Origin of the sequence: Pseudonocardia tropica (assembly GCF_040105315.1) — a bacterium.
GTDB lineage: Bacteria > Actinomycetota > Actinomycetes > Mycobacteriales > Pseudonocardiaceae > Pseudonocardia > Pseudonocardia alni.
The window spans coordinates 56,521-159,169 of record NZ_JBEDNP010000012.1; the positions used below are offsets into that span (position 1 = coordinate 56,521).

The 102,649-nt window shown below is 75.8% G+C and carries 87 protein-coding genes (1 of these 87 cut by a window edge); 28 read left to right on the forward strand and 59 right to left on the reverse strand.

Annotation, left to right across the window (positions count from 1 at the left end):
• Positions 1-627: the beginning of a phytoene desaturase family protein gene (locus WHI96_RS19925; protein WP_345644798.1), read on the reverse strand. It extends 966 nt beyond the left edge of the window; the window shows 627 of its 1,593 coding nt (coding positions 1-627); it begins with the start codon at positions 625-627; the stop codon falls past the left edge of the window.
• 13 nt (positions 628-640) lie between these two features.
• Entirely contained in the window at positions 641-955 is a 315-nt protein-coding gene (locus WHI96_RS19930) for a hypothetical protein (protein WP_345644801.1), read from the reverse strand.
• A 146-nt stretch (positions 956-1,101) separates the two neighbouring features.
• Here WHI96_RS19930 and WHI96_RS19935 point away from each other — a divergent pair, with 146 nt between their 5' ends.
• On the forward strand, positions 1,102-2,286 hold the full coding sequence (locus tag WHI96_RS19935; RefSeq protein WP_345644804.1) for an alcohol dehydrogenase catalytic domain-containing protein: 1,185 nt from the start codon (positions 1,102-1,104) through the stop codon (positions 2,284-2,286).
• A gap of 30 nt (positions 2,287-2,316) precedes the next feature.
• On the opposite strand, the gene WHI96_RS19940 is transcribed toward WHI96_RS19935, so the two are convergent.
• From WHI96_RS19940 to WHI96_RS19955, 4 genes are all read right to left on the reverse strand, one after another.
• Complete coding sequence (locus WHI96_RS19940; RefSeq protein WP_345644806.1) at positions 2,317-2,577, reverse strand: hypothetical protein; 261 nt, start codon at positions 2,575-2,577, stop codon at positions 2,317-2,319.
• A 182-nt stretch (positions 2,578-2,759) separates the two neighbouring features.
• Positions 2,760-3,245: an MFS transporter gene (locus WHI96_RS19945; RefSeq protein ID WP_345645280.1), complete on the reverse strand. Its 486-nt coding sequence runs from the start codon at positions 3,243-3,245 to the stop codon at positions 2,760-2,762.
• Positions 3,246-3,372: 127 nt separating this feature from the next.
• The gene (locus WHI96_RS19950) at positions 3,373-4,866 is read right to left on the reverse strand and encodes a CoA-acylating methylmalonate-semialdehyde dehydrogenase (RefSeq protein WP_345645283.1); all 1,494 of its coding nucleotides are present in this window, start codon (positions 4,864-4,866) and stop codon (positions 3,373-3,375) included.
• A 24-nt stretch (positions 4,867-4,890) separates the two neighbouring features.
• The gene (locus tag WHI96_RS19955) at positions 4,891-5,115 is read right to left on the reverse strand and encodes a hypothetical protein (protein ID WP_345644808.1); all 225 of its coding nucleotides are present in this window, start codon (positions 5,113-5,115) and stop codon (positions 4,891-4,893) included.
• On the opposite strand from WHI96_RS19955, the gene WHI96_RS19960 reads away from it, so the two are divergent.
• The 3 genes from WHI96_RS19960 to WHI96_RS19970 all read left to right on the forward strand — a co-directional run bounded on the left by WHI96_RS19960 (position 5,116) and on the right by WHI96_RS19970 (position 6,136).
• Positions 5,116-5,274 carry a hypothetical protein gene (locus WHI96_RS19960; protein WP_345644810.1) on the forward strand — a complete coding sequence of 53 codons (159 nt, stop codon included), beginning with the start codon at positions 5,116-5,118 and terminating at the stop codon, positions 5,272-5,274. It abuts the gene before it with no gap.
• A gap of 30 nt (positions 5,275-5,304) precedes the next feature.
• Positions 5,305-5,868 (forward strand): ATP-binding transcription factor AbmR, encoded by a 564-nt coding sequence (gene abmR, locus WHI96_RS19965; protein ID WP_345644813.1) that lies wholly within the window; start codon positions 5,305-5,307, stop codon positions 5,866-5,868.
• A gap of 139 nt (positions 5,869-6,007) precedes the next feature.
• Positions 6,008-6,136, forward strand: coding sequence for a hypothetical protein (locus WHI96_RS19970; protein WP_255655334.1), 129 nt, complete (start codon positions 6,008-6,010; stop codon positions 6,134-6,136).
• 13 nt (positions 6,137-6,149) lie between these two features.
• On the opposite strand, the gene WHI96_RS19975 is transcribed toward WHI96_RS19970, so the two are convergent.
• From WHI96_RS19975 to WHI96_RS19990, 4 genes are all read right to left on the reverse strand, one after another.
• Positions 6,150-6,950: a glycosyltransferase family 2 protein gene (locus WHI96_RS19975; protein WP_345644850.1), complete on the reverse strand. Its 801-nt coding sequence runs from the start codon at positions 6,948-6,950 to the stop codon at positions 6,150-6,152.
• On the reverse strand, positions 6,947-8,014 hold the full coding sequence (locus WHI96_RS19980) for a glycosyltransferase (RefSeq protein WP_345644853.1): 1,068 nt from the start codon (positions 8,012-8,014) through the stop codon (positions 6,947-6,949). Before WHI96_RS19980 ends, WHI96_RS19975 begins: the two co-directional genes overlap by 4 nt.
• Positions 8,011-9,072: a glycosyltransferase gene (locus WHI96_RS19985; RefSeq protein ID WP_345644858.1), complete on the reverse strand. Its 1,062-nt coding sequence runs from the start codon at positions 9,070-9,072 to the stop codon at positions 8,011-8,013. Before WHI96_RS19985 ends, WHI96_RS19980 begins: the two co-directional genes overlap by 4 nt.
• 146 nt (positions 9,073-9,218) lie before the next feature.
• The gene (locus tag WHI96_RS19990) at positions 9,219-10,121 is read right to left on the reverse strand and encodes a WcbI family polysaccharide biosynthesis putative acetyltransferase (protein WP_345644861.1); all 903 of its coding nucleotides are present in this window, start codon (positions 10,119-10,121) and stop codon (positions 9,219-9,221) included.
• 75 nt (positions 10,122-10,196) lie between these two features.
• Between WHI96_RS19990 and WHI96_RS19995 the strand changes: the two genes are divergently transcribed.
• Genes WHI96_RS19995 through WHI96_RS20010 form a run of 4 tightly spaced genes read left to right on the forward strand, consistent with a single transcriptional unit; the run spans position 10,197 to position 14,364 of the window.
• Complete coding sequence (locus WHI96_RS19995; RefSeq protein WP_345644864.1) at positions 10,197-11,210, forward strand: glycosyltransferase family protein; 1,014 nt, start codon at positions 10,197-10,199, stop codon at positions 11,208-11,210.
• Positions 11,207-12,166 carry a hypothetical protein gene (locus WHI96_RS20000; RefSeq protein WP_345644867.1) on the forward strand — a complete coding sequence of 320 codons (960 nt, stop codon included), beginning with the start codon at positions 11,207-11,209 and terminating at the stop codon, positions 12,164-12,166. The genes WHI96_RS19995 and WHI96_RS20000 overlap by 4 nt, the downstream gene beginning before the upstream one ends.
• Positions 12,163-13,416 carry a glycosyltransferase gene (locus WHI96_RS20005; protein ID WP_345644870.1) on the forward strand — a complete coding sequence of 418 codons (1,254 nt, stop codon included), beginning with the start codon at positions 12,163-12,165 and terminating at the stop codon, positions 13,414-13,416. The genes WHI96_RS20000 and WHI96_RS20005 overlap by 4 nt, the downstream gene beginning before the upstream one ends.
• Positions 13,417-13,461: 45 nt before the next feature.
• Positions 13,462-14,364 carry a hypothetical protein gene (locus WHI96_RS20010; protein WP_345644873.1) on the forward strand — a complete coding sequence of 301 codons (903 nt, stop codon included), beginning with the start codon at positions 13,462-13,464 and terminating at the stop codon, positions 14,362-14,364.
• A 31-nt stretch (positions 14,365-14,395) separates the two neighbouring features.
• Here the strand turns inward: WHI96_RS20010 and WHI96_RS20015 are convergent, their stop codons facing one another.
• The 3 genes from WHI96_RS20015 to WHI96_RS20025 form a co-directional block, all read right to left on the reverse strand.
• Positions 14,396-15,637, reverse strand: coding sequence for a hypothetical protein (locus WHI96_RS20015; protein WP_345644876.1), 1,242 nt, complete (start codon positions 15,635-15,637; stop codon positions 14,396-14,398).
• Positions 15,638-15,791: 154 nt separating this feature from the next.
• Positions 15,792-16,079: a hypothetical protein gene (locus WHI96_RS20020; protein ID WP_345644879.1), complete on the reverse strand. Its 288-nt coding sequence runs from the start codon at positions 16,077-16,079 to the stop codon at positions 15,792-15,794.
• Positions 16,080-16,222: 143 nt separating this feature from the next.
• Complete coding sequence (locus WHI96_RS20025; RefSeq protein WP_345644881.1) at positions 16,223-16,429, reverse strand: hypothetical protein; 207 nt, start codon at positions 16,427-16,429, stop codon at positions 16,223-16,225.
• A gap of 143 nt (positions 16,430-16,572) precedes the next feature.
• Here WHI96_RS20025 and WHI96_RS20030 point away from each other — a divergent pair, with 143 nt between their 5' ends.
• Positions 16,573-16,887: a hypothetical protein gene (locus tag WHI96_RS20030; RefSeq protein ID WP_345644884.1), complete on the forward strand. Its 315-nt coding sequence runs from the start codon at positions 16,573-16,575 to the stop codon at positions 16,885-16,887.
• Here WHI96_RS20030 and WHI96_RS20035 read toward each other — a convergent pair.
• On the reverse strand, positions 16,884-17,126 hold the full coding sequence (locus WHI96_RS20035) for a GntR family transcriptional regulator (RefSeq protein ID WP_345644887.1): 243 nt from the start codon (positions 17,124-17,126) through the stop codon (positions 16,884-16,886). The genes WHI96_RS20030 and WHI96_RS20035 overlap by 4 nt on opposite strands.
• An 83-nt stretch (positions 17,127-17,209) precedes the next feature.
• Here WHI96_RS20035 and WHI96_RS20040 point away from each other — a divergent pair, with 83 nt between their 5' ends.
• Together WHI96_RS20040 and WHI96_RS20045 are read left to right on the forward strand one after the other, a co-directional pair.
• Positions 17,210-17,677 (forward strand): P27 family phage terminase small subunit, encoded by a 468-nt coding sequence (locus WHI96_RS20040; protein WP_345644890.1) that lies wholly within the window; start codon positions 17,210-17,212, stop codon positions 17,675-17,677.
• Positions 17,678-17,783: 106 nt separating this feature from the next.
• On the forward strand, positions 17,784-18,113 hold the full coding sequence (locus WHI96_RS20045; RefSeq protein ID WP_345644892.1) for a hypothetical protein: 330 nt from the start codon (positions 17,784-17,786) through the stop codon (positions 18,111-18,113).
• Positions 18,114-18,199: 86 nt separating this feature from the next.
• Here the strand turns inward: WHI96_RS20045 and WHI96_RS20050 are convergent, their stop codons facing one another.
• The 14 genes from WHI96_RS20050 to WHI96_RS20115 all read right to left on the reverse strand — a co-directional run bounded on the left by WHI96_RS20050 (position 18,200) and on the right by WHI96_RS20115 (position 29,518).
• A complete protein-coding gene (locus tag WHI96_RS20050; protein ID WP_345644895.1) occupies positions 18,200-19,036 on the reverse strand; it encodes a phage major capsid protein in 837 nt (278 codons plus the stop codon).
• A gap of 155 nt (positions 19,037-19,191) precedes the next feature.
• Positions 19,192-19,689, reverse strand: coding sequence for a hypothetical protein (locus tag WHI96_RS20055; RefSeq protein ID WP_345644898.1), 498 nt, complete (start codon positions 19,687-19,689; stop codon positions 19,192-19,194).
• A complete protein-coding gene (locus tag WHI96_RS20060) occupies positions 19,686-19,967 on the reverse strand; it encodes a hypothetical protein (protein ID WP_345644901.1) in 282 nt (93 codons plus the stop codon). The genes WHI96_RS20055 and WHI96_RS20060 overlap by 4 nt, the downstream gene beginning before the upstream one ends.
• A complete protein-coding gene (locus WHI96_RS20065) occupies positions 19,960-20,133 on the reverse strand; it encodes a hypothetical protein (RefSeq protein WP_345644904.1) in 174 nt (57 codons plus the stop codon). The genes WHI96_RS20060 and WHI96_RS20065 overlap by 8 nt, the downstream gene beginning before the upstream one ends.
• On the reverse strand, positions 20,130-20,411 hold the full coding sequence (locus WHI96_RS20070) for a hypothetical protein (protein ID WP_345644907.1): 282 nt from the start codon (positions 20,409-20,411) through the stop codon (positions 20,130-20,132). The genes WHI96_RS20065 and WHI96_RS20070 overlap by 4 nt, the downstream gene beginning before the upstream one ends.
• Complete coding sequence (locus tag WHI96_RS20075; RefSeq protein ID WP_345644909.1) at positions 20,411-20,746, reverse strand: hypothetical protein; 336 nt, start codon at positions 20,744-20,746, stop codon at positions 20,411-20,413. The genes WHI96_RS20070 and WHI96_RS20075 overlap by 1 nt, the downstream gene beginning before the upstream one ends.
• Before the next feature lie 5 nt (positions 20,747-20,751).
• Positions 20,752-22,836 (reverse strand): AAA family ATPase, encoded by a 2,085-nt coding sequence (locus tag WHI96_RS20080; RefSeq protein WP_345644912.1) that lies wholly within the window; start codon positions 22,834-22,836, stop codon positions 20,752-20,754.
• Between the two features lie 122 nt (positions 22,837-22,958).
• The gene (locus tag WHI96_RS20085) at positions 22,959-23,315 is read right to left on the reverse strand and encodes a helix-turn-helix domain-containing protein (RefSeq protein WP_345644915.1); all 357 of its coding nucleotides are present in this window, start codon (positions 23,313-23,315) and stop codon (positions 22,959-22,961) included.
• A complete protein-coding gene (locus WHI96_RS20090) occupies positions 23,312-23,509 on the reverse strand; it encodes a helix-turn-helix domain-containing protein (protein WP_345644918.1) in 198 nt (65 codons plus the stop codon). Before WHI96_RS20090 ends, WHI96_RS20085 begins: the two co-directional genes overlap by 4 nt.
• Positions 23,510-23,672: 163 nt before the next feature.
• Positions 23,673-25,169 (reverse strand): recombinase family protein, encoded by a 1,497-nt coding sequence (locus WHI96_RS20095; protein ID WP_345644920.1) that lies wholly within the window; start codon positions 25,167-25,169, stop codon positions 23,673-23,675.
• A 43-nt stretch (positions 25,170-25,212) separates the two neighbouring features.
• Positions 25,213-26,706 (reverse strand): DUF222 domain-containing protein, encoded by a 1,494-nt coding sequence (locus WHI96_RS20100; protein ID WP_345644923.1) that lies wholly within the window; start codon positions 26,704-26,706, stop codon positions 25,213-25,215.
• Positions 26,707-27,093: 387 nt separating this feature from the next.
• Entirely contained in the window at positions 27,094-28,050 is a 957-nt protein-coding gene (locus WHI96_RS20105; protein ID WP_345644926.1) for a heme-dependent oxidative N-demethylase family protein, read from the reverse strand.
• Complete coding sequence (locus WHI96_RS20110; protein WP_345644929.1) at positions 28,047-28,985, reverse strand: PDR/VanB family oxidoreductase; 939 nt, start codon at positions 28,983-28,985, stop codon at positions 28,047-28,049. Before WHI96_RS20110 ends, WHI96_RS20105 begins: the two co-directional genes overlap by 4 nt.
• Positions 28,982-29,518 (reverse strand): dimethylamine monooxygenase subunit DmmA family protein, encoded by a 537-nt coding sequence (locus WHI96_RS20115; protein WP_345644932.1) that lies wholly within the window; start codon positions 29,516-29,518, stop codon positions 28,982-28,984. Before WHI96_RS20115 ends, WHI96_RS20110 begins: the two co-directional genes overlap by 4 nt.
• 157 nt (positions 29,519-29,675) lie before the next feature.
• Between WHI96_RS20115 and WHI96_RS20120 the strand changes: the two genes are divergently transcribed.
• Positions 29,676-30,536: a hypothetical protein gene (locus WHI96_RS20120; protein WP_345644935.1), complete on the forward strand. Its 861-nt coding sequence runs from the start codon at positions 29,676-29,678 to the stop codon at positions 30,534-30,536.
• Positions 30,537-30,545: 9 nt separating this feature from the next.
• Here the strand turns inward: WHI96_RS20120 and WHI96_RS20125 are convergent, their stop codons facing one another.
• From WHI96_RS20125 to WHI96_RS20160, 8 genes are all read right to left on the reverse strand, one after another.
• Entirely contained in the window at positions 30,546-30,764 is a 219-nt protein-coding gene (locus WHI96_RS20125; RefSeq protein WP_345644938.1) for an MbtH family protein, read from the reverse strand.
• The gene (locus WHI96_RS20130) at positions 30,761-43,171 is read right to left on the reverse strand and encodes a non-ribosomal peptide synthetase (protein WP_345644941.1); all 12,411 of its coding nucleotides are present in this window, start codon (positions 43,169-43,171) and stop codon (positions 30,761-30,763) included. Before WHI96_RS20130 ends, WHI96_RS20125 begins: the two co-directional genes overlap by 4 nt.
• A complete protein-coding gene (locus WHI96_RS20135; protein ID WP_345644944.1) occupies positions 43,168-55,608 on the reverse strand; it encodes a non-ribosomal peptide synthetase in 12,441 nt (4,146 codons plus the stop codon). Before WHI96_RS20135 ends, WHI96_RS20130 begins: the two co-directional genes overlap by 4 nt.
• Positions 55,609-55,743: 135 nt before the next feature.
• A complete protein-coding gene (locus WHI96_RS20140; protein WP_345644947.1) occupies positions 55,744-56,700 on the reverse strand; it encodes an iron-siderophore ABC transporter substrate-binding protein in 957 nt (318 codons plus the stop codon).
• Positions 56,700-58,013: an enterobactin transporter EntS gene (entS, locus tag WHI96_RS20145; RefSeq protein ID WP_345644950.1), complete on the reverse strand. Its 1,314-nt coding sequence runs from the start codon at positions 58,011-58,013 to the stop codon at positions 56,700-56,702. Before entS ends, WHI96_RS20140 begins: the two co-directional genes overlap by 1 nt.
• Before the next feature lie 141 nt (positions 58,014-58,154).
• Positions 58,155-58,991: an ABC transporter ATP-binding protein gene (locus WHI96_RS20150; protein WP_345644953.1), complete on the reverse strand. Its 837-nt coding sequence runs from the start codon at positions 58,989-58,991 to the stop codon at positions 58,155-58,157.
• Positions 58,988-60,022, reverse strand: coding sequence for a FecCD family ABC transporter permease (locus WHI96_RS20155; protein ID WP_345644956.1), 1,035 nt, complete (start codon positions 60,020-60,022; stop codon positions 58,988-58,990). The genes WHI96_RS20150 and WHI96_RS20155 overlap by 4 nt, the downstream gene beginning before the upstream one ends.
• On the reverse strand, positions 60,019-61,059 hold the full coding sequence (locus WHI96_RS20160) for a FecCD family ABC transporter permease (protein WP_345644959.1): 1,041 nt from the start codon (positions 61,057-61,059) through the stop codon (positions 60,019-60,021). Before WHI96_RS20160 ends, WHI96_RS20155 begins: the two co-directional genes overlap by 4 nt.
• Before the next feature lie 203 nt (positions 61,060-61,262).
• On the opposite strand from WHI96_RS20160, the gene WHI96_RS20165 reads away from it, so the two are divergent.
• Both WHI96_RS20165 and WHI96_RS20170 read left to right on the forward strand, forming a co-directional pair.
• Complete coding sequence (locus tag WHI96_RS20165) at positions 61,263-62,231, forward strand: siderophore-interacting protein (RefSeq protein ID WP_345644962.1); 969 nt, start codon at positions 61,263-61,265, stop codon at positions 62,229-62,231.
• Positions 62,232-62,338: 107 nt separating this feature from the next.
• Positions 62,339-63,721 (forward strand): AI-2E family transporter, encoded by a 1,383-nt coding sequence (locus WHI96_RS20170; RefSeq protein WP_345644964.1) that lies wholly within the window; start codon positions 62,339-62,341, stop codon positions 63,719-63,721.
• Here the strand turns inward: WHI96_RS20170 and WHI96_RS20175 are convergent.
• The gene (locus WHI96_RS20175; RefSeq protein WP_345644967.1) at positions 63,706-66,249 is read right to left on the reverse strand and encodes an HAD-IC family P-type ATPase; all 2,544 of its coding nucleotides are present in this window, start codon (positions 66,247-66,249) and stop codon (positions 63,706-63,708) included. The two genes, WHI96_RS20170 and WHI96_RS20175, sit on opposite strands and share 16 nt — an antisense overlap.
• An 82-nt stretch (positions 66,250-66,331) precedes the next feature.
• Positions 66,332-67,504, reverse strand: a complete 1,173-nt coding sequence (locus WHI96_RS20180) for an acyl-CoA dehydrogenase family protein (RefSeq protein ID WP_345644971.1) — start codon at positions 67,502-67,504, stop codon at positions 66,332-66,334.
• 128 nt (positions 67,505-67,632) lie between these two features.
• Here WHI96_RS20180 and msrA point away from each other — a divergent pair, with 128 nt between their 5' ends.
• Positions 67,633-68,145 carry a peptide-methionine (S)-S-oxide reductase MsrA gene (gene msrA, locus WHI96_RS20185; RefSeq protein ID WP_073575069.1) on the forward strand — a complete coding sequence of 171 codons (513 nt, stop codon included), beginning with the start codon at positions 67,633-67,635 and terminating at the stop codon, positions 68,143-68,145.
• Between the two features lie 170 nt (positions 68,146-68,315).
• Entirely contained in the window at positions 68,316-68,930 is a 615-nt protein-coding gene (locus WHI96_RS20190) for a DUF4234 domain-containing protein (RefSeq protein WP_345644974.1), read from the forward strand.
• A gap of 23 nt (positions 68,931-68,953) precedes the next feature.
• Here the strand turns inward: WHI96_RS20190 and WHI96_RS20195 are convergent, their stop codons facing one another.
• Positions 68,954-69,526, reverse strand: coding sequence for a L,D-transpeptidase (locus WHI96_RS20195; protein ID WP_345644977.1), 573 nt, complete (start codon positions 69,524-69,526; stop codon positions 68,954-68,956).
• Between the two features lie 318 nt (positions 69,527-69,844).
• Here WHI96_RS20195 and WHI96_RS20200 point away from each other — a divergent pair, with 318 nt between their 5' ends.
• Complete coding sequence (locus tag WHI96_RS20200; protein ID WP_345644980.1) at positions 69,845-70,423, forward strand: Rv1733c family protein; 579 nt, start codon at positions 69,845-69,847, stop codon at positions 70,421-70,423.
• Between the two features lie 61 nt (positions 70,424-70,484).
• On the opposite strand, the gene WHI96_RS20205 is transcribed toward WHI96_RS20200, so the two are convergent.
• Entirely contained in the window at positions 70,485-70,952 is a 468-nt protein-coding gene (locus tag WHI96_RS20205; RefSeq protein ID WP_345644983.1) for a pyridoxamine 5'-phosphate oxidase family protein, read from the reverse strand.
• 81 nt (positions 70,953-71,033) lie between these two features.
• On the opposite strand from WHI96_RS20205, the gene WHI96_RS20210 reads away from it, so the two are divergent.
• Positions 71,034-72,008, forward strand: coding sequence for an AraC family transcriptional regulator (locus tag WHI96_RS20210; RefSeq protein ID WP_345644986.1), 975 nt, complete (start codon positions 71,034-71,036; stop codon positions 72,006-72,008).
• Positions 72,009-72,430: 422 nt separating this feature from the next.
• Here WHI96_RS20210 and WHI96_RS20215 read toward each other — a convergent pair whose 3' ends face one another.
• The 3 genes from WHI96_RS20215 to WHI96_RS20225 all read right to left on the reverse strand — a co-directional run bounded on the left by WHI96_RS20215 (position 72,431) and on the right by WHI96_RS20225 (position 76,133).
• A complete protein-coding gene (locus WHI96_RS20215; RefSeq protein WP_345644989.1) occupies positions 72,431-73,057 on the reverse strand; it encodes a TetR family transcriptional regulator in 627 nt (208 codons plus the stop codon).
• Entirely contained in the window at positions 73,050-75,020 is a 1,971-nt protein-coding gene (locus WHI96_RS20220; RefSeq protein ID WP_345644992.1) for an MFS transporter, read from the reverse strand. Before WHI96_RS20220 ends, WHI96_RS20215 begins: the two co-directional genes overlap by 8 nt.
• 165 nt (positions 75,021-75,185) lie before the next feature.
• Entirely contained in the window at positions 75,186-76,133 is a 948-nt protein-coding gene (locus WHI96_RS20225; protein ID WP_425571592.1) for an acyl-CoA desaturase, read from the reverse strand.
• A gap of 524 nt (positions 76,134-76,657) precedes the next feature.
• Between WHI96_RS20225 and WHI96_RS20230 the strand changes: the two genes are divergently transcribed.
• Positions 76,658-77,098 carry a hypothetical protein gene (locus WHI96_RS20230; RefSeq protein WP_345644995.1) on the forward strand — a complete coding sequence of 147 codons (441 nt, stop codon included), beginning with the start codon at positions 76,658-76,660 and terminating at the stop codon, positions 77,096-77,098.
• Between the two features lie 347 nt (positions 77,099-77,445).
• The gene (locus WHI96_RS20235; protein WP_345644998.1) at positions 77,446-77,910 is read left to right on the forward strand and encodes an STAS domain-containing protein; all 465 of its coding nucleotides are present in this window, start codon (positions 77,446-77,448) and stop codon (positions 77,908-77,910) included.
• A gap of 21 nt (positions 77,911-77,931) precedes the next feature.
• Here WHI96_RS20235 and alc read toward each other — a convergent pair whose 3' ends face one another.
• Genes alc through WHI96_RS20265 form a run of 6 tightly spaced genes read right to left on the reverse strand, consistent with a single transcriptional unit; the run spans position 77,932 to position 83,950 of the window.
• A complete protein-coding gene (alc, locus tag WHI96_RS20240) occupies positions 77,932-78,924 on the reverse strand; it encodes an allantoicase (protein WP_345645001.1) in 993 nt (330 codons plus the stop codon).
• Complete coding sequence (locus tag WHI96_RS20245; RefSeq protein ID WP_345645003.1) at positions 78,921-80,087, reverse strand: glycerate kinase; 1,167 nt, start codon at positions 80,085-80,087, stop codon at positions 78,921-78,923. The genes alc and WHI96_RS20245 overlap by 4 nt, the downstream gene beginning before the upstream one ends.
• Positions 80,084-81,874 carry a glyoxylate carboligase gene (gene gcl, locus WHI96_RS20250; protein ID WP_345645006.1) on the reverse strand — a complete coding sequence of 597 codons (1,791 nt, stop codon included), beginning with the start codon at positions 81,872-81,874 and terminating at the stop codon, positions 80,084-80,086. The genes WHI96_RS20245 and gcl overlap by 4 nt, the downstream gene beginning before the upstream one ends.
• Positions 81,871-82,752: an NAD(P)-dependent oxidoreductase gene (locus tag WHI96_RS20255; RefSeq protein ID WP_345645008.1), complete on the reverse strand. Its 882-nt coding sequence runs from the start codon at positions 82,750-82,752 to the stop codon at positions 81,871-81,873. Before WHI96_RS20255 ends, gcl begins: the two co-directional genes overlap by 4 nt.
• Complete coding sequence (locus WHI96_RS20260) at positions 82,749-83,537, reverse strand: hydroxypyruvate isomerase family protein (RefSeq protein ID WP_345645010.1); 789 nt, start codon at positions 83,535-83,537, stop codon at positions 82,749-82,751. The genes WHI96_RS20255 and WHI96_RS20260 overlap by 4 nt, the downstream gene beginning before the upstream one ends.
• Before the next feature lie 20 nt (positions 83,538-83,557).
• On the reverse strand, positions 83,558-83,950 hold the full coding sequence (locus tag WHI96_RS20265) for an allophanate hydrolase-related protein (protein ID WP_345645012.1): 393 nt from the start codon (positions 83,948-83,950) through the stop codon (positions 83,558-83,560).
• Between the two features lie 288 nt (positions 83,951-84,238).
• On the opposite strand from WHI96_RS20265, the gene WHI96_RS20270 reads away from it, so the two are divergent.
• The 5 genes from WHI96_RS20270 (at position 84,239) to WHI96_RS20290 (ending at position 89,707) form a co-directional block, all read left to right on the forward strand.
• A complete protein-coding gene (locus WHI96_RS20270) occupies positions 84,239-85,714 on the forward strand; it encodes an NCS1 family nucleobase:cation symporter-1 (protein ID WP_345645015.1) in 1,476 nt (491 codons plus the stop codon).
• Positions 85,714-86,448, forward strand: a complete 735-nt coding sequence (locus tag WHI96_RS20275) for an aspartate/glutamate racemase family protein (RefSeq protein ID WP_345645018.1) — start codon at positions 85,714-85,716, stop codon at positions 86,446-86,448. Before WHI96_RS20270 ends, WHI96_RS20275 begins: the two co-directional genes overlap by 1 nt.
• Positions 86,445-87,854, forward strand: a complete 1,410-nt coding sequence (allB, locus tag WHI96_RS20280; protein ID WP_345645021.1) for an allantoinase AllB — start codon at positions 86,445-86,447, stop codon at positions 87,852-87,854. Before WHI96_RS20275 ends, allB begins: the two co-directional genes overlap by 4 nt.
• Before the next feature lie 9 nt (positions 87,855-87,863).
• Positions 87,864-88,685, forward strand: coding sequence for an IclR family transcriptional regulator (locus WHI96_RS20285; RefSeq protein WP_345645024.1), 822 nt, complete (start codon positions 87,864-87,866; stop codon positions 88,683-88,685).
• A gap of 143 nt (positions 88,686-88,828) precedes the next feature.
• Positions 88,829-89,707, forward strand: coding sequence for a PDDEXK-like endonuclease domain-containing protein (locus WHI96_RS20290; RefSeq protein ID WP_345645027.1), 879 nt, complete (start codon positions 88,829-88,831; stop codon positions 89,705-89,707).
• 59 nt (positions 89,708-89,766) lie between these two features.
• On the opposite strand, the gene WHI96_RS20295 is transcribed toward WHI96_RS20290, so the two are convergent.
• The 4 genes from WHI96_RS20295 to uraD are packed head-to-tail and all read right to left on the reverse strand — an operon-like array spanning position 89,767 to position 93,013.
• Positions 89,767-91,245 carry a nucleobase:cation symporter-2 family protein gene (locus tag WHI96_RS20295; RefSeq protein ID WP_345645030.1) on the reverse strand — a complete coding sequence of 493 codons (1,479 nt, stop codon included), beginning with the start codon at positions 91,243-91,245 and terminating at the stop codon, positions 89,767-89,769.
• 42 nt (positions 91,246-91,287) lie between these two features.
• Positions 91,288-92,202, reverse strand: coding sequence for a factor-independent urate hydroxylase (gene pucL, locus WHI96_RS20300; RefSeq protein ID WP_345645033.1), 915 nt, complete (start codon positions 92,200-92,202; stop codon positions 91,288-91,290).
• Between the two features lie 2 nt (positions 92,203-92,204).
• On the reverse strand, positions 92,205-92,510 hold the full coding sequence (locus WHI96_RS20305; protein WP_345645036.1) for a hydroxyisourate hydrolase: 306 nt from the start codon (positions 92,508-92,510) through the stop codon (positions 92,205-92,207).
• Positions 92,507-93,013, reverse strand: a complete 507-nt coding sequence (uraD, locus tag WHI96_RS20310; RefSeq protein WP_345645039.1) for a 2-oxo-4-hydroxy-4-carboxy-5-ureidoimidazoline decarboxylase — start codon at positions 93,011-93,013, stop codon at positions 92,507-92,509. Before uraD ends, WHI96_RS20305 begins: the two co-directional genes overlap by 4 nt.
• A 155-nt stretch (positions 93,014-93,168) precedes the next feature.
• On the opposite strand from uraD, the gene WHI96_RS20315 reads away from it, so the two are divergent.
• Together WHI96_RS20315 and WHI96_RS20320 are read left to right on the forward strand one after the other, a co-directional pair.
• Entirely contained in the window at positions 93,169-93,948 is a 780-nt protein-coding gene (locus WHI96_RS20315; RefSeq protein WP_345645041.1) for a GNAT family N-acetyltransferase, read from the forward strand.
• A 291-nt stretch (positions 93,949-94,239) separates the two neighbouring features.
• A complete protein-coding gene (locus WHI96_RS20320) occupies positions 94,240-95,871 on the forward strand; it encodes a purine-cytosine permease family protein (RefSeq protein ID WP_349302429.1) in 1,632 nt (543 codons plus the stop codon).
• Positions 95,872-95,929: 58 nt separating this feature from the next.
• Here the strand turns inward: WHI96_RS20320 and WHI96_RS20325 are convergent, their stop codons facing one another.
• From WHI96_RS20325 to WHI96_RS20350, 6 genes are read right to left on the reverse strand one after another with little or no spacing between them, the layout of a single operon-like run.
• Positions 95,930-96,679, reverse strand: a complete 750-nt coding sequence (locus WHI96_RS20325; RefSeq protein ID WP_345645047.1) for an urease accessory protein UreD — start codon at positions 96,677-96,679, stop codon at positions 95,930-95,932.
• A gap of 1 nt (position 96,680) precedes the next feature.
• Positions 96,681-97,409, reverse strand: a complete 729-nt coding sequence (gene ureG, locus WHI96_RS20330) for an urease accessory protein UreG (RefSeq protein WP_345645050.1) — start codon at positions 97,407-97,409, stop codon at positions 96,681-96,683.
• Positions 97,399-98,175, reverse strand: coding sequence for an urease accessory protein UreF (locus WHI96_RS20335; protein WP_349302431.1), 777 nt, complete (start codon positions 98,173-98,175; stop codon positions 97,399-97,401). The genes ureG and WHI96_RS20335 overlap by 11 nt, the downstream gene beginning before the upstream one ends.
• A complete protein-coding gene (locus WHI96_RS20340; protein WP_345645053.1) occupies positions 98,172-99,887 on the reverse strand; it encodes an urease subunit alpha in 1,716 nt (571 codons plus the stop codon). The genes WHI96_RS20335 and WHI96_RS20340 overlap by 4 nt, the downstream gene beginning before the upstream one ends.
• A complete protein-coding gene (locus tag WHI96_RS20345; RefSeq protein ID WP_345645057.1) occupies positions 99,884-100,210 on the reverse strand; it encodes an urease subunit beta in 327 nt (108 codons plus the stop codon). The genes WHI96_RS20340 and WHI96_RS20345 overlap by 4 nt, the downstream gene beginning before the upstream one ends.
• A complete protein-coding gene (locus WHI96_RS20350; RefSeq protein WP_345645060.1) occupies positions 100,207-100,509 on the reverse strand; it encodes an urease subunit gamma in 303 nt (100 codons plus the stop codon). Before WHI96_RS20350 ends, WHI96_RS20345 begins: the two co-directional genes overlap by 4 nt.
• A gap of 249 nt (positions 100,510-100,758) precedes the next feature.
• Here WHI96_RS20350 and WHI96_RS20355 point away from each other — a divergent pair.
• Positions 100,759-102,649: solute carrier family 23 protein (locus tag WHI96_RS20355; protein ID WP_349302430.1), on the forward strand; the 1,891-nt coding region annotated here is incomplete at its 3' end.

The following is a 102,649-nucleotide window of genomic DNA, read 5'->3' on the forward strand; positions in this document are numbered from 1 at the left end:
GGCGCCCGCCGCGGAGTCCGGCCCGAGGTCGGTGTGCAGGGCGTTGCCCGCGAGCAGCAGCGGGGCGGCCCGGCCCCCGAAGTGCTCCTGGGCCATCCGCGACACCGGCTGCACCAGCATCCGGGCCAGTCGCAGGGCGTCGCCGGTGCCGAGCGTGCGCAGGAGCCGGGACGCCGGCCGGACCGGCGGGAACGGGCGCAGCGCGGCGGCGACGACGTCGTCGCCGATCCGGTCCCACTGCGCGACCAGCGCGCGCCAGGCGTCGCCGTCGCCGGGGTGGTCGTCGTCGAGCGCGGCGGCGGTGTCGTCGAGGCGGCGGTGCAGCACCGCGCACCGGCCGTCGGGGGTGGGGTGGGCGAGCACGGCGGGGGCGTGGCGCCACCGGAGCCCGTGCGCGCCGAGGTCGAGCTCGCGCAGCACCGGTGAGGCGGCGCCGAGCGGGTGGAACGCGCTGGCCAGGTCGCTGACGAAGCCCGGTGCGGTGATCTCCGCCGAGCGCACGGCGCCGCCCGGCGCCTCGGCGGCCTCGCAGACCAGGACGTCCCAGCCGGCGTCGGCGAGCAGGTTCGCCGCGACGAGGCCGTTGTGCCCGGCCCCGACCACGACGGCGTCGACCCGTTCGTCCACCCGTTCTCCCCCGTCAGCCGTCGAGGGGCAGTGTGCACCGCACGACGGCGTCGTACTCGGTCAGGCGGCTCAGCGCCGCGCGGCTGGACTCCGGGGCCGCCCGGTCGCGGTGGGCGACCACGAACCGCTGCCGGCGGGTGCCGGGTGCGCCCCCGTCGTGGTCGGCGAAGTGCAGGTAGGCCTCGACGATCTCGCGGTGCCGGCGCCGGGTCGGCTCGTCGTCGTCGCCGGTCGCGAGCCACGCGACGAAGGGGGCGAGCCGCGCGACGACGGCCGCCCGTCCGTCGTCGAACAGGAGCCCGGGAGGGGTGACGTGCTGGGGATCCACGGTGTTCCTCCGGCGGTGGGGGGTGTGACCGGAGGCGGCTACCCGCAGCCCCCCGGTCCATGCCGTTTCCGTCCGGTCCGCCCGGGTAGCCGGGCGCCCACCACCGATCCCGATCCCGACCCCGATCCCGACCCCGAGGAGAACACATGCGTGCCCTGACCTGGCACGGTCACCGCGACGTCCGGGTGGACACCGTGCCCGACCCGGTGATCGAGCAGCCCGACGACGTGGTCGTCCGGATCACCAGCTCCGGCCTGTGCGGCTCGGACCTGCACCTCTACGAGGTGCTGACCCCGTTCCTGTCACCCGGCGACATCCTCGGCCACGAGCCCATGGGCGTCGTCGCCGAGGTCGGCCCCGGGGTGACCGAGCTGTCGGTCGGCGACCGCGTCGTGGTCCCCTTCAACATCAGCTGCGGGCACTGCTGGATGTGCGACCGCGGCCTCCAGTCCCAGTGCGAGACCACCCAGAACCGCGAGCAGGGGACCGGCGCGTCGCTGTTCGGCTTCAGCTCCCTCTACGGGCAGGTCCCCGGTGGGCAGGCCGAGTACCTGCGGGTGCCCTTCGGCAACGCGCTGCCGATCCGGGTGCCCCACGGCCCGCCCGACGACCGGTTCGTCTTCCTCTCCGACGTCCTGCCGACCGCCTACCAGGCCGTGCAGTACGCCGCGACGCCCACCGACGGCACGCTGGTGGTGCTGGGACTCGGCCCGATCGGCGACATGTGCACCCGCATCGCCGCGCACCTCGGCGTGCGCCAGGTCATCGGCGTCGACCTCGTGCCGGAACGCCTGACCCGGGTCGCGGCGCGCGGGACCACCACGCTGGACCTCTCCCACGGCGACACCGACGTGCTCGACGCGATCGCGTCCCTGACCGCCGGCCGCGGCGCCGACGCGGTGATCGACGCGGTCGGGATGGAGGCCCACGGGTCCCCGGTCGCGGCCGCGGCCCAGCGGGTCGTCGCCGCCCTGCCGTCCGGGCTGGGACGCAGGGCGATGGAGACGACGGGCAGCGACCGCACCGCCGCCCTGGGGCTGGCGATCGGCGCCGTCCGGCGCGGCGGCACCGTCTCGCTGTCCGGCGTGTACGGCGGCAGCGCCACCCCGATGCCGCTGCTCACCCTGTTCGACAAGCAGGTGCAGATGCGGATGGGCCAGGCCAACGTGCGGCACTGGGTGCCCGAGCTGTTGCCGCTGCTCGGCGACGACGACCCGCTGGGCGTCGACGGGTTCGCCACCCACCGGGTGCCGCTGGAGCAGGCCCCGAAGGCCTACCGGATGTTCCAGAACAAGGAGGACGGGGCGGTGAAGATGCTCTTCACCCCCTGAGGTCCGGCGGCCACGGTGCCCTCGCCGGGGTCAGGCGCCCTCCTCGCGGCGTCGCTCGGCCTCCGCGCGGGCCTCGGCCCCGGTCTCCCCGGCGTAGCCCTCGTCGCGGCCGGCGACCCGGCCGACGAACTCGCCGGACTCGCCGGTCCCGGTGGTCGATCCGGCGTCGCCGCCCTTGCCCGGGACCCCGCCGGTCTCGCGGGAGTAGGCCAGGTGCGGGTCGGGCGCCACGTCCTCGGCCGCGCCGCGTCCGCGCAGCCGGTCCATCAGTCGTCCCAGGAAGGAGGTCATGCCGGTGGGGTACCTCCGGCGGCCGCGCTCACACGTCCGGGACGGCCACCGGGCGCGGGTCCCGGCGCCGGACGGTGCGGGTGGCCTCCTCGACCGCGGCCGGGACCGGTCGGCGCTCGACGATGCCGAGCGGGCCGTCCGGTAGCGGCGGCCGCGTGGTCGGGCGCTGCGGACCCAGCAGGTCAGGCGTAGTGGCTGCGGAGCCCGGCCTCGAGCTGCTCCAGCGACCGTCCGCGGGTCTCCGGGACCACCCGGTACACGAAGACGAGCGGGGAGCCCGATGGCGACGAGGACGAGGATGAACCAGGCCGTGGCGGTGCCGTCCGGCGGCAGCAGCGCCGACAGCCCGACGAGCAGGTGGAAGGTCGTGGCATCCCGACGGCCGGCACGATCGCGGGCAGCAGCGCCACCAGCAGCATGACCCGCCAGATCGCGTCGACCTCGTCCCGGACGCCGTAGACGGCCGCGTTCACCACGAACGCGGCGAACGAGCCGGAGACGATCGTGACCTCGTTGCGGGTGACGAGCCCGCCGCGGCGCTCCACCGGGGCGATCTCGGCGAGGTGGACCGGGACGGTGGCCGACGCGCCGCCGACGGCGAGGCCGAGGATGATGCCGGTGTCGTAGCCGAGGAGCAGTCCGCCGAAGGTGGCGACGACCGTGATCAGGCCGAGCCGCGACGAGTGCGGTCCCGGGTCTCGGGCGGCGGTCCGGTGGGGCGCCGGTCGCTCCGTGCATGGTCATGGGGTCCTCCGCGTCGAGGTGCGCGGCCGGATCCGGGTGGGTCGGGTGACCTCAGGCGTTGGTCGGGAAGCCGAGGTTCACCCCGGCGTGGCTGGGGTCGAGCCAGCGGGTGGTGACGACCTTGCCCCGGGTGAAGAAGTGCACGCCCTCGGTGCCGTGGGCGTGGGTGTCGCCGAACAGGGAGTTCTTCCAGCCGCCGAAGCTGTAGTAGGCCATCGGCACGGGCACCGGCACGTTGATGCCGATCATGCCGACCTCGACCTCGTTCTGGAAGCGGCGCGCGGCGCCGCCGTCGTTGGTGAAGATCGCGGTGCCGTTGCCGTAGGGGTTGGAGTTGATCAGCTCGACGGCCTCGGTGTAGGTCTCGACGCGCACCACCGACAGCACCGGGCCGAAGATCTCGTCGGTGTAGACGGTCATGTCGGTGCCGACGTGGTCGAGCAGGGTGGGACCGACGAAGAAGCCGGAGCCGTCGGCGTCGAACTCCCCCCGCCTGCCGTCGACGACGACGACGGCGCCCTCGGACTCGCCGGCGTCGATGTAGCCCGACACCCGCTCCTGGGCCGCCCGGGTGACCAGCGGGCCCATGTCGCAGGAGCGGCGGCCGTCGCCGGTGCGCAGGGCGCGGGCCCGGTCGGCGATCCTGGAGACCAGGGTGTCGGCGATGTCGCCGACCGCCACCAGCGCGGAGACGGCCATGCAGCGCTCGCCGGCGGAGCCGAACCCGGCGTTGACCGCCTGGTCGGCGGCGAGGTCGAGGTCGGCGTCGGGCAGCACGACCATGTGGTTCTTCGCCCCGCCCAGGGCCTGCACGCGCTTGCCGTGCGCGGTGCCGGTCTCGTAGACGTGGCGGGCGATCGGGGTGGAGCCGACGAAGCTGATCGACTTGACGTCCGGGCTGGTCAGCAGCGCGTCGACGGCGGTCTTGTCGCCGTTGAGGACGTTGAAGACGCCGTCGGGCAGGCCGGCCTCGGACCACAGCTCGGCGATCCACAGCGCCGACGAGGGGACCTTTTCCGATGGCTTGAGGACCACGGTGTTGCCGGTGGCGATCGCGATCGGGAAGAACCACATCGGGACCATGGCCGGGAAGTTGAACGGGCTGATGATCCCGACGACGCCCAGCGGCTGGCGGACCGAGTGGACGTCGACGCCGGTGGAGGCGTTCTCGGTGGCCGAGCCCTTGAGCAGGTGCGCGATGCCGCAGGCGAACTCGACGACCTCCTGGCCGCGCGCGACCTCGCCGGCCGCGTCGGAGAGCACCTTGCCGTGCTCGGCGGTGATCAGTGCCGCCAGCTCGGACGCGCGGGCGTTGAGCAGTTCGCGGAACCGGAAGAGGATCTGGGTGCGCTTGGCGAGCGAGGTGTCGCGCCAGCCGGGGAAGGCGGCCTTCGCGGCGGCGATCACCGCGGCGGCCTCGTCGGCGCTCGCGAGGGGCAGCTGCGCGGTGACCTCGCCGGTGGCCGGGTCGGTGACCTCGGACGTCCGCCCGGAGGTGCCCTCGACCCGCGCTCCCGCGACCCAGTGGTGGAGCGTCGTCTGCATCGTGCTCGTCATGATCGGCCCTTCTCAGCTGGTCGGGCGCCAGCGTCTCACCCGGCCCGGCCGGGGGGCGAGCCCGTGCTCCAGAGGCCGCCCCCGGCCGGCGACGACCTGCTCGATGGCGTCGACGGCCGACTCGAACGCCTGCACCGTGTCCTGCACGGCCTCCTGCACGGTCACGAACACCAGCGCGTCGAAGCCCAGGCCGAGCCGGTGCGCGTCGAGGTGGGCGCGGTAGCCCGCCTCGTCCACGTGCTGGGCTGCGCCCTCGTCCACACCGGCGTGGGCGTCGGCGCCCGCACCGTCCTGGCCGCGCGGCCCGTCGCGGCGCGCGTGGTGTCCCGGGGCGCGGGCGCGGCGATGGTGACCCTCGGCGCCGTCCCGCTGGCGTCGCAGCTCATTACGGTGTAATCCTGTAATCATCAATGCAGGAGGTGTGCGATGACAGGACGAGGACGCGGACGGGGTGGCTGGCAGCAGGCCGACCTACCCCCGGCCGACGACGCCGCGGCGTGGTTCACCGGACGGCTGCCCGACGGGTGGTTCACCGGCGCGCCGCAGGTGACGGTCGACCGGGACGAGATCGTCGTGGTGGGGGAGCTGCCCCCGCCGGGCGGCGACCACCCCGACACCGATGCGGGACGGGCCGACGCCGCGGCCGCCGAGGCCGGGCGGATCTCGCGGTTCCGCGAGGAGACCCGGGACCGGCGGATCGACATCGCCCGCCAGGCCGAGAGCCGCTACCGGCGCAAGGTCGCCTGGGGCGCGCGGGTCGGCGGGACCATCGAGCTGTTCACGACGATCTCGGTGCCGGTGATGACCCGGCTGCGCCAGCCCGAGCGGGCGGTGCTCGACACCCTCGTCGACGCCGGGGTGGCCCGGTCCCGGTCGGACGCGCTGGCCTGGTCGGTGCGCCTGGTCGGCCGGCACGCCGACGAGTGGCTGACCGAGCTGCGCGAGGCGATGGGACGGGTGGAGGAGCTGCGCTCGCAGGGCCCGGAGTGACCCCGCGCTGAGACGGTCGGCTGCAGCCGCTCGCCCGGACGTCGCGGCGGCTGCGGCCGTCCGCCGCAGCTGCGGGGCCGCCCGTCCCTCAGCCGGTCCGGTCGCGTGTGAGCGCGGCGGCCCCGGGAAGGTCCGGGTCATGTCGATCCTCGCGTTCGCACACCGGGCCCTGACCCGCCGTGCGCGGCCGGGCCGGGCGTCGGACCTGTGCTACTCGTGCATGCGTCCGGTGCAGTTCTGCGCCTGCCCGCCCCGCACCGCCCGCTGAGCCCCGGCCGGTCTCACCCGACCCGCAGCACGTCGCGCCGCGGGTCGAACTCCACTGCGCCCGTCGCGTGCAGCTCGCGCAGCCAGCCCGCCATGGGCCACCACCCCCAGCGGTGGTGGAACAGCCGGGCGTTGCCGACGATCTCGGCGATCCGGGCCGGGTCGGTCCGGGCCGGCGGATGGTGCTGGTGGTACGCGTGCGCCCCGCCCACCCACACAAGCTCCAGCCCGCAGGACAGCGCGAAGTCGGTGTCCTCGCCGCCGTAGCCGGCGTAGTCGGCGCAGAACCCGCCGCCGGCCCGCCACGCGTCGGCGGCGACGGCGAACGACAGCGACCAGAACAGCTCCCGGCGCGGCTCGGGGACCAGCGCCCCGTCGGCCGGCGCCGGGCGGGCCGGGTGCGGGTCGGTGTGGTGGTGCAGGTCCCGCTCCGGCAGCACCCCCGCCGGCAGGTAGGTGACCGGCCCGCACAGCAGCGCGTCCGGGCGTCGTGCCGCGGCGCGGAGGTAGCCGTCGACCAGGCCGTCCCCGGGCAGGCAGTCGACGTCGAGGAACACCAGCAGCGTCGCCCCGCCGGCGAGCGCGGCGCCCGCCCCGGCGTTGCGCGCCGCCGCCAGCGGCAACGGCCCCGGCGCGGGCACGCTGAGCACCCGGGTCGGCGGGCCCGCACCGTCGGTGGCGGGCTCTTCGCCCATCCCGACGACGACGTGGGTCACCGGCGGTCCCGCGGCGAGCACCCGGCGCTGGCGGGCGAGGTGGTCGGCGCGGCCGCGGACCACGGTGACCACGGCGACCCGGGCTCCGGGCGCGCTCACGCGGCGATCCGGTCGAGCACCGCGGCCGCGCGTTCCGCGGCCCGCCCGTCTGACCAGCGCGACCAGCCCGCCCCGCCGCGGGAGACCGCCTCGTCGAGCACCCCGGGCCAGTCGGCCGGTGCGGGCCAGCGGTCGCGGACCGTGGCGAGCCCGGCCGCCCGCAGCACCGCGCCGGTCGCGACCTGCTCGCCGTAGGGACGCTCGGCCGGGACGACGACGGCGGCGCGGCGCGCGGCGGCGATCTCGGCGACGACGTTCTGCCCGGCGTGCCCGACGACGACGTCGGCGTCCTGCAGCTCGGCCCACACCCCGCCCGTCCACCCGGCGCAGGTGAGGTTCGGCGGGGCGTCGCGCAGCGCGCCGGTGAGGCCGCCGGCGACCCGCCAGGTCCAGTCCGGGGTGGCGGCCGCCGCGGCGGCGAGTGCGGCCGGGTCGGCGCCGCCGTCGCCGCTGCCGGTCAGGACCAGCACCCGGCGCCGGCCCGGACCCGGGCGGGCGGTGCGGTCGTCGTAGCGGGACAGGCCGCCCAGGTGCACCGTCCGGCCGGTCAGCTCCGGGCGCCACGGCCGCGGCGGATCGGCGGGCCACGGCGCGAGCAGGACCTCCGCCAGGTCGTAGACGGTGCGGTGCGCCCGGTCGAGCCGCTCCCCGGGCTGCGCGACGACGGCGACCGGCACCCCGTGCAGCCGCGCCAGCAGCGCGATCTCAATCGACACGTCGGCGACGAGCAGCCGGGCCGGGCCCGCGGCGAGCAGCGCCGAGACCGCGGCGGTCCGGGCGCGCAGACCGTCGTGGTGGCGGGGCACCCAGTGCAGCGTCCCGCCCGCGGTCACGTCGGCGGTGCCGCCGGGGTCGGTGTCGCCGCCGCCGGTGTCGGGGGGCAGCTCGTGCCAGGCGCCGGGCCAGCCGTGCGGGGCGGGCCGGGACCCGACCCCGACGACCGGGGTGCGGCAGTGCGCGGCGATCGCGGCGGCGCGGTGGGCGTGCCCGCTGCCGTGGTGGTGCACGTAGTAGACGATCGTGCCGGTCGCGGCCCCCGTGCCGCCGGTGCCGGTGCCGGTCATGCCGCGGCCAGGGCCCGGTAGAGCCGCTCGTAGCCGTCGATCATCACCTCGGCCGAGCAGGTCGCCTCGGCGTGCCGGCGGGCGTCGGTACGGCGCAGCAGCGACGCCGCGCGGATCGCCTCGGCCAGCCCCTCGACGTCGCCGGGCTCGGCCAGCACCCCGCTGAGCGGGTCGACGATCTCCGGCAGCGCACCCCGGGCGAACCCGGCGATCGGCGTGCCGCAGGCGAGCGCCTCGGCGACGACGAGGCCGTAGGGCTCGTCCCAGCACGGCGACACGACGGCGACGGTCGCGTCCCCGACCAGGCGGGCCAGTGCCCGGTGGTCGAGGTGACCGACGTACTCGACGCCGTCGCCGAGCAGCGGGGCGACGCAGGCGTCGAAGAACCCCCGGTCCGGGCACGGCCCGGCCAGGCGCAGCCCGGTCCCGGCCAGCCGCGCCGCGCGGATCGCCTCCACCGGGCCCTTCTCCGGGACGACCCGGCCCGACCAGACCGGGACCCCGCCGCCCGGCCCGTACCCCCAGGCCGCGGTGTCGACCCCGTTGCGGACCACCGTCGCGCGGGCACCGGTCGGCGCCCAGGCGCGGGCGGTGTGCGCGCTGACCGCGGCGAACCGCAGCCGGTGCGGGTCGCCGAGCCGCACGGCGGACTCCATCCACGGCGTCGGCGGCGTGTGCAGCGTGGTCAGGACGGGTGCGTCGAGGGTGTCGGCCAGCGCGAGCGGCAGGTAGTGCAGGGAGTTGTTGTGCACCACGTCGTAGCGGCCGCGCTCGCGCGAGAGCGCCAGCAGCAGCTCCAGGTAGGAGTGGTGCTCGGCGAGGAACCACTCCGGAGGCATGCCGACGTCGCTGCGGGCGGCACGCGAGATCGGGGGCAGCACCGCCATCTCCCGGACCCGTAGTCCGGGGTCGGAACCGGGTGCGCCGAAGACGGTCACGTCGTGACCGCGGCGTCGCAGCCGGGACGCGAGCCCGGCGGTGTGCGCCTCGAGCCCTCCCGGGAACGGTTCACGGATCGGGTAGCGGGCGGAGGCGATGAGGGCGATCCGGGCGGTCAACGGTGGAAGGCGGACGGGATCATGGGTCGATACGCTCCGAGACTCGTAGGGCGGAACCGTGCGAGCTGGCGGCTGAACCCGGACGTTCCACCGATCATGCGGTGCCCCGAGGCCCCCCACAACTCGACCTTGGGCCCCCCGCCCGGCTACAGCCCCAGCAGCTCCAGGGCGTCGGCGTGCCGGGCCAGCCCGGCGTCCACCCATCCGGGGTGCGTGGCGTACCAGGCCCGTTGCGCGGCGGCGACCTCGTCCTCGCCGATCGCCCGGTCGGAGACGCACCAGTGCGGGCGCGGCGGCGCGTCCAGCCCCAGGGCGTCGACGACGTCGGCACGCAGCGGGGCCCGGATGCCGCCGAGCAGGGTGCGTCCGGGGTCACACACGACGCCCGGCATCCCGGCGGCGTCGAGGATCCGCCCGGCGAGCAGCATCAGCACCCCGTTGCCGGGGTGGTTGAGGGTGTGCGCGGCCGCCGCACCGAAGCCGGCGATCGCGTCGGACACCCCGGCGTCGGTGTCGCGGGCCTCCCGCCGGGCGAGCTCGGCGGTCCCGCGGCGGCCCACCTCGCGCAGCGCGTCCGGCGTCGGCGGCGGTCCCGGCTCGCGTCCCGCGGCGGCCGCGAGGGCCCGCAGGTCGTGGTAGGGCACCCCCGGCGGGACGGCGGCCGGGTCGGACGGGTGGCGCACGATCGCCGACCACGGGTGCAGCGCGGGATGGCGGATCACCGGCCAGCGCACGACGACCGCCCCCGGCGCCAGTCCGGCGGCGATCTGGGCGGTGCCCAGGGGCAGGTCGCGGTAGTCGTCGCGGACCGGCTGGGACGCCAGCAGCCGGGTCCGGGACAGCAGCCGGCGCAGGTGGGGCAGGTCCTCGGCGGTGAGCTCGTGCACCGGCGGGATGCGCACCGGGGAGACCGGCAGGCCGTCGACGGTGTCGAACAGCACCCGGACCGACTCGGCCTGGCAGTTGCCCCACACCAGGGCGAGCGGTCCCGGCGGCGGCGCCTCGAGGCCGTAGAGGACGCCGTAGTGGCGGCGGCGCGGATCGGTCACCCGGTCATCGTGGCCCGCGCGGTTGATCCGCGCCCGGACGGGCATCCCGGGGGACCCGAGGAGAGGAGCCGTCGCGTGCGCGTGGCGTCCGTGCCCACCGCCCATCCCTACGTGGCGTCGCTGCACCACCCCGCGGTGGTCCGGCTCCCGGACCCGCCGGTCCCGGGTGCCCGTCCGGGGGTGTGGTGGCCCTCGCCCTGGCTCGACGCCGACCACCTGCGCGCACACGCCGCGGACGTCGACCTGCTGCACGTCCACTTCGGCTTCGACGACCGCACCCCCGACCAGCTGCGCGCGCTCGTCGCGGCACTGGGGGAGACAGGTGTCCCGCTGGTGCTGACCGTGCACGACCTGCGCAACCCGCACCACGCCGACCCCGCGCCGCACGCCGCGGCCCTCGACGTGCTGGTACCGGCCGCCGCCGGGCTCGTCACGCTGACCCCGGGTGCCGCCGCGCGGATCCGGGAACGCTGGGGACGCGACGCGCTGGTGCTGGGGCACCCGGCCGTCGTCGGGCCGGAGTGGCTGCGCCGCCCCCGGCCCCGCCGCGCCGACGGGTTCGTCGTCGGTCTGCACGCCAAGAGCCACCGCACCAACGCCGACCCGGTCGGGGTGGCCCGCGCGCTCGCCGCGACCGCCCCTCGGGACGTCCGGCTGCGGGTCGACGCGCACGACGACGCGCGCGGCCGCGCCGTGGCGCACGCCCTGCGCGACGAGCCCCGCCTGGAGCTGCGGGTGCACCCCCCGTTCGACGACGACGCCCTCCACACCTACCTCCAGGAGCTCGACGTGTCGGTGCTCCCGTACCGGTGGGGGACCCATTCCGGCTGGCTGGAGGCCTGTCACGACCTCGGCACCACCGCGCTGGTGCCCGACGTCGGGCACTTCCGTGAACAGGCGCCCTGCCTGACCTACACCCTCACCGACGACGGTCCCGACCACGCCTCGCTGCGCGCCGCCGTCGCGCTCGCGCACCGGACCCGCCCGGCCTGGCGGGCCGACCCCGGCGACCGGGAACGGCGCCGCGCCGAGGTCGCCGACGCCCACGCCCGCGAGTACCGCCGCGTCCTGGCCGGGGCGGCGCGGTGACCGTCACCGTGCGGGTCGTCGCGCCCGGGGCGTCCGGGCACGGCGTGGTCCGGCACGCCGCCGCCGTCGCCGCCGCGGTGGCCGCCGACGGCGTCGTCCCGGTCGGCTCCGGCCAGGCCGACCTCACCCACGTCCAGTTCACCGACGCGCTGTGGGGCGCCGGTGTCGCCGCGGCCGCCGACGCCTTCGCCGAGCAGGCGCGGGTCCTGCCCCGGCCGCTGGTCGTGACCCTGCACGACCTGCCCGGCGCCGACCCCGACCCGGCCCGCGACGTCCGACGCTGCGCCGGGTACCGGCGCGTGGTCGCCGCCGCCGACGCGGTCGTCGTGTCCGCGGGGCACGAGGCCGACAAGGCCCGTGCGCTCGGCGCGGTCGACCCGGTGACCCTGCCGCTGCCGCTGCCGGTCGTCGTGCCCGCGGAGCAGGCGCCGGGCTGGGCGGGGCGCCCCACGCTCGGCGTGCTCGGATTCGTCTACCCCGGCAAGGGGCACGAGGCCGTGATCGACGCGGCGGCGGCGCACCCGGACCGGCCCGCGGTCGTCGCCGCAGGGGCGGTGTCCGACGGGCACGACGAGCTCGCCCGGTCCCTCGCCGGGCACGCCCGGTCCCGCGGGGTGGAGTGGATCCTCACCGGGCACCTGGAGCCGGCGGCGCTCGCCGCGGCCGCGGCGGCGGTCACCGTCCCGGTCGCGCCGAGCCGCACCGTCAGCGCCAGCGGCTCGCTGCTGGCGTGGCTGGCCCACGGCCGCTACCCGCTGGCCGCGGCCGGTGCCTACGCCCGCGAGGTCGACGCCGCCGCCCCGGGCGCGGTGGCGCTCTACGACGACGACACCCGCCGCGACGCCCTCGTCGCCGACGCCCTGACCCGGCCCGGCGCGACCCGCGGCCCGGTCCCGGACTGGCCGGACGCGGGCGCCGGGCACGCCGCCCTCTACCGGCGGATGGTCGCCCGGTGAGCGTGCCGGGGAACCGCTGGGACCTGCTCGCGCCGCACACCGGGCCGCCGCCGTCGGTGGGGGTGGTGGTGTGTCACTACCGCCAGCCCGCGCAGCTGGCCCGCACCGTCGCCGCGCTGCAGGCGCAGACCCGGCCGCCGGTGTCGGTCGTCGTCGCCGACGACGGGTCCCCGGAGCCGCCCGACCCGGCCGCGCCGGCCGGGCCGGTCCCGGTGCGGGTGGTGACCCAGGACGACCGCGGGTTCCGCGCGGCCGCCGCGCGCAACCGCGGCGCCGCGCAGGTCGAGGGCGACGTCCTGGTGTTCCTCGACGCCGACACCGTCCCCGGGCCCGGCTTCGTCGCGGCGCTCACCGCGCGGATCGCGGCGTGGCCGGACGTGCTCGCCGTCGGGCGTCGCCGGCATGCGGACCTGTCCGGCGCCGCCCCCGGCGACGACCCGGCCGCCGCGCCGCAGCTGCCGGACCCGGCCTGGCTCGCCGACGGCTACCGCCGCACACGCGACCTGCTCGACGCGTCGGGCACGGACTGGCAGCTGGTCATCAGCGCCGTGCTCGCCCTGCACCGCAGCCTGTTCGACGACCTCGGCGGCTTCGACGAGCGCTACGTCGGCTACGGCGGCGAGGACTGGGACCTGGCCTACCGGGCCTGGAACAACGGCGCGCTGCTCGTCCACGAACCGGCCGCGGTGGCCTGGCACGACGGCCCCGACTGGGGTGGCCGCCCGGAGGCCCACGACGCCGTCGGCGGTGGCAAGGACGGCGAACGCATCCGGATCGCCGCGCTCGTCCCCGACCCCGGCGTGCGCGGCGCACCGCTGCCCGGCGCGGTTCCGGACGTCCTCGCCTCCGTCGACGCGGACACGCACGGCTGGGAGCTGGTGGAGATCGTCGACGCGGTGCTGAACCAGACCCACCGCGACGTGCGGGTCCGGCTGCCCGGCGGCGACCCGCGGCTCGACGAGCTCTACCGCGGCGTCGCCGACACCGGCCCGTGGAGCCGCGACCGGCTGCGCCGCGCCCGGGCCCGGCTGCACGTCCACGCGCCGCTCCCGCCCGACGCGCTGGCCCGCGCCATGGCCCTGCTCACCGGCCACGACCTCGGCCGCGTAGAGATCGCCGGTGCGGACGGGCGGACCCTCGCCGCACTCGTCTCCACCCGGGCGGCGGGCCGGGCCCGGCGCGGGCGGGTCGACGACGCCGTCGCCCAGCACCGCGAGGGCGTCGCCACCCTGCTCGCCGGGATGCCGTAGCCCTACGGAGGCCCGACCGCCCCGGACGGCCCTAGCCTCGCCGGCATGACCGCACCAGCTGCCTCCCCGGTCCGCGGGGCCCGCCGCGCGATGATCGTCGCGGTGGTCGCCTCGCTGCTCGTCGCCTCGCTCTGCGGGATCGTCGCCCTGCTCGGCGGCGGCTTCGGTGACCTGCAGGCCCGGATCGTCGCGACCACGCTGATCGTCGCCGCGTTCGGCACCTCGGCGCTCTGCCACCTCGCCGTCGTCACCCGCGCCGTGCGGGCGCTGGGGTTCGCCGGTCTGGCGGCGAGCGTCGTCGCCGCGGGGGCCGCGCTGTGGCTGGTCTGGGGCGGCGACGGGCTCTTCGAGGGCGAGGGCGACGGCGACGGCTCGGTGCTGAAGACCCTGCTGGTGGCGACGATCGTCGCGATCAGCCTGGCGCACGCGAACCTGCTCCTGCTGCTCGCCGGGCGGCGCCGCACCGTGATCCGCGCGGGCCTCGGGCTGACCCTGGCCGCGATCGCCGTCGTCGCGACGATGCTGGCGCTGCCGGTGATCACCGACGGCGCGGTCGGCGACAGCGAGTGGTACTGGCGCTGGTTCGGCGTCGCGGGGATCGTCGACGCACTCGGCACGATCGCCCTGCCGGTCCTGGCCCTGGTCCTGCGCGGCCGGCGGCCGGAGCCCGCCCCCACCGCGACGGCCTCCCCGACTGCCTCCCCGACGGCCTCCGCGGCGGCCTCCGCGGCGGCCTCCGCGGCGGCACCCACCGCCGTGGTGACGGGTTCCGACGGCGCTCGGGACGACGGTGCCGGCACCCCGGGCGCGGGGGCGGACGGGGCGCCGGTCCGGATCGTCCTCGACCTGCCCGCGGACCTGGTCGCCCGGCTCGACGCCGCCGCGGACGGACAGGCGCGGGACGCCGCGGCGCTGCGCGTCCTACGCAACGCTCTGGTCCAGGGCTGACCGACGGATCCGCTGCCGCTGCCGGTGTCGGTCAGGCGGGCGTGTCCCTGCCGTGGTCGCCGTCGTCGGACCGGTCCAGCCGTGCCCGCCGCTCCTGCTCCCGGCGGCTGTAGGCGGCCTGGCGGACCGCGCCGTCGTCGGCGAACCCGGAACCCAGTGCCCCGGCGACCGTCCCCATGGACGTCGACAGCCAGGCGATCATGATCCAGTCGTCCGGTCCGGACTCGCGCATCAGCGTCGAGGAGAGGTAGTCCGGCGGGATGACGAGGACGGCCGCGACCAGCGTCAGGACGAACAGCAGCGCGAACATGACGAGCACCCCGCACGCCACCGTGATCACGGTCGACAGGTTCGACAGCAGCATCTCCTCGCGCAGTGAGCGGTGTCGCCGCGACTCCCACAGCCGGTTGTCGAGGATCAGCCACGCGGTCATCCCGACCAGGGCGATCATCATGACCGTCACCTGCCGGGCGGTCCCGAGCGCGGTCGCCAGCTCCCAGATGTTGGAGTAGAAGATCCCGAACGCGGCCCCGGCCGCCGCCGCGGCGATGGCGGGCGACAGGCTCGGCACCAGCCGCCACGGACGGTTGGCGCGGACCAGGCCGGCCAGCAGCCGGACCCGGCCGCGGAGCCCGGTCAGGGCGAGGCGGACGTCGACGTCGTCCTCCACCCCGCCGCTGCCGGCATCGGAGTCGTCCGCGGTCCCGCGACGGGCGGGGTCCGGGTCAGCGCGTCGCCGCCCGCGGTCGCGATCGCGGTCCTGGTCGCGGTGGTCGCCGTCGGTCCCGGCTCGTGATCCCGAGTCGATCCGGGTCAGCGGCCCCGCATGACCGGTGTCCGGCGCTCCGGCCTCCCCGGCACCCGGGCGGTCGGGGGGCACCAGGTGCCCGGTCACGAGACGGACCACCGTGTCGCGGCACCGCCGGTACTGGTTGATCGCGCCCAGCGCGGGCAGCGACACCAGACCCACCCGGTGCCCGGTCCCGCCGTCGGCGACGACCGGGTCCGCCCCGGAGCGGCGCGGCAGGTCGGTGAGCAGCACGACGGCGTCCGCCCCGTCCCGCTCGCGCACCCGGTCGCCGATGTCGAGAGCAGGTAGCGCGCCGCGCTCGTCCAGGACGATCGGCTCGTCGGCGACGCGGACCTCCCAGCGGGTGTCGTCGTGCGCCCCGAGCGCGGCGGGCAGGTCGCGGACGAGCCGGTGGGCGAGCTCGGTCGGCAGCCCGGGGTCGGCGACGAGGTCGAGCACGGTGGTGCGGGTCGCGTCGGTCACGGCGCGCGAGGCTAGTGCCTGGCGGTCGCGGCGGGGCGGTGGGTACGACACCGGGTGGCGGCCGATCGGGCGGGGCGAGCCGGTCGGTGGAGGTGCGGTCGGCGGAGGTGCGGTCGGTGGAGGTGTCATCCACCGGGGCGGGTCGGACGCGGTGTCAGGCCGCGGCCGCCGGGGCGGCGACGGGAGGCAGGAGCGCGTCGAGGATCGGGCCGGGGTCGAGGCGGTCGCCGTACCAGTCGGGGGTCAGGGTGTCGCGGTCGATGCGGAGCCGGGCCCGGGTGTTGATCTCCAGGAGGGTGTCGGCGCTGCCGTCCAGCGGGGCTCCGGTGGGACGGACGACGGTGCCGTCGGGGCGGTGGAAGGTCCAGGTCTCCCCGGGCGGCCCCAGGATCACGTAGCCGTGGTCGTGCACGAGCCGGTGGTGGAAGCTGCACAACAGCACGAGGTTGCATCCTCTTCAATAAGGTGTGGTCACGGCCACCCGGCACAGCCCTCCCCAGGGGGTGGGGGGTCCGTCGTCGGCCGGAGCGGAATGGCGACCCCGGACCAGGCAGGAATCTCGCGCGGCGTAACTGGCGAGTTGGGCTATGCCTCTACGTCGCCCTCGGCGAGCCGTCGGGCGGCTGCGGCTGCTTCGGCGAGGCCGCAGGGCCAGCGCGGCGCCAGCGTCGCCGACCGGCATCCGGCGCACCGGCCGTAGTCGTCGGCCTGGTGCTCGGCGAGCAGCGACCGGTACAGCGTCGGATGATCGGCCAGCATCCGCGCCAGCGGGCCGGGACAGTCGTCGGACATGACCCCACCCTCCCGTCTAGTACATAGACATGTCTAGAGTGAGACAGGTGGGGACAGAGGGCACCAGGGCGCGGGACTGCGCCTGGTGCAGCGAGCCGGGCATGTGGCCCGATCGCTGCTTCGAAGGTCCGGGAGCCGACCCGGTGTGCGCAGAGATCATCGAGGGCAAGTGCTCGATTGATGCCGACCACCGGCGATGCCAGCCCGAGACCTGCGAGTGGGCGGCGGACTGGCATGAGCCGGTGCGAGAGGCAGGCCAGCGCGCGGCGGCCGATGCCGGTGCCGTGTGGGCTGTGGTGAGCACCCTCGGCGGCGTGCGGGTTGTCGGGACCACCGACCATCTCGGGCGGGCCAAGAGCCTCCTACGGACTCCTGAGGCCAAGCGACACGGGATCACCGGCGCAGCCGCCAAGGGCGTGGTCTACATCGTGCGCGGGTCCGACGGCGGCTTCTTCTAACCCTCGCGCACGAACCAGCCGATACCGGGGCGCGACTCGATCACGCCGTCATCACGCAGGTTCTCCAGGGCCCGCCGAGCGGTCATCCGCGCGACGCCGTAGGTCTCGCAGAGCGTCTTCTCCGACGGCAGCTTCGCACCCGACGGGTAGGCGCCCTTGGCTATCGCGTCGCGCAGCCGGTCGGCGATCTGACGCCACGGAGGGTCCTTCGGCCGCTCCAGCGGCCCGGGGTCAATCACGATCACTCCCTAGACAGGTCTGATGCTGGACAACCTACTAGCGAGTGATCCACGAGCCGGTCCGACGCTCGTAGCCTGCACAGATGGCCCGCCCTCGTAAGCCCGAAGCGCTGCGCCGCCTGCACGGTGACAAGCTGGACCGGTTCAACCCCGACGAGCCGACACCGCTGCACGGCGACGAGCCGGTGATGCCCGACGCGATGTCCGAGGCCCAGCGGGCGGAGTGGAACCGGACCACCCGCCACCTGCGGGCGATGGGGATGCTGCACGCCGCCGACGGGCCGCTGATCCTGGCCTACGTCGTAGCCGTGGAGAAGCTCGACCGGCTGCGGATCAAGATGACGACCGAGCCGGAGGTCGTGCGGAACCCCTCCAACGGGATGCCGATGGAGAACCCGGTGTTCGGGCAGTGGTTGAAGACCACGTCGAAGATGGAGGCCCTGAGCAACAAGCTCGGCCTGAACCCCTCGGCCCGCTCCGGAATCCGGGCGACGATCGCGAAGCCCGCAGCCGTCCCGGTCAGCGGTGGAGATCGGTTCTTCGGGGCCTGACTGTCGGAGGGCGGGCCACGGTCCCGACCATGGCCGTTGCTGCGCTCGTTGTCTCGATCGTCGCTCTCGTCGTGAGCTTGCTGGCCCTCGGCTGGCAGGTCTACTCGTGGCGACGCAGTGGCCCGGACCTGATGTGGGCCTGACCCACATCAGCGTCGTCGACACGCCGCGCACCATCACTCTGATCCGCGAGTTCTCTTTTCGCACGCCCACCGACTGGAAGTTCGTGCTGTGGAAGCCGATGCCGATCTCGGACTCGATCGAGGAACCACTAGTACCCGGGCATGAGTGCACGCACTACTTCAGCGCCGCGTGGATACGGGAACGGTGCGTTGAGAAGGGAGTTCGGCTCGACGCTCTACGGCCACAGGTTCGCCTGGGCACCGGCAAGGTCGTCGTGGGCAGGAAGAAGGTCCGGCCCGCTCACCCGGAGTAGCCACCGCCCCGGGCCTTCGACCACGGGACCCGGGGCGGTGGTTCGGCGCTCACCGGCCTGAAAGGGGTAGGGCCGGGAGCGCACGTCTACTCGTCGTCCAGGGTGACCTTCTGGATGGCCTCGGCGTGGGGGAAGCCCCAGGAAACCCGCATGATCGCTCGGACGGCGAGGCGGTCGCTGGTGAACAGGGCATCGCGGGAGGTCTCCACGGTGGCGTCCTGGCGGACGACGATGACCGCTCGCTCGGCGGGGATGCCCCAGACGATGTTGTCGGCGATGAACTCCGAGACCAGGATCGGCAGACCCTGCACCGTGCGACGTGTCGGGACGGTGGGGTCCTGGCCGAGCAGCGGGGTGTTGAAGTTCGTCCCGGACTTGATCGTCGCCAGCTTCAGCGCGGTGGCGGGAGACGCGGCGAAGGAGGTCAGCTCGGTGCCGACGACCTGGGCCTGGCTGATCGCGGCTGCGGCCCAGTCGACGTTGTCGTAGCCACCGGCTACGGTGCCGACCCCGGTGACCGCGGGGAGTCCGGGAGGTGCCGGAGCAGACAGTGTGGCGCCGAAGAAGCTGCGGTCGATCTTCTTGGCGAGGTCACGGGCCAGACCGTTGCCGACGGCCTGCGCGGCCTCGGGTGAGGAGTCACCGGCCAGCTCGGAGGTGATCGCGGTGATCCCGGCCAGCTTCGCCGGGACGATGCGCAGCTCGCCCAGCGCCGGGTCGGACAGCGCGATCTCGTCGCCCTCGTTGACCCACGCCGTGGCGGGGTCGGTGTTGACGATCGGGATGCGGTAGGTGCGGCTGGCGGTGTCGACTACCGTTGCAGCCTGCATCGCGACGGACGCACGCTGGGTGGGCTTGATCAGGAGATCGGCGACGTCCTCAGGACGGAGGATGGGTGCACCGGTGGTGCCGTTGACGGTCACAGGGGACTCCGGAATGCGCGATGGGAATCGCGCTTCCGGCCGGGCGAACATCGCTCCGGACGCCGGTGGCCCCGTCCCGGGGCCGTGGCGAACTACAGGACAGGTGACCGGCCCGGACTACCTCTCGGTAGCGGGCCGGTCACGGACTGATCATCTCACGATCGCAGCAGCTTCGACCACGTCGTGGCCGTCCCCGACCCTCCTGTGGGGCGGTGGTTCATGTCCATCGAGCCGTGCTTGCGTCGCCAGTGCGGACGGCCGTCGAGCGCGGAGTCGATCAGCGCGGCCATGGCCCCCTGGTCGAGGGTGCCGTCGTCGTTCCAGACCTCAGCCCGCTGCTGGGGCGTGGTCACGAGCAGCAGGTCACGCGGCTCGGCCAGGTGCCGTTCGGCATGGCGCATGATCTCGGCGTTCTGCATGGTCTCCACGCGACCGTTGAGGGTGTCGCGTTCGGATCGCAGCTCGTCGCGCTCGGCCCGGACCTGTTCATCGCGGGAGGCCTTGTCGCGGTGCGCACGGCGCTCAGAACGGGTCCCACGGCTGCCTGCATCCTGTTGATCGGCCTGCGGGGCCGGGTCCTCCGCAGACTCGGTGGCGGTGTCGGGCGGGTCGTCGGTGCTCCACGCCTGCGCGGTGTCCTCGGCGTCGCTCATGGGGTGTTCACCTCCGCGGCGTGGGCCGAGGCGGCGGCGGACAGCATCAGCGCACGGCCCAGCGCCTCGGCCTCGGGTGCTGCCATCTGACGGGTCTTGCCCTCGCCGTAGGTCATGGTCACGACAGGGCGCGGTGCAGTCCACGCGCCGGGCTCGACACCGATGGAGGTCTCGAAGCGCTCGATGCCTTGCTCGATCAGCACCGTGCCGGATTCGGTGTCGACGGTCGTGACGGGGCCGACCTGCATGCGCTGGACGGACTTGTTCTGATCAGGCATCGGTGCCCTCCTGCTTGATCTTCCGGATGGTCAGGTCCCCGGGCAGCTCGGTGTAGACGATCTCCTCGGTGCCGTCGTCACGGACGACCTTGTCGCCTCGGTAGAGCTTGCCGTGCTTCTCCTCCACGTCGTCGTGGTTCGCCGGGTCGGGGGTGGTGCTGGTCATGGGTGTCCCTTCTGTTGAAGCTGTACGAGCAGGCCGCCACCGGTGGGCACGGCTTCGATCCGCACGGCGAAGCCCTCGTTGATCAGCGCGGCCAGATCGCTGACGGCTGTGGTGTCGAGGTGATCGGGCTCAACGGCGTAGGTCCAGGTCATGCCATCGGTCCAGCGCCACGGATCGTGCAACCAGGAGGGCCGGTCCAGGGGATACAGACGCCGCAGGACCGCCGTCGGACCATCGGGGTCGGTCCAGCCCGGCTGGATCGGGTACGCAGCGGTCATCAGCCCTCCCCGTTGACCACACGCTCGGTGAACCATGCAGAGCGGGCCAGCGACGGGTCGTAGCCACGGGCCATCAGCTCCTGCTCGCGCCGGATGTAGTCATCCTCATCGGGCGCGGAGACGGTGAACAGTCCGGCGACCTTGTGGAACCGGCCCAGGCGTCCTGGCTCGTTGCGCTCGACGACGTCCATCGTGAAGGTGCCGTCGCCGTGGTCGGTGATCCTCGGCCGAGCGCTGGCCTCGATGCCGAAAGGGTTGCGCTGCGCGCAGGACTCGCAGTCATCGGGCTCCACGGCGAAGGCCTCGGGGGAGCCGCAGCGGGTGCATCGGGTCATGGGGTTCAGTCCTCTCTGTAGGGGGAGTCGGTGCCGGATGGGTAGGCGCAGGACCGGCACCATCCGTTGATCAGTGGGTAGGGGCTGGACCGATCGCAGTGGTTGCAGACAGCAGCCCCATCGGGGCCATCTACGGGGCCAGTCACGCGGGGGGCATCTGAGGGATGGCCCGAATGGCCCGAATGGCCTTGACCTGCTGTTCCGGGGCTCTCGTGAGGCTCATTGGGGCCATCGGGGCCACGTACTGGAACTCCCCCCGCGCGATGGCCCGAATGAGGTTCGTCGAACGCCCACGTCGCGCCCCTCTGGAACCCCGTGCGCTTGGACGTCACCCCGGCGCGGAGCCTTGCCCGCTTCAGCGTCCGCTCGGGGATGTCGACGTTCCTGGCGGCCGACACCACGTCGGAGAACGGCGCCGAGCCGCCTTGGTCGAGGAGGTAGTCCCTGATCCACTTCACGGTGAAGTCACGCTCGGCGGACTCATCCGGGTCGGTGTCGGCCTTCGCCTCGCGCAGGATGTCGCCCACCGACCGGGCTGAGGCGCCGGTGAAGTCGAACCGCACCGACGTGGCTGTGCCCTTACGGGTCGGGATCTCGATCGGTGTCAGGGCGTAGGACAGCGACGGTAGGTCGTCACGTCCCAGGCTGTTCTTGGTCTGGGTCATGACCCGGCCCTCATCGTCGCGAGCGAACCCGAAGATCGCTCGGGCGACGTTCTTGAACGCACCGGAGGCCGTGATCATGTTGGAGACGTCGGTGCCCGAGGACTTGTTGAAGTGCGCGATACCGAGCACGACCGCGCCGGTTCGATCTGCGATGCGCGACAGCGGGTCCAGAGCGCTGCGGACCTCGCGCTCCTTGTGGGTGTCGATCTTCAGGCCGATCACCGACATCAACGGATCGACGACGACGAGCGCGACGTCGTTGGCGATGATCTCGGCTTCCAGCAGGTCGTTGTCGTGCGGCAGGGACAGCGCACCGTCGGCTTCTTCCTCGGTGACGACGTCGAACCGGCCGATCAGCGATAGGTCTGCCTCGGCGGCGATCAGTCGTGGCACCAGGGTGTGCGCCCATGAGTCCTCGACGGTCACGTACAGGACGCGACGCGGAGTGCCGTGCAGGTTGCCGGGCAGAGTGCCCCGGCTGATCTTGGCGCCCATCGTGATGCCGAACGACGACTTGCCGGTGCCCTCCCGCCCGGCTGCGATGACCTGAGTACCGGCCGCGATCCGGCCCTGTCCCTCGTCGAGCCACGCCCATGTCACCGGCTCCGGCTCGATCTCCGATGCCCACGTGATGCGAGACCGGCGCCCGGTCGCCGGTGACTCGTTCTCATCTCGAAGGTCGTCGAAGCCGTATCCAGCCTCCACGTGGTCGGTGACGTCCTTGCAGCCCTGAACCGGATGCAGGACCCGAACGCTGCGGGCGACGCCGCGCAGGCTGCGGACCACTTGATCGCTGTGCTTGCGTCCCGGAGCGTCCTGGTCGGGGATCACCACCACGTCCTTGCCACGCAGGTGCTCGGCGTGGGCCGTCTTCCACTTGCCCGCACCCCCGGCGTTGCACGTGGCGACGTCGCCCCAGACGCGCTCGACGGTGTCGGCGTCGCGCTCGCCTTCGACGACCATGACCCGCTCGGCATCCGCGATCTTGTCGGCGTTGTACGGCAGCGACGTGGCCTCTGGGCTGCCACCGGACTCCCAGTGCTCGCCGACCTTGCGCTGTTGGTGGAACCTCTTCCCGCGCCGCCGGACGACCTTGAACGACTCCGACCCGTCCGGGCGCCGGTAGACGTACTCGGCAGGAGCGGCCGGTGACGACCGGCTGGAGGTCGCGGGCGAGTGGTTGTTGTCGGGGAAGAGGTCGGCCATCGTCAGGCCGAGCCCGGCCACCACGTCTTCGGTGTCGCAGTGGGCTCGGCACACGAGCAGGGCCCGGCCGTCGTCGCCCTCGCTCACGCCCAAGGAGGGCGTCCGGTCGTCGTGTGCGGGGCACTGCACCTGGTAGCCGTCAGATCTGCGTTGGATCCTCAAGCCGAGCGTTTCGGCCTTGCGCAGGACGATGTCGATCGGTACTTCCTGGTCAGTCACGTTGTCGGGGTCCTCGTGTCGCGGACCGGACCGCTAGGCTGGCGATGCTCAGGTGGTAGAGCAGGCAGCACGGTTCCGGTCAGGGGGCGTGTTCGTGTTCTGGCGCGGCGGGTGGGGTGCAGCTACCCCGCCCGCCGTCGTCGTTCCGGGGTGCCTACGGCGGGGAGCAGGACGCGGAGCCGTTCGATGGCCTCGTCGGACAGCCGCGGAGCAGCAGCCACTTCGGTCCGGATCCGCGCGTCGGTCGCTACGGCTCGGCGCAGTAGCGGGTCATCGGCGGTGTCGAACAGGTCGGCGGTAGCGCAGCCCAGTCGCTTCGCCAGGGCGCGGACGACCACGGGCGAGGGCGTAGATACCCCGGTCTCGTACTCGGCGATCTCAGCGGCGTCGAGCCCGGCCCCGATCAGCGCACCCAGGGCAGCGCGGCTGTATCCGCACGCCTGTCGACGGGTCTCCAGCCGGGAACCGAGGAAGGTCACGACGAGACCCGGGCCTTCATGATGAAGTCGATCAGGTCGGACTCCAGGAACAGCACGCGCCGTCCCATGCGGACATGCGGCAGCTCGCCGGAGTCCTTCTTACGCCAGATGTGCTTGGTCGAGACGCCGCAGTAGTCGGCTGCCTCGTCGACGTTGAGTAGGGCCGCCGGAACCCTGCTGACCTGCGTGTTCACGACGAGCAGAGTCCTCGAAGGACCGGCTAGGAACAAGCAGGACGAAGATCGTCTTTGACAGCCGGGTTAGGCTACGCGACGCGAGGCGCCCCCGGGCGCCGAGAGTCGCGATAGTCCGTCTCTCCGGTGGGTGAATCGGTGTGCGCCCTGCACGGGTGACGTTCTAGACCTTCGGCTCGATGGCGACCCGCTGCTCCGGGTCCACCCGGTGCCCTCGTGTCGGCGAGCGCAGGACGGTCACCGACACCAGGAACCGCACGACCTCGCGCTTGGTCGGCATCGGCGCAGCGGCCCAGCGCTCGGCGATCGTCCCGGGGCCTGTCAGTAGCGACCGCAGTGCCGGGGGCGTCGTCGACGCTCGGACACGGGCCTCGGCGTCGTCGATCTGGGCTTGGATCTTCGGCTCGATCTGGGCGAGAGCCCTCGCGCTGATCTGACCGGTCGCAGCGGCGTCGTAGTGCTCATTGAGACGAGCCTTGAGCCGTGCCACCTCGTCCCGGGCCGCTGCGACCTCGGCGTCGTCGGTGTCGGCGGCGCAGAGCCGATCTTCGTGCTCTTCCAGGTAGTCGATGATCCACTCGGTCACGTAGACGTCGAGATCGTCCTTGCCGATCCGGAGGTGGTTCGCGCCCTTGCAGGCGTATGTCGCCCGACCGTTGGCCGTGGTCCGGAAGGTGACGCACATCGGGTTCCCGCAGACCGCACCGTCGGCCCGGACGGCGCCACAGGTGGCGATCATCGACAGTAGGTACTTGGCCTTGCCCGGCTTCGTCGTCACGCGTCGGGGGTCGGTCAGGATTCGCTGCACCGCGTAGAACGTGGACTCATCCACCAGGGCAGGCCAGTTCCCGACCGTCCGGGTGCCGTGGTGGGTCCGGACCGCGATGTAGGTCGGCGACGTCGCCAGCCCTCGGACCACCTGAGGCGTCCACGGCACACCGGTCACCGTCGGAGCGTCGATGTGCTGCGGGCCGTAGTGGTCGGGTTCGAGTCGGGCCCGGCGGTTCAGCTCGTTCGCGACGGCTCGCATCGACTCGCCACGTGCCAGGGCATCGAAGATGTAGCGAACCACAGCCGCCTCGTAGGGCTTGGGCCGCTGCTCTCGGAACGCCTTGCTGTGGGGGTCGTAGACCCGTTCGTAGCCGTACGGGATCTTGCCGTGCGGTTTGCCCGCTGCGGCGTTCGCTGCGGCGTTGCGCTTCACGCGGGTGGACACCTTCCCGCTCTCGTACTGGGAGTCCACCGCATCCTCTAGCAAGGTGCGTTCGTCCCGACTGTTGGCCGGATCGTAGGTGCGTCCGTGCGAGGTCACATAGATCAGGACGTGGCGCTCCTGGCAGACCTCGATCAGGCGACACCACTCCGAGACACGTCGGGACCCTCGCGAGGACTCCCACAACATCAGGATGTCGAACTGCCCCCGGTCGAGATCGGACAGCAGCCGGGCGAACTCCTCCCGCTCTCGCGTGGCGTAGCGGCTGGCAGAGCGGTTGTCATCGCGGTAGGTCGCGGTCAGCGCCCACCCGTCGCGCGCATGATCGGCCATGGCCCGCGCGTTGTCGGTGCCCTGCTCGTCGGTCGACCGGCCCTGTCCGCTCTTGTCCAGGCTGACCCGTAGGTACTGCGCAACCCGCACCGTTGGGGCATCGGTGCTGGTCACCGGGGCAAGAGTCGCCGTCATGGTCGAAGACCCTAGCAGCACCCTAAGGAAGAGTCTGCTTGTCGACGTCGGTGGGGCCTGCGTGCAGCCAGTGCCGGACGTGGTGTGCGTGCAGGTGACGGGTGTGCGCGCAGCCGGGGAACCGGCAGCCGGGGCTGCCCTCCGCGGCACCCACGGCGGTGAGCGCGGCGATCTGGGCCGGGCTGGCGAGCCGCCGCGACCGGCCCAGGTACAGGCGGTTCGCCTGTCGGTCGGTGAGCAGGACGCGGGCCCGCGCGTCGCAGGCGAGGCGCTCGGCCGTCGGCGCGGGGATCTCGGGGCCGCCGTCGAGGCGGGCCGTGCCGGTGGCGGCGTCGACGACGACCGTGACTAGCGTGTCGGGACGGGACACGACCGGTCCGCCGGTGTCGTCGCCGGCGCGCGTGGCGAGGTGCAGCAGGGCGTCGGCGCGACGGGCGGCCAGCGTGTCGACCACGGCGCCCGGGGCGTGCTCGGCGGCCTCGCGGGCCCGCTCGTGGGGACCGACCCGTGGGTCGGGTTCGGGGGACGACGCCGCGGTCGAGGGGGCCACGGCGACGACGTGTGCCTCGATCGCGGCGATCAGGGCCGCGCCGTCCTCGGGGGTGAGGCGGGCGCGCAGGACGAGCGAGCCGTCGGTGTCGTGGTGCCAGCTCACACTACGCAGGGCCGCGATGTCCGCGGGCGGTGCGACGCGGCGACGGGCCGCACGGACCACGGTCTCGACGTGGCTCGCGGTGCCGGTCAGGGCGAGGTCGAGCAGGACCTGCTCCGCGGTCGGGCGCGCGGACGCCGGCGACGGGGCGTCCGCGTCGAGGCCGGTCGCGTCGGTCGGGCCGCGGGTCGGTCGCTCGGGCGCGGGTGGGGCGTCCTCGGCGCCGTGCGTGGCCGGGTCGGGGCCGCCACTGTGAGCGGCACCCGGCACGGGCCCGGAGGCCCTGTGTGGTCCGGTTCCCGCGGGGGTGCCGGTGCCCGAGGCGGGCTCGGTCCCCGGCACGGGCTCGGTCAGCGGGGCGGTGCCGGGGGCGAGGTCGGCGGTGCGGTCGCCGGCCGGAGGGCCGGTGGTGAGGTCTGCCTCGGGGCGGGTGGATGCAGCGGTCCGGGGTGGGGGAGCGGGCGGGGTGGCCGCCGGTGGTGTCCGGGTGGCGGTGATGCGGTCGAGGACGGAGTCCTCGGCGCCGGCGAGACGGGTGATCGCGCGGACCTTGGAGTAGGAGATCCGGCCGGCCGCGAACGCCTCGGTGATCCGGGGCAGCCGGGTCAGCGCGTGCGCGACGCGCAGGTGCTCGGTCGCGGTGCGCAGGCTCATCCCTGCGCGCCAGGTCAGCCAGTGTGCGCAGGACCGGACGCCGACGCCGCACCAGCCGCCGCGGTCGTCGAACTCGGCGAGCAGGCGCAGGAACCGGCACTCGGCGGCGGCGATGTGGCCCGCGAGGCCGAGGAGCTCCGCCTCGAGGTCGTACAGGCTGAGCGTCGAGCCGCGGGACGGGGCGGCGGACGGGTCGGGGGTCGGGTTCACGGCGCACTCCCTGTCATCGAACTGATGTTCGTGTCAGTGTGGTCGGGGGGTCCGACAGTCTCGGCCGATCCCGGTGGGCCGGGGCCGTCGCGGAGCGTTCCGCGGAACGCTCCGGACGACGAGATGGGCGTCCCCGTCGGCCGGGCTGCTCCGTCCGTCTCCGGCCGGTCGGCCGGTCGTCGTGGCGGTCTCCCGGGCGCACCCCGCCGACGACGAGCACTGTCGTGCGCGAGACCCGCCGTGCGCGAGACCCGCCGTGTGCGAGTCCCACCGTGTCCGGGGATCCGCCGTGTCCCGGGATCTGTCGTGCCCCGGAACCCGAACCGGAGACGGAACCGGAGCCGGAGAGGGCGCGTTCCGCGGAACGCGGTGTCCGCCCGGTGCCGGTCAGATCCCGGAGCGCAGCCACGTCGCGGCGACCGTGGCCAGCGGCTCCAGCTCCTTGTACTCCGCCACCTCGGGCGGCAGCGTCTCCAGGACCGACGCGAGGCGGTCCCGCCAGGCGGGGACCTGCGCGACCCCGTCGAGGGGCAGCAGGCGGATACCGATCAGGAACAGCACCGCCCCGGTCAGGGGCAGCCGGACCAGGTGCTGCACCTCGGTGCGCAGGTGGATCTGCCGGCCGGGGTCGGTGAGGTCGAGCCGGGCGCGGGCGGGCTGCCACTGCGGGGCGGCGTCGAGGGACAGGTCGCGGCGGTCGTCGGGCTGCAGGCCCCAGTTGAGCCGTCGGTAGGCCTCGCCGGGGTGCAACCGCAGCAGGAAGCGTTCGGCCCGCTCGAACACCCCGCCGGGACGGTTGCCGGGGACCGGGCCGTGCAGCTCCCGGAAGCTCATGCCGGCGTCGAACCCGATCGACCACACCGAGGCGAACGCGACGGCGCCGGCGTCGAGCCACAGCGCGTCGTCGCGGGCGCCGAGGACCACCACGTCCTCCGCGACGAACCGGGACGCCCAGCGCAGGGGATGCTCGGGCAGCGTGCGGTCGTCGCCGAAGACGAACTCCCGGTCGGTACCGGTGACGGTGTCGCGGAACCGCCACCCGCCGGGGGTACGGGTCAGGGCGCAGGTGCCGGGCTGCTCGGCGGCGAGGCGGGTGAGCAGGTACAGGCAGGCGTCCCAGCAGGATGCGCGGGCGTGCGGCGCGGCGACGAACCGGGCGGGTTCGCGGTTCAGGACCGTCGCGCGTTCGGCGGCGACGGCGGGGCGGTCGGGTCCGTCGTGCAGGATCCGCGTGCCCCAGGAACCCGCCTCGGTGCGCTGCTCGACCCCGGCCGGTTCGACGTTCGCGCTGATCCGGTACGTCGGGTGTGGCAACGGGAACGGGTAGTCGGCGACGTCGCTCACAGGTCCAGCTCCAGGGCCGCTCCGGCCGCACGGGACACGCAGAGCGCCATCCGGTCGGTGCGCTCGTCGACGGCCAGGACCGTGTCACGGTGCTCGACGGCGCCGTCGAGGACGGGGGTCACGCACTCGCCGCAGACCCCGCGCCGGCACATCGCGGGCGCGGCGACCCCGGCGCGGTGCACGGCGTCGAGCAGGGTCTCGCGGGCACCGACCTCGACGGTGCGCCCGCTGCGGCGCAGCGCGGCGCGGAACGGCGCACCGGGGTCGGGCTCGGGGACGAAGGCCTCGGCGTGGATGCGGGCGTCGACCCAGTGCGCGGCGCGGGCGATCCGGGCCGTCGCGGTGATCAGGCCGGGCGGGCCGCAGGTGTGGACGTGGCTGCCGAACGGCGCCGTGGTCAGCAGGTGTTCCAGTGCGGCGCGGGCGGCGTCGCGACCGGCGACCTCGACGAGCCGGTCCCCGCAGAGCGCGCGCAGCTCGTCGCGGTGCGGGGCGGGACCGGGCCGGTGCACGGTGAGCACCGTGAACGCGTTCCCCCAGAACGCGTGCCAGCGGGCGTGCGACAGGACCGCGGTCACCCCGATCCCGCCCGCGACGAGCAGGTGGTGGCGGGCGGTGTCGACCGGCGGGAAGGAGCTGCGCGGCGTCGTCGCCACGACCGCGTCGCCCGGGGTCAGGGCGTGCGCCCACACCGAGCCGCCGCGGGAGTCCGGGCGCCGCGCGACCGAGATGTGCCAGCGCTCGGGGGCGGGGGACGGCGCGGTCAGCGAGTAGGAGTTCCAGTGCCCGGGCGTCCACTCGACGCCGATGTGGCCACCGGGTGGGGCCGCGGGCAGTGGCGCCGTGCCCGGGGCGGCGGCGAGCTCCAGGGACCGCACGCCGGGCGCGGCGTCGGTGACCGCGACGACCCGCAGGTCCAGCACGGGCCGGGTCACGGCGCCCGCTCCGGGGTGGGCGCGCCGAGGTACGCCGCGAGCCGCCGCGAGTGGTGCCCGGCGACGAGGAGCACGAGCCGGCAGCCGGGGCAGACGACGGCGTCCCCGACGTCCGCGTGGACGACGACGCGGTGGTGGCAGTGTCCGCAGTGCACCGTCCGGTCCCGGGTGGCGTCGGCGGCGTCGGTCGGGACGAGGACGAGCTCCTCGTCGAGTGCGCCGCGGTGCAGGGCCGCGGCCCGCACGCTCTGCACGACCGTCTCGGGGCCGGTGACCAGGATCCGGGTGCCGGTGGGCAGCGTCGCGAGCTCCCGGTCCAGCAGCGTCGCGGCGTCCCCGCCCGCCGGTAGCCGGACCAGGCGGTCGGTGGGCCGGAGCCCGGGTACCGGCACGGACCCGGCGACGACGACCAGGTGCGGGGCGTCGCTGCGGGTGCCCGGTCCGGGGTAGCGCGGCACCGTGGTGTGGTCCGGTGCGACGTGCACGGACGGGGTGGCCGCGGCGGCGCGGAGCGGGCGGAGGGGATCGGACATGGCGGCCCCGATGCTACGAGCGTCCGATGAACGGCGGATGGCGCCCGGCGCATGCGCGGGTCGCCATTTCTGGTGAAGACTGTCCGGAGTCGGTGACGATCTCGGCGCCGGCGCGATGAACTGCTGGAAGCGCCCGCACGCCGGACAGGGGGACGTCATGGACGGCACGTCGTACCGCCCACGGCACGCCCTGCGTGAGACCCCGCCCGTGATCGCCGTCCCGGCGCAGCGGGGTGCCCCGGACGCCGAGGTCGTGCCCCGGCCGCGCGGCCCGGTCCCGCGGCCGAGCGGCCCGCCGCCGCAGCCCGGTGCCGGGCCGTGGTGGGCGGTCGTTCCCGCACCGCGGGGCGGCGCCGCCCCCGCACACCCCGCGCCGGTCCCGATCCCGGCGCGGGTTCCGGCACCGGTGCAGGTCGCGGTTCCGGCGCCGGCGTGGTTCGCCCTCGCCCCGGTCGTCGTCGAACCGGCCGCCGGTCCGGCCGCTGACGGGAGGCTGCCCGGATTCCCGACCACGTTGCTGCCCCGCCGCCGTCGCCCGCTGGCGGTCGGCGCGAGCCTGGCGGCCGGGATCGCCGGGCTGCTCGTCGTGTTCGCGGTGGTCATCGGGGCCGCCGGTGCGGCGGGCCGGGGGATCGAGGACGCCGCCACCGCGACGGCGGCCGTCGGCGACTGGCGCGCGGCGGGCGGCCAGGTGCACGTCACCGCGATCACCGACGCCCTGCGCGACATCGCCCGTGCCGGGTCCGAGGGCGGTACCCCCGCCCTGGCGGACGCCTGCCGCGACCTGCGCGACGAGGTCGCGTCCGCGCAGGCCTACCCGGCGATCCCCGACGCCGTCGCCCAGGCGTACTGGCGCGACGGGCTCGCCGCCGGCGCCGACGCGGCCCGGCACTGCATCGCGGGCGCGTCCCTGGGCGACCCCGGCCTGCTCGGCGACGCCGCCCGGCAGCTGGGCGCGATGAGCACGCAGCTGGCCGCCGTCGCCGACCGGCTCACCCTGCTGTCCGACGGCGGCTGACCGGCCGGGTCAGCCGGTCCGCTGCTCCTGTGCGGCGGCCACGCTGCGCGGGCGCAGGTCGGTCCACGCCGCGTCGATGTGGTCGAGCACCTCGGTCCGCGAGGCCGGGCCGTGCACGACCGTCCACCCGGAGGGCACCTCGGCGAACTCCGGCCACAGCGAGTACTGGCCCTCGTCGTTGACCAGCGCGAGGAACACGCCGTCGGGGTCGTCGAACGGGTTGGTCATGAGGTCTCCTTCTCCAGGGGGTGGACGACGACACCGTCGACGACGGCGTCGAGGCGGGTGAGGAACAGCCCGGCCAGCTCGGCGACGACGGCCTCGTCGACCGCGCCGGGCAGGTAGGACCACAGCGTCTGCAGCTGCGGCCCGTCCGGCCCCTCGACGGCGGCGGCGTTCAGCTCGACCGCGTGGTCGACGCCCATGTCGTCGCCGGAGCGGCCGTCGAGCCCACCGACGACCGCCCAGTCGCGCTCGGCGGTGTCGGGGAGCGCGGTGTCGGGGAGCGCGGTGTCGGGGAGCGCGGTGTCCGGGAGCGTGGTGCCGGTGGCGGCACCGGCGGCGCCGATCCGGCCCAGGTAGTTCACCAGCAGCGGCGGGACCGGGGCGTCGGCGAGCGGACGCCCCGGGTCGAGGTGACGCAGCACGCCCCAGCCGACGCCGCCGTCGGGGACCGCGGCCAGCGTCGCCGCGACCGAGGCGACGGCGTCGGCGGCCGACCCGGTGGCCGGTCCTGGGTCCAGCCGCACCGGGAACTCGCTGGTGAACCAGCCGACGGTGCGGCCGAGGTCGCTGCCGGGCAGCAGCTGCTCCTCGCGGCCGTGCCGTTCGACGTCGACCAGCACCGGTCCCGCCGGGTCGCCGTGGGCGTCGCGCTGGTCCGCGACGGCCAGGGCGACCGCGGTCAGCAACACCGCCTCCACCCCGGGGCCCCCGGCGCGCAGGAGCGCGGCGACCCCGGGGCCGGTCCAGGTGCGGGACAGCCCGCGGGTGGTGGCGACGGTGTCCCGGCGCGGGTCGAGCGGCGCGCACCCGGGGAGCGGGGCGGCATCGTCGAGCACCGCGCGCCAGCGGCCGAGCTCGTCGCGCCGCTGCGGGACGAGCCCGGTCAGCCGCCGCGCCCAGCTGCGGAACGAGGTGCCGACCGGCGCGAGCTGCGGCGCCCGCCCGGCGAGCACGGCGCGTCCGGCCTCGGCGAGGTCGGCGAGCAGCACCCGCCACGACACCCCGTCGACGACGGCGTGGTGGGCGACGACCACGAGCCTGCCCGGCGCGTCCCGCCCGGCGTCGAGATGGGTGACGACGAGCATCCGGCCGCCCGCCGGGTCGAGCAGCCCGGCCGCCCGTTCCGCCTCCTCGACCGGGTCGAGCGCACCCCCCGGATCGCGGACCGCGCGCACCGCCGCCGTGCCGGCACCCGGCGGGGGCACCTGCAGGGACCAGCGACCGTCGTCGTCGAGCAGGGACGCCCGCAGCAGGTCGTGGCGGTCCAGCAGGGCCCGCACGGCCGGCTCCAGCGCCGCGGTCGCGGTGCCCGCCGGGACCTGCAGGGTCATGAACTGGTGGAAGGTGCGGACGTCGCCGCCCAGCTCGCGGATCCGTTCGAGGATCGGCCAGGCCGGGACCTCGCCCAGGCCCAGGCCGGGGTCCTCGACGACGACGTCACCGGCCGGTGCGGCGGCCGCGGCGGCGGCGATCGCCTCGACGGTGCGGTGGGTGAACACCTCGCGCGGGCGCAGCGCGAGCCCGGCGGCGCGGGCCCGGGTGGCCAGCTGCATCGAGGAGATGCTGTCCCCGCCGAGTGCGAAGAAGTCGTCGTCGGCGGCGAGCGGGCCGTCGAGGCCCAGCACCTCGGCGACGAGCTCGGCCACCAGCAGCCCGACCGGCGAGGCCGGGGCGCGACCGCCCCCGGTGGCCGGGCCCGGCACCGGCAGCACCGCTTTGTCGATCTTCCCGTGGACGGTGAGCGGCAGCGTGTCGAGGACCGTCACCGCCGCAGGGACGAGGTGGTCGGGCACCCGGGCGGCGAGCGCGGCCCGCAGCGCCGCACCGTCCCCGACCGGGTCCCCGGCCGGTACGACCCAGCCGAGGAGGCGGCCGCCGCGGACGTCGGCGACCGCGGCCCGCACCCCGGGCAGTGCCCCGAGTGCGGCCTCCACCTCGCCCAGCTCGATCCGGAAGCCACGCACCTTGACCTGGTCGTCGGCGCGGCCGAGGTACTCCAGCCGGCCGTCGCCGGTCCAGCGGACCAGGTCGCCGGTGCGGTACAGCCGGGTCCCGGGCGGCCCGAACGGGTCGGCGACGAAGCGGGACGCGGTCAGCCCCGGCCGGTCGTGGTAGCCGTGGGCCAGCTGCGGCCCGCCCAGGTAGAGCTCCCCGGTCACGGCGGCCGGGACCGGGCGGAGGCGACCGTCGAGGACGTGGGCGCGAAGGCCCGTGACCGGGCGCCCGATCACCGGCGTCGCGGAGTCGGCGACCGCGGCGACGACGGCGTCCACGCAGGTCTCGGTCGGCCCGTAGAAGTTGAACGTGCGCACCGTCGCGGCGCCGGGGGCACCTGCGGGCCGGGGCAGCGCGGCGAGTCGGCGCCACTGTGAGGGCGGCACCGCCTCCCCGCCGACGCCGAGCACGGACAGCCCGCACACGCCGTCGCGGACCAGCCCGGCCGTCGCGACCTGCTCGAACACCGACGGCGCCAGCTCGACGGCGTCGATCGCGTGGTCGTGCAGGAACCCGGCGAGCGCCTCGGCGTCGCGCTGGGTGGCCTCGTCGACCAGGTGCAGCGCGTGCCCGCCGAGCAGCCCGAGCAGGGGTTGCCAGGAGGCGTCGAACGCGAACGACCAGGTGTGCGCGATCCGCAGCGGGCGACCCAGACCGGTCGCGGCGGGGCCGTACACCTCGCGGTCGTGGTGCGACCACAGCGCGAGCAGCGAGCGGTGCGGCACGACCACGCCCTTCGGCCGCCCGGTCGACCCGGAGGTGAAGATCACGTAGGCCGGGTCGTCCGGGCGCGGTCCGGGACCGGGGTCGCCGTCGGGCAGCGGACCGTCGACCCGCAGCAGCTCCCGGTCACCGGGGACGTCGGTCCCGGACAGGGTCAGCACCAGGCGGGGGTCGGCGTCGTCGAGGATGCCGCCGATCCGCGCCGCCGGGTAGGCCGGGTCGAGCGGGACGTAGGCGGCGCCGCAGCGCAGCGCGGCCAGGATCGCGACGACGACGTCGGTGGTGCGGGGCAGCAGCAGCGCCACCCGGTCCCCGCGCCGCACCCCGCGCCCGGCCAGGGCACGGGCGAGCCGGTCCGCGGCGGCGCCGAGCTCGGCCCAGCTCGACGTCCGGTCCCCGGCGACCAGGGCCGGCGCGTCGGGGGTGTCGCGCACCCACCGCCACACCGCGTCGACCACCGTCGCGGGGCCGCCGACCGGTGCGCTCCCGTCGCCGGCCCAGGCCCCGAGGACGCGGGCGCGCTCGGCGCCGGAGAGCACGTCGACGGCGTCGACCGGGGAGCCGGGGGCGGCCACCCAGGAACGCAGCACGCGTGCGATCCGGTCCAGCAGGGCACGCGCGGCGTCGAAGTCGAGCAGGTCCGGACGGTACTCGCAGGTCAGACGCAGCCGCTCGCCGTCGGGGACGACGACGAGGGTGACCGGGTAGTGGGTGGCGTCGCTGCCGCCGACCCCGCTGACGGTCACGCCCGCGGCCCGCTCGGAGTCGGCGACGGCGGCCTCGTCGACCGGGTAGCTCTCGACGACGACCAGGGTGTCGAACAGCTCCCCGCCACCGGCGAGGCGCTGCACCCGGGCCAGGTCGACGTGCTGGTGGGCCAGCAGTCGCGCCTGCTCGTCGCGCAGCCGCCGCAGGAACGCCGTCCCGGACTCCCCGGCGCGGGTGCGGACCCGTACCGGGAGCGTGTTGATGAACAACCCGACCATGTCCTCGACGCCGGGGAGATCCGCGGGCCGCCCGGAGACGGTCGCGCCGAATACGACGTCCTCGCGCCCGGTCAGCCGGCCCAGGACGACACCCCAGGCGGCCTGGACGAGAGTGCTCAGCGTGACGTCGGTGCTCCGCGCCAGCGCCGCGAGACCCGCGCCGAGCCCGGGGTCGAGGTCGAGGTCGAGGTCGACGTGCTCCGGTGCGACGGGGGTGCGGGCCGGGTCCGGCGGGCACAGCAGCGTCGGCCCGCCGATCCCGTCGAGCGCGGACCGCCACGCGGCGACGGCGGTGCCGTCGGCGGCGTCGGCGGCGTCGCGCCGGCCCAGCCAGGCGAGGAAGTCCCGGAACGGCCGGGCCGGAGGCAGCGGGGTGCCCGCGAGCAGCGCGAACAGGTCCCGCGCGACCAGCGGGGCCGACCAGCCGTCCATCAGCAGGTGATGGTGGGTCAGGACCAGCCGGGCGTCGCCACCGGGCAGCCGCAGCAGCGCCGCCCGCAGCAGCGGCGCCGTCGCCAGGTCGAAGCGGCGGCCCCGTTCGGCGTCGGTCCGCTCGTCGCGTTCGGCGGAGTCGGCGACCTCGGTGACGGTCCACCCGGGGGCCGCGCGGCGCGGCACGACCTGGACCGGGGTCCCGTCGGCGCAGGCGTGCACGGCGACCCGCAGGTTCGGGTGCCGGTCGAGCAGCGCGTGCAGGGCGGTGCGCAGGGCGTCGGGGTCGACGCCCGGGCCGAGGTCGAGGGTCTCTTGCACGGTGTAGACGTCGACCCCGGCCGCCCCGTCCCCGGCCGCCCCACCTGGCGTGCCGTCGCCGTCGACGGAGGCGAGGAACCACAGGCCGCGCTGCAGCGGGGTCAGCGGCCACACGTCGTCGACCGCGCCGTGGGCGGCCGTGATCCGGTCGACCTCGGCCTGGTCGAGGTCGACCAGCGCGAAGTCCGACGGGGTGTGCCGGGACCCGCCGCCCGCCGCGGCGGTGGCGATCGCGTCGAGCGCCTCCCCGACGCCGTCGGCGACCGCGGCGACGACGGCGCCGTCGAGCGCCCCGGCGGGGTGGGAGAACCCGATCTCCAGGCGCGGGCCGTCGGCGTCGTCGCGGACGACGGCGTCGACCTCCAGCAGGTGGTCGGGGGCGAGGACGGTCTCGTCGCCGACCCCGTCGACGGCGACCTCGGACCAGTCGCCCGTCGCGTCGGCGCCGGCACCGGGCCGGCCGAGGTAGTTGACGAGGATCGGGGGCGTCGGCGGCACGGTGGACGGCACGGTGGACGGCGCCGTGGCGGCGGGTCGGCGCAGGGCCTCCTTGACCGCGACCACCGCCGCGGCCGGGTCCCCGCCCGCCGGGTCGAGCGCGACCGGGGCCAGCGTGGTGAACCAGCCGACGGTGCGTGACAGGTCCACCGCGGTGTCGACGGCGCCGGGGTCGCGCCCGTGCCGCTCCCGGTCGATCCACACCGGACGGTCCGCGCCGGTGTCGCCGCGGGTGCCCCCGTGCCCGTCGCCGTGGGTGGCGCGGACCCGGCGCACGGCGAGGGCGAGCGCGGCGAGCAGGACGTCCTCGACGCCCGCGTGCCACGCCGCGGGGACCCGGCCGAGCAGCGCGCCGGTGCGGTCCGGGTCGAGCGTGCGGACGGTCCTTACGACGGTCGCGGCGGTGTCGCGCTCCGGGTCGAGGGACCGGGACCCGGGCAGCCCGTCCGGCCCGTCCGGCTCGTTCGACCCGCTCGGCGCAGAGTGCGCGGACGGCGCGGTGGGGGCCGGGGCGGCCGCGGCGAGCAGCCGCGCCCAGGTGCGGAACGAGGTGCCGACCGGGCCGAGCGCGGCCGGGCGGCCCTCGCGGGCGGCGCGGACGGCCGTGGCGAGGTCGGGCAGCAGGATCTGCCAGGACACCGCGTCGACGACGAGGTGGTGCGCGACCAGGACGAGCCGTCCCGCCCGCTCCGGCGACGGCGGGGCCAGCAGCACCGCGGCCAGCACCACCCCGGCGGGTGGGTCGAGCCGGGCGACGGCGGCGTCGTGCGCGCCGGCGACGGCGGCGTCGTGGGCGTCGTGGGTGTCGTGGGTGTCGTGGGTCCCTTCGGTATCGCGAGCGTCGCCGGTGCCGTCCCAGGCGGCGACGGTGAGCAGCGGGGCCGCGTCGACGCCGCCGCGCGGCCGGATCTCCAGGGTGCCGTCGTCGCCGTGGGTGCGGGCCCGCAGCACGTCGTGGGTGTCCAGCAGCGCGGCCAGCGCGGCGGTGACCTGCTCCGCGGTCGTCCCCGGCGGGGTGCGCAGCACGGTGGACTGGCAGAACCGGGCACCGGGTGCGCCGCCGGCGACCCGGCGGGCGTACCACGCGGTGATCGGGGTCGGCGGCACGAGTCCGCTGCCGTCCGGGTCGTGCGCGGGGCCCGCGGTGTCCGCGGTCGCGGCGCGGGCGGCGATCGCGGCCGGGGTGCGCAGCTCGAACACCTGCCGCGGGTCGGTGAGGATCCCCTCCTCCCGCAGCCGCGACACCAGCCGGATCGCGGAGATGCTGTCCCCGCCCAGGGCGAAGAACCCGTCGTGCACGCCCACCCGGTCCAGGCCGAGGACCTCGGCGACGACCGCGACCACCCGCCGTTCGGCGTCGGTGCGGGGGGCGTCGGTGCCCGCACCCGCACCGAGGTCGGGGGCGGGCAGCGCGGACCGGTCGACCTTGCCGCTGATCGCGGTCGGGACGGCCGGGATCGGAACGAACGCCGCGGGGACCAGGTGCGCGGGCAGGACCGCGGCCAGCTCGGCGCGCAGCTCGGCCGGGTCGGGGTCGGCGCCGGGCAGCGCGGGCACGACCCAGGCGACCAGGCGCGGACCGGCCGGGGTCGGGTGCAGCCCGACGACGGCGCGGGCGACCCCGGGCAGCGCGGCCAGCGCGGCCTCGACCTCGCCGGGCTCGATCCGGAAGCCGTGCAGCTTGATCTGGTCGTCGGCGCGGCCGAGGAACTCCAGGCCGCCGGCCAGCCGCCGCACCAGGTCCCCGGTGCGGTACATGCGGGCGCCCGGCTCGCGGGGGTCGGCGACGAACCGCTGCGCGGTCAGCGCCGGGTTGGCGAGGTAGCCGCGGGCGACGCCGTCGCCGCCGAGGTACAGCTCGCCGGGCACGCCGTCCGGGACGGGCCGCAGCCGGTCGTCGAGGACCAGCGCGCGCATCCCCGGGTCGGGGCGCCCGATCAGCACCGGTTCGTCGGGGGTCGCGGGGCGGCCCGGCCACAGCGTGGCGTTCACCGTCGTCTCGGTCGGACCGTAGGCGTTGACGACGTGGTGGTCGGCCGACCACCGGTGGATCAGCGACCGGGAGCTGGCGTCGGTGCCGACGACGACCGCCGTCCCCGGGGCGACCGCGGCCGGGTCGAGCAGCTCCAGCAGGGCGGGCGGGACGAGCAGCACGGTGAGCGCACGGTCCCGCACCACCTCGACCAGCCCCTCGGCGGTGCGGTCGGCGTCGTCGACGATCACCAGGGTCCCGCCGGACAGGACCGACACCGCGAGCTCGGCGATCGTCACGTCGAAGGCGGGGGAGTAGGACTGCGACGCGCGGCTGCCCGGCCCGCCGATCCCGACCGAGGCGAACGCCGCCACCAGCGGCGCGAGCCCGGCGTGCGGCACCACGACACCCTTGGGGCGGCCGGTGGAGCCGGAGGTGAAGATGACGTAGGCGGCGTCGTCGGGTGCCGGGCCGGGCATCGGTGCCGGGTCCGCCGCGGCGACCTCGGCCACCACCGCCGGGTCGTCGAGGCGCAGCCACGGCACCGTGTCGGGGCGCGGCGCGTCGCCGCGGGTGATCCCGAGCAGCGGCGCGGCGTCACCGAGGACCCCGGCGATCCGTGCGGGCGGGTGCCCCGGGTCCAGCGGCACGTACACCCCGCCGGCCTGCTGCACCGCGAGCGCGGCGACCAGCCAGTCCACCGAGCGCGGCAGCGCGACGGCGACCGCGCGCTCACGGCCCACCCCGCGGTCGGCGAGGACCCGGGCCAGTCGGTGCACCCGGTCGGCCAGCCCGGCGTAGGTCAGCGTGGTGGTGCCGTGCTCGACGGCGACCGCGTCCGGTGTGGTGGCGGCGTACCCGAGGACCAGCCCGGGGAACGTCGACGGCGGCGCGTCCGGCAGCGGCAGCCCCCGCTCGGCGACGGCCAGGCGGGCGTGCTCGTCGTCGTCGAGGAGCGGGAGGGCGCCGACCCGGCTCTCCGGGGCGGCGACGGCGGCACCGAGCAGCCGGGTGAACCGGTCGCCGAGCGCGCGGACGGTCGCCGCGTCGAACAGGTCGCGGCTGTACTCCAGCGCGGCGCGCAGCACCGGGCCGCCCTCGTCGAGGAGGGCGACGGTCAGGTCGAACTGGGCGACGTCGGTGTCGGCGTGCCGGGCCCGGGTGCCGACCCCGGCGAGCCCGACCGGTGCGCCCGCCTCGCCGACGGCGGCGCTCTGGAACGACAGCATCACCCCGAACAGCGGGTTGCGGGCCAGTGAGCGTTCGTGCCCGACGGCGTCGACGACCCGGTCGAAGGGCACGTCGGCGTGGGCGAACGCGGCCAGGTCGGTGCCGCGGACCCGGGCGACGAGCTCGGCGAACGTCGGGTCGCCGGACACGTCGGTGCGCAGCACCAGGGTGTTGACGAAGAACCCGACGAGGTCGTCGAGCGCCGGGTCGGTGCGCCCGGCGACCGGGGTGCCCAGCGGGACGTCGGTCCCGGCGCCGTGCCGCTCCAGCAGCAGCGCGACCGCCGCCTGCACCACCATGAACGGGGTCGCGCCGTGCGCGGCGGCGACCCGCCGGACGCCCTCGACCGTCGCGGCCGGCAGGTCGAGCTCGACCCGGCCGCCGCGGAACGAGCGCCGCGGCGGTCGCGGCCGGTCGGCGGGCAGCGCGATCTCCTCCGGCACCCCGGCCAGCGTGTTCCGCCAGAACGCGAGCTGGCGGGCGGCGGAGGAGTCCGGGTCGTCCTCGTCGCCGAGCAGGTCCAGCTGCCAGGCCGCGTAGTCGGCGTACTGCAGGGGCAGCGCCGGGGCGTCGGGCGCGCGGCCGTCGCGGCGGGCCGCGTAGGCCTCGGCGAGATCGGCGCGCAGCGCGCCCTCGGACCACTCGTCGACGGCGATGTGGTGCGCGACCAGAGCGAACACGTGCTCGTCCCGGCCGGTACGCCACAGGTGGGCGCGCAGCGGCGGTTCCGTGTCGAGCGCGAAGCCCCGCCCGGCGGCGGTGGCGAGCAGCCCGTCGACCGTGTCCGGGCCGGCGTCGGCCTCGGTGAACGGCACCGCGGTGCCGCGGGGCAGGACCCGCTGGTGGGGGACGCCGTCGTGCTCGGGGTAGACGGTGCGCAGCACCTCGTGCCGGTCGACGACGTCGCCGAGCGCGGCCCGCAGGGCGGCGGTGTCGAGCGGGCCGGACAGCTCCTGGACGAACGCGATCAGGTAGGTGGCGTCGGCGCCGTGCGCGCGGTGGTGGAACCACATGCGGCGCTGCGCCGGCGACAGCGGCGGACGTTCCGGGCGTGCCCGGCCCGCCCACGCGCCCGGCCCGGGCGGCGTGGCGGGGTCCCCGGCGAGCGCGGCGGCGACCCGCCGGGCCAGCCCGGCCGGGGTGGGGGACTCGAACACCGCCCGGATCGGGAGGTCCGCGCCGAGTTCGGCGCGGATCCGCGCGAGCAGCCGGGTCGCGGTGAGCGAGTGGCCGCCGAGGGCGAAGAAGTCGGTGTCGGCGCCCACCGTGCCGGGGTCGGCCCCGAGGACGGCGGCGAACGCGGCCGCCACCAGCTCCTCGGCGGGAGTGCGGGCGGCACGTCCGGCACCGGCGGCCGGGGTCCGCGGGTCGGGCAGCGCCCGCCGGTCGACCTTGCCGTGCGCGGTGAGCGGGAGCGCGTCGAGCAGCACCACCGCGGACGGCACGAGCTGCGGCGGCAGGGTCGCGGCGAGGTGCTCGCGCAGCGCCGCCCCGGTCACGGCGTCGGCGTTCCGCGGAACGGCGTAGCCGACCAGCCGGGCCGGGCCCGCGGGGTCGCCGGGCGGCGGACCGGCGACGACGACGGCCGCCCCGACCTGCGGATGCGCGGCCAGTGCCGCGGTGACCTCACCGGGCTCCACCCGGACCCCGCGGATCTGCACCTGGTCGTCGGACCGGCCCAGGTAGGCCAGCCGGCCCTCGGCGTCGGACCGCACGAGGTCGCCGGTGCGGTAGAGCCGCGACCCGTCCGGACCGGCGACGAAGCGTTCCGCGGAACGTCGCGGGTCGCCCAGGTAGCCGCGGGCGACGGTGGGTCCCTGCAGGTACAGCTCGCCCGGCACCCCGGCCGGGACGGGCTGCAGGGCGGGGTCGAGCACGTGCGCACGGACCCCGGCGACCGGGCGCCCGATCAGCGGCTCGGCGGACTCGGTGCTCCACAGCGCGGTCGCGTCCACGCACGCCTCGGTCGGCCCGTACAGGTTCAGCCCGGTCGTCGCGGGCGCCGCGCGCAGCGCCGACCACAGCCCACGGCCGACCGCCTCGCCACCGACGATCACCAGCCGCGGCGGCGGACCGTCCGGGCCGCCGGTCAGCAGCCCGGCCTCGACGGCCTGCTCGGCGAGCGCGGGGGTCAGGTCCAGCACGTCGAGCCGGTGGGCGCGGGTGTGGCGGACGAGGCGGTGCGGGTCGCGGCGGACGTCGTCGTCGAGCAGGTGCAGGGTGTGACCGCAGGACTGCCAGACGAACCCCTCCCACGCGGTGTCGAACGACAGCGCGGCGGCGAGCCCGAACCGGCGGCGCCCGCCGCCCGACCGTTCGACGACCGCGGCGCGGTGCTGCGCGGCGAGCGCGGCGAGCGACCGGTGCTCGACGACGACGCCCTTGGGGACGCCGGTCGACCCGGAGGTGAAGATCACGTAGGCGAGGTCGCCGGGACCGGGCGCGGGCCAGTCCGGCGCACCGTCGGACAGCCCGGCGAGGGCGGCCGCGACCTGCGGGTCGGCGGGGTCGACGGTCACCCGGCCGGTGCCGGTGCCTGCCGGGCCGAGGACGAGCAGCGGGCCGGCGGCGGCGAGCACCGCCTCCGTACGGGCGCTGGGCAGGCCGGGGTCCAGCGGCAGCAGCGCGGCCCCGGTGGCGAGCACCGCCCACACCGCGACGACGGCGTCGGCGGTCCGCGGCAGCGCGGACGCGACCACCGTCCCCGGCCCGGCGCCGCGGGCGCGCAGCAGCCGGGCCAGCCGGTGTGCCCGGGCCGCGAGCTCCCCGCCGGTCAGCCGCTCGTCCCCGGCGACCAGGGCGGGCGCGGCCGGGTCGGCGGTGTGCGTGGCGGCCCAGAGCTCGGGCAGGGTGGGGCCGGCGACGGCGGGCCCCGGGATCCCGCGCCACGGTGCGAGAGCGGCGAGCTCGGCCGGGGTGGCGGCCGGGGTGCGCCCGAGCGGTGCCCGCGGATCCGCGGCGCAGGCGTCGAGCAGCACGACGAACCGGTCGAGCAGGGCACGGGCCGTGTCGTCGCCGACCACGTCGCGGTGGTGCTCCAGCTCCAGCAGCAGGCCGCCGTCGGGGCCCGCCCCGGGGACGGCGGTCAGCGACACCGGGTAGTGCGTGCCGCCCGCGCCGCCGATCTCGCCGACGGCCAGGCCGCAACGGCGTTCCAGGTCGCGGCGGGCGTCGTCGTCGACGGGGAAGTTCTCGACCACGACCAGGGTGTCGAACAGCGGCCCGGCACCGGCGAGGGACTGCACTTCGGCCAGCGGCAGCCACCGGTGGTCCAGCAGCGCGGCGGTGTCGTCGCGGACCCGGTCGATCAGCCCGGCCCAGGTCGTCGCCGGCCCGGTCGCGACCCGCACCGGGACGGTGTTGATGAACAGACCGACGATGTCCTCCACCCCGGGCAGGTCGGCGGGCCGGCCGGACACGGTCAGGCCGAACACGACGTCGCCGTCGCTGGTGTGGCGGGCCAGCAGCACCGCCCACACCGCCTGGAGCAGCGTGGACAGCGTGGTGTCGCGGGAGCGGGCCACCGCGGCGAGCGCGTCGGTGCGGGCACCGGTCAGGGCGGTGGTGACCGTGCGCGCCCCGGCCGCCGCCCCGTCGCCCGGCCCGAGTGCGGGTGCGAGCAGGGTCGGGGTCGCCCCGGCCAGCGCGGCGCGCCAGGCGTCGAGCGCGGCGGCGCGGTCCTGGCGGGCGACCCAGGCGAGGTGGTCGCGGAACGGTCGCGCCGGTGGCGGGGTGGCCCCGGAGTAGAGGGTGAGCAGGTCGGCGAGCACCAGCGGCCCCGACCACCCGTCGACGACGATGTGGTGCTGGGTCATCAGCAGCCGGTACCGGTCCGGTCCGAGCCGCAGCAGCGTCCACCGGACCAGCGGGGGACGGCCGAGGTCGAACCCGCGGTCGAGCTCGGCGGTGGCCTCGTCGTCGGCGGCGGCCTCCGGCTCGGTGCCGGGGCCGGTCAGGTCGACCTCGCGCCACTGCGGGCGCACCGACCTCGCCACCGGGGAGACCAGCTCGCCGCCGCGGCGGCGCCGGAACGCCGACCGCAGCGCCGGGTGCCGGTCGACGACGGCGTCGGCGGCGGCGTGCAGCCGTGCCGGGTCCAGCGGCCCGGTGAGGTCGAGGGTGGTCTGCACGACGTACGGGTCGCGGCCCGCGCCGTCCTGCGCGGCCGCGGTGGACAGGAAGTAGAGGCCCTCCTGCAGCGGCGACGGCGGGAGGACGTCGGCGAGTCCGGATCCGGGTCGGGTCGTCGTCACAGGTCGCTCCACTCGTTCTCGAACTCGTCGATCTCGTCCTGGTCCAGGGACACCAGGTCCAGGTCGGACGGGCTGTGCCCGCCCGCTCCGCCGCGGACGTGCGCGGCGAGCCCGTGCAGCGCCCGTTTCCAGTCCGCGGCCAGCCCGGCCAGCGCCGCCTCGGTGAGCACCCCGGCGGGCGCGGTCCAGGTCGCGGTCAGCACGTCGCCGGTGGCGAGCACGTCGACCTGCAGGGCGTGCCCGGCGGGCATCGCGTCCGGGACGGTGCCGCGCACGGCCTCCCCGACCGGGGCCCAGGGCCCGTCGGGTGTGCGGCCCGGGTCGAACCGGCCCAGGTAGTTCACGAGCACCTGCGGCACCGCGAACGCGGCCCGGTCGGGCAGCAGCCCGAACCCGGCGCCGCCGTCGGGGACGGTGCGCAACCGTTCCTTGACCCGCTTGAGCGCCGCACCGGCGGCGGGCCCACCGGCGACGGCCTCGGCGAGCCCGGCGGCGTCGAGCCCGGGGTCGAGGCGCACCGGGTGCTCGGTGGTGAACCAGCCGACGGTGCGCGACAGGTCGACCGGACCGGCGACGAGCTGCTCCTCGCGTCCGTGCCCCTCCCGCTGCACCAGCACACCGTCGGCGGCGGGGGTGCCGAGGCGGCGCCACCCGTCGCACAGGGCCAGCGCGAGCGCGGTGAGCAGCACGTCCTCCACGCGGGCGTGGAACGCGGCGGGCAGATCGTGCAGCACGGCGCCGGCCGTGTCACCGTCGACGACGACGGTGCGGGTCCGCGCGCCGGCCGCGGTGTCGGTGCCCGGGTCGAGCGGACGGTCCCCGAGCAGCGGCTCGGTGTGTCCGCGCAGCGCCGCCCACGGCGTCGCGTCGGCGCGGGCGGCGGCGAGCAGGCCCGCCCACCGCCGGAACGACGTCGACGGCGCCGGCAGGGCCCGCCCCGCCGCCGCGGTGGCGAGGTCGGCGGCGATGATCCGCCACGACACCCCGTCGACGACGAGGTGGTGCGCGACGAGCGCGACGGCGTCCGCCGTGTCCCCCGTGTACCCGCGCAGCACGACCGCCCGCAGCACGGCGCCCGCACCCGGGTCGAGCAGCGCGGTCTCGGCGGCGACCTCGGCCGTGGCGCGCCCGTCGAGGGACTCCCCGGCGGCGAGGGTGACCTCCCGCAGCGGGACCGGCCGGGCGTCGGCGGCGGGGCCGACGACCAGCCGTCGCCCGGCGGGTCCGGTCTCCCAGCGGGCTCCCAGCAGCGGGTGCGCCGCCCGGACGGCGGCCAGGGCGTCGGCGACCACCGCGGTCCCGATGCCCGGCGGCAGCCGCAGCAGGGTCCACTGGGCGTAGTCGGACACGTCGACACCGCCGTCGGCGATCCCGCCCAGCCAGCGCACGACCGGGGTGGGCTCGACCGCCCCCACCGGGTCGTCGACCACCTGCGGGTCCGCCCCGGCCGCGGGTGCCCGGTCCAGTGCCTCGGCCAGCGCGGCCGGGGTGAGCAGCTCGTGCACCAGCCGCGGAGTCAGGGCGAGTCCCTGCGCGCGGGCCAGCGCGACCAGCCGGATGGAGACAATGCTGTCCCCGCCGAGGGCGAAGAAGCTGTCGTGCTCCCCGGCGACGGGCACGCCCAGCGCCGCCGCGAACAGCGACCGGAGCCGGTCGGTGACGCCGTCACCCAGCGGGGCGGGCGTCGGCGCGACGACCGACGGCGGCGCCGGCAGCGCGCGCCGGTCGACCTTGCCGTTCGGGGTGAGCGGCAGCGCGTCGCGGACCAGCAGCACCGCCGGGACGAGATGCTGCGGCAGCCGGGCGGCGACGTGGGCGCGCACGTCGTCCGGGTCGGGGGTGCGCCCCGGTGCCGCGACGAGGTGCCCGACCAGCTGCCGGGCCCCGGTGACCGGGTTGTCGTGGGCGACGACGACCGCCGCCGCGACCGCGGGGTGCCCGGCCAGCGCGGCCTCGACCTCGCCCGGCTCGACCCGGTACCCGCGGATCGACAGCTGGGTGTCGGTGCGGCCCAGGTACTCGACGCCGTCGGGGGTGGTGCGGACGAGGTCGCCGGTGCGGTAGAGGCGACCGCCGGGCGGCCCGAACGGGTCCGCGACGAACCGTTCCGCGGTCGCCCCGGGCGCGCCGAGGTAGCCGCGCGCGAGCGCCGCCCCGGCCAGGTACAGCTCACCGGGGACGCCGTCGTCGACGGGCCGCAGGTGCGGGTCTAGGACGAACGCGCGGGTCCCGCGGACGGGGTGCCCCACCAGCGGCGACGCCGAGTCGGCGACCCGCGCGACCAGGGTGTCGACGCAGGCCTCGGTGGGCCCGTAGGCGTTGCGGGACTCGGTGTCCGGCGCGGCGCGCAGGGTCTCCCACAGCGCGGGCCCCGCGGCCTCCCCGCCGATCACGAGCAGCGCGGGCCGGTGCCCCGGCCCGGTGAGCAGCCCGGCCGCGGCCAGCTGCTCGGCGAGGGTCGGCGCGACGTCGACGTAGTCGATGCGGTGGGTGTCGACGGCCGCGACGAACAGCTCCGGGTCGCGGCGGGTGGTGTCGTCGAGCAGGTGCAGGACGTGCCCGGAGGCCGGCCACAGCAGCGCGTCCCAGGCGGTGTCGAAGGTCAGCGGCGCGGCGAGCGCGGCCCGCACCCGGCCCCCGGTGCGCCGCCGCACCGGCTCGTGCAGCGCGACGCGCTGGTGGGCCAGCAGGTTCGCCAGCGCACCGTGCGGCACGACGACGCCCTTGGGCCGGCCGGTGGAGCCGGAGGTGAACAGCACGTAGGCGGCGTCGCCCGGCCGCACCGGGACCGGGGCGAGCGGGGTCGCCGCGGCGAGCGCGCCGGTCGTCGCCGCGGTGCCGAGGACCAGCTCCGTGACGCCGTCGGGGGCGCTCCCCGGCCGGTCGGTGACGACGAGCCCGGGCGCGGCGTCACCGAGCAGCTCCGCGACCCGGGCGGCGGGCTGGGCGGGGTCCAGCGGCACCGCGCAGGCACCGGCGGCCAGGGTCGCGAACAACGCGACGACGGCGTCGGCGCCGCGCGGCAGCAGCAGCGCGACCCGCGTCTCGGCCCGGGCGCCGCGGGCGGCCAGCAGCGCGGCGAGGCGGTGCACCCGGTCGCGCAGGTCCGTGCCGGTGAGCACGACGTCGCCGTCGACGAGCGCGGGCAGGTCCGCGGTGGCGCCGAGTGCCGCATGCAGCGCCTCGGGCACCGACGGCCCGGGCCCGCCCGCGTCCGGGCCGGCGGCGCGGACCAGGAGCGCGGCACGCTCCGCGGGACCCGGCGCGCCGGCCCGGCCGACCGGGGCGTCGGGGTCGGCGACCAGCCCGCGCAGCAGCGCCACCAGCCGGTCACGGACCCGCTCCGCGCCGGCCCGGTCGACGACGTCGGGCCGGTGCTCGACGATCAGGTGCGGCGCGGCGCCCGGACCGGCCGGGACGACGACGAGCCCCAGCGGGTAGTGCGTCGCGTCCCGGGCCGGGTCGGCGGAGATCCGGATCCCGCCGGACCCGGCACCGGGCGACCGCGGGTCGGCGGGCAGGCCCTCGAACACCACGAGGGTGTCGAACAGCGTGCCGAGCCCCGCGAGACGCTGGATCTCGGCGAGCGGCAGCTGCTGGTGCTCGCGCAGCGCAGCCTGCTCGGCCTGCACCCGGCGCAGCAGCGCCCGCCCGCTCTCCGCCGGGTCGAGCCGGATCCGCACCGGGACGGTGACCACGAACAGCCCCACCATCCGGTCCACCCCGGCCAGCTCCGGGTCACGCCCGGACGACGCGCCGCCGAACACGACGTCGGTCCGGCCGGTCGCGCGCGCCAGCAGCAGCCCCCACGCCGCCTGCACGATCGTGCTCGTGGTGACGCCGAGGTCGCGGCCGAGCCGGTCGAGGCCGTCTCTGAGGTCCGCCGGGAGCCGCCCGGCGAGCCGCTGCGGGGCTGCGGCAGGCGCGGCGGTGGGTGCGCCGGCGTCGGCGGCGACCAGGGTCGGGGCGTCGAGCCCGGTCAGGGCGTCGCGCCACGCGGCGCGGGCGGGCTCCGGGTCGAGCGCGGCCAGCCGGGCCAGGTGCTCGCGGTAGGGGCGGGCGGGGCCGGCCGGGGCGCGGGTGCCTTCGTCGAGCAGTTCCTGCAGCTCGGCGACGACCAGTGGCCCGGACCAGCCGTCGAGCAGCAGGTGGTGCTGGGTGAGCAGCAGCCGGACGGTCCCGCCGGGTAGCCGCACCACCAGCCCGCGCAGCAGCGGCGGTCGGGCCGGGTCGAACCCGGCGGCGAGCTCCGCGCGGGCGAGCTCCGCCACCGCGTCCCCGGTGCCACCCGACCCGGCGTGGTCGTCCGCAGCGCTCGTGTCCGCGGCGCCGTCGTTCCCGCCGTCGTCCGCGTCGCCGTGGTCCGGTGTGCCTGCGGACAGGTCGACCTCGCGCCACGGCACCGCGGCGGTCGCCGGGACGACCGCCACGATCCGTCCCTCGACGGTCTGGTGGAACCCGGCGCGCAGGTTCGGGTGCCGTTCCAGCAGCGCGTCGACCGCCGCCCGGACCCGGCCGGTGTCGACCGGCCCGCCGGGACGGGTGGGGGTCAGGTCCAGCCACTGCTGCACGGAGTAGACGTCGTCGCCGAGCGCGGCGAGGTAGGCCAGGCCCTGCTGCAGCGGGGCGGCCGGCCAGACGGCGACGAGGTCGGGGACCCGCTCCCGCAGCCCGGCCAGCTCGGCCGGGGACGGCGCGACCAGTGCGGTGTCCGGGCCGGAGGTGTCGGCGAGCTCTCGCAGACCGGCGAGCCAGTCGTGGGCGAGCGCGGTCACCGTGGCGGGGTCGAGGACCCCGGTCGGGAAGCGCAGCACGGCGCGGAACGTCCCGTCCGGCCCGACCGCCGAGTTGATCTCCAGCTCGTGCGAGAGCGGCATCGCCGGGTCCACCGACACGGCCAGCGCGACCGGCTCGGCCGCGGTGGCCGGGCCACCGGTGAGCAGCGGGGGCAGCTGCGCGAGCGGCTCCCAGTGCGCGCCGGTGCCTCCGCCGAGCCTGCCGAGGTGGTTGAGCAGGATCTGCGCGCGCCCGCCCGCGTCACCGGGGCGCAGCGCGCGACGGGTGTCGGCCACCCGCATGTCGCCGGTGGCGTCGGGGTCGGTGGCGGCCCCGTCGAGCCGGACGGTGCGCAGCGTGGTGAACCAGCCGACGGTGCGCGACAGGTCCGGCGCGGAGTCCCCGGTGGTGCCTCCGGCGGCTCCGTCGGCCGTGCCCTCGGCGGCACGGCCGACGTCGTGGCCGGGGGCCCGGTCGGCCCGGTCGGCCCGGTCGGCCCGGACGGGCAGGTCACGGCCGTGGCCCTCGCGGGCGAGCAGCAGCGGCCCGACCGGCTCGCCGCGACGGGCGCGGTGCCGGGCGACGGCCCCGGCGAGCGCGCCGGTGAGCAGCTCGTCGACGCCGGCGGCGCGGGTGGCGGCGGCCGGGCCGTGCAGCGCGGCGGTGACGTCGGCGGGCAGGGTGACGACGACCTCCCCGGCGGTGGTGACGGTGTCGCGGCCGGGATCGAGCGCGCGCCGCCCGAGCAGCGGCTCGGCCGTGGGGCCCGCCCCGGTGCTGCCCGGCCCGGAGTCGCTCGGTCCGGTGCTGTGCGCCCCGGTCCGGGCGGCGGCCCAGCGGTCGTAGGACACCGGCACCGGCGCGAGGTCGGTGCCCCGGGCGGCGGCGTCGAGATCGTGCAGCAGGATCCGCCAGGACACCGCGTCCACCACCAGGTGGTGCACGACGAGCAGCAGCCGGGCGTCGTCCCCGGCCCCGTCCGGTGTCGCCGGGAGCAGCACGGCGCGGAACAGCCCGCCGTCGGCCGGGCGCAGCGCTGCGACCTCGCGTTCCAGCTCGGTCGCGACGTCGGCGTCCGGCCCGGCGGTGCGCAGCCGTGGCTCGGCGGGGCCGCCGACGTGCAGGACCCCGTCCGTCCAACGGGCGCGCAGCAGGTCGTGCCGGTCGAGGACGGCACCGAGCGCCGCGCGCAGCGACGCCTCCCCGGTACCGGCGGGCACCGCGACGACGACCGCCTGGGCGTAGCGGGCCACCGGGACACCGGTCCCGGCGAGCCCGGCCAGCCAGCCGACCATCGGTCCGGACGCGACCGGACCGGACACGGCGTCGTGCACCTCGGCCGCGGTCCCGCCGGGGCCGTCGGTGCGGGCGACCGTGGCCAGCGCGGCCGCGGTGGGGTGGGTGAACACCTCGCGCGGGGTGAACCGCACGCCCGCGTCACGGGCCCGGGCGACCAGGGTGATCGCGACGATGCTGTCGCCGCCCAGGGCGAAGAACCCGTCGTGCACACCGGGCGGGTCGATGCCCAGCACCTCGGCGAGCAGCCCGACGATCCGGGCCTCCAGCGCGGTGCTCGGCCCGGCCCCCGAGAGCCCGGACGACCCGTGCGGCCCGGACGGCCCGCCGACGGGCACCGGCAGCGCGGACCGGTCGACCTTCCCGCCGAGCGCCAGCGGCAGCCGGTCCAGCACGACGAGGTCGGCGGGGACCATGTGCTCGGGCAGCCGGTCGGCGAGCGCCACGCGCAGCGCGTCCGGCTCGGGCGGCGCGGTGGGGTCGGCCGCGGTGACGTACCCGGCCAGCCGCGGACGGTCGCCGTGCACCGCGACCGCGGCCTGCCCGACGCCGGGCAGCGCGCCGAGCGCGGCCTCGACCTCGCCGAGCTCCACCCGGAACCCGCGCAGCTGCACCTGGTCGTCGGTGCGGCCCAGGAACTCCAGCTCCCCGGTCGGGGTGCGCCGCACCAGGTCACCGGTCCGGTAACGGCGGGTCCCGTCGGGGGCGGCGACGAACCGTTCGGCGGTGGCGCCCGCCCGGCGGAGGTAGCCGAGGGCGAGGCCGTCGCCGCCGAGGTAGAGCTCGCCCGCGACGCCCGGCGGGACCGGACGCAGCCGAGCGTCGAGGACGTCGGCGGTGCGGCCCGGCTCCGGGCTGCCGATCAGGACCGGTCCGGTCGTCCCGGCCGGCGCGGTCCACGCGGTGGCGGTGACCGTGGTCTCGGTGGGGCCGTAGGCGTTGACCAGGCGGTGGCGGCCCGCCCAGCGGCGGACCACCGACGGCGGGCACGCCTCCCCGCCGACGACGACCGTCGCCCCCGCAGGCAGCGCGGCCGGGTCGAGCTCGGCGACGAGTGCGGGCGGCAGGTCGGTGAGGGTCACGCCGTGTCCCGCCAGCCACCGCGGCAGGTCCGGGCCGAGGCGGTGCTCCTCGTCGACGACGACCAGCGTGCCCCCGCACAGGACGGTCGCGGCGAGCTCGCTGACGGTGACGTCGACCGCGGGGGACGCGAACTGCGAGGCCCGCACGCCCGGCCCGGCGCCGAGGGTGCCGGTGACCGAGGCGACCAGCGAGGCCAGCCCGCGGTGCGGGACGACGACCCCCTTGGGACGCCCGGTCGAGCCGGAGGTGAACAGGACGTAGGCGGGGTCGTCGAGGTGCGGCCCGCCGCTTCCGGCGGAGTCCGTGGGTGCCGCGGCCGCGCGGTCGAGCGCGGCCGGGTCGAGCCAGCGCGTCCGGACGGTGGCGCCCGAGCGGGTGACGTCCGAGCCGGGGGTGTCCGGGTCGGCGGGGCCCGGGTCGGCGGGGCCGGAGCCGGTGGCGCCGGGGTCGGCGGTGTTCGGGCCGGCGTGACCGGGGTCGGTGGCGCCGGGAGTGCCGATCCCCAGCGTCGGTCGCGCGTCGTCGAGGACGACGGCGGTGCGACCGCGCGGGTGGGCCGGGTCGAGCGGCAGGAACGCCCCACCGGCGCGGGCCACGGCCAGCAGCGCCGTGACCTGGTCGGCGCCGCGGGGCAGCGCGACCGCGACGATCCCGCCGGGGCGCACCCCGTGCTCGCGCAGCGCGTGCGCCCACCGCTCCACCCGGGCGGCGAGCGCGGCGTAGGTCAGGACGGTGTCGGCGTCGTGGACCGCGGTGGCCTGTGGGTCGAGGGCCGCGGCGGCACCGAACAGGACGGGCAGCGTGGCGGCCGGGACCGCCACGGCCGGTCCGCGCCGGGCCCGGTCGAGCAGCTCCCGCTCGCCCGGCAGCAGCAGCGGGGCCGCACCGACCCGGCCGTCCGGGTCGTCGGCGAGGGCGGTCAGCAGGGTGGTGAGCCGGTCGGCGAGGGTGCGGGCGGCGTCGTCGTCGAGCAGGTCGGTGGCGTACTCCAGGTGCCCGACGAGGACCCCGCCGGGGCCGTCGCCGACGTCGACGGTCACCGGGAACTTCGCGGTGCCGGTGTCGAGCAGCCGCGCCGACACCCGCAGCCCGGTGAAGCCGTCGGTGGCCGGGAGCGGCTCGCTGCGCGAGACGAGCACCGCGGCCAGCGGGTCCGCCGCGGCCGAACGCGCCGGGGCGACCGCGGCCACGACCCGCTCGAACGAGACGTCGGCGTGCGCGAACGCGGCCAGGTCGATGGCCCGCACCCGGCCCAGCAGCTCGACCCAGGTCGGGTCGCCGGAGACGTCGGTGCGCAGCACGACCGTGTTGACGAACATCCCGACGGCGCCGACCGCGGACGGGTCCGACCGGCCCGCGACCGGTGTGGCGAGCGGGACGTCGTCGCTCCCGCCGAGCCGCGCGGTCAGCACGGCGACGGCGGCCTGCACGGCCATGAAGACCGTCGCGCCGGCCGCGGCGGCGGTCGCCCGCAGCCGGGCGTGCACCGGTGCCGGCAGCGAGAAGGGGGTCACCGCGCCCGCGCCGGAACGGACCGCGGGCCGCGGGCCGGGCACCGGCAGCGGCGGCTCGGCGGGCAGCCCGGCGAGCTCGGCGCGCCAGAAGTCGAGCCCGGCCGGGTCGGTGCCGGGGTCGGCCGGGGCGGCGTCGGCGTACTGCGGGGCGGGCACGAACCCGGGGTCGCGCCCGGCCCGGCGTGCGGTCCAGGCCGCCGCCAGGTCGGCGACGACCGTGCCGAGCGACCACTCGTCGGCGGCGGCGTGGTGGGCGACGAGCAGCACCGTGACCCCACCCGGCCGCCGGTGCAGGGTGGCGCGCAGCGGCCGGTCGACGGCCGGGTCGAACGGGCGGGCCGCCTCGGTGACCGGATCGGTGCCGACCTCGGTGAGCGGCACCGGCGCGGGCGGCAGGACCAGCTGGTGCAGGCCGCCGTCGGGGTCCTCGCGCAGCACGGTGCGCAGCGCCTCGTGCCGGGTGACGACGTCGGTCAGCGCCGCCTCGAACACCCGGGCGTCGAACGGGTCGTCGGCGGTGGACACATCGAGCGCGAGCGGCAGGTTGTAGGTGCCGGGTGCGCCCCCGCCGAGCCGCTCCAGCAGCCACATCCGCCGTTGCCCGGGACCGGCGGGGAGCCGGTCGGGGCGGGTCCGGCCGCCGGTCGGGGCGGGCGGGCCGGCTGCGGCCGGTGCCCGGTCGGCGAGCAGCGCGGCCAGCCCGTCCGCGGTGGGGTGCTCGAACACCTCGCCCACGGCGAGCGGCCTGCCGAGCTCGGCCCGCACGGCCAGGGTGAGCCGGGTGACCAGCAGCGAGTGCCCACCGGCGGCGAAGAAGTCCTGGTCCGGGCGCAGACCCGGCACGTCGAGGACCCGGGCCATCAGCGCGAGCAGCGACCGGGTCAGCGGGTCGGCGACCTCGGTCGGGCCCCGCGGCGCCGGGTCGGCGGCGGTCTCCGGCAGGGCGGCGCGGTCGAGCTTGCCGTGGGGGGTGGTCGGCAGCGCGTCGAGCACCGTCACCCCGGCCGGGACCATGTAGTCGGGCAGCGCCGCGGTGCAGTGCGCGGCCAGCGCGGCGGGCAGCGCGTCCCGGTCCGCGCCGGGTGCGGGCACCACCCAGGCCCGCAGCCGGACGTCGCCGTCGGCGCGGGGGCGGGCGGTGACCGCCGCCGAGCGGACCCCCGGGTGCTCGCCGAGCACGGCCTCGATCTCGCCGAGCTCGATCCGGAAGCCGCGCACCTTCACCTGGTGGTCGGTGCGGCCCCGTACCTCCAGCACCCCGTCGGCGCGCAGCCGGGCGAGGTCACCGGTCCGGTACAGCCGGTCGCCGGGCGGGCCGTCCGGGGCGGCGACGAACCGCTCGGCGGTCAGCCCGGGGCGCCCCCGGTAGCCGCGGGCCAGGCCCTCCCCGGACAGGTACAGCTCACCGGTCACGCCCGGCGGGACCGGGCGCAGCCGGGCGTCGAGGACGTGCACGCCGGTGTTGTCGACCGGCCGCCCGACCGCGGGCGGGCCGGGTTCACCGGTCAGCGGGTACGCGGTCGACCAGACCGTGGTCTCGGTCGGGCCGTAGACGTTCACCACCGAGGCCGCCCGCGCGGTGAGCGCGGCCGCGAGCGGCTCGGGCAGCGCCTCCCCGCCCACGAGCACACGCAGCCCGTCCGCGGCGTCGGGCCGGGCGGCGAGCAGCGACTGCCACAGCGTGGGCGTCGCCTGCACGGTCGTGACCCCGGCGCCGGCGATCCGGGCGGCGAGCAGCTCCGGGTCGAGCACCTCCTCGCGCCCGGCGACGACCGTCGTCGCCTCCGACAGCAGCGGCAGCAGCAGCTCCAGCACCGCGATGTCGAACGACACCGTGGTCAGCGCCAGCACCCGCTCGCCGGGGGAGAGCGGCACCACCCGCTGCATCGCGCGCAGGAAGTTGAGCAGCGCCGCGCGGCGGACCTCGACGCCCTTGGGCCGGCCGGTGGAGCCGGAGGTGTAGATGACGTAGGCCAGCCCGTCCGGGCGGGGCGCGGGGTCGGCAGGCCCGGCGCCGGGTGCGGCCGCGGTGAGCCGATCCAGGGGCGTCACCGTCACCCCGCCCCGCGACGACGCTGCCGGAGCGGAGTCCGGAGCGGTCACCAGCAGCGCGGGGCGGGCGTCGTCCAGGGTGTGGGCGATCCGCCGGGCGGGCACCGCCGGGTCCAGCGGCAGGTACGCCGCACCCGCCCGCAGCACCCCCAGCATCGCGACGACCAGCTCCGGGCCGCGCGGCAGGCACAGCGCGACGACGTCGTCGGCGCCGATCCCGCGAGCGGCCAGCGCCCCGGCCACCCGCGCGCTGCGGTCGAGCAGGGCCGCCGGGCCCAGCGACAGCCCGGAGCCGACGACGACCGGCCGTGCCGGGTCGGCGTCCCGCAGCGCGGCGCAGAGCAGGGTGGCGACGTCGTCGGCGGGCAGCGCCCGTCCGGTGTCGGCGGTGCCGAGGTCCCGCTCGGCGGGCGCGCGCACCTCCAGGTCCCCGGCCGCGGTCGCGGCGTCGGCCCCGGCGACCGCGGTGAGGAACGCGGCGATCCGCTCCGCGTGCCGGTCGAGCTCGTCGGGGGAGTGGAGCGCGGGATTGGCGTCCAGGCGCAGCGCGGCCCCGTCCGGCCCCTCGTCGAGGGTCAGGGTGAGGTCCTCCACCGGGCCCGCCGACACCGGGTGCACGACGGCCGCGACGCCGTCGAACACCGGCCGGGCACCGAACGGGCGGATGTTGACCCACGGCCCGGTGAGCCGGCGCCCGGCACCGACCCGGCCCAGGTCGCGGCGGATCTGCTCGCCCCGGTAGCGGGCGTGCGGGCGGACGGCGGCGAGCGCGGCGTGCACGGCGGCGACGGTCGCGGCGACCGGCGCGTCCGGGTCCGGGGCGACCCGCAGCGGAAGCACGTTCACCGCGGTGGCGGGCACGCGGACCGCGGCCGACCCGAGCCTGCCCATGAACGGCACGCCCAGCACGACCTCCCCGGTGCCGCCGGCGTGACGCTGCACGTAGAGCGCGACGGCGGCGAGCACGGCCTCGACCCGCCCGGCACCCACCGTCTCCCCGAGCCGGGTCAGCCCGGCGGTGGTGGCGGCGTCCAGCGCGACGTCGCGGCGCAGGAACGTCGGCGACGGGGCGGCCGCGACCGGACCGGCCGGGGACGCCACCTCGCCGAGCCCGTCGAGGTGGTGGGCCCAGAAGGCGCGGTCGGCGGCCTCGCGGTCCGAGCCCCGGTATCCGGCGTCCTCGTCCAGCAGCGCGGCGAGGCCGGGCAGCGGGCGTCCGGCGGGCCCGCGGCCCGCGGCCAGCGCCGAGTAGACCTCGGCGGTGCGGCGGTCGATCAGCGCCCAGGCGTAGGCGTCGACGGCGATGTGGTGGGCGTGGCGGAACCACCACCACAGGCGCGGGCCGAGCCGCAGCAGTGACTGGCCGCCGACCGGCTCGCCGGTCAGGTCCACGGGCCGGGCCAGCGCCGCGCGGACGTGCGCGAGGGCCGCGGCCCGTGGGTCGGGCTCCCCGGTCAGGTCGAGCACGGTGAGCGGGTCCGCGGGGGCCGGGTCGAGGTGGGCGACCACGGCACCGTCGTCGTCGGCGCGGAAGCGCAGCCGCAGCGTCTCCGCCTCGTCCAGCACCTGCGCCACCGCGCGGGCGAACAGCTCCGGCCGGACCGGTCCGGCGATCTCCAGGTACCCGCCGGTGCGGTAGCCGGGGTGGGCGGGGTCGAGCTGCTGGGCGAACCACAGCGCCTGCTGGGCGGCGGTCGGGCGGAGCGGTGCGGACACCGGTGACCTTCCTTCGACGTGCGTGCCGCCCCGCTCACGCGGGCACGGCGGTGCCGCGGTCACCCGGGAGGGGCCGCGTCGGGGGTGGGGACGGCCGCGGTCGGGCCCGGCACCGCGGTGCCGGGCCCGGCGGCGTCACAGCTTCGGCAGGACCTCCTGCTCGAGCTGGTCGAGGACGGCGAGCGCCTGGCCGTAGTGCAGCGGGTAGAAGTTGTGCAGCACGAACGTCTTCCCGTCCCGGACGGCGGGGCGGTTCCTCCAGAGCGGCTGGTCGACGAGCATCTGCGTGCCGGCGGTCGGTCGGTCGTCCTCCGGCGAGCCCTCGAGCAGGATCGCCCCGGCGTCGTCGAGACGGGGCAGCTGGTCGTAGCCGTAGTACTCGGCGGCGGCGTCCTCGCCGGCCGAGACCGAGGCGAACCGGGCGCCGATGTCGGACAGGACGGTGCCGCCCCAGGACTCGGGACCGTTGGAGCCGAAGGTGCCGTCGTCGTAGCCGAGGACCAGGGCGACCGGGGTGCGGGCGAGACCGGTGGCGAAGCGCGAGCGCAGGTCGGCGGCGCGCTGGTCGTAGCGGGTCCGCAGCTCCTCGATCTGCGCGGTCCGGCCGACCAGTCCGGCGGTCTCGACGCTGACCCGCTTCCAGTCCGCGGGGACCGTCATCGGCCACATCACGGTGGGCGCGATCGCGGAGAGCTTGTCGTAGCCGTAGTCGATGCCGGGGACGGCGCCGCCGACGATGAGGTCGGGCTGCAGCGACGCGATCTTCTCGTAGTCGATCTGGTCGTTCTGCCCGACCGTCGGCACCCCGGACAGCGCCCGGGTGAACTGCGGCAGCATCGTCGCGCCGGAGACCTGGATGGTGCCGACGGGGGTGACGCCGACGTCGAGCAGCGCGGTCGTCGTGTAGTTGTGCAGGGTCACGATGCGCTGCGGGTTCGCGGGCACCTCGACCGGCCCGTCGCCGGTCTGCACGGTCCGCGGCGCCGCGTCGGCGGCGGCGGGCTCGGGGGTCGGCGCGCCGCCGGAGCAGCCGGCGACCAGGAGCAGTGCGGCGAGCACGCCGAGCAGCGGTCGCAGGGTCTTGTCGAGCATCAGGGTCCTTCCTGGGATACGGGCGGGGTGGGTCGTCCGGGGCCCTCGCGCCCGTCGGGTGCGGGGCCCGCCCGGCGCAGCGCGGGCACCGCGAGTGCGACGACGGCGGTCGCCAGCACAGCGGCGGCGCCGCTGAGGGCGAGCGCGGCGGCCGGGCCGAGCAGCCGCGACACGACGCCGAGCAGAGGGGCGCCGACGCCGTCGCCGACGGTCGCCTGCGCGGTCCAGATGCCGGTGACGCGGCCGCGCGACCGGTCGGGGGTGTGGTCGGCGAGCAGCGCGAACCGCAGGATCTCGAGGATCACGTCGGCGCCGCCGACCGCGGCCAGCACGGCCAGCGCGGCGACGGTGCGGGCACCCGGCGGCAGCACCGCGACCGCGCCGAGCGCGAGCACGGCCAGCCCGAGCGCCCCGGACGCGGCGAGCAGGACCGCGCCGGCGCGCCGGACCCGGCCGGTCCAGCCCGACAGCAGCGACGCCAGCGCCGCACCGACGGCGGGCGCGGCGAACAGCAGGCCCGTGGTCGCGGCGCCGGCGCCGAGCACCCGGTCGGAGAACTCGGGCAGCAGCACGTAGGGGGCGGCGAGCATCATCTGCAGCAGCCCCAGCAGCAGCACCGGGCCGACGACGCGGTGGCGGACGGCGAAGCGCAGCCCCTCGACGAGCGCGCCCGTCCCGGACCCGGCGGGTTCGCCGTCGCCGGGGGGCAGCGGCCCGAGCCGTCCGACGAGGACGGCGGCGGCGACCCCGGTGCCGAGCGCGGCGGCGTAGGGCACCCAGGTGCCGCCCGCGGCGATCAGCAGCCCGGCCAGTGCGGGGGCGACGACGGCGCCGGCGTCGGCGGTCAGCGCGAGCAGCGCGCCCGCCGCGGGCAGCCGGTCCGGGCCGACGATGCCGGGCACCGCGGCGCCCAGTGCGGTGGCGCTCACCCCGCCCGCGACGCCGTCGACGGCGGCGGCGAGGGCGATCACGACGACGCTCGGGGCCGGGGCGAGCGCGTTGACCAGCAGCGCGGCGAACCCGGCGGTCGCGACCCAGCGGGCGACGAGGATGACCCGCCGCCGGTCGACCCGGTCGGCGACGACCCCGCCCACGACGGTGCCCGCGAAGGCGCCGACCGCGACCACCGCGGTGACCAGCCCGACCCGCAGCGAGGAGCCGGTCAGCGCGTACACCTGCACGGGGACCGCGACCAGCAGCAGCCCGATGCCGACCATGGACACGGTCCGCGCGACGACGACCAGACGGAGGTCGCGGCTGTCCCGCAGCGGTGTCAGGTCGAGCAGCAGACCGCGGGCGAGCTCCCGGATCACCGGCGGGACCGGCCGCGACGGCCGGGACGGGGGGACTGCGGGGGCACGACGGACTCCGGCGGGGGTGAGTTACGGCTGTGTTGCTGTTAGGTGAGCCTATGTTTAGTCGCGAGGCGAGCACAGTGTCCCGGTTCGCGATCGTCAGAATTGTGGATACGGGGTCCGGGCACGTGCCCGCGGGACCACCATCGGCGTCCCCGTCTCCGGGTCCGGCAGCACCCGGCAGGACAGGCCGAACACCCGGGACACGACGTCCTCGGTGACCACCCGCTCCGGCGGTCCCTGCGCGACGATCGCGCCGTCGCGCATCGCGATCAGGTGTGTGGCGTAGCGGGCGGCCAGGTTCAACTCGTGCAGCACGACCACCAGCGTGTGCCCGCGTCGTCCGTGCAGGTCCGCGCACAGGTCGAGCACGTCGAGCTGGTGGCGCAGGTCCAGGAACGAGGTCGGCTCGTCGAGCAGCAGCAGCGGTGTCTGCTGGGCCAGCACCATCGCCAGCCACACCCGCTGGCGCTGCCCGCCCGACAGCTCGTCGACGAGCCGGTCGGCGAGCGGGTGCGTCCCGGTCGCCTCCAGCGCGGCGGCGACGGCGGCCTCGTCGTCGCGGCTCCACTGGCGCAGCAGGCCCTGGTGCGGGTAGCGGCCGCGCGCCACGAGGTCGGCGACGGTGATCCCGCCCGGCGCGATCGAGGACTGCGGTAGCAGCCCGAGCCGTCGCGCGACCTCCTTGGCCGGCAGCGACCCGATCGCCTGCCCGTCGAGCAGAACCGAGCCCGACCGCGGCCGCAGCATCCGGGCCAGGCCCTTGAGCAGCGTCGACTTGCCGCAGGCGTTCGGACCCACCAGCACGGTGAACGACCCGTCCGGGATCGTCACGTCCAGACCGTCGACGACGACCCGGTCGTCGTAGCCCAGCACGACGCCGTCGGCGCGCAGCCGGGCGTCGGTGGTACCCGCTTCCACGGCGTTCCTCCTCATCTCGCGCGTCGGCGCCGCTCGGTCGCCAGCAGCCAGGCCAGGTACAGCCCGCCGACGGCGGCGGTTCCCACCCCGACCGGCAGCGGGTCCTCCGACAGCCGCGCGACGGCCAGGTCGGCGGTGGTCAGCAGCAGCGCCCCGAGCAGCGCCGCCCCGGTGAGCGCCGGGGCAGGGGAGCGGGCGAGGCGGCGGGCGAGCTGCGGCGCGGCGAGCGCGACGAACCCGATCGGCCCGGCGACCGCGGTCGCCACCGCCACCAGTGCCACCCCGACCACGGTCAGCGCCAGCCGCACCGGTTCGACGGCGACGCCGCGGGCCCGCGCCGCGTCGTCGCCGCTCTCCAGCATCGCCAGCGGTCGCGCCAGCGGGACGAGCGGCGGCAGCAGCACGGCCAGCCCGACGGCGACGGTCGCGACGTCGACCCCGTCCCGTCCGTTCAGGCTCCCGGTCAGCCAGAACTGCGCGGCCTGGGCGTCGGCCAGCTGCGCCCGGCTGATCAGGTAGGCGTTGAACGCGGCCAGCATCGCCGTGGTCCCCAGCCCGATCAGGATCAGCCGGAAGCCCTCCACCCCGCGGCGGAACGCCAGCCCGTAGACCAGCAGCGCGGTGCCGATCCCGCCGAGCACCGCGCCCGCGGCGACCCCGAGCGGCCCGGTGCCGATCACGATGATCGCGACGATCGCGCCGGTCGCGGCGCCGGTGGAGAAGCCGATCACGTCCGGGCTGCCCAGCGGGTTGCGGGTCAGGCTCTGGAAGATCGCCCCGGACACGCCCAGCGCCGCGCCGATTAGCAGCCCGGTCAGCAGCCGCGGCAGCCGCAGGGTCAGCACCACGAACTCCTCGGCGCGGGTGCCCTGCCCGAGCAGGGTGGCCGACACCCGGCCCGGCGACAGCCCGACGCTGCCGGTCCCCAGGGCCGCCACGGCGACGACGAGCAGCGCGATGACCAGGGCGCCCAGCACGACCGGCACCCGCCGGTGCACCCGCAGCGACACCCGCCCCGAGCGGCTGCGCAGTACCAGCGTGCTCACAGCGACCCGATCCGCCGGCGGCGGCACAGTGCGATGAACACCGGCGCGCCGAGGAACGCGGTCACCAGTCCCACCTGCAGTTCCGAGGGGTAGAGCGCGAGCCGCCCGACGACGTCGGCCAGCAGCAGCAGCACCGGCGCCAGCAGCGCCGCGTAGGGCAGCACCCAGCGCTGGTCCGCTCCGACGAGCAGCCGCGCCGCGTGCGGCACGACCAGCCCGACGAACCCGATCGGCCCGACCGCGGCCGTCGCCGCCCCGCAGAGCAGGGTGATCGCGACGATCCCGCCGATCCGCACCCGGGTCAGGCGGGCGCCCAGGGCGCGACCGGTGTCGTCGCCGAGGGCGAGCACGTTCAGCGGTCGGGTCAGCGACAGCGCCAGGACCGCCCCGGCGAGCATCAGCGGGGCGGTGTCGGCGAGCACCGCGGCGTCGCGGCCTGCGAGCGAGCCGACGTCCCAGGAACGGAACGCGTCGAAGGTCTCCGCGTCGAGCACCAGCACGGCCAGCACGACCGCGCGCAGCACCGCGCTCACCGCGGCGCCGGCCAGCACGGTGCGCTCGGGCGTCGCGGCCCGCCCGGCCGAGCCGAGCAGGTACACCAGCACCGACGCGGCGGCGGCCCCGGCGACGGCGAACCACACGTAGCCGCCGGGCGTGCTCACCCCGAGCACCGCGATGGCCAGCACGATCGCGGCGGCCGCGCCGCTGTCCACCCCGAGCAGGCCGGGGTCGGCGAGCGGGTTGCGGGTCAGGCCCTGCATCAGCGCCCCGGCCAGGCCGAGCGCGAGCCCGCACAGCAGCCCGAGCAGCATCCGCGGCACCCGGAGCCCGACGATCAGCGCGGTGTCGCCGCCGTCGGGCCGCCACAGCGCCGACCACACGGTCGCCGGCGACACCGACTCCGCGCCCACGCACAGCGACGCCAGGCAGGCCGCGGCCAGCAGCACGGTGAGCGCGACCAGGCCCGCGGCCCGCGGGGCCGCGGGGGAGCGGCGGCCGGCGGGACGCGCGGGCGGCGCGGCCGTGGACACGCTCATGCGCGGACTCGGTGGAACACCGGGGAACCTCCCAGAAGCGGACGCGGCCGTCGGATCGACCGGGTGTGCGTCCGCGACCCGGGGTGACCCGCGATCACCATATGTCACATGGGAGGCCGGTTGATGAGGACAGCCTCACTTTCCTAGATTGACCGGGTCCGGGTCGCGTCCGCGTGCCCGGGACGTCGTCGAGAGGACCCCCGGTGACCGTCCCCGCCCCGTCCGGTCCGCCCTCCGCTGATCCGGGAGCCGCCCAGGCCACCGCGGGGACCGCCGCCGCGGAGGTCGCCGCGGTCCGGGCCGGGGACGGCGGCGCCCGCCGCGTCCTCTACCCGATCCTGCTCCGCGAGCTGACGGTGCTGCGCGGCCGCCGCGTCGGGGCGGCACTGCTGCGCCTGACCCTGGGCGGCCCCGGGCTGCCCGGACTGATCAGCCACTGCCCCGATGAGCACGTGCGGCTGGTGTTCCCCGGCCACGACGGCGTGCTGCGCCTGCCCGAGCCCGACGGCGACGAGCTGCGCTGGCCCCGTCCACGCGCGGTCACCCGGGACTATTCGCTCCGCCGGTTCGACCCGGACGCCGGGGAGTACGGCGAGCTGGACCTCGACGTCGTGCTGCACGACGGTGGCCTGGCGTCGGGGTGGGCGCGCGCCGCGACGCCCGGCGACCGGATCCACGCGGCGGGCCCGCCGGACGGGCTCGCGGTCCCGGACCGGTTCGACCGGCTGCTGCTCGCCGGGGACCTCACCGCGCTCCCGACGATGACCCGCTGGGTCGAGCGGCTCGGCCCCGGCACCGAGGCCCGGGTCGTCGTCGAGGTGGACGGCGCCACCGGCCGGTCCGGGGAGCTCGACGAGCTGGAGACCGCCGCCGCCCGTGCCGGTGCGACAGTGCTGTCGGCCGACCGCCGCGCCGACGGCCCCGACGCCCTCGCCCGGGCCGTGGCCGCTCTCCCCACCGGCCCCGACGGGCGGCTGTTCGCCTGGGCGGCGGGCGAGGCGGGCACGGTCAAGCCGCTGCGCCGGATGCTGCGCGACCGCTTCGGGCTCGGCCCGGGCGAGCACGACGTGACCGGCTACTGGAAGCGCGGCGTGGCCGAGTTCGACGACCACGACCACGGGCAGCACGACCGCGGGCAGCACGACCACGGGCGGCACGACCACGAGCACTGACCCCCCGGGCCCGCCCTGCGGTGTGGCGTACTCGCTGCGGCGGGCACCGGGGCTCCTGCGCCGCTAGGGTTCCCGCCGCAGATCAACCGGTACGAACGGAGTGGGTCATGGATTCGGGGTCGCAACCGGCCGCGCGTGCGGAGAACCGTGGGGCGCGGCGGGACCCGGTGGGGGGCGGGCTGCTGAGCCCGTCGCCGACGGCCCCGGCCGCGAGCCGCGGCACCGTCATCGGCAACGGGCTCACCTGGCTGGCGGCGTGGAGCCTGCGGGTCGCGCTGATCGCCGTCGGGCTGGTGATCCTCGGCTACGTCATCGGCATGCTCTGGGTCGTCGCCTGGCCCGTCGTGCTCGCGATCCTGCTGGCCACCGTGCTGCGTCCGCCCGCGGCGCTGCTCATCAGGTGGCGGGTGCCGGCCGCGGCGGCCTCGGCGATCGTGCTGCTCGTCGGCATCGCCGCGGTGACCGGGCTGTTCGTGAGCATCGCACCGTCGATCGCCGGGCAGACCCAGCAGATCACCTCCGGGGTGATCGCGGCGCTCGGGCAGATCCAGCAATGGGTGTCCGGGCCGCCGCTGAACCTCGGCGACGGCCAGATCGGTGACATCGTCAACCAGGTCACCCAGCAGCTGCAGCGGAGCGCGACCGCCATCGCCGGCGGCGTCCTGACCGGGGTGTCCACCCTGGCCTCCGGGCTGATCTCGCTGGTGCTGGCGCTGGTGCTGACGTTCTTCTTCGTCAAGGACGGGCCCCGGTTCCTGCCGTGGCTGACCTCGATCACCGGACGCAGCGCGGGCGGGCACCTCGCCGAGGTGCTGCGCCGGATGTGGGACGTCCTCGGCGGCTTCATCCGCGTCCAGGCACTGGTGAGCCTCATCGACGCCGTGTTCATCGGCATCGGCCTGGTGCTGCTGGGCATCCCGCTGGCGCTGCCGCTCGCCGTGCTGACCTTCGTCGGCGGGTTCATCCCGATCGTCGGTGCGGTCGTCGCGGGCTCGCTGGCGGTGCTCATCGCGCTGGTCACCCAGGGCTTCGGCACCGCGGTGGCGGTGGCGGTGCTGGTCGTGGCGGTGCAGCAGATCGAGGGCAACGTGCTGCAGCCGCTCCTGCAGGGGCAGAGCCTCAAGCTGCACGGTGCCGTCGTGCTGCTGGCGGTGACGGCGGGCGGGTCGCTCGCCGGGATCGCCGGTGCGTTCCTCGCGGTGCCGGTCGCGGCCGTCGTCGCGGTGCTGCTGCGCTACCTCGGCGAGCAGATCGACCTGCGGGACCGCCGGTTCTCCGGTGTCGACGACGTCGCCGCGGGCACCCCGGTCACCGCCGCCGACGGCGCGGACCCGGCCTCCGCCGCCAACGGCACGACGACCGGCACCGGCACGACGACCGGCACCGGCACGAGGACCGAGACCGACACAGCCACCGGGAACGGGAGCGAGACCGTCGGGGGCGACGCCGTGCCCGCCCCGCCGGACTCCGCCCGTCAGGACGGCGGCTGACCGACCCGCCCGGGCAGCCGGTCGGTCCCCAGCATCCGGTCCATCAGCCGGAACCGCAGCACCACCCACATCAGGGCGAACCAGCAGACCAGGACCGGCAGCACCACCAGGAACACCGGCCGCGCCGCGCCGGTGAGCCCGAAGTACGACGACAGCGCCGGGGTCCCGACGACGCCCGCGAACGCCACGGTCAGACCCAGCACCAGCCAGGCCGGGCGGCGGTCGGGCACCGGCGCCGTCCACGCCGCGAAGAACCGGTGCGGCGGCAGCAGGAACAGGATCAGCACGAACGACGCCAGCCCCACGAACGTCGACAGCCCGGTCTGCGCGCCGAGCGTCGCGGCCGCACCGGCGAAGTCGGCGTCGGTGCCGTAGGTCAGCCCGGTGTAGCTCTGGAACTCCGCGATCACCTGCGCCGGGGTCCGCCCGCTGGTGAAGCCCTGCAGGATGCCCTGGTAGAGCACCGTGTAGACGACCGTCCCCGCGCCCGCGGTCACCACCGAGGCCGGCACCACGAAGCGGGCGAGGTTGCCCAGCAGGTCCGGGTCCGGCTCGGACGGCGTCGCCCACAGCGTCAGGAACAGCGTCGGCACGCCGACGGTCAGCAGCGTCAGCCCGACCTGGGTGGGGGAGTAGGGGAACCCCAGCCCGAGCATGGTCACGGCCATGATCACCAGGCCCTGGGTGGCGACCCGGGTGAGGAACACGTACATCGACACCGCGATGCCGTCGATGATCCGGCGGCCCTCGGTGCGCGCCGGAAGCAGCGCGGCGAAGGAGTCGTCCACGAGCACGATGTCGGCGACGTCGCGGGTCACCGCCGAGCCGCTGCGCATCGCGACGCCGACGTGGGCCCGCTTGAGGGCACGCGCGTCGTTGACGCCGTCGCCGAGCATCGCGACGTGCGCACCGCCCCGGCGCAGGCTCGCGACGACCCGCTCCTTCTGCTCCGGGGTGACCCGCCCGAACACCGTGGTCCGGGCGACGAGCGCGTCGAGCGCGGCCCGGTCCCCGGCGGAGTCGTCGAGCTCCTCGATCGCGGACCCGGCGACCGCCTCACCCACGTCGAGCCCGGCCTTGGCCGCGAGCGCGGCGACGGTGCGCGGGTCGTCGCCCGAGAGCACCTTCACCGCGACCCCGTCCGCGGCGAACCGCTCCAGCGCGTCGGCGACGCCGGGACGCAGCTCGTCGGACAGCACCACCAGTGCCACCGCGTCCAGGCCGGGCAGGGCGGGACGGCCGTCGTCGTCGCGCAGTCCGGCGCCCGCCCGCGCGGCCCGGGCCAGCAGCAGCACCCGCAGCCCGGCGGCGGCGCGGGCCTCCACCCGGTCGGCGACGGCGTCGGGGTCGCCCAGGTGCGGTGCGAGCGCGTCCGGGGCGCCGAGCACGAACGCCTCCCCGCCGGTGGTGACCTGCCCGGACCAGCGCAGCGACGAGGTGAACGCGATCTCGTCACGCAGCTCCCACGGTGTGCCGGGCAGCGCCGCGGCGAGCGCGGCGGAGGTGAGGTTCGGGTCGGCCACCGTCGCCGCGAACCGCGCGAGCACCGGCCCCGGGTCGGTCCCGTCGAGCGGGTCGAGCCCGTCCAGGCGCAGCGCGCCGGTGGTCAGGGTGCCGGTCTTGTCGGTGCAGACGACGTCGACGTGGGTGACCGCCTCCACCGCGTTGACCTGCTGCACCAGCGCGCCGCGCCCGGCGAGCCGGGCCGCGCCGCGGGTGTAGGCGACGGCGATCAGGAAGAACAGGCCGTAGGGGACCAGCCCGGACAGCACCGCGGTGATCTGCACGACCCGCAGCAGCGAGAACCCCTCCAGGAACGCCTGGGCGAGGATCGCGCCGCTCATCAGCACGACCAGCACCATGGTCAGCCGGACGACGAAGTCGATGCGCCGCTGCAGCGGTGTCGCCTCGGTGGTGTCCGCGCGGGCCTGCAGCGTCAGGCGGCCGGCGTAGCTGTCGGCGCCGACGGCGGCCGCGCGCTGGCGGGCGGTCCCGGCGACGCAGTGGCTGCCCGAGCGCAGCAGGTCGCCGGGGGTCTTGGCGACCGGGTCGGACTCGCCGGTGAGCAGCGACTCGTCGGCCTCGGCCCGCCCGGTCAGCACCGGCCCGTCGACGACGACCTGTTCGCCCGCCCGCACCACCAGCACGTCCCCGGCGACGACGTCGGCGGCCGGGACCCGCTGCTCGGTCCCGTCCCGCACGACGGTGACCTCCGCGGCGTCGAGCAGCTGCAGCCGGTCCAGCTTCCGCTTGGCGCGCATCTCCTGCACCGCCCCGACGACGGCGTTGACCAGACCGAGCCCGACGCTGGTCAGCGCGTCGCCGTAGCGGCCCAGCACCAGCAGGACCAGGCCGATCGCGAACAGGATCGTGTTGTAGGAGGAGAACACGTTGGTGCGCAGGATGCGCCCGTAGCCGCGCGTCCCGGCGGTCACCGGCGCGTTCGTCCGGCCCGCCCGGCGCGCCGCGGCGACCTGCGCCGCACTCAGCCCCTCGTCGGGTGCCGCCTCCACGATCCCGGCCGCCACGCCGTCCCCTCCCCGCCGTCGGTCCCCTGCGTGACGATCATGGCAGGCCTCGATGTGTGCCGACTGTGCGTGAGCTGAAGGCTCACCAGCGCTCCAGGCCCCCGCGCTCGACGAGCTGGGCGGCGATCACGTTGCGCTGGATCTCGTTGGTGCCCTCCCCGACGATCATCAGCGGGGCGTCGCGGAAGTACCGCTCGACGTCGAACTCGGTGGAGTAGCCGTAGCCGCCGTGGATGCGCACCGCGTCCAGTGCGACCTCCATCGCGGTCTCGGAGGCGAACAGCTTCGCCATGCCCGCCTCCATGTCGCACCGCTGTCCGGACTCGTACTTCCGGGCGGCGTGCAGGATCAGGGTCCGCGCGGCGGTGATCTTCGTGGCCATGTCGGCGAGGTGGTTGCCGACCGACTGGTGCTGCCAGATCGGCTTGCCGAACGACTCGCGTTCCTGGGCGTAGGCCAGGGAGTCGGCCAGCGCGGCGTCGGCGACGCCGAGTGCGCGCGCGGCGACCTGGATCCGGCCGGTCTCCAGGCCCTTCATCATCTGGGCGAAGCCGCGTCCGGGCTCCCCGCCGAGGACCGCGTCGGCGGGGACGGCCATGTCGGTGAACACCAGCTCGCAGGACTCGACGCCCTTGTAGCCGAGCTTGGGCAGGTCCTTGGACACGGTCAGGCCCGGGCCGTGCTCGACGAGCAGCACCGAGATGCCGCGGTGGCGAGGTTCGGCGGCCGGGTCGGTCTTGCACAGCAGCGCGATCAGCCCCGAGCGCCGCGAGTTGGTGATCCAGGTCTTGGCCCCGTTGACCACCCAGCCGTCGTCGGTGCGACGGGCGTGGGTCGTCATCGCCTGCAGGTCCGAGCCGCCGCCGGGCTCGGTCAGCGCCATCGTCGCGCGCAGCTCACCGGTCGCCATCCGCGGCAGGTACCGGTCCTGCTGCTCGCGGGTGCCGAAGGCGACCAGCAGCTTCGCGACGACGGTGTGCCCGCCCATCGCGCCGGCCAGGCTCATCCAGCCACGGGCCAGCTCGGCGGTGACCAGGGCGTAGCAGGGCATCGACACCGGGGCCTCGCCCCACGGCCCGGGGACGGCGAGCCCGAAGATCCCGAGCTCCTTCATCTGCTCGATGAGCTCCTCGGGGTAGGTGTTCGCGTGCTCCAGCTCCCGCACCACCGGGCGGACGTCCCGGTCGACGAAGTCGCGCACCGTCTCCACGACGGCCCGTTCCTCGGTGGTCAGGTCAACCGTGCCCGCTCCCATGCGTGTGAGCATCGGTCATCGGCGGGGCCGGCGCGAGACCGGGGAGACCCGTCGTGCGCGCGACGGAACATCGGCGGTGTCCGCACCGTTGCAGCTGTCGAGACCCGATACAGGGAGGTTCAAGCCTGATGACCGAGACCGCGATCCTCGCCGGTGGGTGCTTCTGGGGTGTCCAGGAGCTGCTCCGCGAGCGCCCGGGCGTCGTGTCCACCCGGGTCGGCTACTCCGGCGACCCGAACACCCCGAACGCGACGTACCGGCGCCACGGCGACCACGCCGAGGCCGTCGAGATCGTCTTCGACCCGGAGCGGATCTCCTACCGCGAGATCCTGGAGTTCTTCTTCCAGATCCACGACCCGTCGACGAAGGACCGGCAGGGCAACGACATCGGCCGCAGCTACCGCTCCGCGATCTTCTACACGAGCGAGGAGCAGAAGGCGGTCGCCCTGGACACGATCGCCGACGTCGACGCGTCCGGGCTCTGGCCGGGCCGCGCGAGCACCGACGTCGAGCCGGCCGGTGACTTCTGGGAGGCCGAGCCGGAGCACCAGGACTACCTGCAGAAGTTCCCGTACGGCTACACCTGCCACTTCCCGCGCCCGAACTGGGTGCTGCCGCGGCGGGCGGCCAGCACGAGCTGAGCACCCACCGCTCCCACCACACCCGGACCGGCCCGCGACCCTGCGTCGCGGGCCGGTCCTGTGTGGTCTGCGCCGGACGGGGCTAACGACCGGCCGGCGGACGGCGAGGTCGCCGGGGACGGACGCGGGGTCGCCCGCGTCGCTCCTGCGCGCAGATCGGATCCCCGCCGATGACCCAGCCCCAGTACCCCTCGGACCCGCACCGGTTCCACCCGGCCGGTCCGCAGCCGGTCGGACCCCCGCCCGGCGGTGACGCCGGGTACGGCGCCCCGGCCGCCCACCGGGCTCCGGGGCCGCGGTCTCACCCGGCACCCGGCCCGTCCGGCCGCCCGGGCACGGAGCTCGACCCGTGGCGCCCCGGCGAACTCGCCGCGCCGCCGCACGCCCCGGTCGGGCTGGCGATGAAGCGACGCAACCCGGTCGCGGTGTGGCTCGGCCTGCCGCTGATCACCCTCGGCATCTACGGGCTCGTCTGGTATTACAAGATCCACCGCGAGATGGCGGAGTTCGACCCGCGCCGCCAGGTGCCCGTCGCCGGGCCGCTGCTGGTGCTGCTGTTCCTGGGCTGGACGGTCGTGGCGCCGCTCGTGTCGTTCTACAACACCGGGCAGCGGATCGCCGACAGCCAGCGCTCCGCGGGCCTGCCCGTCACCTGCAGCCCGGTCGTCGGACTGCTGCTGTGCTTCGTGTTCGGCCTGCAGACCCTCTACTACCAGGCCGAGCTGAACCGGGTCGTCGACGCCTACCGGGCGCCCGAGGGCACCCGGATCGTCCTGCCGGGCTGACCCGCGGACCGGGTCGGTGCAGCTCAGACGCGGCCGCGGGCCTCCGCGCGGTGCCTGCGCTCCACCGACCCGTTCACGACCTGCACCTTGTCCCCGACCTGCAGGGTCTCGAAGAACCGCTGCGCGTCGCGGGCGCCGAGCTTCACGCAGCCCGCCGACTCGCGGCTGAGGTCGCCGCCGTGGAAGGCGATCCCGCCGTCGGCGAAGAACATCGACCACGGCATCCGCGCCGGGCGGCCGTCCGGGCCGGGGAACTCGCCGCTGCGGTGGTCGGCCTCCTTGCGGTACACCCGGAACGAGTGCCCGACCGGGGTGGCCTTGCCCTCGCCCCCGGTGGTGACCCGGAACGGGCCGCCGGTGACCTTCCCGTCGCGGACCAGCCACGCCTGCCGCGTCTCGAGGTCCACGCACGCCCGCACCGACGCCGCGCACGGGGTGCCGGGGACGGCGGGCTCGGCGTGCGCCTGCGTCGCGACCCGGCTCTGCTCCGGGTCGGCGGTGGCGATCGCGGTGCCACCCAGCCCCACCCCGGCCACGAGCACGAGCCCGGTCACCAGAACGCCACGACGGCGACGGAGCCGCTCGGTCCGGGACATGCCCACCTCCACGTCACAGATCAGTTCACCCACCCGGGTGACACCGGGGCAGACGCCCGTCCGGGGGCCGCGGTTGCGCGGCAGGGCCCCGCGGCGGCGAGAGGGCAGCGGAGCACGGCGAACGGGTGGGCGGCGGGCCCGGCGCGGATCGTTGCGCGACCGACCGCCCGGGTACGGGAGGGGACCGCACGGCGTCCGGAGGGCGTGATCTCCGTCCCGAGGGGATGTCACGGGCCGATAACGGGGGTAGTTCTCGGTGATCGCCCACTCACCCGTGGTGGTGGGCGTGACCCGTCGTGACCGACCCCAGGAGGAACGATGCGCGCAGCCGACCGGCCGGGCTCCGAGCCGGGACCCGCTGACCGGCTCCGTCGTCGGGCGTCCCGCCGCGAGGACCTGCTCGCGGTGCTGCTCGGGCTGCTCGCCGCCTGCGGGCTGGCCGTGACGTGGCTCGCCGGCACCGCGGCCCACGGGTCGGTCCTGGAGCGTGGCGCGGTCGAGGCCCACCAGCGCGTGCCGGTCGCGGCGACGGTCACCGCGCGGGCGAGCGCGGTCGGCGACCTGGAGACCGGCCAGCAGTCGGTCACGCTGAGCTGGACCGGTCCGGACGGACGGCCGCACTCCGGCGGCAGCACGCTGCCCGGCGTCCACGAGGTCGGCGACCGGGTGCCGGCCTGGGTCGGCACCGACGGCCGGTTGGCGCCGCCGCCGTCGACCCCCGCCGACGCCGTCACGGTCGCCGTCGCGGCCGGGTTCATCACCGCGATCGTGTGGGCCGCCGGGGTGCTGGTCGCCGGGCGGCTGGTCTTCGCCTGGAACGGGCGTGCGTTCGCCCGTGCCTGGGAGGAGGACTGGGCGGCCGTCGAGCCCGGGTGGTCGGGTCGCCGCACCCCCTGAGCCGGGCGCCCGGACCGGCGGGGTCGGACCGTGTCCGGAACAGCCGGAACAGCCGGAACAGTCAGAACTTCAGCCGCCGCACCCGCTCGGGGTGGATCACCAGCCGCACCTGGTCCTCGGCGAGGATCGCCGCGAGGTCCGCGGCGCGCGCGGGGTCGTCCAGGTCCCAGTAGCGCTGCGCCAGACGCTGGGCCAGCGCGTGCGCCCCGTCGGTCTCGACGGTCGTGGAGCCCGAGACCGCGACCCAGCGCTCGCGTTCCCCGACCGGCGCGGCGACGACGATCGAGGCCCGCGGGTCCGTACGCCTGCGCCGGATGTGCAGTGACTCCGGTCCGGTGAACAGCTGCACGGTGCCGTCGTCGGTCGCCTCGAACCAGACCGGGCGGGGCTGCGGCGGCACCGGGCCGCCCGCGACGCTCAGGAAGCCGTGCAGCGGGCGGGCGAGGAAGACGCGGTCGTCGTCGGTGAGTGCGGTGCGGCTGTCGGTGCCGGTGCCGGTGCCGTCGGTGTGGGTGTCGGTGGTGGTCATGGGTCAAGGACACCACCACGGCGCGGACGACGACATGGGTGAGACGGCGGAACTCCTGTCCGGTCGTCTAGCCTCGGTGCGGTGGACCCCTTCGGTGACCTCGTCCGCGGGCTGCGGTCGCACGGCTCGCTGTTCGGCAGCACCACCCTGACCCCGCCCTGGTCGCTGCACTTCGTCGACGGCGCACCGCTGACCCTGTGCGCGATGCTCACCGGCGCGGGGTGGATCCTCGTGCCCGGTGCCGACCCGGTGCGGCTGGCCGCGGGGGAGACCGCCGTCGTGCGTGGCCCGGCCGGTTTCCACGTGGTCGACGAGGTCGGCACCGCGGCCGAGCCGATCGTCTGCGGCGTGGACTGCGCGACGCCCGAGCAGGGCGGCACCCGCCACCGGCTCGGCTGGCACGACCCGGCGCCGGCGCCGGGCAGCGACGCGAGCACCCTGATCACCGGGGCCTCCCCGGCCGGGGGCGAGGTCGGCGCCCGGCTGCTCGACGCGCTCCCGCCGGTGCTGCGGGTCGGTGCCGGGGGCAGCGGGGACACGGTGCTCGACCACGTCGCCGCCGAGGTCGCCGTCGACGCCCCCGGCCAGCAGGTGGTGCTCGACCGGCTCCTGGACTGGCTGCTGGTCTGCACCCTGCGCGAGTGGTTCGACCGGCCCGACGGAAGCCGTCCGCGCTGGTGGACGGCCCAGCACGACCCCGTGGTCGGGCGGGCGCTGCGGCTGCTGCACGCCGACCCCGCCGCGGCCTGGACCGTCGCCGGGCTCGCCGCCGCCACCGGGGTGTCCCGGGCGACGCTGGCCAAGCGGTTCACCGACCGGGTGGGCGAGCCGCCGCTGACCTACCTCACCGGCTGGCGGATGACCCTGGCCGCGGACCTGCTGCTCGCCGAGCCCGGCGCGACACTGGCCGGGATCGCGCGCCGGGTCGGGTACGCCGACCCGTTCGGCTTCAGCGCGGCCTTCACCCGGGTCCGCGGCGTCACCCCGAGCGCGTTCCGCCGGGGCGAGCGACAGGGTGGGAGACGGGGCGAGCGGCCGGGGCGGACGGCGCAGTGACCGGGTGGGCGCTCCGGACGGGGCGCGCGGCCGGCCTGCGGCGCCGTGGCCACCTGCCCGGCCACGGTCCGCGGCGACCGGGACGACACCGGACTTCGGCGCGCCGGTCGCCGGGCTGCGCACCGCGCGGTGCAGCCCGCCTGGTCGCACTGCGGGTCGTGCCCCAGGTGGCGCTCGTGCCGATCGTCGTCATCCGGTTCGGCTTCGGCCCCACCTGAGCCGCAGCGCCCGCACGTCGACGCCGGGTGTCGGTCAGCGCCCTCCGCAGCGGGGTGTGGAACGACGCCCGCATCCCCGTCGCGGGCACGACCAGCAGCACGGGTGCACCGGGTGCAGGGTCGGCTCCGGCGGTGCCGGGGCCGGGGCGGTCCAGGACGGTGGTGACGGGCACGCCGGTGATCCTCTCCCGGCCGAACGCCGGTTCAGGCCTGCGCCCCCGCCAGGGCGCGCAGGCCGGCGTCGAACACGGCCATGGCCTCGTCCACCAGCTGGGTCAGCGACGGCGAGCGCGGGTCCGCGCCGTGGTCGCCCAGCCAGTGCTGCACCGCGACGCGCAGCCCCGTCACCGCGGCGGCCGCGGCCAGGGTCGGGTAGAGGTCGCGGGCCGGGTCGGACCCGGTCCGGGCGACGACGGCGTCGGCCAGTGCCCGCTCCAGGGCGGCGAACGCGGCCATCTGGTGCGCGACGATCGTCGGGTGCCCCCGCAGCGCCCGCAGCGCCTGGACCCGGTCGAGGTAGCCGGGGTCGGTGACCACGGCGCGCAGCGCCCGGCGCAGCGACTCGGTGACCGGCTCGTCGTCGGGGCGGGCGGCGAACGCGGTCAGCAGGGTGTCCGCCGACGCCGCGTTGCCCGCGACGACCGCCTCCTCCTTCGAGGTGAAGTAGTTGAAGAAGGTGCGGGGCGCGACGTCGGCGGCGTCGGCGATCTGCTCGACGGTCACCGCGTCCGGACCGTGCGCGCTGCACAGCCGCAGCGCGGCCGCGGCGAGTGCGGCCCGGGTGGCGGCCTTCTTGCGCTCGCGACGCCCGGGGGCGGCCTGCTCAGCCACGGTCGGCCCCCGTCCGCTCGCGCTCGGGCGCCTCGATGACCGAGACGAGTTCGTGTCGGGCCGGCTGCCCGTCGGCGGTGCCTGCCGTGCCGTCGGCGGGTGCGCCGGCCGGCAGGTCGACGTCGAGGCGGAGCCCCTCCGCGCCGACGGTGACCCGCCGGGCGGCGGGACGACCCTCCCAGCGGTACACGGTGGACACGATGCCGGTGGCGACGCAGATGCGGTAGTGCCCGTCGGCGTCGGCGCGGGTGCGGCCGAGCTCGTCGCCGGTGCCGTCGAGGACGGTCAGCACGGCACCGCCCGCCGGGGCGCCGTCGGCCCGCACGACCCCGTGCAGCACCGGACCGGTCGGACCCGTCGGCGGGGCCGGGACGGTGGCCGCGGCACCGGACGCCGGACCGTCGGGCTTCTCGATGTCGAGGGTGTCGCGCAGCGGGACCTCGCGCAGGGCCAGGATCGCGAGCAGGGCCAGTACGGCCAGCGGCGCGGCCACCAGGAAGATCATCGAGGTGGCGTGGCCGTAGGACTCCATGACGATCGAGCGCACCGGCTCGGGCAGGTCGGCCAGGTGCGGCACCTGCCCGCCGCCGACGGCCGCTCCGCCGTCGACACCGGCGTCGGCCAGCCCGGCCGCGGTCCGGGACCCGACCACGGAGGCGAGCAGCGCACCCAGCCCCGCGACGCCGGCCGAGCCGCCGAGCGAGCGGAAGAACGTCACCGTGGAGCTCGCGGCGCCCATGTGCCGCAGTGCGACGGTGTTCTGCACGGCGAGCACCAGGTTCTGCTGCGTGGTGCCGACGCCGATGCCGACCAGCGCCATCGCGACCGCGACCAGCCAGTACGGCGCGGTCGAGGAGATGACCGCCGCCCCGAGCGACAGACCCGCGGTCAGCGAGACCGCGCCGCCGACGAGGTAGCGCTTCCAGACGCCGGTGCGGGTGATCAGCTGGCCCGCCACGTTCGACGCGCCGAACATGCCGACGATCATCGGCAGCGTGAGCAGCCCGGCCTCGGTGGCGCTGGCGCCCCGGGCGAGCTGGAAGTACTGGGACAGGAAGATCGTGGAGCCGAACATCGCGACGCCGACGAACAGGCTCGCGACGGTGGCGAGCACGACGGTGCGGTCGCGGAACAGGAACGGCGGCACGACCGGGTCCTTCGCCCGTCGCTCCACGACGACCGCGCCCACCAGCAGCACCAGGCCGGCGCCGATCAGGCCGAACGAGGTCGGCGAGGCCCAGCCGAACTGCTTGCCGGCCAGCGAGGTCCACAGCAGCAGCGCCGAGACCGCGGCGGCGATGAGGGTGGCGCCCAGGTAGTCGATGCTGGGGCGCTCGCCGTCGGCGCGGACGGGGGTGGGCACGTTCAGGGTGCGCTGCAGCACCAGCAGCGAGATCGCCGCCAGCGGGACGCCGACGAAGAAGCACCAGCGCCAGCCCAGCGGCGAGTCGACGATGATGCCGCCGAGCAGCGGACCGCCGACGACGGCGATCGACATGATCCCCGAGAGGTAGCCCATGTACCGGCCGCGCTCGCGCGGGGTGATGATCGCCGCGATCACGACCTGGGTCAGCGCCTGCAGGCCGCCCATGCCGAGGCCCTGCAGCACCCGGAAGCCGATGAGCTGCCCGGTGGAGACCGCCAGCCCACAGAGCAGGGAGCCGACCAGGAAGATCCCGATCGCGGCCTGGACCAGCAGTTTCTTGGAGTAGAGGTCGGCCAGCTTGCCCCAGATCGGGGTCGAGGCCGTCATCGCCAGCAGCGACGCCGAGACCACCCACGTGTACTCGGCCTGGGTCCCGCCGAGGTCGCCCAGGATCCGGGGCAGCGCGTTCGACACGATCGTGCTGGACAGCACGCCGACGAACAGCGCCATCAGGAGGCCGGTCAGGGGGAGCAGTACGTCGCGGCGGTGGGCCGCGGCCTCCTCGGGGGTGCGCACGGGGCGGGTAGTTGACGTCACGCAACGAGTCTGACCCAAAGATGCAGGCTGTGCAACTTTGCCGGACGTGCGTGCGCGCACGGTCTGCACGGTTGCGCCGGACCGTACGCGCGACGACGCCCCGCGACCGGCGGGGACCGGTGGCGGGGTGTCGCCTGCGCCGCGTGCGCTCCGGGCGGGCGGCGGTCAGGCCGCCGCGCTGCCCTCCGGCCGCACGGCCAGCCTGGCCAGGCGCTTCTCGGTGGGCCAGCGGACGTTCCACGCCCAGCCGAGCCGCTCGAACAGCCGGATCGTGCCGGCCGAGATGTCGATCTCGCCGCGGCCGACGCCGTGCCGTGCCGAGGTCGGGTCGGCGTGGTGCAGGTTGTGCCAGGACTCGCCCATGCTGGGGATGGCGAGCAGCCAGACGTTGGTGGAGCGGTCCCGGGCCTTGTACGGCCGCTCACCGACGAGGTGGCAGATCGAATTGGTCGACCACGCGACGTGGTGCGACACCGCGACCCGGACCAGCCCGGCCCAGAAGAACGCGGTGAACGCGCCCCACCAGGACCAGGTCACCAGGCCGCCGACCAGGCCGGGCCCGAACACCGACAGGATCGTCAGGACCGTGAAGCCGCGGTGCACCCGGTCGATGTCGGGGTCGGCGAGCAGGTCCGGGGCGAAGCGGCGCTGGTCGGTCAGGGAGCGGTCGAAGATCCAGCCCATGTGGGCGTGCCAGAACCCGCGGACCAGCGCGGCGGGGGAGGTGCCGTAGCGCCACGGCGAGTGCGGGTCGCCCTCGGCGTCGGCGTAGGCGTGGTGGCGGCGGTGGTCGGCCACCCAGTGCCGGACCGGGCCCTGGACGGCGAGGCTGCCCGCCACCGCCAGCGCGATCCGCAGCGGCCGGTTCGCGGTGAACGAGCCGTGCGTGAAGTAGCGGTGGAACCCGACGGTCACCCCCAGCATCGACACGACGTACAGGCCGAGTGCGAGCCCGGCGTCGAGCCAGGTCAGGCCCCAGCCCCAGGCGAGCGGGACCGCGGCGACCAGCGCGACCGCCGGGACGATCGCGAAGGCGTAGACGAACAGGTGCGGGACGGGATGCCGGAGCCGGTCGGAGAAGTCCGAGCGCGGCGCGGGCCGGGTGTCGGTCACACGTCCGATGGTTCCGGCTCGCACCAGAACGGACAGTGGGGACAACCCCCCTCACGCGCCGTGAGTGGGGGCTCCGAAGGCCGTGACGGGCCGGGCCGCCTCCCGCAGCACCGGCTCCACGCGCTCGCCGAACGTGGTGACTCCGTCGACTCCCGCCTGCGGCCCACCGCACCTCTCCCTCTGCGGAAGGGTGGGTTCTACACGGTCAAGATTGGCGGGTCGATATGTCGTCCACCACACTCGGGTCAGATGACCCTGCTGACCTGCGGACGTCGACCGGAACGGGTCAGGCAGGCAGGGTCCCGGAATCGCCCCAGGCGGTGGATCGTGCAGCAGAACACTCCCCTGTGCCGCATCTGTGAACGATGCTGGTCGTCGGTCGCGGACGGCTCGGTCTGTCGGATCTTCCGGCACTCCGACCCCGCGACCCCTGCGGAGAGGCCCACCTTCTCCTACCGGCACCTCGACGGTGACCCGGCGTGCAGCGGAGCGCAACAGCCCGAGGCGAAGAAGGGGTGGGCCGCATGAGCGCACCTCGCGTGCCGGGACGCGCGCTGCGCCCGGTCCCCGCTCCGGCGTCGCCCGCCCGGACCGTGCCGCCGCCGGGCGACCCGATGCCGGTGTCGCCGGGCGACCCGGAGCGGCTGCGCGAGAACCTCGGAGTCGTGCTGGCCGGTCTCCGCTGGCCCGCCTACCGCTGGCAGGTCCTCGCCGAGGCCGAGGCGTGGGGGGTGAGCGGGGTGGTCCGCCAGCAGTTGCTCCCGCTGCCCGACGGGCGGTACCCGTCGTTCGAGGCCGTCGTCGAGGTGCTCACGGCCGCCGCGCGTGGCCGGCTGCGCACGGCTCCGGTCCGGCCCGCGGTCGGCGCCGACCGGCTGCACCCCGCCGAGCGGGCCGATGTCCCGCCGCGCCTGCCGCGTTCCTTCGGCAGGCCCGCACCCGCGCCGGGGCACCGACCGGCCTGACCTCCGACGGGGCCGTGCGACCGCCCCGGACGGTGGTGGGGTCGAGTCGGCCGGGGTCGGCGGTCCCGAATCCGCCGGCCCCGGCCGGAGCGACCACCCGTCCGCTCCCCAGCGACGGGTGGTGGGTCCTCGGGGTGCGCGGCCCGCGACGAGGCGGGCGTGTGCCGGTGGGAGACCGACTGCTCACGCGAGGTGATGTATATCACGCGGTGCGGCCGGATTGGTCCGGTTTCCCCGAACCGGGCCACGGTATCGATCAAGCCGTCCGTGCGCGTGTGGACCGCGGAGCACCGGGAAGGCCGCGGGTATCCGGGCCCGGGCGGGCCCGGCGCGGCGAGGAGGCGGACGTGGCGGGGCAGACGGCGATCGGGTTGGCGGTCGAGACGGCGGGACCGGGGGTGCGGCTGGTCCGGGTGTCCGGGCGGCTGGACCGTCCGGGAGTGGAGGCACTGGCGCGGATGCTCGACGCCCAGGCGCGGTGCGGCCGGACCCCGGGACACGTCGTCGTCGACCTCTCCGGGGTCAACGCCTTCGACGGGCCCGCCACCGAGCGGCTCGGCGCGGTCGTCGCCCGTTCGGGTGCCGACGGCGTGCGCCTGCACCTGGCCGGGTGCGGCGGCCGGGCCGAGCTGCTGCCGCTGCGCGCCCGCCAGGTCCTGCAGCGCTGCAGCGCCTTCCCCTCCGCCGAGGTCGCCGTCCGGACGCTGACCGCGGCCCGCCCCGGTACCGCCGGTGCTGCCGGGACCGTGCCCGGACCGCGCCGGGCCGGCGACGACCGCGCGGGCGGCCGGCCGGTCTCCTCCGGTACCTGACCCCGGCCGGCCCCGGGGCCGTCAGCCCGCCGCGTCGAGGGCGCGGCGCACGGCGGCCGCGCCGTCCTCGTCGAGCTCGCCCCAGCACCGCAGCCGGGACAGCCCGCCGTCGGGGAACACGTCCAGACGCAGGTGGGTGGCCGGTGCGGCGCCGGGCAGCAGGAACCGGTGCCGGGTGTCGGGCTGCACCCGCTCGCGGTCGCGCAGCACCGTCCACGACCCGCCGGTGCGCTCGTCGCGGGTGCTGACCGAGACCCGGCCCGGCGCGTTCCCGACGAACCAGGTCGTGTCGACCTCCACGTGCCGCGGGACCCCGCCCGCGGCGAGCGCGAACTCGACCCAGTCGTTGCCGCCGTCGCGGCGCCGCGCGTTCTCCCAGCCCTCGCCCATGTGCCGCGCAGTCCCGGGCAGCAGCAGGTTGCCGGGGGAGGAGTAGAACTCGTCGGAGCAGCCGGTGACGTGCCCGCCGTTCTCCGCCGCGAGCAGGTCGACGGTGCCCTCGAGGAACCGCGGGTCGGGCAGCACCCGGCCCGGCACCCGGAACCGGGCGATCCCGCCGTCCGGGTGCATGATCAGCCGCAGGTGGGTGGCCCGGCGGGTGTCGGCCACCGGGTAGACGTTCGCCGTGTCCCCGGCGCACGCCGAGCGCGGCACGATCTCGTGCCAGGGTGCCTTCTCCAGCTCCTCGGGCGAGGGGTGACCGTCGACGGCGGTCGCCTCGACGGCGATCTCCGGCGGGTAGTTGCCCCTGAACCAGGAGGTGTCGACGACGACGTGGTCCACCACGCCCGGCGCGCCCAGGCGGACCACCGCCCAGTCGTGGCCGGGCTCGCGGCGGCGACGGGTCTCCCAGCCGTCGTAGACCTTGCCCTTGAGACCGAACTCGTCGGGGTCGAAGCGGGGCGGGGCGGCGGTGATGAGGTTCTCGCGCTGGGCGAAGAACTCGTCGTTCGCGGCGACGACCGAGCCGCCGAGCGCGCGGGAGGCCAGGTCGATGAGCGAGGGGTCGGTCACGGTCTGCTCCTGATCATCGGACGGGTGGGGGACGGGTGGTCGGTGGCGATCCGGGCGCCGAGCAGGCGCAGCAGCTCGGCGGCGCGGTCGAGCGCGTCGCGCTGGTCGAGGGCGGTGTCGGTCAGGGCGTAGGTCGCGACGAAACCCGCGGCCCGCAGCGCGGCCGGGCCGAGGGTCACCTGCCCGGCGACGGCGACGACCGGGGTCCCGGCCGCGCGGGCGGCGGCGGCGACCCCGGCCGGGGCCTTGCCGTGCAGGGTCTGGGCGTCCAGCCTGCCCTCCCCGGTGACGACGAGACCGGCGCCGGCCAGCTCGTCGTCGAAGCCGGTCAGCTCCAGGACGGTACCGACGCCGGGTGCGACGCGCGCCCCGCAGACGGCGGTCAGCGCGAGCCCCGCCCCGCCGGCGGCCCCGGCGCCGGGTGCCGCGGCGAGCGTGTCGGCGTCTCCGCCGGTGGCGGCGGCGAGCACCCGCACCCAGCGGGCCAGCGCGTCGTCGAGCGCGGCGACCCCGGCGGCGTCGGCACCCTTCTGCGGGCCGTAGACGGCTGCGGCGCCGTGCGGGCCGAGCAGCGGGTTGTCGACGTCGGCGGCGAGCCGGACCCGCACGGCCGGGTCCCGCAGCCGCGGGTGCAGCCCGGCCAGGTCGAGCCGGTCGGCCCGGGCCAGCGCCGCGCCGCCCCGCCCGACCTCGGCGCCGCCGGCGTCCAGGACCCGGGCGCCGAGCCCGCGCAGCAGCCCGGCGCCGCCGTCGGTGGCGGCACTGCCCCCGAGCCCGACGACGACGTCGGTGCACCCGGCGTCGAGCACCGCGGCCAGCACGGTGCCGAGCCCCTCGGTGCCCGCGCCGCCCGGGTCGCGCACCCCGCCGGGCAGGACCGCGAGCCCGGCCGTCGAGGCCAGCTCCACCAGCGCGGACACGCCGTCGCGGGCCCAGACGGCCGTCAGCGGAGCCCCGGTGGGGCCGGTCGCGGTGGTCGTGACCGGCTCCCACCCGGCGGCGAGCGCCGCGGCGACGGTGCCCTCGCCGCCGTCGGCGACCGAGCAGCGGCGCACCGGACGGCCCGGGTCGGCGTCGGCGATCCCGTCCGCGAGCGCGTCGGCGACGGCGGCGGCGTCCAGCGAGCCCTTGAACTTGTCCGGGGCCAGCAGGATCGCGCTCACCGGCGGTGGGCCAGCGCGGTCGGGGCGTCGGCGGGGGTCTCGGCGAGGTCCTCGAACTCGGTGACGGCGTCGATCTCGGTGCCCATCGCGATGTTCGTGACCCGCTCCAGCACCACCTCGACCACGACCGGCACCTTGTGCTCGCGGGCCAGCTGCGACGCCCGGCGCAGGGTCGTGGCGATCTCGTCGGGCTCGGTGACCCGCAGCCCCACGCAGCCCAGCCCCTCCGCGACGCGGACGTGGTCGACGCCGTAGCCCTTGGGCAGCCCGGTCAGCTCCTCGTCGGCGTGCATGTTGTCGAAGGCCAGGGAGACCTGGAAGTCCATGTCGAACGCGCGCTGCGCCTGCCGGATCAGCCCCAGGTAGGAGTTGTTGACCACGACGTGCACGTAGGGCAGCCCGAACTGGGCGCCGACCGCGAGCTCCTCCAGCATGAACTGGAAGTCGTAGTCGCCCGAGAGCGCGACCACCGGGGTCGACGGGTCGGCGACGACGGCGCCCAGCGCGGCCGGGATGGTCCAGCCCAGCGGGCCGGCCTGGCCGCAGTTGACCCAGTGCCGGGGCCGGTAGACGTGCAGGAACTGGCCGGCCGCGATCTGGGACAGCCCGATCGTCGTCACGTAGCGGGTCTCCGGGCCGAAGACCCGGTTCATCTCCTGGTACACCCGCTGCGGCTTGATGGGGACGCAGCCGAAGTCGGTGCGCCGCAGCAGCGTCGCCTTCCGCTCCCGGCACGACTCCGCCCACGCGCCGCGGTCCGGCAGCGTCCCGGCGTCGCGGCGGCGGCGGGCCTCGGCCAGCAGGGCGCGCAGCGCGGCCCCGGCGTCGGAGACCACGCCGTAGTCGGGGGCGAAGACCCGCCCGATCTGGGTGGGCTCGATGTCGACGTGCACGAACCGGCGCCCGCGCCGGTAGGTGTCGAGGCCCCCGGTGTGCCGGTTGGCCCAGCGGTTCCCGATCCCGACGACGACGTCGGAGGCCAGGAAGGTCGCGTTGCCGTAGCGGTGCGCCGTCTGCAGCCCGACCATCCCCGCGGCCAGCGGGTGGTCGTCGGGGATCGTGCCCCAGCCCATCAGGGTCGGCACGACCGGGACGCCGAGGATCTCGGCGAGCTCGACGAGCTCGGCGGAGGCGTCGGCGTTGACGATCCCGCCGCCGGCGACGATCAGCGGCCGCTCGCCCTCGGCGAGCAGGTCCAGCACCCGCGACGCCTGCGGGCCGGTCATCGCGGGGCGGTGTACCGGCAGCGGGGCGTAGGTGTCGGGGTCGAAGTCGATGACGGTCTGCTGCACGTCGATCGGCAGGTCGATCAGCACGGGACCGGGCCGGCCGGACCGCATGAGGTGGAACGCCTGGGCGAACGCGCCCGGCACCTGCGCCGCCTCGCGCACGGTCATCGCCATCTTGGTGACCGGTGCCGCGATGGCCGCGATGTCGACGGCCTGGAAGTCCTCCTTGTGCAGCCGCGCGACCGGCGCCTGCCCGGTGATCGCCAGGATCGGGATCGAGTCCGCCGACGCCGAGTACAGCCCGGTCACCATGTCGGTGCCCGCCGGGCCGGAGGTGCCGATGCAGACCCCGATGTTGCCCGGACCGGAGCGGGTGAAGCCCTCGGCCATGTGCGAGGCGCCCTCGACGTGGCGGGCCAGGACGTGGCCGATCGTGCCGCGGTCGCGCATCGCGGCGTAGAAGGGGTTGATCGCCGCGCCCGGCACGCCGAACGCCTGCGTGGCACCCTCGGCCTCCAGGATGCGGACGGCGGCCTCGGCCGCGGTCATCCGGGTCATGACGACTCCCCGTTCAGGCGGCGGACGGCGCGGTGCAGGGCGGAGTGGTCGAGGCCGCCGTCTCCGGCGGCCCGGGTGGCGGCGACGAGCTGGGCGACGAGCGCGGCCACCGGGGCGACCACCCCGGCCTCGCGGGCGGAGTCGGCGACGATGCCCATGTCCTTGTGGTGCAGGTCGATCCGGAAGCCGGGGGCGTAGTCCCCGGCCAGCATCCTCGGGGCCTTCTGGTCGAGGACCTTCGAGCCGGCGAGCCCGCCGCCGAGCACACGGACGGCGGCGTCGAGGTCGGCGCCGTGCGCACGCAGGAACTCGATCGCCTCGGCGAGCAGGGCGATGTTCCCGGCGACGATCAGCTGGTTCGCGGCCTTGACGGTCTGCCCGGCCCCGGACGGGCCGACGTGCACGACGGTGCTCCCGACGACGTCGAGCAGCGGGCGGGCGGCGGCCACGTCGGCCTCCGCCCCGCCGACCATGATCGACAGGGCGGCGTTCTCGGCGCCGGCCTGGCCACCGGAGACCGGGGCGTCGAGCATCCGCAGGCCGCGCTCGGCCGCTCGGGCGGCGAGGTCACGGGCGACGTCGGGGCGGATCGTGGAGAAGTCGACCACCAGGGTGCCCGGCTCCGCGGTGTCGAACACGCCGCCGTCGCGGGTGCAGACGTCGACGACGTCGGGGGAGTCGGGCAGCATCAGGGCGACCACGTCGGCGCCGGTCACCGCCTCGGTGACCGTCGCGGCGGCCCGGCCGCCGTCGGCGGCGAGGGCCTCGGCCTTCTCGGGGCTCCGGTTGTGGCCGACGACGTCGTGCCCGGCCTTCACGAGGTGGCGGGCCATCGGGCCGCCCATGATCCCGAGGCCGACGAACGCGATGGTGCTCATGCGGGGGCTCCTTCCCGGGTCAGCCAGCCGAACGGGTCGGCGGTGACGGGCTTGTACTCGAGGCTGACCGGGCCGTGGTAGCCGGCGGCGACGACCCGGGCGAGCAGGTCGGCGATAGGCAGGTCCCCGGTGCCGGGTTCGCCGCGGCCGGGGGCGTCGGCGATCTGGACGTGGCCGATCCGGTCGGAGTGGCGCTCGATCGCGGCCGCGGGGTCGTCGCCGTTCACGGCGAGGTGGTAGACGTCGAGCAGCAGCCGCAGGTGCGGCGACCCGACCCGGTCGAGCACGGCGACGGCGTCGTCGGCGGTCTTCAGGGGGTAGGCGTCGACGCCGCTGACCGGCTCCAGCAGGGCGACCGCGCCGATCCGGGCGGCCGCGTCGGCGGCCAGTGCGAGGTTCCGGTCCGCGGTCTCGTCCTGGACGCGCGGGTCCAGGACGTCGCGGCGGTTGCCGTACAGGGCGTTGAAGCCGAGCGTGCCGAGCCGCTCGCCGATGCCGACGGCGACGGCGACGTTGTCGGCGAACTCGCCCGCGCGGGCGGGGTCGGACAGGATGCCGCGCTCGCCCGCGGGCATGTCGCCCGCGGTGAAGTTGAGCCCGGTGAGGGTGACGCCGGCGTCGGCGACGGCGGTGACGAAGGCGTCGACCTCGTGGTCGCCGGGCACGGAGTCCGCGAACGGCCACCAGAACTCGACGGCGTCGAAGCCGGCCGCCGCGGCGGCCGCGGGCCGGTCGAGCAGCGGCAGGTCGGGGAACACGATGGAGCAGTTGACGGTGTAGCGCACTTCAGGGGCCTCCTCGGTCCTCAGGCGGGCTCGGGCAGTCCCCGGTAGGCCCGCCACCCGCCGTGGGCGGTGATGTCGGTGAGCTCGTCGCGCCGGCGCTCCAGCACGCCGGGCCGCAGCCCGACGGCGAGGACGTCGCGGCCGTCGTCGAGCTCGATGACGGTGAGCTCGAGCTCCGGCGGCTCGTCGGGCAGGAAGTCGGTGCGGATCGCCGAGAGCGGGACGTCGTAGATCTCCCCGGCCAGCGCCACGCCGCCCGACGGGTCCTCCAGCAGGGCCGGGAACTGGTCGCGTACCGAGTACATCCGGTAGTGCGGAGCGGTCCGGACCCCGCCCAGGAACGGGTGGGCGGACACGTTGTGGTGGAGCCGGCCGCCGCGCATCGCGTCACCGGAACAGAAGAGGGCAGTCACCGGAGCCTCCGATCATTCCGCAATGCGGAAAAGTGATTCCGTTGTGCGGTGTGAATCGGACCACGGCCTGCGGGGGCTGTCAAGCATCGTCGTCGCCGATGACCCCTTGACGCTTGCGTGACCGGCGCCATAGCTTGATTCCGCTAGGTAAGAGATTCGTTTCACATCGCGGAAATCAGCGCGTTACGTTCGACGCGCCACGACGTGGGAACCGAGGTGGCCCCGATGACGGGACCCGGAACGAGCGACCGATCCGCAGCAGCCCCGACCGGTGAGCGGGTGGCCGCCGTGCCCGTCACGCAGGACGGCGCCGACGCACCGAGCCCCCGGCTCTACAACCGCGACCTCGCGCCGACCACCGTCGAGGGACGGTCGTGGAAGGCCTACAACATCTTCACCCTGTGGGCCGTCGACGTGCACAGCCTGGGCAACTACGGCTTCGCCCTCGGCCTGTTCGCGCTCGGCCTCGGCGCCTGGCAGATCCTGGTCTCGCTCGGCATCGGTGCGCTGGTGCTGTTCGTGCTGCTCACCGTCGCCGGGTACATGGGCTACCGGACGGGCCTGCCGTTCCCGGTGATGAGCCGGATCTCCTTCGGCGTGCGCGGTGCCCAGCTCCCGGCCCTGGTGCGGGGTGCGGTCGCGATCGCCTGGTTCGGCATCCAGACCTACCTCGCCACCCGGGTGCTCGTCGTGATGGTCCTGGCCGTGGCGCCGTCGGCCGGTGCGCTGGAGCAGGTGTCGTTCCTGGGGCTGTCGGTGCTGGGCTGGATCTGCTTCGTCGTCCTGTGGGTCGTGCAGGTGGCGATCCTGCTGCGCGGCATGGACGGCATCCGCCGCTACGAGGCCGTCGCCGGCCCGATCGTGCTGGTGACCCTCGCGGTGCTCGCGGGCTGGGTGCTGTGGCAGACCGGTGGCGACATCGCGCTGTCGGTGCCCGAGCCGCTGACCGGCGGGGCGATGTGGGTGCAGATTCTCGCCGGGGCGTCGCTGTGGACGGCGATCTACGGCACCTTCGTCCTCAACTTCTGCGACTTCACCCGCGGCGCGGTGTCCACCGGAGCGGTCCGGCGTGGCAGCTTCTGGGGGATCCTGCCGAACACCCTGTTCTTCGGTGTCGTGGTCGTGGTGCTGGCGGGCGGCCAGCTGCGGATCGGCGGCCAGGTGATCTCCAGCCCGGCCGACGTCGTCAACACCATCCCCAACACCCCGCTGCTGCTGGTCGCCTCCGCGGCGCTGCTGATCCTGACGATCGCGGTCAACCTGATGGCGAACTTCGTGGCCCCCTGCTACGCCCTGTCGAACCTGTTCCCGCGGGTGCTCGACTTCCGCCGGGCCGGGGTGGTGAGCGCGCTGATCGGGCTGATCATCCTGCCCTGGAACCTGTACGACTCCCCGGTGGTGATCACCTACTTCCTGGGTGTGCTCGGCGCGCTGCTCGGCCCGCTGTTCAGGATCGTGATGGCCGACTACTGGCTGGTCCGGCGCGGCCGGATCGACGTCCCCGCGCTCTACACCGAGGCGAGCACCGGCGCCTACCACTACCGGGGCGGGGTCAACCGGCGCGCGGTCGCGGTGTTCGTGCCGTCCGCGGTGGTCGCCGTCGCCGTCGGGTTCGTCCCCGCGCTGGAGCCGGTCGCGCCGTTCAGCTGGTTTCTCGGCGCCGGGGTCGCGGCGCTGCTGACCGTGCTCGTCGCCCCGCGCGGACGGACCTACCGCGCGGTCTCCGGGGAGCCGCTGGCCGTCGCACCGGCCGGGGGCCACTGATGAGGATCGTCGTCGTCAACGTCAACACCACGGTGTCGGTCACCGAGGCGATCGCCGCGTCGGCCCGCTCGGTCGCCGCGCCCGGCACCGGGATCGTCGGGCTGACGCCGCGGTTCGGCGCCGAGTCGGTCGAGGGCAACCTGGAGAGCTACCTGGCCGCGGTCGGGGTCGCCGACGCCGTCGCGCGTTACGCCGCCTCCGGCGAGCGGTTCGACGCGGTGATCCAGGCCGGCTACGGCGAGCACGGCCGCGAGGGCCTGCAGGAGATGCTCGACGTGCCCGTCGTCGACATCACCGAGGCCGCCGCGACCACCGCGATGTACCTCGGCCACCGCTACTCGGTGGTGACCACCCTGGACCGCACCGTGCCGCTGATCTCCGACCGCCTGCTGCTGGCCGGGCTGGACCGGCGCTGCGCCTCGGTGCGCGCCTCCGGGCTCGCGGTGCTGGAGCTCGAGCAGGACCCGGATCGCGCGGTCGCCGCGATCGTCGAGCAGGCCCGGGTCGCGGTCGAGCAGGACCACGCCGAGGTGATCTGCCTCGGCTGCGGCGGCATGGCCGGGCTGGACGCGAAGGTGCGGGCGGAGACCGGGGTGCCCGTCGTCGACGGGGTGCAGGCCGCGGTCACCGTCGCCGAGTCGCTGGTCCGGCTCGGCCTGACCACCTCGACGAGCCGCACCTACGCGGCACCCCGTACCAAGAAGATCACCGGATTCCCCCTGGAGATGTCATGACCAGCTACGACCTGGTGGTCCGCGGGAAGCGGATCATGACCACGGCGGGCGAGCAGCCCCGCGAGATCGGCGTGGCCGGCGGGCGGATCGTCGCCATCGAGCCGCTCGGCAACGGCCTCGACGGGGCCCGGGTGATCGACCTCGCCGACGACGAGGTGCTGCTGCCCGGCCTCGTCGACACCCACGTGCACGTCAACGAGCCCGGCCGCACCGAGTGGGAGGGCTTCGCCTCGGCCACCCGGGCCGCCGCGGCGGGCGGGGTCACCACGATCGTCGACATGCCGCTGAACTCGATCCCGCCGACCGTGGACGTCGCGGCGCTGGAGGTGAAGCGCAAGGTCGCCGAGCACCAGGCGTTCGTCGACGTCGGGTTCTGGGGCGGCGCCGTGCCCGGCAACCTCGGTGACCTGCGCGGGCTGCACGATGAGGGCGTCTTCGGGTTCAAGTGCTTCCTGCTCCACTCCGGCGTCGACGAGTTCCCGCCGCTCGACGCCGACGAGATGGAACGCGACATGGCCGAGCTGGCCACCTTCGACGCCGTCATGATCGTGCACGCCGAGGACTCCCGGGCCATCGAGAAGGCCCCCACCCCGCACGGCGCGAGGTACGACACCTTCCTGCGCTCGCGCCCGCGCGGCGCGGAGAACCTGGCCATCGCCGAGGTCATCGAACGCGCCCGCTGGACCGGGGCCCGCGCGCACGTGCTGCACGTGTCCTCCTCCGACGCGCTGCCGATGATCGCCACCGCCCGGCGCGACGGTGTCCGCATCACCGCCGAGACCTGCCCGCACTACCTGACGCTGTTCGCCGAGGAGATCCCCGACGGCGCGACCACGCACAAGTGCTGCCCGCCGATCCGCGAGGCGTCGAACCGGGAGCTGCTCTGGGAGGGGCTGCTCGACGGCACGATCGACTGCATCGTCAGCGACCACTCGCCGTCGACGGTCGAGCTGAAGCTGCTGGAGTCCGGCGACTTCGGCCAGGCATGGGGCGGTGTGTCGTCGCTGCAGCTGGGCCTGTCGCTGGTGTGGAGCGAGGCCCGCCGGCGCGGCATCGGGCTCGCGCAGGTGGTGCAGTGGATGGCGTCGAAGCCCGCCGACCTGGTCGGCCTGCGCTCCAAGGGCCGGATCGCGCTCGGCTACGACGCCGACCTCGCCGTCTTCGCCCCCGACGCCGCCTACGTCGTCGACCCGGACCGGCTGCACCACAAGAACAAGGTGAGCGCCTACGCCGGCCGGTCGCTGTCCGGCGTGGTCCGGCGCACCGTCCTGGGCGGCCGCGACGTCGACGTGTCCGGGGAGCCGCACGGCTGCCTGCTGCGTCGCGGCTCGGTGGAGCGGGTGACCGGCGCGCCCGGGGCGCCGGACGCGGCCGACGTCCCCCCCGCGCCGCCCGAGCAGGGCTAGACTTCCGTCATGCGGAAGAACGACCCCGACAGCCGTGTCGACGCCGGTGCGGAGGTCACCGCGTCCGCACCGGCCCGCTCGGGCACCGTGCAGTCCGTGGAGCGGGCCGTGGACCTGCTGGAGGCGATGGCCGACGCGGGCGGGACGGTCAGCCTGTCCCACCTCGCGGCCACCTCCGGGCTCCCGCTCCCGACCATCCACCGGCTCGTCCGGACCCTGGCCGGGCGCGGCTACGTCCGCCAGCAGTCCTCGCGCGAGTACGCCCTCGGCCCCCGCCTGGTGCGCCTCGGCGACACCGCGGGACGCCTGGTGGGCATGTGGGCGCGCCCGCGGCTCGCCGGCCTGGTCGACGACCTCGGGGAGAGCGCGAACCTGGCGCTGCTGGAGGGGAACCAGGTCGTCTACGTCGCCCAGGAGCCCGGCCGGCACTCGATGCGGATGTTCACCGAGGTCGGACGACGGGTGTCGCCGCACTGCACCGCCGTCGGGAAGGCGCTGCTGGCCCGGATGCCGGTCGAGCGGGCGCGGGAGGTGCTGCGGCACACCGACTTCGTGCGGCACACCGACAACACGATCACCTCGCCCGAGGAGTACTTCGCCGAGCTCGACAAGGTCCGTGCCGCCGGGTACGCCGTCGACGAGGGCGAGCAGGAGCTCGGGGTGCGGTGCGTCGCCGTCGCCCTGGACGGGCCGCTGCCCGCCGCGGTGTCCATCTCCGGCCCGACGACCCGGATGACCGACGTGCTGCTCGACTCCGCCGTGCCGAAGCTGCAGTCGGTGGCCGACGCGCTGGTCGCCGAGCTGGCCCGGCAGGACGCCGCGGGGGCCTGAGGGGCGCCGGTGATCGCGGCGGGTGAGGGGATCGGTGCCACATCCGGCACCGATCCCCTCATTCGCGACGATCACCGATCGCACGTGTGACGGCTCCGGGCCGATCGGCCGTGGTGGGCCGGCCCGTCCGCCACCCTGCGCCGATGACCGATCTGGAACGCCTCCTGGTGCGGCAGGGCGGACTCGTCACCCGTGCCCAGGCGATCGCCTACGGTGTCCCGGCCCGGACGGTGGCCCGGCGGGTGTCGTCGGGTGCCTGGCGGGAGCGGTTCCCCGGGGTGTACCTGGTCGCCGGGCACCGGGCCACCCCGGAGACCCGGGTCCGGGCGGCCTGGCTGTGGGGCGGCGCCCGCAGCACCGTGACCGGGCAGGCGGCGGCCTACTGGCAGGGGCTGCGCCCCGGCGCCCCGGCCGAGGTGCTGCTCGCCGTCCCGCCGACCGTCCAGCGGGGCAGGCAGCCGGCAGTCCGGCTGCGTCGGCGGGCACTCGACCCCGCCGACCGGGTCGTCCACCGCGGGATCGTCACGACGGCGCTACCGCTGACCGTGCTGGAGACCTCCGCCGAGCTGGACGGCGCCGCCGCCGCGATGTTCCTCGACCGGGCCCTGCAACGGTGGGTCTCGTTCGCGCAGCTGCACGAGGCCTACTGCCGGGTGGCCGGAACCCGGGGTATCGGCCCGGCCGGGCGGCTGCTCGTCGCCGCGGGGGACCGGGCCGACTCCGCCCTGGAACGTCGGCTCCTGCGGCTGCTGCGCGAGGCCCGGCTGCCCGGGCTCGTGCGCGCGGTGCCGTTCGGGCCCTGGACGATCGACCTCGCCTTCCCCGCGGTGCGGGTGGCGGTAGAGGTCGACGGGTGGGCCTGGCACAGCGACCCCGAGCGGTTCCGCACCGACCGGCGCAAGCAGAACGCGCTGGTCGCGGCCGGATGGACGGTGCTGCGGTTCACCTGGTCCGACGTCCACGACCGGCCGGCGGAGACGGTGGGGCGGATCCGGCGGGCCGTCGGTGATCGCGCCGCCTGAGGGGTTCGGTGCCACATCCGGCACCGAACCCCTCGCGGACGACGATCACGCGGCGGCGCTCAGTCCTCCCTGACCTGGGTGCCCGGCTTCGCCGTGACCGGCTCGTAGGAGTCCGGGCCCAGCACCTCGCCCGAGGCCAGGATCCGGATCTCCCCGGTCTGCACCAGCACCGGCGGGCCCGCCGCGACGACCGACGGCGCCGACGGCCGCCCGGGGGCGAACACGTTGAAGAACAGGTTGAGCAGCACCGCGACGATCGCCGCCGAGCTGATGCCGGAGTGGAAGATCGTCGCGAACCAGTCCGGGAAGTTCGCCCAGAAGTCCGGCGACACCACCGGGACCAGGCCGAACGCCACCGACGCCGCGACGATCACCATGTTGTTGGTCCCGCGGTACTCGACGGCGGCGAGCGTCCGGATGCCGCTGGCGGCGACCGTGCCGAACAGCACGATGCCCGCCCCGCCGAGCACCGGCTGCGGGATCGCCGAGAACACCGCGGACGCCATCGGCGAGAGCCCCAGCACGAGCAGGAGCAGCCCACCGGCCGCGACGGCGAACCGGCTCCGGATCCCGGTCAGCGCGACGAGCCCGACGTTCTGGGCGAACGCCGTCGCCGGGAAGGAGTTGAACACCGGCGCGACCACCGAGGCGGCCATGTCGGCGCGCAGCCCGTCGCCGACCCGGCGCGCGTCCACCCGGGTCTCGACGACCTCGCCGACCGCGAGGATGTCGGCGGTGGTCTCCACCATGATCACCAGGACCACGATGACCATCGAGACGGTCGCCCCGACCGTGAACAGCGGGGTGCCGAACGCGAACGGCGCGGGCAGCGCGGCGACGCTCGCCGCGCCGACGCCGGAGAAGTCGCTCAGCCCGGCCACCAGCGCGACGACGGTCCCGACCAGCAGCCCGAGCAGCACCGACAGCCGCGACAGCACCGCGATCTTCCCGGCGACGACCACCACCAGGAACGTGAACCCGGCCAGCGCGATCGAGGGCAGCGCGGCGAACTCGGGGTTGGGCACCGTCGCCCCGCCCACGGTGACCGTCTCCCGGCCGGTGATCCAGCCGGTCGCCACCGGCATCAGCGACAGCCCGATGACGGTGATGATCGACCCGGTCACCACCGGAGGGAACAGCCGTACCACCCGCGCGAAGAACGGGGTGATCAGCAGCCCGACCGCGGCCGCGACGATCACCGCGCCGTAGACGGTGCGCAGGCCGTCGGTACCGTCGTCGCCGACGATCGCGATCATCGTCGACACCGAGGCGAACGAGGTGCCCTGCACCAGCGGCAGCTGCGACCCGAAGAACGGCAGTCCGAGGGTCTGCAGCAGGGTGGCGAGCCCGCTGACGAACAGCCCGGAGGCGACGAGCACGGCGCTCTGCGCGGGGGTGAGCCCGGCCGCGCCGCCGATGATGATCGGTACCGCGATCACGCCGCCGAACATCGCGAGGATGTGCTGGACGCCGTAGCCGATCGTCGGCCCGATCCCGAGCCGTTCGTCCTCCGGACGTACTGCCTGTTCCGTGCTCATGGCGGATCCCCTCGCTGCGGTGACGGGTCGGACGGTGGCGGGTCAGACGGAGGACGGGACGTCGGTCCACGCCTCCGGTGCCGGGGTCACGCCGTCGCGGACGACGGTGCCCTCGATCAGGCCGTAGGGGCGGTCCGCGGCGTGGAAGACCTCGTTCGGGTTCTTGAGGCCGAACGGCGACAGGTCGGACAGGAAGTGGTGCTTGTTGGGCATCGCGAACCGGATCTCGGCGACGCCGTCGCAGGCCTCGATCGCGGCCCGGCCCATCTCGTAGAGCGACTGCTGCAGCGCGAGCGAGTGGGTGGTGGCGAACGCCGACAGCATCGCCGCGCCGATCGCGTCGTAGGCGCCGTCGAAGTCGATCCCGGCGGCGACGGCCTCGGGCAGGTAGCGCCAGCGTGCGGTGACCGAGGTTGCGAGGATGCGGTCGTCGGTCTCGACGAGGGTGGTGTACCGGTCGCGCGGGAAGCCGTGGAACTCGCTGCCGGTGGACTTCAGCACGGTGAGGTCCTTCAGCCCGGCGGTGACGTGGGTGGCCCCGCCGGTCTTCTGCACGGTCGCCAGCCGGGTGGCCCGGCCCTTCCGGACGAACGAGTGGTCGTGCCCGGCGCCGTCGACGACGATCCGCTCCCACTCGTACAGCTCGGCCTGCCAGAGCCCGCCGGTGATCCAGTCGAACTCGCCGGTGAAGTGGTCGCCGAGCAGCAGCAGGAACTCCTCGGGCGAGGTGATCCCGTACTCCTTGGCGAAGGCGTGGACGACGTTCTTCTGGGTGTCGGTGGCGACGACCTTGGAGTTGTCGCCGCTCAGGTAGCTGCTCTCGAGCGCGGCGCCGCGCAGCTGGCTGGTCACGTTGAGGTCGGTGATCTCGTGCCGGGCGGTGTCGCGCACGACCCGCACCACGCGGACCTCCGCCTTGCCGTACTTGTTGTCGCCGAGGTGGACCGAGACGGACATGATCAGCTCCCGAGGTAGGTGGAGTAGGAGTAGGGCGACAGCAGCAGCGGGACGTGGTGGTGGCGGTCGGTGCGCTCCGGGCGGAACGCGATCGACACCTCCGGGAAGAACGGGCTCGGCGTCGTGAACGTGATCCGGTGCAGGACCCCCGCGGTGAGCGCGGCGGACTCCGGGGCGCGCCAGCGGCCGTCGTCGTCGGTGGTGCCCGACGCCAGCACGGTCCCGTCGGCGCCGGTCAGGATGACCGGGACACCGGTGGCCGGGCGGCCCGCCGCGGCGTCGAGGACGTGGGTGGAGAAGCTGCTCATGCCAGCACCTGCCGCATCCGCAGCGCGGTGATCTCGGCCAGCTGCCCGGCGGCCTCGGCGCGCTCGGCGGCCGGGTCGTTGCCCAGCCTGCGCTCCAGCTCGGCGAGGATCTGCCCGGCGTCGCGGCCCGCGGCCCGGATCAGGAAGACGTGGCCGAACCGCTGCTCGTAGGCGGCGTTGCCGGCGGCGAGCCGGGCGGCGGTGTCCGCGCCGCTGTCCACACCGGACTGCTCGGAGCGGGAGAACGCGGCGCCGTCGGCGTGGGCGCCCCCGGGTCGCTCGCCGATCCGGGGGTGCCCGGCCAGCGCGGCGTCGATCTCGGCGCTGTCCAGGGCGAGGACCGCCTTCTCCGCCGCGGCGACGGCGTAGTCGACGCTGCCGTAGGGGCGCCCGGCCAGCAGTCGGTCCGCCCACACCGGCGAGGTGGCGCAGGCCCGCAGGGCCGGGCGCAGCTCGTCGGGCGGGGCGGTGTTGAGACGGTCGAGGGTCAGGTGGTCCGGCATGGGTCCTGCTTCCGTGCTCGTTCCGGGAGATTTCACGATGCGGAATCGTGGTTCCGAAGTGTCATCAGTGTTGGTTTCGCAACGGGGAGGTGTCAAGGGTCACTCGGTCGAACGGCTCTACCGCGTCCCGCCGGGGCGGCGGACCATCTCCTGGCATGACAGGCGAGACGCTCACCACCGGATGGGAGCCGGGCGCCCCCGTCGGGGACAGCCTGGCGCGCCGGTTCGTGCACGCCTACGCCGACCGGACCGCCGCCATGGCGGCCCGGGCCGGGGGACGGGTGCGACGGGTGGCCGGTGCCGTGCTGGCCGACCCGGCCTCGCCGTTCGGCTACGACAACGCCGTCGTCCTCACCGCCCCGCCGGACCCCGGCGACCTGCCCCGGGTGCTCGACGAGGCGGCCCGCTTCTTCCCGCCGCACCGCTGGTGGGTGCTGCTCTCGCTGTTCGCGCTGCCCGACCCGGCCGGGTACGGACTGGTGCGGGTCGGCCACCCGCCGCTGATGTTCCGCCCGCCCGGCCCGCTGCCGCCGTCCCCGCCCGGTCTGGTGATCCGGACGGTGCCCGACGCCGACCCGGCCGACTTCGAGCGCGTCCTGGTCGCCGGCTACGGCCTCGCCGAGGTGGGGCGGCCCGCCGTCGCGGACCCGCGGCCGGGGGACCTGCTGCACCTCGTCGTCGGGTACGCCGGGGGTGAGCCGGTCGCGACGGCCGGTGCGTGCGTGGGCCACGGTGTGGTCGAGGTCGACTGGGTCGCGGTGCTGCCCGGGCACCGGGGTCGAGGCTTCGGCGGGGCCGTCACCGCGGCCGCCTGCGCGGTCGCGCCGGAACTGCCGTCGCTGCTGATCTCCAGCGACGACGGTCACCCGGTCTATCGCAGGCTGGGCTACTGGGACCTGTTCCGCACGACGATGTGGGAGCACCCGCCGTCCTGACCGACCGCTCAGCGTCCCGCCCCCGCCCGTCCCACCGGCCCGCCGGACCGTCCCGGCCGACCACCGTGACCCCTCCGGCGCCGGGACGCACCCGTCGTGCCCGGATCGTCACGCAGTCGTCCCGGTCGGGCCGCCGCCCGTCACGCGACGCCCGGATCCTCCGGTTCGTCCCGGTCGGGCGTCACGCACTCGTCACCCGACGGCAACCGGCGCCGCCGTTGCGGAACGCAGCATTCCTCAGCGGTGGCCCCACCGACCCGGCCACCGCGGGGGCATCGGATGACTCAGGAGATGAACCGGCCGGCACCGGTGGCGCCGGAGGCCGGGGCCGCGCGCGAGACGCTGGAGGACTACACGCTCCGGTTCGCGCCGCGCAGCTACCGGCGCTGGTCGCCCGGGGTGGTCGGGGTGACCGCGCTGGGCGGCATCGCCTACCTCGCGGACTTCGCGATCGGCGCCAACATCGGCATCGCCTACGGCACGACGAACGCACTGTGGGGCATCGCGGTCTTCGCGCTGGTCGTCATCGCGACCGGGCTGCCGCTGGCGTACTACGCGGCCCGCTACAACCTCGACCTGGACCTGATCACCCGCGGCAGCGGCTTCGGCTACTACGGCTCGATCCTGACCAACGTCATCTTCGCGACGTTCACCTTCATCTTCTTCGCCCTCGAGGGCTCGATCATGGCCCAGGGCCTGCAGCTGGGCCTCGGCGTCCCGCTCTGGGCCGGCTACGCCGTCTCCACGGTGATCATCTTCCCGCTGGTCGTGTACGGGATGTCGCTGCTGTCGACCCTGCAGGTGTGGACGACGCCGCTGTGGCTGGTCCTGATGGTGCTGCCGTTCGGCTACCTGCTGGTCGCGCACCCGGACTCGGTCTCGACCTTCCTGGCCTACCAGGGCGAGGACGGCCTGGGAGCACCGAGTCTCGGCTCGGTCATGCTCGCCGCCGGGGTCTGCCTGTCGCTGATCGCCCAGATCGCCGAGCAGATCGACTACCTGCGGTTCATGCCGCCCAAGACGCCGGAGAACGCGCGCCGCTGGTGGGCCGCGACCCTGCTCGCCGGGCCGGGCTGGGTGCTGTTCGGTGCCGCGAAGCAGGTCGTCGGGCTGTTCCTGGCGGTGTACCTGATCGCGCACGTCGCCGACGGTGCGACCGTCGCCAACGAGCCGGTGCACCAGTTCCTGTCGATCTACTCCGACCTGATGCCGGGCTGGCTGGCGATCACCCTGGCCGTCGTGCTGGTCGTCATCAGCCAGATCAAGATCAACGTCACGAACGCCTACTCCGGCTCGCTGGCCTGGACGAACTCCTTCACCCGGATCACCGGGACCTACCCCGGCCGGCTGGTGTTCCTCGGCGTCAACCTGGTGATCGCGCTGGTGCTGATGGAGGCGAACATGTTCGACTTCCTCAACACGATCCTCGGGTTCTACGCCAACATGGGCATCGCGTGGATCGTCGTCGTCGCCACCGACATCGTCGTGAACAAGTACCTGCTGGGGATCTCGCCGAAGGTCCCCGAGTTCCGCCGCGGGATGCTCTACGCGGTCAACCCGGTCGGGTTCGGGTCGGTCGTCCTGGCGGGCGGGCTGTCGATCGCGGCGTTCTTCGGGTTGCTGGGGGAGGCGCTCGCGCCGTTCTCGCCGCTGGTCGCGATCGTGCTCGGCGTCGTCCTGCCGCCGGTGATCGCCCTCGCCACGCAGGGCCGCTACTACCTGCGCCGTACGGACGACGGCATCGACCTGCCGATGTTCGACGAGCACGGCAACCCCTCGGACGCGGTGCTCGGCTGCCACGTGTGCGGCCAGGACCTGGAGCGCCCGGACATGACGGCCTGCACCGCCCACGACGCGCACGTCTGCTCGCTGTGCCTGAGCACCGACCGGGCGCAGGAGCATGTGCTCCCGGCCCAGGCGTGATCACCACCGGTGAGGGGATCGGTGCCGGACGTGGCACCGATCCCCGCACCGGTGCCGATCACCGACCGGGCCGAGGCGTCGCCGCGGCGACCGCCCCGGCCAGCCGCCGGGCGGTGGTGACCGCGTCGTGGCCGACGGCCGTCGCGAGCATCCCGCGCACGGCCAGGGGGGACAGGCTCCACCCCTCCCCGCAGGCCGGGGACACCGGCTCGCCGCCGGGGCCGATCACGACCTCGGTGCCCAGCACCCGGTGCCCGGCCAGGTGGGCGGGGGAGACGTCGAGCAGCGGGTCGCCGATCTCCTGGGTCTGCACCAGCAGCGGGCGACCGTCCTCGGTGACCCGGACGGTGCCCCGGTAGCGGCCGGCACGCTCGCCGGTCCGCCCGGCGACGAGCACGTCACGGGCGTGCAGCGTCGCCGTCGGGGCCAGCCGCACGTCCAGCACGGTCCCGTGGTCGGCGCGGGCGGTGACCACCGTCGGCTCGGGGCGGTAGGTCAGCGACCCGCCGTCGGCGACGGTGGCGCGCAGCACGGTGCGGCTCGGTCGTCCCGCCCCGGGCAGCGCGACGGCGGCGGCGACGCCGGTCAGCACCAGGTGGGCGCCGGGGCCGACGGTGACGGCGAGCTCGACGTCGTCGCCGGCCAGCGGGGTCGACGCCGACCCCACCAGGTGCACGACGGCCTCGGGGCACGCCGCCCCGGCCACCCCGCGCCGGGGCACCAGGGCGAGCGGGGCCTGCGCCCGCAGCGCCGTCACGACCGTGCGGCCCTCCCGCACCACGACGTCCAGCTGCGCGCAGGCCCGCACCTCAGACCGTCGCCCGGAGCGCGGCGACCTGCTCGCACACCCACGCCCCGACCTGCGCGGCGCCCGGGTCCTCGACCAGTGACTGCGCGATCACCGGCAGCTCCCCGCGGATCCGCGCGGCGTCGCCGGTCATCACGCCGAGGTCGGCGCCGACCAGCGGGGCCAGGTCGGTCTTGTTGATCACCAGGAGGTCGGCGGTGGTGACGCCCGGGCCGCCCTTGCGGGGCACCTTGTCCCCGCCCGCGACGTCGACGACGAAGATCTGCCGGTCCACCAGCCCACGCGAGAACACCGCGGTGAGGTTGTCCCCGCCCGACTCGACGAGGACCAGGTCGAGGTCCCCGAACCGCTCCTCCAGCAGCTCGACCGCGTCGAGGTTGGCGGTGATGTCGTCGCGGATCGCGGTGTGCGGGCAGCAGCCCGTCTGCACCGCCTCGACCCGCTCCGGGGGCAGGACGGCGTTGCGGCGCAGGAAGTCCGCGTCCTCGGTGGTGTAGATGTCGTTGGTGACCACGGCCAGGCGCACCCGCCCGGCGAGGCTGCGGGCCAGCGCCGCGACCAGCGCGGTCTTGCCCGAGCCGACCGGGCCGCCGATGCCGATGCGCACGGCGCGGCCGCCGGTCGGGACGGGTGCGTGGTGGTCGTGGTCGGCGACGGTCGGGTCGAAGCTGATCACGTGGCCGTGACCGTGCCCGCCCTGCTGGTCGTGCCGGTCGGGTTCAGGAGGCAAACAGACGCACCCTCTCGCGGTGGTGGTGGACGTGGGACTCGGCCATGAGGTCGAGCACCGGCGCACCGGGCGCCGGGAGGTCCTCGGGCGGGCCGGCCGCCAGGGCGGCGGCCTCGTCGACGACGGCGGCCAGGTCGTCGCCGAGCGCGACGATCGCGGCGTTGACGGCGAACGGGTCCAGCCCGAGCAGCCGCACCGCCGCCGACGCCGGTCCGGAGACGGCCAGGTAGGCGACGCAGCGCGCCGCGGCCGACGGCGGCTCCCCGGTCGCGCCGACCACCGCGCCGGTCAGCAGCGGGTGGTGCGGGCGGGGGTGGGCGGTGAGCAGGGCGCCCAGCACCGGCGACGGCCACGCCGCCCGCACCGCCCGCAGCGACGCCCGGCCCTGGGCCCGGGAGGCCTCCCGCTGCGCCGCCGAGGGGGTGCGGGCGTCGAGCGCGGCGTCCAGGGCCGCCCAGTCCGCGGTCGCGACGAACCAGCGGCGTTCCGCCGGACCGTCACCGTCACCGTCGCCTCCGGCCGGGCCCGGACCGGCCGGCACCGGACCGGCCGGCACCGGGTGCGCGCGGGCGGCCCGGTCGGCGGCCGCCGCGGCGGCGCAGGCGGCGACCCGGCCCGCGGTGCGCAGCCGCCCCCGCAGGAACGCGTGCAGCGAGGTGAGGTCGGTGACCAGGCCGCGCTCGGCGGCCTCCTCCAGGCCGCCGGAGTGCACGTGCCCGCCGCCGGGGAACCGGGCGTCGGACAGGACGAGCGAGGCGAGCATCAGAACAGGAAGTACCGCTGCGCCATCGGCAGCTCGCTCACCGGGGCGGGCTCGACGACGGCGCCGTCGACGGTCACGGTGAACGAGTCCGGGTCGACCCGCACGTCCGGGGTGGTGTCGTTGAGCACCATCGCCGCCTTGCGGACCGAGCGGGTGTCGGCGACCGGCACCGCGGGCGTCGCCAGGCCGAGCCGGTCGGGGACACCGTCGGCCAGCGCGGAGGGCGCCATGAAGGTCAGCGAGCCCAGCGCGGCGGGGGTGTGGGCGTAGCCGAACATGGGCCTGCCGTACACCGGGCCCGGGGTCGGGATGGAGGCGTTCGCGTCGCCCATCTGCGCCCACACCGCGAACCCGCCCTTGAGCACGACCTCGGGGCGCACCCCGAAGAACTTCGGCTCCCACAGCACGAGGTCGGCGAGCTTGCCGACCTCGACCGAGCCGACGTGCTCGGCCGCCCCGTGCGCCAGCGCCGGGTTGATCGTGTACTTCGCGACGTAGCGCCGGGCGCGCAGGTTGTCGGCGCGGTCGGAGTCACCGGGCAGCGGCCCGCGGGCGGCCTTCATGACGTGTGCGGTCTGCCAGGTGCGGATGACGACCTCGCCGATGCGGCCCATCGCCTGGGAGTCCGAGCTCATCATCGAGATCGCGCCCAGGTCGTGCAGCACGTCCTCGGCGGCGATCGTCGTCGGGCGGATCCGGGACTCGGCGAAGGCCAGGTCCTCGGGCACCGACGGGTTCAGGTGGTGGCACACCATGAGCATGTCGAGGTGCTCGTCGAGGGTGTTGACGGTGTGCGGACGGGTCGGGTTCGTCGACGACGGCAGCACGTGCGCGGTGCCGACGACCTCGATGATGTCCGGGGCGTGCCCGCCGCCGGCGCCCTCGGTGTGGAACGCGTTGATCGAGCGGCCGTCGATCGCGGCCAGGGTGGACTGCAGGAACCCGGCCTCGTTGAGGGTGTCGGTGTGGATCGCGGCCTGCACGCCGGTCTCCTCGCACACCCGCAGACAGGCGTCGATCGCCGACGGGGTGGTGCCCCAGTCCTCGTGCAGCTTGAACCCGCCCGCCCCGGCGCGCAGCTGCTCGTGCAGCGCCCCGACCGAGACCGTGTTGCCCTTGCCCATCAGCAGCAGGTTGACCGGCTGGTGGTCCATCGCCTGCAGCATCCGGGAGATGTTCCACGGGCCGGGCGTCACGGTCGTGGCCTTGGAGCCGTCGACCGGGCCGGTGCCGCCACCGAACAGCGTGGTGACCCCGGAGGCGAGCGCGGTCTCGACCAGTTGCGGGCAGATCAGGTGCACGTGCGCGTCGATCGCCCCGGCGGTGAGGATGCGCCCGTTGCCCGACAGCACCTCGGTGCCGGGCCCGATCACCAGCGCCGGGTCGACCCCGTCCATCGTGTCCGGGTTCCCGGCCTTGCCGATGCCGACGATGCGGCCGTCCTTCACCCCGACGTCGGCCTTCACCACGCCCCAGTGGTCGAGCACGACGGCGCCGGTGATCACCAGGTCCGGGCAGTCCGCGGCCGGGACGGCCGCCTGACCCATCGACTCCCGGATCACCTTGCCGCCGCCGAACATCACCTCGTCGCCGGACGCCGGGCCGCGCGAGCGGTCCTCGGTGACCTCGATCAGCAGGTTCGTGTCGGCGAGCCGGATCCGGTCCCCGACGGTCGGGCCGTACAGGTCGGCGTAGCGCGCGCGGTCGATGCTCACTGCTCGTAGCTCCGCTCGTCGAGGGCGCCGGCCCGTTCCGGACGCAGGCCGGGGACCCGGCGCGCCCCGGCGATCGGCACCAGCGTCACCTCGCGCTCCACCCCGGGCTCGAACCGCACCGACGTCCCGGCGGGCACGTCGAGCCGGTGCCCCCACGCGGCGTCGCGGTCGAAGGACAGGCCGGGGTTCGCGGCGGCGAAGTGGTAGTGCGACCCGACCTGCACCGGGCGGTCCGCGGCGTTGACGACGGTGAGCACGACCCGCGCGCGGCCGGGGTTGAGCTCCACCGGCTCCTCGCCGACGAGGATCTCGCCGGGGGTCACGCGATCGGCCCGTGGACGGTGACGAGCTTCGTGCCGTCCGGGAAGGTGGCCTCCACCTGCACCGAGTCGAGCATCTCCGGGACGCCGTCGAGGACGTCGTCGCGGGTCAGGACCTCCCGGCCGCTGCTCATCAGCTCGCTGACGGTGCGGCCGTCGCGGGCGCCCTCCACGACGTGCTCGGTGATCAGGGCGACCGACTCCGGGTAGTTCATCCGCAGACCCCGCTCGCGACGCCTGCGGGCGACGTCGGCGGCGACGTGGACGAGGAGCTTGTCGCGCTCGCTCGGGCTGAGGTGCATGCCCCGCATTGTCTCCGGTCCCGGGTTGCGACCGGATTGCCGGGAGGTTCCGAACGGAGTCCCGCCGGGGGCCCGATGTCCGGGTCAACTGTCGGAACCTACGAAAGCCCCGCGACGAGCGGCCCGGGGTTCGTCGGGGACGGCGGTGCCGGGCGGTCCCGACCCGGGCGCATGGTGATGCAGGTCGCAATCCGGCCCCCTCCGCGCGCCCTGCCCCGTCACACCCTCCGGCTCCCATCGAGGTCACCGATGCGCCTGCGCCGATCCACCAGCCGATCCACCAGCCGATCCACCCGCCGCACCACCGATCCCGCCCGCCCCGTCCACCCGGTCGACCGGGTGCCGCCCGCCGGACGGCTCGCCGTCTACGGCGTGCAGCACGTGCTGGCGTTCTACGCCGGCGCCGTCGTCGTGCCGATCCTGCTCGCCAATGCCATCGGTCTCGACGAGCGCCAGCTCATCCACCTGATCAACGCCGATCTGTTCACCTGCGGCATCGCCTCGATCCTGCAGTCGGTCGGGATCGGCCGGATCGGGGTGCGGCTGCCGCTGCTGCAGGGCGTCACGTTCACCGCGGTCTCGCCGATGATCGCGATCGGGCTCGCCGCGGGTGGTGGCACCGCCGGGCTCACCACCATCTACGGCGCGGTGATCGTCGCCGGGCTGGTCACCTTCCTCGCCGCGCCCCACGTCGCGCGGCTGCTGCGGTTCTTCCCGCCGGTCGTCACCGGCACGGTGATCACCGTGATCGGGCTGGCGCTGCTGCCGGTCGCCGCGACCGACGCCGTCGGCGGCGCGAACGCCCCCGACCCCGGCAACCCGCTCCACCTCGGGCTCGCCCTCGGCACGCTCGCGGTGATCGTGCTGATCCAGCGGCTGTTCCGCGGCTTCCTCGCCACCGTCGCGGTGCTCGCCGGGCTCGTGCTCGGGACGCTCGCCGCGGTGCCGTTCGGGCTGGTCGACCTGTCCGCGGTGGGGGAGTCGGACTGGGTCGGGGTGACCACGCCGTTCCACTTCGGCTGGCCGCAGTTCTCGATCGCCGCGATCCTGTCGATGATCGTCGTCATGATGATCACCGCGGTCGAGACGACCGGCGACGTGATCGCGACCGGCGAGATCGTCGACCGGAAGGTCGGCCCGGACGACGTGGCCCGCGCCCTGCGCGCCGACGGCGTCGCCACCACCCTGGGCGGGGTCCTCAACTCCTTCCCCTACACCTGCTTCGCCGAGAACGTCGGCCTCGTCCGGCTCACCCGGGTCTCCAGCCGCTGGGTGGTCGCCGCCGCGGGCGGCTTCATGATCCTCGTCGGGCTGGTGCCGAAGGCCGGGGCGCTGGTCGCGGCGGTGCCGCACCCGGTGCTGGGCGGGGCGGCGCTGGCGATGTTCGCGACCGTCGCCGTCGTCGGGATCCAGACGCTGTCGCGGGTCGACTTCCGTGACCACCGCAACGTCGTCGTGGTCGGGTCCGGGCTCGGGGTCGCGTTGTTCGTGACCGTGCAGCCGGACGTGGCGCAGGCACTGCCTGAGTGGGCGGGCATCGTGCTCGGCTCCGGGATCACCGCGGGCAGCGTCGTCGCGATCGGACTCAACCTGCTGTTCTTCCACACCGGGCGCCGCCGCGGCGCCGCCCCCGCGACGGCCGGCGGGGACACCGTGACCGTCGACCGGCTCGCCGCCGCCGACGCCGGTGAGTTCGCCGCGGTGCTCGGACGACTGTTCGAGGGCCCGACCGCGGTGCCCGGGCGGGTGCACGCCCGCGGCCCCTTCACCGACGCCACGGCGCTGCGCGCCGCGGTGCAGGACGAGCTGTTCGCCGCGCCGCCCGAGGAGCAGCGGGCGCTGATGGGCCACTACCCCGATCTGGGCGGTCTGGTGGGCACCGGTTCCGTCGCCCCGGCGTCCGCCCACGACGGGGGCACCGCGACCACGGGCGCCGGCGCGGCGGCACTGCGCGACCGGGCCGGTCTGGCCCTGCTCGACGGCGACGACCGCGCCGAGCTCGGCCGGCTCGCCGCGGCCTACCGGGAGCGGTTCGGCTTCCCGCTGATCGTGTGCCTGCGCGACGCCGGGGACCGCGGCGCCCTGCTCGCGACCGCGCGGCGCCGGCTCCCGCCCCCCCCCCCCCCCCCCCCCCCCCCCC

Excerpts from the sequence above, each read along its gene's own strand:
- WHI96_RS19935 (WP_345644804.1), top strand. The coding sequence starts at position 1,102 with ATGCGTGCCCTGACCTGGCACGGTCACCGCGACGTCCGGGTGGACACC.
- WHI96_RS19940 (WP_345644806.1), bottom strand. The coding sequence starts at position 2,577 with ATGACCTCCTTCCTGGGACGACTGATGGACCGGCTGCGCGGACGCGGC.
- WHI96_RS19950 (WP_345645283.1), bottom strand. The coding sequence starts at position 4,866 with ATGCAGACGACGCTCCACCACTGGGTCGCGGGAGCGCGGGTCGAGGGC.
- abmR (WP_345644813.1), top strand. The coding sequence starts at position 5,305 with ATGACAGGACGAGGACGCGGACGGGGTGGCTGGCAGCAGGCCGACCTA.
- WHI96_RS19970 (WP_255655334.1), top strand. The coding sequence starts at position 6,008 with ATGTCGATCCTCGCGTTCGCACACCGGGCCCTGACCCGCCGTGCGCGG.
- WHI96_RS19980 (WP_345644853.1), bottom strand. The coding sequence starts at position 8,014 with ATGACCGGCACCGGCACCGGCGGCACGGGGGCCGCGACCGGCACGATC.
- WHI96_RS20010 (WP_345644873.1), top strand. The coding sequence starts at position 13,462 with ATGACCGCACCAGCTGCCTCCCCGGTCCGCGGGGCCCGCCGCGCGATG.
- WHI96_RS20025 (WP_345644881.1), bottom strand. The coding sequence starts at position 16,429 with ATGTCCGACGACTGTCCCGGCCCGCTGGCGCGGATGCTGGCCGATCAT.
- WHI96_RS20040 (WP_345644890.1), top strand. The coding sequence starts at position 17,210 with ATGGCCCGCCCTCGTAAGCCCGAAGCGCTGCGCCGCCTGCACGGTGAC.
- WHI96_RS20055 (WP_345644898.1), bottom strand. The coding sequence starts at position 19,689 with ATGAGCGACGCCGAGGACACCGCGCAGGCGTGGAGCACCGACGACCCG.
- WHI96_RS20060 (WP_345644901.1), bottom strand. The coding sequence starts at position 19,967 with ATGCCTGATCAGAACAAGTCCGTCCAGCGCATGCAGGTCGGCCCCGTC.
- WHI96_RS20065 (WP_345644904.1), bottom strand. The coding sequence starts at position 20,133 with ATGACCAGCACCACCCCCGACCCGGCGAACCACGACGACGTGGAGGAG.
- WHI96_RS20070 (WP_345644907.1), bottom strand. The coding sequence starts at position 20,411 with ATGACCGCTGCGTACCCGATCCAGCCGGGCTGGACCGACCCCGATGGT.
- WHI96_RS20075 (WP_345644909.1), bottom strand. The coding sequence starts at position 20,746 with ATGACCCGATGCACCCGCTGCGGCTCCCCCGAGGCCTTCGCCGTGGAG.
- WHI96_RS20115 (WP_345644932.1), bottom strand. The coding sequence starts at position 29,518 with ATGTCCGATCCCCTCCGCCCGCTCCGCGCCGCCGCGGCCACCCCGTCC.
- WHI96_RS20120 (WP_345644935.1), top strand. The coding sequence starts at position 29,676 with ATGGACGGCACGTCGTACCGCCCACGGCACGCCCTGCGTGAGACCCCG.
- WHI96_RS20125 (WP_345644938.1), bottom strand. The coding sequence starts at position 30,764 with ATGACCAACCCGTTCGACGACCCCGACGGCGTGTTCCTCGCGCTGGTC.
- WHI96_RS20140 (WP_345644947.1), bottom strand. The coding sequence starts at position 56,700 with ATGCTCGACAAGACCCTGCGACCGCTGCTCGGCGTGCTCGCCGCACTG.
- WHI96_RS20150 (WP_345644953.1), bottom strand. The coding sequence starts at position 58,991 with ATGAGGAGGAACGCCGTGGAAGCGGGTACCACCGACGCCCGGCTGCGC.
- WHI96_RS20160 (WP_345644959.1), bottom strand. The coding sequence starts at position 61,059 with ATGAGCGTGTCCACGGCCGCGCCGCCCGCGCGTCCCGCCGGCCGCCGC.
- WHI96_RS20170 (WP_345644964.1), top strand. The coding sequence starts at position 62,339 with ATGGATTCGGGGTCGCAACCGGCCGCGCGTGCGGAGAACCGTGGGGCG.
- WHI96_RS20180 (WP_345644971.1), bottom strand. The coding sequence starts at position 67,504 with ATGGGAGCGGGCACGGTTGACCTGACCACCGAGGAACGGGCCGTCGTG.
- msrA (WP_073575069.1), top strand. The coding sequence starts at position 67,633 with ATGACCGAGACCGCGATCCTCGCCGGTGGGTGCTTCTGGGGTGTCCAG.
- WHI96_RS20190 (WP_345644974.1), top strand. The coding sequence starts at position 68,316 with ATGACCCAGCCCCAGTACCCCTCGGACCCGCACCGGTTCCACCCGGCC.
- WHI96_RS20195 (WP_345644977.1), bottom strand. The coding sequence starts at position 69,526 with ATGTCCCGGACCGAGCGGCTCCGTCGCCGTCGTGGCGTTCTGGTGACC.
- WHI96_RS20200 (WP_345644980.1), top strand. The coding sequence starts at position 69,845 with ATGCGCGCAGCCGACCGGCCGGGCTCCGAGCCGGGACCCGCTGACCGG.
- WHI96_RS20205 (WP_345644983.1), bottom strand. The coding sequence starts at position 70,952 with ATGACCACCACCGACACCCACACCGACGGCACCGGCACCGGCACCGAC.
- WHI96_RS20230 (WP_345644995.1), top strand. The coding sequence starts at position 76,658 with ATGAGCGCACCTCGCGTGCCGGGACGCGCGCTGCGCCCGGTCCCCGCT.
- gcl (WP_345645006.1), bottom strand. The coding sequence starts at position 81,874 with ATGACCCGGATGACCGCGGCCGAGGCCGCCGTCCGCATCCTGGAGGCC.
- WHI96_RS20255 (WP_345645008.1), bottom strand. The coding sequence starts at position 82,752 with ATGAGCACCATCGCGTTCGTCGGCCTCGGGATCATGGGCGGCCCGATG.
- WHI96_RS20275 (WP_345645018.1), top strand. The coding sequence starts at position 85,714 with ATGAGGATCGTCGTCGTCAACGTCAACACCACGGTGTCGGTCACCGAG.
- allB (WP_345645021.1), top strand. The coding sequence starts at position 86,445 with ATGACCAGCTACGACCTGGTGGTCCGCGGGAAGCGGATCATGACCACG.
- WHI96_RS20285 (WP_345645024.1), top strand. The coding sequence starts at position 87,864 with ATGCGGAAGAACGACCCCGACAGCCGTGTCGACGCCGGTGCGGAGGTC.
- WHI96_RS20290 (WP_345645027.1), top strand. The coding sequence starts at position 88,829 with ATGACCGATCTGGAACGCCTCCTGGTGCGGCAGGGCGGACTCGTCACC.
- WHI96_RS20295 (WP_345645030.1), bottom strand. The coding sequence starts at position 91,245 with ATGAGCACGGAACAGGCAGTACGTCCGGAGGACGAACGGCTCGGGATC.
- pucL (WP_345645033.1), bottom strand. The coding sequence starts at position 92,202 with ATGTCCGTCTCGGTCCACCTCGGCGACAACAAGTACGGCAAGGCGGAG.
- WHI96_RS20305 (WP_345645036.1), bottom strand. The coding sequence starts at position 92,510 with ATGAGCAGCTTCTCCACCCACGTCCTCGACGCCGCGGCGGGCCGCCCG.
- uraD (WP_345645039.1), bottom strand. The coding sequence starts at position 93,013 with ATGCCGGACCACCTGACCCTCGACCGTCTCAACACCGCCCCGCCCGAC.
- WHI96_RS20315 (WP_345645041.1), top strand. The coding sequence starts at position 93,169 with ATGACAGGCGAGACGCTCACCACCGGATGGGAGCCGGGCGCCCCCGTC.
- WHI96_RS20320 (WP_349302429.1), top strand. The coding sequence starts at position 94,240 with ATGAACCGGCCGGCACCGGTGGCGCCGGAGGCCGGGGCCGCGCGCGAG.
- WHI96_RS20350 (WP_345645060.1), bottom strand. The coding sequence starts at position 100,509 with ATGCACCTCAGCCCGAGCGAGCGCGACAAGCTCCTCGTCCACGTCGCC.